Source organism: Paraburkholderia heleia NBRC 101817 (assembly GCF_000739775.1).
Taxonomy (GTDB): domain Bacteria; phylum Pseudomonadota; class Gammaproteobacteria; order Burkholderiales; family Burkholderiaceae; genus Paraburkholderia; species Paraburkholderia heleia.
Map to the genome: position 1 here is coordinate 1 of NZ_BBJH01000004.1, position 111563 is coordinate 111563.

Sequence of the window (111563 nt, forward strand, 5' to 3'; positions counted from 1 at the left end):
GTACCTGGGTGAATGAGTGGGCGAGTAAGCTGCACCGCATTGCGGTCCTCGCGGCCGCATCAAAACAAAAGCCGCATGGGTGCGAAACCCATGCGGTTTTTTTCATGGCGTCGGCCAGACAGCTCAGACGAGCGCTTCGGACTCCTGCACGGCGAGCCGCTTGCCGAGACTCACCACGGCATCGGCGCGATAGCCGAGCCGCTCGTAGAACGCGAGCACCTCGGCCTTGTCGGTGAGTACCTGAAGGTTGAGCTTCAGGCACCCCAGCGCGGCGAGCGCGTTTTCCGCATGGCGCACGAGCCGCGTGCCGAGACCATGGCGCCTCGCTTCGGGCGCGACGGCGACCGAATAGAGCCAGCCGCGATGCCCGTCGTAACCGGCCATCGCCGTGCCGACGAGCGCGCCGTCGACCTCGCGCGTGGCCACGAAGAAAAGCTCCGGCTGGGTGCCGAGCTTGTTCGCGATCGACAGACGCGGATTGCGATGCGGCCGGCTCGCATCGTTGTACTCGGGAAACGTCTGCAGCCAAAGCGCGATCACCGCTTCGGTATCGGCTTCGCTGAACACGCGGATCGTGACGGACATCGCTCGTGCTCCGCCCGCTTACAGCGAGTCGAGGATCGTGCGCAGCATCGCCATCATCTGGTCGATTTCCTGCGTCGTCACGTTCAGCGCCGGCATGAAGCGCAGCAGGTTCGGGCGCGCGGCGTTGAGCAGCAGGCCGTCCGGCTGCATGAGGCGCGCCTTCTCGACGATCTCCGGCCCGATGTCCTTGCCGAGCAGCAGCGCGCGCAGCAAGCCTTCGCCGCGCTCGCCCTGGAAGCCGCGTTCGGCCGAAAGCTCGAGCAGCTTTTCGCGCAGATACTCGCCGCGAGCGCGCACGCCTTCGAGGAAGCCGGGCGCAACCAGTTGCGAGATCACCGAATAGCCCACAGCGGTCATCAGCGGGTTGCCGTTGTACGTGCCGCCCTGGTCGCCCGCTTCGAACACGGAGATTTCCTTCTTCGCGAGCAACGCCGCGAGCGGGACGCCGCCGCCAATGCCCTTGCCGAGCGTCATGATGTCCGGCTCGATGCCCGACAGCTCGTAGGCGAAGAGGGTGCCCGCACGGCCGCAGCCGCTCTGCACTTCGTCGACGATCAGCAGGATGCCGTGTTGCTTCGTGAGCGCGCGCAGTTGCTGCATGAATTCGCGCGTGGCGGGAATCACGCCGCCTTCGCCCTGGATCGGCTCGAGCATCACGGCGACAGTCTTCGCGTTGATGAGCTTTTCAACCGAGGCGATGTCGTTCAGCTCGGCCTTCGGGAAGCCTGGCACTTGCGGTGCGTAGATCGTGTCCCAGCCCGGCTTGCCGCTCGCCGACATCGTCGCGATCGTGCGGCCGTGGAAGCTGTGGTCGAACGTGATGATCTCGTAGGCGCCGTCGCGATGCTTCCTGCCCCACTTGCGCGCGAGCTTGATCGCGCCTTCGTTGGCTTCGGCGCCGCTGTTGGCGAAGAACACCTTGTCGAAGCAGCTGTGCTCGGTGAGCAGGCCCGCGAGCTTCGCCATCGGCTCGTTGTAGAAGGCCGGCGAGGGGTTGATGAGCAGGCGCGACTGCTTCTCGAGCGCCTCGATCATGCCGTCGTTGCAGTGCCCGAGACTGTTGACGGCCCAGCCCTGGATGAAGTCGAGGTATCGCTTGCCTTCGTTGTCGTAGAGCCACGACCCTTTGCCATGCGTGAAAACGATTTCGGGCCGGTTGGTGATGTACATCAGCGACTCGATCGGGTACTCGGAATAATTCATGGCAACGGGCTCCGCGTTGGGGGCTGCTAAAGGGTTGAGAAACGGGGGTTGAGAAACGGGGTTGCAAAAAATACGGCGGAAAAACAAAAAGCCACGGACTGGCCGTGGCTTTCGTGATTCGAACTTGCTGTGCGTTGAGAAGTACAACGCGCGTCCGCGAGTAGCCAGGCCCTAAAGATGGGGCGAGCGGCGACGTCGGAGGGCGGACAGGATGCAGTTCATGGGCGCAAGAATACGACAAGCCGAATGGCGATGTAAACCGTCAATGTGCCGATTTTCTCCAGGTGGCCGAAGAATTTTTCGTGACGGCCGCCTGGATTGGTCGACGCGGGGCGAGGCATTGCACACGCAACGCCCCTTCCAGGCGAGCGTCAGACGGCGTTCGCGAGGTCCGCGGCGCTCGTGAACGAGTCCGCGTAGAACTCGTCTTCGGGCAGGCCGTGGTGCTGCGTGAAGTCGCGCTGCGCGGACTCCACCATCACCGGCGCGCCGCACGCATAGACCTGGTAGCCCGAAAGGTCGGGCAGATCCTCGATCACGGCGCGGTGCACGAAGCCCGTGCGGCCGGTCCAGTTGTCGGCGGCGGCGGGTTCGGAGAGCACCGGCACGAAGCGGAAGTTCGGGATCTCCTTCGCCCATTGTTCGGCGAGATCCATCAGGTACAGGTCCTTCTTCTGGCGCGCACCCCAGTAGAGCGTCATGGGGCGGTTCAGGTTCTTGTGGACCGCGTGCTCGACGATCGCCTTGAGCGGCGCGAAGCCGGTGCCCGAGGCGAGCAGCACGATGGGCTTGCCGGATTCCTCGCGCAGGAAGAAGGTGCCGAGCGGCGCCTCGAAGCGCAGGATGTCGCGCTCCTTCATCTGCGAGAAGACGTGGTCGGTGAACTTGCCGCCGGGCATATGGCGGATGTGCAACTCGATCGGGCCTTCCTCGTGCGGCGCGCTCGCCATGGAATAGCTGCGGCGCGTGCCGTCCTTGAGGATGAATTCGAGGTACTGGCCGGCGAGATACTGCAGGCGCTCGTTGGCGGGCAGTTGCAGCCTGAGGACGACGACGTCGTCAGCCTTGTGCTCGATGGCGGCGATGCGGGTAGGCAGCTTGCGCACCTGCACGTCGCCCACGCCCGCCACTTCGCGGATATCGATTTCGAGATCGGTTTGCGCCGTCGCACAGCAGAAGAGGGCCATGCCACGCGTTCTTTCGTCGTTGGAAAGCGCCGAGGCCGCGTGGGCGCGCTGCTCGATTTCGCCGTTGCAGACCGTGCCCTTGCACGAGCCGCACGCGCCGTTCTTGCAGCCATACGGCAGGCCGATGCCCTGACGCAGGGCCGCGTTGAGAATGGGTTCGTCGGGCTCGACCTGGAATTGCCGGCCGCTTTGCTTGAGCGTTACGTTGAAAGCCATATTCAGGGAAGCGTAAGTCTGTATCCGAGGGTTGATTGCGGGGCGCGGGTTGCTTTGGGCAAGTTGCCGCGTTTGCTTGCCGGCCTTCGCCGCGAGGCCCGGGCCGCTAAAATGGTTCCACCATGATTGCCACACGAACCTTGCGCCGTGCGCGCATCCTGATTGTCGGTTGCGGCGATGTCGGCCTGCGCGGTGCCGTCCAGTTGCGCGAGCGGCCGGACCGCGCGCGCGTATTCGCGCTCACGCGCCGTGCCGAGCGCGCAGACGCGGTGCGGGCCGCGGGCGCAACGCCGGTGCGCGGCGACCTCGATTTCCGCAGGAGTCTTGCGCGGATCGCGGGCCTGGCGGGCACCGTACTGCACCTCGCGCCGCCGCAAAAATCCGGCGACGACGACCTGCGCACACGCCGCCTGATCGCAGCGCTTGCGGCGCGGCGTCGCGCGGTGTCGCGGCCTGCGCTGGCGGGCGTGGCGCCGCGTGCATTGCGGCCCCCATTGCATTGCCTCGTGGACCGCATGCGCCGCAGCGCTGTCGGACATGGCGCGGCCTTTGGCGCATCCGTTATTGTACCCGAGCGCATCCGGCGGTTTTCCCGCGCCCGGCGCCGGCGCCTCGAACGCCCGAGGCTCGTCTATGCGAGCACGACGGGGGTGTACGGGGATTGCGGCGGCGCGCGCATCGACGAAACACGCCCGGTGCAGCCCGCCAACGCCCGCGCCGTACGCCGGGTATCGGCCGAACGGCAACTGCGCCGCGCCACGGCGCGCGGCGCGCTCAGCGCCACGATCGCGCGCATTCCCGGCATTTACGCCGCGAACCGCCTCCCGCTCACGCGGCTCGAGAAGCGCACGCCGGCGCTCCGGGCGAGCGACGACGTCTATACGAGCCACATCCACGCAGACGACCTCGCGGCGATTCTCCTGCGCCTCGCGACGCGCGGCCGCCCGGGGCGCACGATTCACGCGACGGACGACAGCGAACTGAAGATGGGCGAGTATTTCGACCGCGTAGCCGATGCCTTCGGCCTCGCGCGCGCACCGCGCGTGAGCCGCGCCGAGGCCGAGCGCGAACTCGAACCCGTCCTGCTGTCGTTCATGCGGGAGTCGAGACGGCTCGCCAATACGCGCATGAAGCGCGAATTGCGCGTGCGCTTGCGTTATCCCGACGTCGATGCGTTCTTGCGCACGCTGCCGCCGCGCCCGTGACTCCGGGCGGGCGGCGCGGCGCAAAGCGTGCCGTTCACGTGATGGCCGGCAGCGCTTCGAGCAGGAGGAAGCACAATAGCGCTCCGATGAGCGCCCCGATGAGGTTCGGATGATACTGATGTCGCATATGCATCGACGCGAGCAGGCCCCCAATCAGAACCGCCCCAAGCGCCATGAATGCCATCAACACGAATGAGATTTCGAATGAGCCGTTGATGATCATGATGCCCCTCCTTGCAACTTGTAATCGTTGTTTAGACGAGTATAGGGCGGAAGACCGGCAAGGACATGCTGCGGCGCGGCGAAAACGATGCCTGTTTGCAAGCATCAGTGCGTCAACGTACTAGCGGCGGCCGCGCGTGCCGGCCGGTGGTGGTTTACCCGTTGTTGCGCAACGCGTCGAGCGCTGCGGCGTCGAGCCATTGCCAGGCGCCCGGTGCCAGACCGGCGGGCAGGGAAAAGCCGCCGATGCGCTCGCGATGGAGCGCCTCGACGCGATTGCCGGCTGCGGCCACCATCCGTTTGACCTGATGATATTTGCCTTCGAGCACGGTCAGCTCCAGTTCGTGGCCGGCACGTGCGCTGGCTGCGACGGCAGCAATCGGCTCGCGCTCGCCGTGCAGCAGCACGCCTGCGCGCAGGGCGCTGAGCTGGGTGGCGTCAAGCGGATGGCGCGTGCTCGCCACATAGACCTTCGGCACCTTGCGTTTGGGCGACGTGAAGGCGTGGACGAACTGGCCATCGTCGGAAAGCAGCAGGAGGCCGGTCGTATCCTGATCGAGGCGGCCCACGCACTGCACGTTGCGCTGCGCGAACTGCGGCGGCAGCAAATGAAACACACTCAAGTGATGCTGCGGATCGCGCGAGCACTCATAGCCCGCAGGCTTGTTGAGCGCAATGTAGGCGCGCTCATGGAACGGCCACGGCGTGCCGTCCACGCTGAAGACGAGGCCTGCCGTCACGAACGTTGCGAGCGGGTCGCCGCACGGCTCGCCCGCGACGGCGACACGCGCGTCGGCGATGAGCGCGCGGCATTGGCGGCGTGAGCCGAAACCCTGGGTGAAGAGAATGCTTTCGAGATTCATGACGGACGGCGAACAGCGTAGAGCGGGGTATTTTATCCCCGGCGACGTGTTCCGCGCCCCCGCGCATGCCGCCTGCGCGCCGCGCGCGGCTTGACTGCGTCTTTCGGGCAGATGGCGTAACGTAGCGCAGGGTACTGGCAGGTCCGGCGCGGCTGCGGGGCCTGGACGCCTGAATTCCCCCCAATTTTCTTCTCGCGCAGCGCCCGGCCTCGGTGCGCGCGCTGCGCCATACGGCTCACGTGGAGAACACAATGGCGAAGACAATAGCGGATCATCTGGCAAAAACGCTCGAGGCAGTGGGCGTCGAGCGCATCTGGGGCGTGACGGGCGACAGCCTGAACGGTTTGTCGGCGAGCCTGCGCAAGCTCGGCACGATCCGCTGGATGCATACCCGGCACGAGGAAGTCGCCGCCTTTGCGGCCGGCGCCGAAGCAGCGGCAACCGGCCGGCTCGCGGTGTGCGCGGGCAGTTGCGGGCCTGGCAACCTGCATCTCATCAACGGTCTCTACGATTGCCATCGCAACCGCTCGCCGGTGCTCGCGATCGCGGCGCACATTCCATCGACGGAAATCGGCCTCGGTTATTTCCAGGAGACGCACCCGACCGAGCTCTTTCGCGAGTGCAGCCATTACGTGGAACTGGTGACGAACGCCTCGCAGTTCCCGCGCGTGCTCGACACCGCGCTGCGGACCGCGATCGACCAGAAGGGCGTCGCCGTGATCGTGCTGCCCGGCGACGTGGCGCTTCTGGACGCGTCCGACGAGGAGCCGGCATGGGCCCAGGCGGCGCGTCCGGCGACCTTGCCTTCGTCGGCGGATATCGACCGGCTCGCCGTGCTGCTCAATCGCTCCGAGGCCGTGACGCTCCTGTGCGGCAGCGGCTGCAAGGGCTCGCACGACGAAGTGGTGGCCTTCGCGGACGCGCTCGGCGCGCCGACGGTGCATGCGCTGCGCGGCAAGCAGTACGTCGAATGGGATAACCCATACGACGTGGGCATGACCGGGCTGATCGGCTTCAGCTCGGGATACCACGCGATGATGTCGTGCGACACACTCGTCATGCTCGGCACTGACTTTCCGTATCGCAACTTCTATCCGCAGCACGCGAATATCGTGCAGATCGACCGCGACGCAGCCGCGCTCGGCAAACGCGCGCCGCTCACGCTCGGGCTCATCGGCGACGTGCGCGAAACGTTGCGCGCGCTCACGCCGAAGCTCACGCGCAAGACCGACCGGCGCTTCATCGAGCATGCGCGCGAGCACTACGCGAACGCGCGCAAGGGACTCGACGAACTCGCGCGCCCGGCCGCCGCCGGCAAGCCGTTGCATCCGCAGTATGTGGTGTCGCGTGTGGACGCGCTCGCCGAGGACGATGCGATTTTCGCGGTCGACGTCGGCACGCCTACGCTCTGGGCCGCGCGTTACCTGACGATGAACGGCCGGCGCCGCCTGCACGGCTCGTTCAATCACGGCTCGATGGCGAACGCCATGCCGCAGGCGCTTGGGGCGCAGGCAGCGCATGCCGGGCGCCAGGTGGTCTCGCTCTCCGGCGACGGCGGCCTTTCGATGCTGCTCGGCGACATTCTCACGGCGCGCCAGCTCGATTTGCCGATCAAGATCGTTGTCTTGAATAATAGCTCGCTCGGCTTTGTCGCGATGGAGATGAAGGCCGGTGGCTACGTGGAGACGGGCACCGATCTGGCGGCCACCAACTTCGCGGATATTGCGAAAGGCGCGGGCCTCTTCAGCGTGCGCGTGGAAACGTCTGAAGCGCTCGATGAAGCGTTGCGCGCGGCGTTCTCGCACGCTGGGCCGGCGCTCGTCGACGTGGTGACGACGAAGCACGAACTGGCCATGCCGCCGAAGCTGCAGTGGGCCCAGGCGAAAGGGTTCAGCCTTTACATGCTGCGTGCGGTGTTGAGCGGACGCGGCGACGAGGTGGTGGAACTGGCGCAGACGAATTTGCGCTGAGGCTCGTGCGGCAGACCTGCGTCAGTCGGTGATCGAGACGCAGGTGTTGTCCTCGGGCGAGGTGCGAAATTCGTCGATACGGCCTGCGCGTACGTCGAGCAGCAGCCGGTCCAGCGCTTCGAGCCTCGCGGACCTGTCTGCGCTCGATCGGATCAACGTTGCAGCGGCGCGTCCGGAGACGGACTCGTGGGCTTCGATGAGGATGCGTATGGCTTCCTCTCGCGTCATGAAAATGCGGTCCATCGTGCGCTCCCGGTTGGCTATCTCAATAACTTCGACAACGATAGCAGCGGGGTGCGGCATGCTGTGCGACATCCGCAGTCCGCTTGATCTTCGTCCAGGGAAGGGCATGCCGGATTGAGGCCGGCAACAAAAAAACCGCGAAGCCTTGAGCTTTCGCGGGTTTCAGGTTTCCGGCGGCGACTGCCGGAAAGCATTCTGGTGCTCGGGCCGGAATGAAATAATCCTTGCTATTTCAATGCTGGTGGGGCTATATCGTGTTTTATGGGTTGAGATACCACCAAAAATACCACCGGGCAGGACAGGCTACCCCGCTTCGAGGCGCTATCGTCGTCACTTGTCGGATGCTTTCCCAAGGATTCTCGTCGAGCGCCATCGACGCGATGCTTGGTGATCCACGTCACTTCTTTCGCCAGTCACCGAGCCAGCCGCCTTGTTTTCGCTCATCCCTAGCGGGTGGGTGCTGCCTCTCCGCCTCTGCCTGTTGTCGTCGCTCGGTCGTGTTTGTGCCCGTAAAACTGCTCGGTAGGGTTGAGTTCTCCCAAACCGGCAGTTTCTGCCGCTCAACCTCGGCTTGCGCACGATTCAAGTCGGTTCGGCTCCGGGCTCCACGCTGCAGCAACAACAGTTCCAGCAGTATCCCTTGCGCCACCGGATCGCCGGCGCCCGCCGCGGTCGGGGTCTCGGGTTTCGCTAAGGTCTCCCGTATTTCCTCGCCCGTCTGGGCCTGCCTGTTGCCTAGAACGTGAACCGTTTCTATCAACTCCTCTACTCGGGCCTGGAGGTTCAGCATCCCATCCGACTGGCCATCGAACAGGACGGCGCGGACGTATTTCGAGATGTCGCCGCCCGATCTGACTTCAAGCTCGGCCCGCTCTGCGACGGTGCATCGGACTGTGAATCGTGTGTGGTTGGTCATAGTTTGACAAGTGTTGCAGCCATTGTGTGCCAGTTTTCAGCCAATCAAACCCATGCCCGACAGGCATTTTATGATTTTGCGTCGGACGCTTGTCGGACGCAAATTATCGGCATTTTTTAGATCGAAATCGCGGGAACCCTTGCTGGGCGGTGGTTTTCCGGGTTTTGCATGTGCCGAAGGCACTTGCGTACTGTGTATGGCTTGTTAAGGGCAGTGATCGACCAGGAAAACAGTGAGGTGCTGGGACAGTTACGGGCAGATTGCGTGGTCAGAAACACGTTTCGACTCGTTGCCCAACACCTTTCCTGTCTTCGGCTCTGAGGGACGACCTATGCCTTTTGCATGCGACGCCCGACGACGATCGTCTATGCTCGGCGCCGGGTTCTGTGCGGCCATGAAGAGCCGCTCGGGATTTCATCGTGAATGTCCGCTTCACCGTCGACGTCGCGTAAACTCGCGAACGACACAACGCATAATCACCGACGAACCGAACGATGCATTGACGTGAACCGTATTGAAGGTGCCACCAGTGCGAGAGTAATTGTGCCACCACGGACCGCTGGCGTAGGATTGCTGGGTCTGCGCTTTAGAAGACATGGCATAGACGCGCTGGCTTCGAAAGTCTCCCCAGCATATTTTGTGGTGCTCGAGGAACAGGGGCATCCGATAGGCTGCTTCCCCCCGTCGAAAGACTTATCCCTGTCGTTACCGTTCCTCTGCGGTTATGGAGAACTGCAATACGCGCGGGCAGTCAGGTAAGAATCGACGGCAGAGATGAAATGCCGAAGGATTCTTCCTATAGACTTGGATGCAAGTTCTAAATCTAAGGTTTTAATTCCTTGCCCTCCATCGGACATCGATTGCTCTCCGTGTGCAATCTTGTTTCGCTTGTTTTTTACCCAGAGCATTTTTTCTGCATCGGACTTCAAAAAATGAATCTTCGGGATTCCATACGAAATTCCGATGAGATTCACCTTTCTTGCATCGACATTTCCTGAAAATAACGACTGTCGACGAAGATATTCGGAAAGCTCAGGAAAATTCGCGAACATTGATCGTAATTTCGACTCCTCTTCCGCGATTTTTTGATGGTCTTGCATAAAAGTGCCACCATTCTTTCCAAACGAGTAGCGTAGAAACTTGGTTTTTAGGGCAGGTGCAAGATCATCATAGCGAAGAGGTGATGCCGCGCAATGAATTTTTTCCGCGATAGCGTACATTGTGGCCTCGACATTGTTGTAAAGTGCGATAAATAAGCTCGCTTTCAATACAACAATAATATCGACTTTGCCTCGCGCCTCTCCTACATCCACGATGTGGTTGAGGAGGCGTTCGATTGAGTATTCTCTGTCGCGAAGGTCGGCAAGTACACCTTGCATGATCAAGTCCGCATCGAAAGAACATGATCTTTGACGAAGTGTATTCTCTTTAGCAAGTTTTCGGTCGAGTGGGTTTTGTATTCGCCTAGCACTGATTTTCCAAAATCTTTGTCACGAAGCCAATATCGAACATCAATTTTTTCATTAAGCACGATATTAGGGGCCTCAAGCAACGCAAAATGGGAGCCCACAGCGATGGCTTCGAAGAAGATGCGCGAAACGTCTTTATCCGGTCCTTTCAGGAATCCAAATTCAAAATTATTTACAACGAATCCAACCACCCTATTAAAATCGTTGAGCTTTTGCTTTTTCTCCGCAACATCAAATTCGTGCTGCTTTTTTTGCATATAATGATCGAGGGCATCTTTGACGCTCCGCGAAAACTCTGTGTATTTTGGATAAAGATCAACTAGAGCAAAAAATCGAAGTGCTAATTCTTCATATTCTTGTCTCTTTTGAACATTCTTAGAGAGTTGAATTGAATCTCTAAATTGAAGATTGCTCGCGCATTCGTTGTAGAGAAAATCCGTAAATCCTCCTCTATAGACGCCTTTGCGGGTCTCCATATTGCGAAGAATGTCACTCCCTTTATTTATTCTTTCAAATAAATCGTTCTTTACTTCGTCTGTCGCGCTTTCGGAGAGAACAATAACGGTAAATGTGGTGTTGTTAAATTTTCTCTTTCTCGAAATATCGAAATCGTCAAAGGTTATGCCATTCAACTTGGTAACCTTTTCCAGGCCGCTTAAAGTCAACTGGTTGTTCAAGAATGCACTTAATGTACGCACACGTTGAGATCCGTCAACTATCTCAAGACGGCCGTCGGAATTTTCGGCAACAAAAATAGGCGGAATGGGAAGCCCCAGTACTATTGACTCAATAAGTCGCGATTGACGATAGTCGTCCCATACGAAATCTCTTTGATATTCCGGCACAAATATCTCGTTCTGCTTTTCGTCAATTCTATCAAGATATTTTTTAACCAGGATTTCTATGGTGTAATCTTTGCTGTCGTATGCTACAGTCTTTTTTAGTTCGATAATTTGTGTTTCCAAGTCGCTCATTATTTTACGCCCCGTTCGTTGAAATTTATACGACGTATTGAATGATATAACGAAACGCGCGACTTTGGTGCGTTCGTTGAAAATCTTTGCGATTACCGCATGCAATCACGATGGCTCGCCGACCATTTCGATGTTGCCAGCGCCGATGAACGACGGCATTTGCAAAACGGACGGTCATACTGGAACGGTGAATGTCCCTTTAGGGGCGGCTACTGCCGGTCGCGTCCGGCAAAATTCGGCCGTAGACGGACGGTTGGCGTGACGCCACGTGTGCAATTTGAATGTCCGCTACCGCGTGAAAATCAGATATTTGCATGAATTAGCGCCACTCCGAGTACATGAGGCCAGTAACGACCCGTAGCTCAAAAAATTGTAGCAACAATGTGTTCCGTTCGTCATCGCTTACGGCGCTACACGACGGAACCAATCCCGCATTACTTGGCGGACTCGCGATATCTCTTCGTCCGGTATAGATGACATGTGACAAATCGCATTTCGAAGATGACCGATCATTCTAGCCTCTTGAATAAGAGCTTTGTCACGTATTAGATCTTCAAAATGACTTTTCCAACAATGGTCAATTACTCGAAGGATTTGCGGATACGTCATGAGTGCGGATTTATCCCGAGATCCGAGAGCCATCCAACTCTTCGATTCCTCGTTTTCCTCTAACTTGCCGATCTCATCTCGAACATCTTGAGGTAATTTCGGCCACCACTCGTCCGCGGCGTCATTCGAAAGAACCTCAATAGTAAATTCTCTAAGATAGTTCTCGAAGGCATAAAATAATTTATATGCTTCCGCTGCTTCGATTGCCGCGCGGACAGTTTCCGGCATAGTAGCCGCCAAATCGTGCGACGCAGAAACTCGAAGGGGTTCAGGCGGAACCAAGCCTGGTAGATTTCTCATCTCGCGAGACGCCGTTTGACCAAGCATAAGAAAGAGTGCAAGTCGTTGATCGTTCATGATTCGAAGGACCTACGAAGAGCGTTAAAAATGTTTAAATAGGTTTCTTCCGTGGCATTGGCGGGCAAGTGAATTTGAATATTGTAATGAAACTCCGGCTTTAGCCGAATTCCTGAGGTGCGCTCGACATTAACCGTAGACTCATCACCTTCCTTTGCAGGGGTTTGATTTGACTCATGTTTGATAGGGTCTTCCTCGCTAAAATCAGAAATCTTGACAAGCGAAGTATATGTGCCTTGAATCTTCGTTGTCATACCAGTATCAGAACCTGCTACTTGAGATATTAACCCTTTCAATTCTGAATTTGATAAATCGTGAGCCTTCTCGTTTGCGGCATATAACGGCTCATACGCTCTGCGGACAGCAGCCGCGATAGCCTTAGGTGCACGATTTGAATTCTTTAACTGATCATAGCTTGAGGTTGGACGTCCGGCACTATCCAAAAATCCTAATGTCTTAAGTAAGGCAATAAGTTGGCGATCGGTAGCACTTTTAAGGCCGATTGTGTCTGCCAAATATCGGGTTGTGAAAGACTCGGGTTTCTTTGCTGACGCAATCCGTTGAAATAGCTCGGCGACGTTTTTATAACTTGCAAGATAAGGAAGTTCCGCTGCCATTGTGCCCCCGACGATTTGGATTTTTGAGAAGGTGTGCCGCCATATGTTCGACGCCGCGACGCCTTAATGTGTCGGAGAAAAGTATAGCCTCGTTGAGCGACGGCTCCAACAATCAGATCGACGGAGCAGGCGGCGGCTACACATCAGAAACGGTCATTGCGACGGCGTGAGCTTGACCGGCAGGTAAGGGTCGACACACGCCACACGTGACCTGCAAACGGTCAAGGGACCCAATCTCGCAACGCAACATGCCCCGCGAACGTCAACCGCCGAATCCGAATACCTGCCTTTCCACCCTTTTCTCAATGGTGGATGGTTTGGTGGGTAGAGCGCACCGCCGTTCGTTTTCCGTGCGCCGACGCAGTCGGCGGGATTCAACCTAGTCGGTTTATCGCTCACGTCCTCCTCTAATATATGTTTTTTGCACGTTCTCGCCGTTCCACGCGTTCTAGCCTTATGCATCAAGGGTTTGCGGCGGAACATTCCCGATGATGCAGGCGTTCGGGACGTTTCATGAGGGCCGCACGCAATGGATTCTGGAACGTCTGTAACACCCACACGTTCCGCTGACGTTCCGGCTGAAAGCCTTGCCAGATACGGGTGGAGCACATGGAACGCGTGGAACGTCTCGAAAATCTCGCACTTCATTAGCTCACCCCATAGAGTTGCAGTGGATCGATGTGATATAGGCGTTTTTTGCCTTCCGGCGTGTTGGTCGGCTTCGCGTCCTCCTTCTTGCTCTTCCCTGCGAGCGCGCCTGCGTCATCAATCGCCTTCAAGGCGCGGTGGAAGTCATAGCCCTTCGTCGCCTCACGCAGACCGCCTGACGTGAACAGGTACAAACGCCGTTCGCCGTCCTTTTTCCAGTACCCGGCCCGGTCTCGCACCGCATCGGCGCTTCCCTCGATGTTGGAGAACCGGCTATCGCCGTGACGGTCGATAAAGTCGGCCACGGCGCGCAGGATGGCCGCGTGCTCGGAGTTGCTGCCCGATGCGCCACGCTGGCCGCGCCACAGGTTGAAAGCGTGCAGCGCCGCTGCGGTCGGCGTGTCCTTCTCCCAGGGCGTGACAGCCCACGATGCCGACAGCTCCCCGGCAAGCGCGCACAGGGCGAACGTGCGGGCCGCGCGTCGCTCTTGATCCGATCCTTCAGGGAATCGCTTGATGATCCAGTCGAGCGAATCGGACAGACGAAGCCCGCCGCGCAGCTTGGCAACAAGGTGTTTGACAAAGCGCGGCCCGGCGTGGCCGTAGTGGTTGGCGGCAAGGTTGCGCACCTCGTCGGACAGCACACCGCCCGATGCGCGTCCGTGTAGGTCATCGAAGATGCCGTACTTGCCACTAACCGGCACGTCAAGGATGCGTACAGCTTGCCCGGCCTTTGCTTCAATGCCGCCAGCCGCCATGCGCGCCCCTACCGTCAGTTCCCCAGTGGATAGCAGGAACGCCCGCCAGCGCGCCGCCTGTCGTGCCTCGCCGGAGCGGTTCGCCCGTGTCTTGCCCACACCGTTGATAAGCGCATAGGCGGACTCGTAGAGGCTGCGCGGGTCAATCTCTCCGATCTCATCAAGCGCCAGAAGGGTATCGGAGTGCATCGCGCCCGCACCCTCAAGACCGTTTGCCGTCGCGCGCCATGTGCGCTTGAACTGAGTGCCGCCCCACGCGCTGATACTCGCCGTCAGTGCTGTTGTCTTGCCGCTCGATGAATCGCCGAACAGGTGCGCGCCGCCGCCGTCAATGTTGAGCGGGTGCAGCAGCGGGCCAGCAAACGCCGCCGACATGGCGAACATCAACATGGGGTTTCCTGCCGCCAGCGCGGCCAGCGTGCCCCAGCCCTCGAACGTCCCGGCCGCGGCATAGGAGGCGGTGCGGCCCGATGCCTGAAACCAGATGTCATCCGCGCCGATCACGCCGTCAGGCAGCACAAACGCATCGTCGTGCCAACCGGTCACGCTGGCGGCGCGCATGGTCAGCTTCGGATGCTGGTTGATGATGTAATCGGTGATGCCGCCACGGTTGCGCAGATCGAACGTGACGCCCTCGCTGAGTAGCTCGGCGCGCACCTCGTTACCGTCACCCGCGAGCATTGCCATCGGCATCGCCCACCGCTTGATGCGTCCGGTGGATGGCGACAGCATCTCCAGCAAGCGCCCATAGTCGCCGTCCTCACGGTTGCGTGTGACGGCTGTCACCCACATCGGCGAACAGATCCACTTGTCGAGCAGTTCGGGCGGCTCGTCGGCTTTGCCCAGCTTCATGCCGTGGTAGTACACGCCCGGTTTGAGCGTGACGCCCTCGATCTCCTGCCAGTCGGAATAGGCACGCCAGCACGGGCGCATGTCGAGTGCGGGATAGTTGGTCTCTGCATCGGCGGGCCCGGCTGCAATCGCCGCATCGTTGCCGGGGATGCGGTGTAGGATCGTGGCGAGTTTTTGCTGACGGGTCATTGCAGGTCTCCCGTCAGTCGCGGGCGCAGTGTTGCGGCGTAGTCTGCCAGCATTGCCTTGCGCTCGGCGTAAGCCTTGCCCGAACCGATCAGTGCGGCATCACGGACCTGTAACTTGGTCAGTACGCGCAGATCGGCTGCAGTCATGGCGTCACGATCCAGCGGCCCAGCCACACCGCTGAAGGCCCGATTCACGAGGCGGATTTCGTTCGCGTAGTGATGCGCCCGAGTTGTCTTGCCCTCGGCCTCACGGGTCAGCACCAGCATCTCGCGCAGAAGCGCGAAACTGGTTGCGGCATCACGGCGGGCTGAGTGGTAGTCCAGCGCGTTCGTCGGGGCTGCGCTCTTAGTGGAAGTGTGGCCCTTTCTATTTCGAATCGTCGCCATTGCTCAGCCCTCCGCATCGGCAGGAACGAGCGCCACAGCTTGCTTGCGGACTTGCTTCGGACCGGTGGGGGGTGTCTCGCTAGCCGGAGTATCGGCGGCTTGCGTTGCGGCTGCGTCGGCGCGGTAGTTCGCCGGATCAGCCAGAAATTCCTCGATTGAATTTTGGCGCCAGCCGACAGAACGTGGTCCAAGTTGGACAGCGGGAGGGAAGGTTTTCGCAGCGATGCGCGCATAGATCGTGGAGCGCGAAAGGCCGGTTGCGGCCTCAACCTGCTTTCTGCGCAGGATGGTGAGTGCGGTTTGAATCTGTCCAACCATGGGTCACTTCCTCAAAAGTGGCCGGAGTCGTTTCACCATGCGGGCGCGTGACAAGTGTTGACAACGCGCGAGCGTGCCTTTAGTATCGCGGCATAGTCGATGCTTTAGTGGTATCGACTAGGTGTTCCGGGAAAGGGACTCCAGCTATAAAAATGCCGCCCTTGGTGTTCGAGCACTTCAGGGCGACGCTCAATAGGCCTCCAATGTGAGGCCTTTCGTGCTTGCGCTGTTCCAGCGCGAGCCGAAGTGTACCCTGGAATTTTGCACTTGCCCTAAATTGGGGGCGAACTTGCAAAGCCCGCCCATCATCTCCGCTGTCTAGCCTGCCAGTTGCAGGACTGTCGCGCCTGCCTTGAGCCTGTCCAAGTAGTCCGCCCATACCTGCATCATCGCCCGCCGATCCTTGATAAACCGCGTGCGGTTGTACGCGCCGCCCAGGTTGTCCGGCACGGCGTGCGCGAGCTGGTGCTCGATAACCTCCGGTTTTTGTTCCAACTCCTCGTGCAGGATCGTGCGCGCCATCGCGCGAAAGCCGTGGCCGGTGATCTCCGTTTTCGTGTCATAGCCGAGCCGGCGCAAGGCGGCGTTGATGGCTGCCTCGCTCATCGGCCGGTTCCGGTCGCGTGCGCCGGGGAACACGTAACGCCCGAAGCCGGTGAGCGCGTGCAGCTCTCGCAGGATCGCGACGGCCTGCGCGGAGAGTGGTACAAGGTGCGGCGTATCTGTCTTGCTCACGAGATAACGCCATTCGGCCTTGTCGAGGTCGATATGCTCCCATTCCGCCTTGCGCAGCTCGCCAGGGCGGACGAACAGCATCGGCGCCAGCTTGAGAGCGCAGAGCACGGGAAACGTGCCGCCGAAGCCGTCGAATGCGCGCAGCATTTCGCCCACCTTGGCGGGCTCAGTGATGGATGCGAAGTGCGTCGTTTGTGCTGGTGGTATCGCGCCGAGAAGATCGCGCGCCGGGTCCGCCTTGCACAGACCTTCCTTGATGCCATAGCGGAACACGCGGCTGATTTCACCGCGCAGGCGGTGCGCCGTGAAGCGTGCGCCGCGGCTGTCCACGCGCTTGAGCACGTCAAGAATATCCGGCGCTTCGATTTCTGCAACCGGGCGCCTGCCTAGCCATGGGAATGCGTCGTTCTTGAAGCGGGCCAGCGTCTTGTCATACTGCGCGGGCTCGACATAGGGGCGACGTTCGTCCATCCACGCCAGCGCGACGGCTTCGAACGTGTTGATTGCCGCCAGGCGGGCCGCGCGCTTGTCCGCCTTCTTCGCCTCGCCGGGATCGATGCCGGCCGCTAGCTTCTCTTGCGCCTCGTCGCGCTTCTTCCGAGCCGCCGCCAGTGACACGGCAGGGTAGACGCCGAGCGCCAGCGTCTTGTCCTTCCCGTTGAACCGGTAGTTCATGCGCCAGTACTTCGCGCCGGACTGGGCGATCTGGAGATACATGCGCCCGCCGTCAGACAGGCGGTTACCGGTGCCGTCCGGGTTGAAGCGGGCATTCCTGATCTGAGTGTCGGTGAGCGGCATGGTGGTATGTCCGGTGGTATCGCTGCGCGAAATGTGGTGGTAACTCGCCTGGTGCCACCAAAAATACCACCCGATACCACCGGCTGTCCACGGATCAACTCGGAACATCCAGGAAAGAAAAAACCCGCGAAGCCTAGTGCTGTCGCGGGTTTCAGACCTTCTTTGGAACTTGCGGGAATATTCTTTGGTGCCTCGGGCCGGAATCGAACCGGCACTCCTTTCGGAACCGGATTTTGAGTCCGGCGCGTCTACCAATTTCACCACCGAGGCGTGTATCTGGGTGCGTTTGTGGTTTTGCCCATGTTTGTGCTTTTGCCCATTTTCGCACCCGAGCGCAGGCATGCAAGCGCTCGAAGTAGCCGGTGATTATGACGCAAATCGGCCGCCCAGGCAACTACGCGGCGCCGGCAAGCCGTCAAATCGTCCGCGAGAACCGTTCGGGCTGTTGCGCGCCAAGGTAGCGGTCAAACACCATCGCGATATTGCGCACCAGCATGCGCCCGGCGGGCAGCACCTCGAGGCGGTCGGTGCTGCGCGCCACGAGCCCGTCGCGTTCGAACTCGCGCAGCCGGTCGAGTTCGGCCGCAAAGGTCGCCGGAAAACGAATGCCGTAGGCCGCCTCGAACTCGTCGTAACGCAGTTCGAGATTGCACATGAGTTCCGTGATGATGTCGCGGCGCAGACGATCATCGGCCGTGAGGCGCACGCCCTTCGCGGTCGCGAGCTTGCCCGCGCCGATCGCCGCGCCGTAGCCGATCAGGTCCTTCGCGTTCTGCGCGTAGACGTCGCCGACCTTGCCGATTGCCGAGGCGCCAAAGCCGATCAGGTCGCAGTCGGCGCGCGTGCTGTAACCCTGGAAATTGCGGTGCAGCGTGCGTTGCGCCTGGGCGCGTGCGAGTTCGTCGGTGGGCAGTGCGAAATGATCCATGCCGATATAGACGTAGCCCGCCTCGGTGAGCTGCTCGATCACGAGCCTCAGCAGCGCCATGCGCTCCGCGGGCGACGGCAAGGTCGCTTCGTCCATCTGACGCTGCATCTTGAACAGATGCGGCATGTGCGCGTAGCCGAACACCGAGATGCGGTCGGGCGCGAGCAGCAACATCGTCTCGAGCGTGCGGCCGAATGTTTTGACGTTCTGGTGCGGCAGGCCGTAGATCAGATCGACACTGATCGATTCGAAGCCGTTCGCGCGCGCGGCGTTCATGACATCGACGGTCAGCTCGAGCGGCTGGATGCGGTTGACCGCCTTTTGCACGACCGGATCGAAGTCCTGCACGCCCAGGCTCAGCCGGTTGAAGCCGAGCGAACGCAGATGCGCAATGGTCTGCGCCGTGGCTTCGCGCGGGTCGATCTCGATCGAGTATTCGCCGGTGTCGTCGGGCTGCAGCGCGAAGTGTTCGCGCGTGGCGGCCATGAGCGCACTCATTTCGTCCAGCGAGAGAAAGGTGGGCGTGCCGCCGCCCCAATGCAGCTGCGAAACGGGGCGCTTCGTGTCGAAGAGCGCGGCCTGCAGCTCCACTTCGCGGATCATCTGCGCGAGATAGGGTTTCGCGCGGCCGCGGTTCTTCGTGACGACCTTGTTGCAGCCGCAATAGAAACAGACGGTGTCGCAGAACGGAATGTGGAAGTACAGCGAGAGGTCGGTTTCGCTCGCGCCCGGATCGGCCGCCGCGCGGCGGTAGTCGGCGGGATCGAAGTCGTCGCGGAACTGCAGGGCTGTGGGGTAGGACGTGTAGCGCGGGCCGTTGGCGCCGTATTTGGCAAGCAGGTCGGGGCGAAAGAGCAGGTCGGCGTCGCTCATGCAAAGCTCACTGGGAAGGGCGGCGCACGGGTGGGCAGCGTCCGGCGCCGCGGAAAGCCGCGCACAGGTGGCCTGTCCCTTGTCCTACAGCGCCAGATGGACAAAGTGTACGAGCGTGTAGGAAGAAGCGATTGTGTAAAAAGGTCGCACGCGAGCGATGGCACAATGCCGTCTGGTCCGCCGCCGCGGACACGATTTGTCAGCGTTCCAGGAAGCCGAAGTGAGTACCATTTTCCCCGCCGATGCCTCAGGGCACGCCTGCCGACCCGGCTGCGGCGCGTGCTGCATCGCGCCGTCCATTACGAGCCCGATTCCCGGCATGCCTCAAGGCAAGCCGGCCGGCGTGCGTTGTGTTCAACTCGGCGAGGATCTGCGCTGCTCGATCTTCGGCTCGCCGTTGCGGCCGGCGTGCTGCTCGGGGCTGCAGCCGCAGCCCGAGATGTGCGGCGAGTCGCGCGACGAGGCCATTGTCTGGCTGACGCGTCTCGAGGCGCAAACCCGGCCGCAAACCCGGCCACGGGCGCCAGCCGCGCGCTGAACCCGGCGCAAACTGCGTCGGCGAGCCGCCATGCGCCAGAATGACGGCGCGCCAATCCCGGCCCAACAAGGAGATTTCGCATGGCCCACACCGCAACGCGCGTTTCCCGGCGCGCCTTCCTGTTCTCAGCCTGCGCTGCGGCGGGTACGGCGATGTCGCTCGGCGCGTGTGCGACGGGGATCTTCCCGTTCATTCCCGATCACTACACGTTTTCGCAGCAGCAGGTGCAGGATGCAGTGCAGCGCAAGTTTCCCTATCGCCGCTCGATGCAGCAGATTTTCGACGTCTCGCTCGCGAACCCGGTCGTAACGCTGCAGCCCGATCGCAACCGCGTGGCGGTGCGGCTCGACGCGCACCTCGAAAGCCCGTTGATGCAGCAGCCCGTGAGCGGCGCGTTCACGGTGTCGAGCGAACTTGCTTACGACAGCGGGAGCCGCTCCGTGGTGCTGCGCTCGCCTTCGGTCGATGGCGTCGACATGGCGGGCAATGCCGCCGCCTACGCGCCGCAGGTGAGCGCGGTCGCCGCGCTCGTCGCCACCCAGCTGCTCAACAATTACCCCGTCTACACGTTCAAGCCCGACCAGCTCCAATTTGCCGGCGTCAACTACGAACCCGGTACAATCACCATCCTTACAAACGGCATACGCGTGCAGATCGTCGAGAAGTAAGTCGGCGAAACCCGGCGCACGTGGCCGTCGCCGGTCGCGCGGCGCGGTACGCGCTGTACTGGCGCTCAAAGAAGAGGGAAAAAAGGGATGGACTGGATTTTGACCTGCAAGGCCTTGATTCTCGGTATCGTCGAAGGGTTGACGGAATTTCTGCCTGTTTCGAGTACGGGGCATCTGATCGTCGCCGGCAGCCTGCTCAATTTCGACGGCGAGTATGCAAAGACCTTCTACGTGGTGATCCAGTTCGGCGCGATTCTCGCCGTGTGCTGGGAGTTCCGGCGCAAGATTGGCCAGGTGGTCGTAGGGTTGCCCGCGCGGCGCGATGCGCGGCGTTTTACGCTCAACGTGATCGTTGCCACCGTTCCGGCCGTCGTGCTCGGTCTGATGTTCGAGAAGGCGATCAAGTCGGTGCTCTTCGCGCCGGTGCCGGTGGCGTTCGCGCTCGTCGTCGGCGGCCTCGTCATCCTGTGGGTCGAAAATCGCCTGCGTGGCCCAAAGGGACTGCCGGTCGCCGAGCAGCGCAGCGCGCGCGTGAACGCGATTGACGAGATCACGCCGCTCGACGCCTTCAAGGTGGGCTGCGCGCAGTGCTTCGCGCTGATTCCGGGCATGTCGCGTTCGGGCTCGACCATCATCGGCGCGATGCTGTTCGGGCTCGAGCGGCGCGTCGCGACCGAGTTCTCGTTCTTCCTTGCGATTCCCGTGATCTTCGGCGCCACCATTTATGAGCTGTACAAGAGCTGGCACGAGCTTTCCGTGGACTGGCTCGGGCTCTTCGGTATCGGCTTCGTCGCCGCGTTCGTGAGCGCGTTCGCCTGCGTGCGCTGGCTGCTGCGCTTCGTGGCTTCGCACGATTTCATGGCCTTCGCCTGGTACCGGATCGCTTTCGGGCTTGTGGTCCTGCTGTTCGGCTATGGCGGCGGGCTAGGCTGGGACGACTAAAAAACGCAACGGGCGCCGTGTGACATCAAGGCGCCCGTTCTTCAATAAGGTTCCCGGTTTCAGTCTGCGCGGCGGCGGAACACGAGATCCCACACGCCGTGACCGAGGCGCAGGCCGCGGCGCTCGAACTTCGTCACCGGGCGGTAGTCGGGGCGCGGCGCGTAGTCGGCGGCCGTATTCTCGAGCGCGGGCTGTGCGCTGAGCACTTCGAGCATCTGTTCGGCGTAGTTCTGCCAGTCGGTCGCGCAGTGCAGGTACGCGCCCGGCTTCATGCGCGAGACGAGATGCGCGACGAACTTCGGCTGGATCAGGCGGCGCTTGTGATGGCGGGCCTTGTGCCACGGATCGGGGAAGAAGATGTGCACGCCGTCGAGGCTCGCCGGCGCGATCATATGCTCGAGCACTTCGACGGCGTCGTGCTGGATGATGCGGATGTTCTCCAGATGCTGCTCGCCGATCAGCTTGAGCAGCGCGCCGACGCCAGGTTCGTGGACCTCGACGCCGAGGAAGTCGTCTTCGCGGCGCAATGCGGCGATTTCCGCCGTGCTCGCGCCCATGCCGAAACCGATCTCCAGAATGCGCGGTGCGTGCCGTTCAAACACGGCGTCCCAGTCGGCGGCTTGCGGCGCATAGGGCACGACGAAGCGCGGCCCGAGTTCGTCGATCGCGCGGCGCTGGCCGGTCGAGACGCGGCCAGCACGCGTCACAAAGCTGCGGATGCGGCGGTGGTGCAGCGCGTCGCCGGCGGCCGCCCCGGATTGCGCGTTCGTGGCGGAGGCGGCGTCTTGTGCGTCGGACTGCGTGGCGTCGGGACGGGCGTCGTCGTTGGGATCGTGATTCATCTTCGCGAGTGGGTATGAGAGCGGCGGATGTCGCGGCTGTCGATAATGGGGGCGGGCTACGCCTTCGGCTCGGTGCGAGCCATGCCGGCTACTCGGGGCGACGCGGTGCCGGAGGCTAGCCGGGCCGGCGCGGCCGGACGCCTTGTGGGCCGCTTTTGCGTTCGCCGGAATCGGTGCCGGCCTTCGGCCCGGCAGGCGGGCGCGGCGCGCTCGAAGCCTGGCGGCTCCGAAGCCGTCGCGCATTATATCAGCGCGCTCGCATGGCTCTGGGGGCCAAGGCGTGGCCGTGGCGCCTTGCTGCGCTCCCGGCCGCGCGTCGATTGGCGCCTCAATCGGATGAAATGACGACCCGCATGCGCGCAGGTTCGTTCAATTCGAACGCGTTCACACGCCCGGCACGTACGTCGAACAGCAGGCGGGTGAGGTCGGCGGCCGCGGTGCGCAGACGCTCGGCTTCGGTGAGTGGGCGTTCGTCGGCGTCGGCGAGGAGGGCATTGCGCGAGCGCACGATCAGGCTGATCGCGCTCGGCCGGGACATGAAAAATTGATCCATCGGAGACGGGTGCGCCAGAGGGCGCGCAGCAAGTCGTTATGCGGCAGTCGAGCGAATACATGTCGGCGGACCTGCTCGCGGCGCGTGCGGGGGGACCCGAGAAGCGCCAGAGTGCATTGTGCAACAGAGGAATTCAGGTCGTGCCCGGCGTGTGCCGGTCGGGCGGGCATGGCGTCCCGGGGTGTCCTGGCAGGGGCGTTGTTGGGAAGCCCAGGCCTCGAAGAGAGGTCGGCAAACCGACGTGGAGCGGGCGATGGGAATCGAACCCACGTCATCAGCTTGGGAAGCTGAGGTAATGGCCATTATACGACGCCCGCAGAGCGCGCTATTTTACGCGTTTTTGGCCTTCTTGCGCAATAACGCGCTCAAGCGACGCGGCGCGCCGCCGCGTGCACCGATGCGTCCTCAAATCCCAAACAGCGTGAGCGAAACCGCCGCACGGGTGACCACCATCAGCAGCACCTGCACGATCACGAAGAGCAGGATCGGCGAGAGGTCGAGGCCACCCAGGTTCGGCAGGATGCGGCGCAGCGGGTTGAGGAACGGCGCCGTCAGCTGGAACAGCACGGGCATCGCCGCCGAGCGCGGGTTGAGCCACGAGAGCAACGCCATCAGGATCGTCAGCCAGATCAGCAGGTTGAGCGCCCATTTCACGAGCGTCAGCACGGCGACGATGAGCAGCGTCGGCAAAAGACCCAATGGGTCCACACCCGCGATCCATACCATCAGCAGCACGTAGGCGATGGCCGCAACCAGCGCGGCGACCACGCTCGCCCAGTCGATGCCTCGCACGCCGGGAATCACGTGCCGCAGCGGCAATACCAGCCAGTTGGTGACCTGCTGGATCGCGTGGGTCACGGGGTTGTACGGCGGCACACGCACGTACTGGAGCCAGGCGCGCAGCAGCAGCGCGGCGCCGAAAAGCGTGAAGACCGTATTGAGCAGAAAGCGGGCGATATCGCCGAACATCGGTGTTGTTTCCTTCTTGTGTGGGTGGCGGCGTGCCTGGCGTGTGGCGGCCGATAAAAGGTCATGCCGGGGTTCCGCTTGCCCCGTTCAACCACGCGGAGCACGTCAGACGGACACCTTGACCTCGCTGATCAGAATGGTGCCATTTCCGCCGTCGGTATAGTTGGGAATGTCGTCGAGGAGCGTGTCGGCATGCGGCTGAAACACCGCGTAGAACGCCTCCACCGTCTCGAACAGGAAGTGTCCGGCCGCGACGTACGGCGGTGGCGTGCCCGGCGGCCCGGCATTGATGCCGACGTCGACCGACCAGCCCCTGAGCGACTCGCCAAAGAGCTTCGCCGCGAGCGGCATGTGGTGCGTGCAGTAGTACCCGGTGTCGAAACGCCCGTTCTCGCGATAGGGATAAAGGATGCTGACCTTGATCATTGTGCGTGCTCGTCGGTGAGTCCCATGGGCGCGCTCTGCGTGCCGTTGCGATGCGCGCGCCGTCGCCACATTACCACGGCTTACGCCTCGCCAGTATCCGCGATCGATGCTGCTGCGAGCGCCCAGCGCGCGTCGGCGGCCGCGGCTTCCGGCGTGCGCGCCGCGCAAAATGGCTGCGCTCGCGGCAGGCTTCTGCGCGAACGGCTACAGTGATTCAGGCAGACCGCGCCAGCCAGGCGCCGCACCGCCCGAGTGTTGCGCGACAGCCGCGCGGCGCACGCAATGTTCGCTTTCGTACCGATCACCTGCCGACAGTGCGATTACAAATGAATGTGACGGGCGCGACGTCGCGCCGGTAGCCTGATGCGGCACGATCTCTGCTGGGGACTGGCGGCGCATTTATGCGCAGCAACTCAAACCCGGCATGGGGGAGCCGCAATGAACAGTGCGTTGCGCATATACGGCGCTCGTGAGGCTATCTCGCAACACCGCTAATTTTGTCGCGGAATCTGAGCACAATACTTTTCATCGTTTCGGTTTCGTTGTTGCAGTCGTGCAATTGGGTTTGTTCCTGTCGGTAGTCCGATTCGGGGAGTTCACCATGAGCATCTTCGCTTACCGAAAGCATCTGCGGTTTCTCACGCCCTTTCAACGCCGCCGCTGGTGGGATCAGAAGAAGCGCCTGACGCCACGCGTGCGCATCAGCGGCGCCTATGTGCCACCGAACGTCACGCGCGAGTTCACCTACGTGAAGGTCGGATAGCGCGGAGTCGGTTCAACGTGGCCGGCGGCTTGTGCGCCGCCGGCCGGTCGGATGAGATGCCCGGTCCCCTGACCGGGCATCGTCGTTTACCCCCTCGCTGCGCGTAGCGGCGGCGATCCGAACGTCGTTCGGGGCAACCAATTTGTAATCAAACATTACCGGGAGACTTGCCTCGTGACGCCCCGGCGCCGGTAACAATGACGGCGCCCCGGTTTTTGTAACGAATGGCGTCGCGATCAGGCGCGGCTGCGGCGATTTTTCGCGACACCCGCGCCCACCCGGCTTGACGCGCTATTAAATGCCTCCAAAACAGGATTGCAATTCGAAACAAATGGCTACCTATGATGGCCGCTGTTTTCGATACATTGGATGCGTGGGCAGTGCCCGTTATATGCGCGTCGCCGCTGGCGGCCGCCAGGAGAAGAGAAGTGAAAAAGACCGTATCGTTCATCGTTGCCGCCGCGCTGGGTGTGGGGTTCGTCAGCGCGGCCCAGGCGCACGTCTCGGTGGGTATCGGCATTGGCATTCCGGTGGCCCCGGCTTATCCCGTCTATGCTGCTCCGGTCTACGCACCGCCGCCCCCGCCCGTGGTCTATGCGCCGCCGCCGGTGGTGTACGCGCCCCCGCCCGTCGTCGTGGGCGGCTACGGCTATTATGGTCGTCCGTACTGGCACCATGGCTACTACGGCCGCGGTTACTACGGTCGCGGCTACTATCGTCATTGAGCACGACGGGCGGTGAATGCCGCCTCTTGGCAGGTTTCACGAACGGCGCAACGCCGGCTCACGCCGCGTTGCGCTGTTTGTTTTTGACGTTCGCTTGCGCCGCCCGTACGGCGCGCTAGCTTGACGCGAGCCGGTCGGGAGGCAGGCGCACTTCGCGCCCGGCACGGATCAAGACGCGCCCGCACCTTGCAGGATCAGATCGTGATAGCCGTGCACGATCACGCTGTACGAAAAGTACGCGAACAGCAATGCCGAAAGCACGTGGCAGGCGCGCAGCAGGCCGGTGCCGGCGCGTTTGCGGCCATGACTGGCCAGTGCGCAAATAAACAGGGTCCAGCCGAGTCCGCCCGCAAAAAAGCCCAGCAGAAAAAGCGAGGCCGCGCCGGCGCTCGTCGCCCCCGACTTCGCGATGAGCGCGCCGCCCACGGCCGCAAACCAGAGAATCGCACTCGGCGACGAGAGCGCGAGCAGCACGCCGCGCCCGAAACTGCGCCAGGGGTTGGGCAGTGGTGCGGCGTTATCGGCTTCGCCTTCCACGGGCGGCGCCGATGCCGGATTGAGCGCTTCGCGCGCCATCTTCCACGTGAGCATGAGCAGCAGGGCGGAGCCGCCGATCCACACAATCCAGCGCACGGCCGAAAACTGCAGCAGCGCGGCCATGCCCGCAAGCGCGAGTGCGGCATAGATGAGGTCGCCGAAACACGAGCCGAGCCCGAGCCAGAAGCCCGGGCGGAAGCCGTGCGTGAGCGTGAGCGAGATGATGGCGACGTTGACGAGACCGATGTCGAGGCAAAGCGAAAGCGACAGAAAAAAGCCGTCGGAAAGCAGGGAAACGTGCGACATGAAAACGATTTCTTGTTGGTATGGATTGCATACCGCGCACGCCCGCTTTTGAGGAAGCGGGCGTGCGCGGCTCAAACGTGCTTCTTCAAACGCCGATGCACAGATACTTCAGTTCGACATATTCGTCGATGCCGTACTTCGAACCTTCGCGCCCGAGACCCGACTGCTTCACGCCGCCAAACGGCGCCACCTCGTTCGAGATGAGTCCGGTGTTGATCCCGACCATGCCGTACTCGAGCGCTTCCGCCACGCGCCAGACGCGGCCGATATCGCGGCTGTAGAAGTACGAGGCGAGGCCGAATTCGGTGTCGTTGGCGAGGGCGATCACTTCGGCTTCGTGGCTGAAGCGCAATACCGCCGCGACCGGGCCGAACGTTTCCTCGCGTGCGATCAGCATGTCGCGCGTGACGTCGGCGAGCACGGTGGGCTCGACGTAGCGCCCCGAGCTGACCTTGCCGCCCGCCACGAGCTTCGCGCCCTGGGCAGTCGCATCGCTGATGTGCTGCGCGACCTTGGCGACGGCCGCGTCGTCGATCAACGGCCCCTGGCTCACGCCATCCTCAAAGCCGTTGCCCACCTTGATCTTGCGCGAGGCGGCGGCGAGCTTCTCGACGAAAGCGTCGTACACCTTGTCGTGCACATAGAAGCGGTTTGCGCAGACGCAGGTCTGGCCGGCGTTGCGATACTTCGAGATCATCGCGCCTTCCACGGCGGCGTCGAGGTCGGCGTCGTCGAACACGATGAAGGGCGCATGCCCGCCGAGTTCGAGGGCGATTTTCTTGACTGTCGGCGCGCACTGCTGCATGAGGATGCGGCCCACCGGCGTCGATCCCGTGAACGAGAGATGGCGCACGATGTCGCTTTCGCACAGCGCCTTGCCGATTTCGATGGAGTTCGCGGAGTCGGCGGTGAGCACGTTGAACACGCCTTTGGGCACGCCCGCTCGCTGCGCCAGTTCGGCGAGCGCGAGCGCGCAAAGCGGTGTCTGCTCGGCGGGCTTCACGACGATCGTGCAACCCGCGGCGATGGCTGGCGCGACTTTGCGCGTGATCATCGCGACCGGGAAATTCCAGGGGGTGATCGAGGCGCACACGCCGATCGGCTGCTTGAGCACGACGAGCTTGCGGTCGCCGGCGGGGCTTGCGAGCACGTCGCCGTCCACTCGTTTGGCCTCTTCGGCAAACCATTCCAGGAAGGACGCGCCGTAGATCACTTCGCCGCGCGCCTCGGCAAGCGGCTTGCCTTGCTCGGCGGTCATGATCGCGGCGAGGTCGTCGGCGTGCTCGATCACGAGGTCGAACCAGCGCCGCAGGATGGCTGCGCGCTCCTTGCCCGTCTTTGCGCGCCACGCCGGCAGCGCGGCGTTCGCGGCGCCGATGGCGCGATGCGCCTCGTCGGCGCCAAAGTCGGGCACGCTCGCGATCTCGGCGTTGTCGGTGGGGTCGAGCACGGCGAACGTGGCCGCACCGCCGCTCCATTCGCCGTCGATGTACGCGCGGGTCTTGAAGAGGGCGGGATCGTTCAGTTGTGTCAGGCGCTCCGATGCGGACAAGCTCATCTTCGAGTCTCCTCAGGTTCACTGGCGCCGCGGCTCATGCCATGCACGAGGCGTGACGCGGTAAGCGCGGCGTCGCGAAAGGCGTCGCGGATGAATCGGCCGGCGCGGTGCCCGAGGCCTCACGCCGGGTAACGCCGGGTTGCCCCGGGTCCGCGAGGCGCGGCGCGTCAGCTGCGGCCGAAGCCGAGTTCCTCGTAGAGACGGTCGACGCGCGTCTTCACGGCCGCGTCCATTTCGATTGCGCGGCCCCATTCGCGGTCCGTCTCGCCGGGCCACTTGTTGGTGGCGTCGAGCCCCATTTTCGAGCCGAGGCCGGCCACCGGCGAAGCGAAATCGAGATAGTCGATCGGCGTGTTCTCGACGAGCACGGTATCGCGCGCCGGATCGATACGCGTGGTGATCGCCCAGATCACCTCCTTCCAGTCGCGGATGTCCACGTCATCGTCGACCACGACGATGAACTTTGTATACATGAACTGGCGCAGGAAGCTCCATACCCCGAACATCACGCGTTTTGCGTGCCCGGCGTAGCTCTTCTTCATCTGCACGATTGCCATGCGATAGCTGCACCCCTCGGGCGGCAGATAGAAGTCGGTGATCTCGGGAAACTGCTTCTGCAGCAGCGGCACGAACACCTCGTTGAGCGCCACGCCGAGTACCGCCGGTTCGTCGGGCGGCTTGCCCGTGTATGTCGAATGGTAGATCGCATCGCGGCGCATGGTGATGCGCTCGACCGTGAAGACAGGGAACCACTCCTGTTCGTTGTAGTAGCCCGTGTGGTCGCCGTAGGGGCCTTCGAGCGCGTGTTCGTACGCGGCGCCTGCGCCTTTGGCGGGGCGGGGAGGCGCGCCGGCAGGCGCCGCGCCGGGCTCGCCCGCCTGGGGGTAGATGAAGCCCTCGAGCACGATCTCGGCGCGCGCGGGCACCTGGAGCGTGTCGACGCCGGGCGTCAGGCACTTCGCGAGCTCGGTGCGGGCGCCGCGCAACAGGCCCGCGAACTGGTATTCGGAGAGCGTGTCGGGCACGGGCGTGACGGCGCCGAGGATCGTCGCCGGGTCGGCACCGAGCACGACTGCCACCGGGTACGGCTTGCCGGGGTGCTTCAGCGCGAACTCGCGGAAGTCGAGCGCGCCGCCGCGATGCGCGAGCCACCGCATGATGAGCTTGTTGCGGCCAATCAGCTGCTGGCGGTAGATGCCGAGATTCTGGCGCGTCTTGTTCGGGCCGCGCGTGACCGTCAGGCCCCAGGTGACGAGCGGGCCGGCGTCGCCGGGCCAGCAGGTCTGGATCGGCAGCTTCGCGAGATCGACGTCGTTGCCTTCCCAGACGATCTCCTGGCAGGGCGGCGCGCTCACGGTCCTCGGCGCCATGTCCCAGACGGCCTTGGCGAGCGTGAGGAGCTTGCCCGCGTCCTTCAGGCCGCGGGGCGGCTCGGGCTCCTTGAGCGCCGAGAGCAGGCGCCCCACGTCGCGCAGCGAGTCGAGCGCGGCGCCGTCGCCACCGCTTTCCGGCGCGTCGATGCCCATGCCGAGCGCGACGCGCCGGGGCGTGCCGAACAGATTGCCGAGCACCGGGAACGCGTGCGTCGAACGGTTCTCAAAGAGTAGGGCCGGGCCGCCGGCGCGCAGGACGCGGTCGCACAGCTCGGTCATTTCCAGCACCGGAGAGACGGCTTGCGGGACGCGGCGCAATTCGCCGAGCGTCTCCAGGCGACCAACGAAGTCGCGCAGGTCTTTGTATTTCATTGGGGGCCAGTCTTTGGCAACTCTGTGAGCCGCCCCGCAGGCCGGCTCGCGCGGCCAGTTCGGGGCCGGGTTGAACGACTGCGCGACGGTTGCAGGCCAGTTGTAGTCCGCGGCCGGCGCTCGAAGCCGGACGAAACACGGCGTAACGATTGTCGATTTTACCTGTGTTGGCTGGCACACGCTGGCAGCCAATCCGCATAACAAGCCGCAGAGGCGCTTGGCACGCGGTTTTCGGCGGATTGAACGGTGTTCATCATTACAATTAGTTATAGATTTGACAATCTATAGTATTGACGATCTATAACAGGCTGCTAGAATCCGTCCACACTGGTTGCAGGGTTTGAAATTTTTAACCACCTTCCCGGTCCTTCAGACGCAACGCGTCGCCGTTTTGCCGAACCCCTGCACGGCTTGCATACGGTCTAGATTGGTTGTCCTCGTCAGCGCCCCTTCGCGCTGGCTTTTCGCGTGAGAACTCCCGGCGCGCGCACATTGCGTGCCTGGTTGCCCAAAAGGAGTTCCACCCACGGCGAACTTGCCGTTTTCCCGACACCGCTGCCGCACCAGCCAGGGCGCGCGGTGTCTTGATCCTGCGATTGGCTGTCTGCCTCGTGCCGACCCCTGAGCCGGATCATGCAACATGGGGAGATCTGTAGATGAATACCTGGTTATCGTGGTGGCGCGCCGACGAGCGTGTAGCGCTTGGCCTGCGTGCGCTGCTGCGTCGTGGCACGCGTCTTAGCCATCACCTGTTCAGCATGGTTGGCGGCTGTGCCGTTCTGTTCGCGATTGCCGTCTGGCTCATGCCCACGCTGCGTGGCACGCTTGCCGCCCGCGTGATGCCGTTCGTTTCGGCGGCGGTACAGGCCGGCCCGGCACGTCTGCTGCAAGGCAACCCGCTGCCGTCGTTCGCGCCCCCCGGCGCAACGAACAACGACGACAACGCCGACGGCGCGATGCTGCCCACGGCTCTCGCACCCGATGCGGGTGCCACCGGCCCTGCCGGCGCCACGGGCATTTCGCCCGCAGGTTCCAACGGCACGGTCGCGAAGGTCGCGGCCTCGGTGTCGAACGGCGGCATCGCCACGCTCGACGCCGTGACGCTCAACGGCCTCGATCCGCGTGCACTGCCCACCAGCGTCGGCTCGCTGGCGCGCATGATCCCGCCCCAGCGCATCACGCCCGACGCACGCGACGACCGCGTGCTCGTGTCGGCGCGCGAACAGGCGCTCGTCGCCACCTATCTGGCGCGCCGCTACCGCGTGGCGCAGGAGCCAGTCGGCGAACTCGTGAAAGCGGCGTTCGACACCGGCCGGGAAGTGGGTCTCGATCCGCTGCTGCTGCTTGCCGTGATGGCGATCGAATCGGGCTTCAACCCGTACGCCGAAAGCGGCGTGGGCGCGCAGGGCCTCATGCAGGTCATGTCGAAGGTGCACTCGGACAAGTTCCAGTACTTCGGCGGTCAGCGCGCGGCGCTCGATCCGCTCGCGAACATCAAGGTCGGTGCGCTGGTGCTCAAGGATTGCATCGCGCGCGGCGGTTCGCTGCCGGGCGGCCTGCGTCTGTACGTCGGTTCGACCTCGCCCGACGACGGTGGCTACGGCGCCAAGGTGATGGCCGAGCGCGGGCGTCTGCGCGACGTCGCACGCGGCCGCAACGTGCCGATCAACGCACCGCAGGCGCCTGTCACCACGACGGCCAGCACGGCTGCGTCGCAGAAGGTGGCGAGCATCAACGGCGAGAAGCGCGTGCACGTGACGCTCGATAACGCCCACGCGATCGTCGAGAAGTCGTCGTCCGCGAACAGCGGTTCCGCTCAGGACGACGCCAGCACCAGCACGACGGCGCAGAAGCACGGCTCGTCCGAATTGGGTGCCTGAGTCTCCAGCTGAAAGACCGGACAAAACGAAGAAGGCACCCTCGGGTGCCTTTTTTCATTTCCCGCCCACTGCACTGCGTGCGGATCAGCGCCCGAAGAACCCGTGCAGCCGCTCGACCGCTTCCTCCAGACGCTCGTACGCCGTGGCATACGAGAGCCGCACGTACCGGCGCGGCGCGGCGACGCCGAAGTCCATGCCGGGCACCATCACCGTGCCCGCGTCGTGCAGCATGGCGCGGGTGAGCGCGTCGCTGTCGCCGGCGGCGGGGTGCGCGACGTTCGAGCAGTCGGCGTAGACGTAGAACGCGCCGTCGGGCATCACCGGCACCGTGAAGCCGAGCGACTCGAGCGCCGGCGCGATGAAGTCGCGGCGGCGCTTGAATTCGAGCCGCCGGCCTTCGTAGAGCTCGAGCGTGTCCGGCTCGAAGCAGGCAAGCGCGGCATGCTGCGCGAGCGCCGACGCGCAGATGAACAGGTTCTGCGCGAGCTTTTCGAATGCGCCGACCAGCGAGGGCGGCACCACGAGCCAGCCCAAACGCCAGCCGGTCATGTTGAAGTACTTCGAGAAGCTGTTGACGGTCACCACGTCGTCGCCGAACGACAGCGCGGAGACGGGCGGCGCGTCGTACGACAGGCCCTGATAGATTTCGTCGACGATCGTGAAGCCGCCGCGCGCGCGCACGCTTTGCACGATGCGCTTGAGTTCGTCGGGTTCGATCGAGGTGCCGGTGGGGTTCGACGGCGAGGCGAGCAGCACGCCGCGCGTGCGCGGCGACCACAGGCGCTCGACATCGGCGGCGGTGAGCTGGAAGCGCGCTTGCGGGCCGCTCGGCACGAGCACCGGCTTGCCTTCCGCGGCAGCCACGAAGTGGCGGTTGCACGGATAGCAGGGGTCGGGCATCAGCACTTCGTCGTCGCGGTCGACGAGCGCGGTGCAGGCGAGCAGGAGCGCCGCCGAGGCGCCGGCCGTCACGACGATGCGCGCGGGGTCGACCGTGAGGCCGTACGCGTGCTGATAGTGCGCGGCGATCGCCTCGCGCAGCGCGTGGATGCCGAGCGCGCTCGTGTATTGGGTGACGCCGCGGCGCAGCGCGGCGGCGGCGGCCTCGACGACGGGCTCGGGTGCCGTGAAGTCCGGCTCGCCGATCCCCATGTGGATGATGTCGCGTCCAGCGCGCTCGAGCTTCGCGGCTTCCTTCGCCAGTTCCATGACGTAGAAAGGCTGGATCTCGTCGACGCGCGCGGCTAGCCGCAGCAGCGGTTCGGCAACGGTGTTCATGCGGGTCTTTCCAGTGCTGACAGATCACGCGGCGCGCGGGGCAGGGCGCTCAGACGCACCCGCTTGCCCCGGCGGCTCGCGTTCTTACGACTTGCGGGCGTTTTGCGCTTCGGTGGCGCGCAGTTGCGCCGCGAGCTTGTCGAGCACGCCGTTCACGTACTTGTAGCCGTCCGAGCCGCCGAAGGTCTTCGTGAGCTCGACCGCCTCGTTGATCACGACGCGGTACGGAATGTCGACGTGATGCTTGAACTCGTAGGTCGCGACGAGCAGCACCGCGCGTTCGACGGGCGAAAGCTGCTCGATCGGACGGTCTAGGCACGGCGTGATGGCGGCGGACAGTTCGTCCGACTCGCGGATGACGCCGTGCAGGATCGCATCCAGATGCTCGTGATCGGCCTTGTCGTAGCCCTGCGAACCGCGCAGCTGCGCGTCGATCTCGCCGGCGGGCACACCCGACAGCAGCCACTGATACAACCCCTGCGTGGCCAGTTCGCGGGAGCGGCGGCGCGCGCTCTTCATTGCTGCTCCTCTTCGTCTTCCTCGTCTTCTTCTTCGTCGTCGCCGCCGTCGAGCTGCTCCAACGCCACCGTCAGGTTCGCCATTTCCACGGCGACGCGCGCGGCGTCACGACCCTTCTCGGTCATGCGGGCCACGGCCTGCTCGTCGTTCTCGGTGGTGAGCACGGCGTTCGCGATGGGCACGTTGAAGTCGAGCGAAACGCGCGAGATGCCCGCGCCGCTTTCGTTCGAGACGAGTTCGAAGTGGTACGTCTCGCCGCGCACGACGGCGCCGAGCGCGATCAGGGCGTCGAACTGGCCGCTTTCGGCGAGCTTTTGCAGCGCCAGCGGGATTTCGAGTGCGCCCGGCACGGTGACGAGCAGCACGTCTTCGCCCGTCACGCCGAGGCGTTCGAGTTCTTCGATGCAGGCGTCGGCGAGGCCGTTGCAGACGGGTTCGTTAAAGCGCGACTGGACGATGCCGATGCGCAGTCCGTCGCCGTCGAGGTTCGGTTGGTATTGTCCGATTTCCATGTGATGTCCGTAAGTTCGGTTGAGCGTGGTGACGCGTGAAAAGAGCGCAATGCGACTTCAGGCGCGCGACGAGACAGGGTCGGCGGCATCCGGCGGGCAGGGCGCTTGCGCGTTGCCGCCGGGCATCGGCACGAAGCCGGTGACTTCGAGACCGTAGCCCGACATGCTGCCGAGGCGGCGCGGCTTCGAGAGCACCTGCATGCGGCCCACGCCGAGTTCGCGCAGGATCTGCGCGCCGATGCCGTAGGTCTTGAAGTCCACCGGCCGGCGCGAGAGCGCTTCCGCGCGTTCTTTCTGGTCGAACGCCTTGAAGACGTCGATCAGATGTTCCTTGGGTTCGCCGCAGTTGAGCATGACGATCACGCCCACGTCGCGCGAGGCGATCTCGCGCATGGCGGCGTCGAGCGTCCACGAGTGCGTGGACGAACCCGTTTCGAGCAGATCCAGCACCGAGAGCGGCTCGTGCACGCGCACGGGCGTATCGACGTCGGGCTTCGGCGTGCCGCGCACGAGGGCGATGTGCGGCGTGCGCGTGGGGTGATCGACGTACATGACCGCGCGGAACGGGCCGTGGGCGGTTTGCATGGTGCGTTCGGCCACGCGCTCGACGATCGATTCGGTGCGGCTGCGGTAGTGGATCAGGTCCGCGATGGTGCCGACCTTCAGGCCGTGCTCCCGCGCGAACTCCATGAGGTCGGGCAGGCGCGCCATCGTGCCGTCGTCCTTGATGACTTCGCAGATCACCGAGGCCGGCGTGAGGCCGGCAAGCGCCGTGAAGTCGCAGCCCGCTTCGGTGTGGCCGGCACGCACGAGCACGCCGCCTGGCTGCGCCATGATCGGGAACACGTGGCCGGGCTGCACGATGTGCTCGGCGCGCGCGTCGTGCGCGACAGCCGCCTGGATCGTGCGGGCGCGGTCGGCGGCGGAAATGCCGGTCGTGACGCCTTCGGCGGCCTCGATGCTGACCGTGAACGCCGTGCCGTACTGCGTGCCGTTGCGGTAGGTCATGAGCGGCAGGTTGAGCAGCTTGCAGCGCTCCTGGGTGAGCGTGAGGCAGATCAGCCCGCGGCCGTACTTCGCCATGAAGTTGATGGCTTCAGGCGTGACGAACTCCGCAGCGATGACGAGGTCGCCCTCGTTTTCCCGGTCTTCTTCGTCGACGAGGATGACCATCTTGCCGGCTTTGAGCTCGGCGATGATCTCAGGGGTGGAGGCGAGCGTCATGTTGGGATTCTGGCTGCGATTCTGGCTGGAAAGGCCACATTTTACGCCACGCGGGCGGGCGCGTCGCCCAGAACGCGGGAGGACGCAGCGCCTTTTGGCCGATGGCCCGGTGTTGCGGCGTGCCGGGGCGGCGGCGCCCGGCTGCCGATGCTGGCCGGAGTGGTCGCGGGCGTCATGCCGCATGCGCGCGACTCCCGCCTGAACCGGCTTGCGGCGGGCGGGCGCGAGCGCGCGCGGCGTGCCGCTTCAGCGCAGGACCACGTCGTCTGCGAGTCCCTTCGTCAGTTCCAGCGCCTGACGCTCGAACAGGCGCCGGTACAGGCCGTTCTCCCGGCGCACGAGCGCGTCGTGCGTGCCTTCTTCCGCCACGCGTCCGCGCTCGAGCACCAGCAGCCGGTCGAGCGAGCGCACGGTCGAGAGCCGGTGCGCGACGACCACGGTCGTGCGGCCCTCCATGAGCCGCTCCATGGCCTGCTGGATCAGCACTTCGCTTTCGCTGTCGAGGCTCGAGGTCGCTTCGTCGAAAATCAGGACCGGTGCATTCGCGAGAAACGCGCGCGCGATCGCCACACGCTGGCGCTCGCCGCCCGAGAGCTTCACGCCGCGTTCGCCCACGAGCGTGTCGTAGCCGTGCGGCAGCGCCGTGATGAAGTCGTGGGCGCTCGCGAGTTTCGCCGCGCGCTCGATCTCGGCGTGCGTGGCGCCGGGCCGGGCATAAGCGATGTTCTCGGCAAGCGAGCGGTGGAACAGCACCGGCTCCTGCTGCACGATGGCGATCTGCGAGCGCAGCGACGCCTGCTGCACGCGCGCGATGTCCTGGCCATCGATCGTGATGCGCCCGCCGGAAACATCGTACAGGCGCTGGATCAGCTTGATCAGCGTGGTCTTGCCGGAACCCGAATGGCCGACGAGGCCCACGCGCTCGCCCGGCGCGATACGCAGCGTGAGGTTCTCGTAGAGCGGCCTCGTGTCCGCGTCATAGCGGAACGTCATGTTCTCGAAGCGGATATCGCCCTGATCGATCACGATGGGCGGCGCGTCGCGCTGGTCCTCGATGCCGAGCGGCGCCGCGTCGAGCGCGACGAGCTCTTCCATGTCGTTGACCGAGCGCTGCAGGTTGCGCACGTGCATGCCCACGTCGCGCAGGTAGCCCTTGAGCAGAAAGAACAGCGTGAGCGCGAACGTGATGTCGCCGACACTTGCGAGACCGCGTGCCCAAAGCAGCAGCGCCGCCCCGAGAATCGCCGCCTGCATGCCCACGAGCAGCGCGCCCTGCACACCGCCGTTGAGCGTGCCGCGCTGCCACGTGCGCCGCGTGCGGCTGCTCCACTTCGTGACGACGCGCGCGAGCCGCGCTTCTTCGCGCGTTTCCGCGCCGAACGCCTTGACGACGGCGTTGCATGAGATGGCATCGGCGAGCGCGCCGCCCATCTTCGTATCCCACTGGTTCGCGAGCCGGGCCGAGGGCGCGACGTAAAAGAGCGACAGCGAGATCGTGATCGCCAGATAGACCGCCGAGCCGAGGCCGACCACGAGGCCCATCACATGCCACTGCACGGCGAGCAGGATAGTCGAGCCGACCAGCATGACGAGCGACGGGAAGAGGGCGACGAGCAGCGTGTCGTTGAGCAGGTCGAGCGCCCACATGCCGCGCGTGATCTTGCGCACCGTGGAGCCGGCGAAGCTGTTCGCGTGCCAGTCCGTCGAGAAGCGCTGCACGCGGTGAAAGGCCTGCGTGGCGATCTCGCTCATCATGCGCAGCGTCAGCGTGATGATGTTGCGGTACGCGGCCTGCCGCATGATCGTGCCGCCGAGCCCGAGCGCCGTGAGCGCCCAGAACGCGACGACCGCCGCATGCCAGGCGGCGCTGCTGGCCGCGCCGCCGTGCGTGAGGGCGTCGACGAGCTGGCCTGCATAGTGCGGCGTGAGCACGTCGGCGAGCGCGCCGAGCAGCGAGGCGAGCGCAACGGCCGTGACGCGCACGGGCTGGCGCGCCCAGTGCCGGAAGGTGAAGCCGAGGACCTTGCGGAACGTTTGTCCGCCCGATTCGGGTTTCTTGTTTAGCTCTGTCATGGACAGCATGCTCCGGACGTGGCGCCCGAAGACTCTCCTGAAGCAAGCATGAAGCGTTAAGACGGAAAACGGGCTACGCACGCCCTGGCGTGCGTAGCCGGACGGCCTGACCTCGAATTCGCTGAATACGGCGCGGCGTCTGAAAACGTGCCGCGCGGGACGCGCTATGGCTGCGCTGGAAGCGGGACGGTTGCGTGACGCGACGCAACGTGCAACATCACCCGGACCATCGGCTTGGCGGCGCTCGTGTCAATCGTTGCCAACTGTGCCTCCTGGTTCGATTCGGGTGATGGGAGCGCGGCACGCCGTGCGGCGAGCGCGCAGGAAAGGCTAGATTCTAGCAGCGCCCCGGCGCGCGTGCTTGCGCGCGTGCGGGGCAGGGTGCGGGGCAAGTATTGCGCCGGCTCGGCGGCTTTTAATCCTGCGCGGCCGAATTCGCTGCTTTCTCGGCGGAGAGCATCCGCTCCACATACCGCGCAATCAGATCGATCTCCAGATTCACCTTCGTGCCAGCCTGAAGATGCTTGAGCGTGGTGACTTCGACGGTGTGCGGAATCAGGTTGATCGAGAATTCACAGCCGTCCGCGCGATCGTCGACCGAGTTGACCGTGAGGCTCACGCCGTTCACGGTGATCGAGCCCTTGTAGGCGAGATAGCGGCCGATGTCCGTCGGCGCGAGAATGCGCAGCTCGTGCGACTCGCCCACGGGGGCGAAGCGCGTGACGGTGCCGAGGCCGTCCACGTGACCCGAGACGATGTGGCCGCCCAGGCGGTCGTTCGCGCGCAGTGCCTTTTCGAGATTCACTTCGCCCGTCGCCGCGAGGCCCACGGTGCGGTTCAGGCTTTCGCGCGACACATCGACGTCGAATCCCGTTGCCGACTTCTCGATGACGGTCATGCACGCGCCCTGGATGGCGATGCTGTCGCCGAGCTGCACGTCGTCGAGGCCCAGGCTGCCTGCGTTGACGGCGAGGCGCACGCCTGCGTCGACGCCCGTGCCGAGCGGTTTGATCGATTCGATGCGGCCCACTGCCGCGACGATTCCGGTAAACATCGTGCTGTTCCTTGTGTTCAGTGCATCAGTCAGGTCAGGCGTCTTGCGTGGTGACGACGCGCGCGAGGATGCGCAGGTCGTTGCCGAGACGATCGACGGAATGAAATGCGAGGCGCGTGCGCTCCTCGAGCGTCGCGGGGGCCGCGATGTCGATCATGCCGAGCGAGTTCGTGCCGAGCAGCGACGGCGCCACGTACACGAGCAGTTCGTCCACGCAGCCTTCGCGCAGGAGCGACCCGTTGAGCTTGTAGCCGGCTTCCACGTGCAGTTCGTTGACGCCGCGCGCGGCGAGTTCCGCGAGCATGGCAGGCAGATCGACCTTGCCTTGCTCGTTGCCGAGCGCAACGATTTCGGCGCCGCGCACGCGCAGCGCTTCGGCGCGTTCTTCGTTGCTCGCGTCGAGCGCCGCGCAGAACACGAGCGTCGGCGCGCCGACGAAGATCTGCGCGAGCGGCGAGGCGTCGAGCCGGCTGTCGATCAGCACGCGCTTCGGCTGGCGCGGCGTGTCGACGGCGCGCACAGTCATGCGCGGATCGTCTCCCTTCACCGTGCCGATACCCGTCAGGATGGCCGAGGCCCGTGCGCGCCAGGCGTGGCCGTCGGCGCGTGCGGCTTCGCCCGTGATCCATTGGCTTTCGCCCGAGGGCAGACCCGTGCGGCCGTCGAGCGATGCCGCCACCTTCATGCGCACCCACGGGCGCTTGCGCGTCATGCGCGAAACGAAGCCGATGTTCAGCTCGCGCGCCTCGTTGGCCAGGAGGCCGCAACGCACGTCGATCCCCGCGTCGCGCAGGATCGACAGGCCGCGCCCCGACACGAGCGGGTTCGGGTCTTCCATCGCCGCGATCACGCGCCCGACCTTCGCTTCGATCAACGCATTCGCGCAGGGCGGCGTGCGGCCGAAGTGGCTGCACGGCTCGAGCGTCACATAGGCCGTCGCGCCGCGCAGGTCGTGGCCGCGCGCGCGGGCGTCCTTCATCGCCTGGATTTCGGCGTGATCCTGGCCGGCCGGCTGCGTGTAGCCCTCGCCGATCACCACGCCGTCCTTCACCAGCACGCAGCCCACGCGCGGGTTCGGGTCGGTCGTGTACAGGCCGCGCTGCGCGAGCGCGAGCGCACGCTCCATGTGGACGAAATCGGATTGCGAAAACATCGTCGGGCTTTCTCTCGGGCGGCGGTCGGATGGGGGCCGGCGAGGCGCGCGCCGCGCCGGCGGTCGATGGCGCGATGCCTTATTGCGTCACGTTTTCAGCCGCGGCGTGCGCAGCGAACGCGCTGCGCGCCGCGGCGATCGTCTCGTCGAGGATCGCGTCGTCGTGGGCGCTCGACACGAAACCCGCCTCGTAGGCCGAAGGCGCGAAGTAGACGCCCGCGTCCAGCATGCGGTGGAAGAAGCGGTTGAAGTGCGCGATATCGCTCTTCGTGACCTCGGCGAAGCTGCCCGGCACCTTGTCCGCGAAATAGAGGCCGAACATGCCGCCCACCGAATCCGCCACGAACGGCACCTTCGTTTCGCGCGCCGCAGCCGTTAGCCCCTTCGCGAGACGTTCGGTCTTCGCCGTGAGCTGCTCGTAGAAGCCGGGCGCCTGAATGAGCTGCAGCGTCTTCAAGCCCGCGGCGACGGCGATCGGGTTGCCCGAGAGCGTACCTGCCTGGTACACCGAGCCGTTCGGCGCGAGGTGATCCATGATCTCGCGGCGGCCGCCGAACGCCGCCGCCGGCATGCCGCCGCCGATCACCTTGCCGAGGCACACCATGTCCGCCTCGACGCCGTAGAGCGCCTGCGCGCCGCGCAGGCCGACGCGGAAGCCGCACATCACTTCGTCGAAGATCAGCACGCTGCCGTGCTTCGCCGTGAGGCTGCGCAGCGCGCCGATGAATTCGGGCGTGGCCTTCACGAGGTTCATGTTGCCCGCGACCGGCTCGACGATCACGGCGGCGATCTCGTCGCCGAACGCCTTGAACGCTTCTTCGAGCGCAGCGACGTTGTTGTATTCGAGCACTGTGGTGTGCTTCGCGATGTCCACCGGCACGCCGGCCGACGTCGGGTTGCCGAACGTGAGCAGGCCGGAGCCCGCCTTCACGAGCAGGCTGTCGGCGTGGCCGTGGTAGCAGCCTTCGAACTTCACGATGCGGTCGCGCTTCGTGAAGCCGCGCGCGAGGCGCAGCGCGCTCATCGTGGCCTCGGTGCCGCTCGACACCATGCGCACCTGCTCCATCGACGGCACGATCCTGCAGATTTCCTCGGCGATCTCGATCTCGGCCTCGGTGGGTGCGCCGAACGAGAAGCCGTTCGCGAGCACGCGCTGCACGGCTTCGAGCACTTCCGGATGCACGTGGCCGACGATCATCGGGCCCCACGAGCCGATGTAGTCGATATAGCGCTTGCCCTCGGCGTCCCAGAAGTACGGCCCCTGCGCGCGCTCGATGAAGCGCGGCGTGCCGCCGACCGAGCGGAACGCGCGCACGGGCGAATTCACGCCGCCCGGGATGGTGCGCTGGGCGCGTTCGAAGAGGGCTTCGTTGCGGTTCTGCGTGCTGGGCTGGGTGCTGGACATGAGTGCTGGACCTGCGAAAGTGGTGTGGCGCTCGGCGCGGACGAAAGGGGCCGGCGTACGGGCCCAGGCGGCGCCGCGAGGGCGCGGGCGATGGGGCTGTGCTGCCGAAATTGTACCGGAGTCGCGCGGATCGGGCCGGCGCCCCGGGTTGGCGTGGGCGTTCCCGGGCGGCCGGATTCAGCGCGCTGGTTGCTTGCGTTTGCGTGTTGGCGGCAGCGCGAGGGGCGGCACCGTCTCGCGCGGATCGACTTTCACGGCGGCTCGTTTGCGCGCGGGCCGGGTTGCACCCGGTGCGGGGCCGTCTTGCACCGCCGATGCCATGCGCGCGTCGTGCCACGCCTGCATGGCCGCGAGAGCCGGCGCCGGCATCGGCCGCCGCCCCGTCAGCTCCGCCCAGCGCTTTTCCAGCGCGCCTTCGGCAACCGGCTTGATGACCGTGCCTGAACTCTGCGCGTCCCACGTCTGGATCGAAAACGGGTGGGGCCGCAGATCGTCGCGCGCGATGACCACTTCTTCGCCCGCATCGACGAGCCAGTCGTAGACGAAGTCGATGCACAGCCGGTAGCCGCGCTTGTACGCGGCGTCCGGCACCTCGTAAGGCGCGCGCGTGACGTAGCCGGACCCGAAGAGCCCGCGCGGCTCGCTGGCGACGCGGTGCAGGAACACCCGGTCGCCCGGCAGGATGCCGCGCGCGAAGCCGCATCCCCAGGTGTCGGCGACGGCTTCCCCGGCGCGCACGCGGCGCGCGAAGTCGGGCAGTTCGGGCCAGGGCCACTTCTTGGGGCTCCAGATGAGCAGGAAGGCGGTCATATCGGCGACGCGGGCAAGTTGAGCGAAAGCGGGCAGCTTAGCGCAAAGCCGCGATGCCGCCGCCGCATGGGAGGCGGCGCATGGCGGGCGAGGGGCGTCAGGTACAATTCGGCGGCACCGCGTTGCCGTTTTGTCCGCTTTCGTCCGCTCCCGCAGCGACGGATGAATCGGCCCATGACATCGAGACCGCGCGAGCCGCGCGCGTTCCGCCGCCCTACACACCATGTCCCATTCCCCGCGCCGCCGGCCCGATGGCCGGCTGATCCTGTTGCTGGGCGCACTCGCCGCCTGCGGTCCGCTCGCCACCGACATGTATCTGCCGAGCCTGCCCGCCATCGCGCAGTCGTTCGGCGTGAGCGCCGCCGCCGCGGCCTCGACGCTCACGAGCTTCATGGCCGGCTTCTCGATCGGCATGCTGCTGTACGGCCCGGTTTCCGACGCGTATGGCCGCCGCCCCGTGCTGCTCGGCGGCATCGCGCTCTTTACGCTCGCCAGCATTGCCTGCTGGCTCTCGTTCTCGGTGGGCGAGCTCGTGATCGTGCGCTTTCTGCAGGCGCTCGGCGCGGGCGCGGCCTCGGTGCTCTCGCGCGCCATCGCGCGCGACGCGCACGAGCCTTCCGACGCCGCCAAAGTCCTTTCGATGGTCGCGATCGTCACGGCGATCGGGCCGTTGCTCGCGCCGCTCATCGGCGGACAGCTGCTGCTGATCGGCGGCTGGCGCGTGGTGTTCGTCGTGCTCACGCTGTTCGGCCTCGCGTGCGCCGTGGCTGCCTACCTGCGCGTGCCCGAAACCTGGCCGCCGGAAAAACGCGAAAGCGCAGCCGTGCTGCGCTCGTTCGCGGCTTATGGACGTCTGCTGCGCGATCCGCTCGTCTGGGGGCACATGCTCTGCGGCGGCATGGCGTTCGCCGCGATGTTCACCTACATCTCGGCGACGCCGTTCGTCTATATCGAGTACTTCCATGTCTCGCCGCAGCACTATGGGTTCTTCTTCGGCGCAAACGTGTTCGGCATCATGCTCGGCAACTTTCTGAACACGCGCTTCATCGGGCGTCTCGGCACCCTGCGCATGGTGTCGATCGCGTCGGGCGTGAGCGTCGCCGCGTCGCTCTTTGTCGCGCTCATGTGCGTGACCGGCTGGGGCGGGCTGTGGTCGATCGTGTTCGGCCTCTTCTTCGTGGTGAGCGTGGTGGGGCTGCTCGGCGCGAACTGCGCAACCGATCTCATGTACCGCTATCCGAAGAACGCGGGCGCGGCGGCGGCGGTGTTCGGCGCGACGCAGCTTGGCCTCGGCGCGCTCGCCAGCGCCGTGGTCGGCTGGTTCCCGGGTGTCTCGCCGTTCGGCATGGGCGTGACGATCGGTGTGTGCGGCCTGCTCACGTGGGTGGGACGCGCGCTCGTCGTGAAGTGGCACGGCACACCGGCACCTGAGGCGGTGCAAACGGCCACGCCGTGAGCGTGACGTGGCGTGCAATGGAAATGGGACGCCGAGGCGTCCCATTTCTTTCGTTGCCCGGGTAAGCGGGATCTAGTCGCGCGCCGTAGGCGACGCGCCGTGGCTCAACCAGTCGAGCACGGCCGATGCGTCGTCGTCGGCATGCTCGCGCGCCTTTTCGACGGCGTTGCCGAGGTCCGCATCGGGCGAAGCGCGGCGAATCGCGACGCCTACCGCGAGGATGTCGATCATCAGCAGATGCAGGATGCGCGAGATCATCGAAAGCTGCGATTCGCGCATCTCGATGTGATCGGTTTCGAGCGCAACGGTCGCGCGTCGCGCGAGCGGCGTGTTGCTCGACGTGATCGCGATCACCTTCGCGCCCGCCTGCATGGCGACGTCGAGTACACGCAGCAGTTCCGGCGCGCGGCCCGACTTCGAGACGGCGACGATCACGTCGCCCTTGCCGAGCAGCGCGGCGGAAGCGGCCTGCATGTACAGGTCGCCATAGGCGATGGTCGGGATGCCGAAGCGGAAGAACTTGTAGTGCGCGTCCTGCGCGACGATGTGCGAATTGCCGAGGCCGTAGAACTCGATGCGGCGCGCGCCGTTGAGCAGCGTGATCGCACTCTCGACCTGCTCGAAGTTCAGGTGCTCGCGCAGCTGCAGGATGGCCGACACGGTGTTGTCGAGCACCTTCGCGCCGAAGTCGGTGGCGGTGTCGCCCAGATGCACCTGGCTGTGGCTCACCGGAATCGTGCCCGTGAGGCCCGTGGCGAGCTTGAGCTTGAAGTCAGAAAGGCCCTGGCAGCCGAGCGAGCGGCAGAAGCGGATGACCGTGGGCTGGCTCACGTCGGCCTTGCGCGCGATATCGACGATCGGATCGTTGATGATCGAGCGCGGATGGTTGAGCGCGAGGTCGGCCACGCGGCGCTCGGCGGGCGTGAGCGCATCGCGCATCTGGCGAATGCGCTCGAACACGGCCGACGAGCCGCCGCCCGCGCGATTCGACAACTGCTCCGCGAGAATGGCCGAAACGCCGAGGAACGCGGGATACTCCGCCGTGATCACGTAAGTGGGGACGTTCGAGAGATACGTGTCGAAACGGCCCTTCGCCTCGAAGCGCTGGCGGAACGACGAGCGCGTGAAGAGCTCGCCCAGGCGCGGCACCACGCCGCCGCCGATGTAGATGCCGCCGAGCGAGCCGAGCGTCATCGCGATGTTGCCCGCGAAGCTGCCGAGAATGCCGCAGAAGCATTCGACGGTCTCCACCGCGAGCGGCTCGCCCTCGTGGGCGCGGTTCACGACTTCGGCCGTGCCGAGGTCGGCGGGCAGCTTCTTTTTGTCGCGAGCGGCGAGCGCGCGATAGATCAGTTCGAGGCCGGGCCCCGCGCACACGCGTTCGAACGACACATGCGGCCATTTCTTGCGCGCGAACTGCAGCACGATGTCTTCGCGCTCGTCCTGCGGCGAGAAGCTCGCGTGGCCGCCTTCGCTGCCGAGCGCGATCCAGCGGTCGTCGGCGGGAATCAGGCCCGAGACGCCGAGACCCGTGCCTGGCCCGAGCAGGCCGATCACGCTGTTCTGGCGGCGCTGGCCGCCGCCTACCTGCACGCGCTGCGAGTCGGTCAGGCCGGGCAGCGCCATGGCGAGCGCGGTGAAGTCGTTGACGACCAGCAGCGTGTCGAAGCCGAGCGAGCGGCGCGTCGCTTCGATCGAGAAGGTCCAGTCGTGATTGGTCATGCGCACCTGGTCGCCGTCGACCGGATTCGCAATCGCGATGGCCGCATGATTCACGCGGCCGATCTTGTTGTCCTTCAGGTACTGCTGGATCACTTCCGCGACGCCTGGATACTGCGCGCACGGATACACGCGCACCTGGCCGATTTCGCCCGGACCCGTTTCCAGCGCGAAGCGCGCGTTGGTTCCGCCGATGTCGGCGAGCAGCCTCGGACCGTCGGCGTGCTGGCCTGCGCCAGGGGCGTTTTTATTAGGCGCACCAGTAGACATCGAGTCTCACTCCCTTGTCGTTCGCCAGCTTCGAGATGGCGTTGTTTTGTTCGGCCGCGGCGGCCTGTTGCAGCACTTCGAGCTTGCGCTGTCCCGCGATCAGCAGGAACAGCCGGTCGACCTGGCGCAGCGCCTGCATCGACCACGACACGCGCGCGTGGGGCGCTGCCTGCGGATGCACGGCCACGAACGGGCGCGCCGTGGTGATGGCTTCGTGCCATTCGGGGGCGTCGGCGAAAATCGAGGCCGTGTGGCCGTCCTCGCCCATGCCGAGCACGGCGACGTTCGGCAGCTTGCGGGCCGGGTCGGCGTTGAGCGCGGCGACGTGCGCGTCGAGGTCCTGCGCCACGTCGACGAGCGGCAGGAAGCGTGCGCCGGCCGCTTCGTGCGTAAGCAGCGTCTCGCGCGCGAGACGCGCGTTGCTCGCGGAGTCGGTGTCCGGCACCCAGCGGTCGTCGACGAGCGTGACGTCGATGTGCGCCCAGTCGAAACGGTGCGTCGAGAGGGCCTCGAGGAACGGGCGCGGGCTCGTGCCGCCGGAGACGGCAAGCGTGGCACGGCGCGCGGCAGTACCGGGCGCCGCCTGCTGAGCGGCGAGCGACGCATGTAGCGCGTCGCCCACGGCTCGCGCCAGCGCGTCGGATTGGACGCGCGGGTCGTCGAATACGTGAAGCTCGATCACTTCTCCTCCATGCTGCTTTTTTGTAGGTCTACGGGGTAGTTCATCTGTCCGGTCCGGCGTCGCGCTCACTGTGCGTACCGCCTTGCAATCCCATCAATTCTCTTCTTCGAGCCAGCAGGTGCCGTGCTGCGCGAGCATCGCGCTCGAAGCCGCCGGGCCCCATGTGCCGGCCGCGTACGGCTTGGGCGCGCGGGGCGTTGCCGCCCACTCGTTGAGGATCGGCTCGACCCACGTCCATGCCGCTTCCTGTTCGTCGCGGCGCACGAAGAGGGCGAGGCGCCCGTTGATCACGTCGAGCAGCAGGCGCTGGTAGGCCTCCATCTGGCCTTCGCGGAAGAACTGGTCGAACGCGAGGTCCAGATGCACGCTCGCGAGATTCATGCCTTCGCCGGGCTGCTTCGCGAGGCAGTAGAGGCGGATGTTCTCGTTCGGCTGCAGGCGGATCACGAGGCGGTTCGCGCCCGGGCGCAGCGCCGGCGCGCCGAGCGCCGAATGCGGCACCGGGCGGAAGTTCACGACGATCTCGGCCACGCGGTCGGCAAGGCGCTTGCCGGTGCGCAGGAAGAAGGGCACGCCCGCCCAGCGCCAGTTCTCGATCTCCACCTTGAGCGCGACGAAAGTTTCCGTGTGGCTCTCGGGGTTCACGCCATGCTCGGTCGCATAGCCCGGCACCGCCTGGCCGCGGATCACGCCCGCATGGTACTGCCCGCGCACGGCGACCTTGCTGATGTCGAGCGGATTGATCGGCTTGAGCGCGCGCAGCACGCGAAGCTTTTCGTCACGCACCGAATCCGAATCCATCGAATGCGGCGGCTCCATGGCGACGATCGAAAGCAGCTGCAACAGGTGATTTTGCACCATGTCGCGCAGCGCGCCAGTGTTGTCATAAAAGTCGCCGCGCGCTTCGACGCCCAGTTCCTCGGCAATCGTGATCTGGATGCTCTCGACCCATTCGCGACGCCACAGCGGCTCGAAGAGCGCGTTGCCGAAACGCAGCGCGAGCAGGTTCTGCACCGGCTCCTTGCCGAGGTAATGGTCGATCCGGTAGATCTGGCCTTCCGCGAAGATCTCGCCCACCGCGTCGTTGATCGCGTTGGACGACTTGAGGTCGTAGCCGAGCGGCTTTTCCAGCACGATGCGTGAGTTCTCGTTCAGACCCACGGCGGCAAGCGCGCGGCAGATCGGCACGAACAGCGACGGGCCCGTCGCCAGATAGAACACGCGGATGCCGGGCAGCGACGCGATGCCGTCGCGCAGATGCGTGAAGTCTTCGGCGCGCGAGAGGTCGAGCTTCACGTAGACGATGCGCTCGAGGAAGCCGGCCCAGGCGTTGTCGTCGAAGCCGCCGTTCTTCTTCACGTGCGGCTTGACGTGCTCGTCGACCCACTGGATGTACGCGGCGCGATCCTCTTCATGGCGCGCGACACCCACGATCTTGCCGGACTCCGCGAGCATGCCTGAACGGTGCGCTTCATACAGGGCGGGGAGGATCTTGCGCATCGAGAGGTCGCCGGTGGCGCCGAAGAGCACGAACGTGAAACCTGAATCGATCTGGGTTTGCATGAGTCTCAGTCAGAATCCTGGGGGCCGCAGCAGGGTACAACGGGTGCCTGTCTATGTGGGCGATCGGGCGGCCGTAGTCCGATAAAATTTTTTTTGACACTGAATTGTAGTTTAACTACAATCCAAATCAAGAGGTAACGTTCATTCGATGAAAAAAGCGTGGAGCGCAGCCAGCAAGGCGGTTTGCGCGGTTTCGCGAGTGGACGGAATGCCCCCTCATGTTAACGGAGAACAACGCGGGACTCAGCCCGGCTTGCCAGTGAGCCGCGCGCCCGGTTCCCCGGCATGCGGAGGCTTCAAGGCTGCGTGACGCAAGCGGCGCCTCGGCCGGCCGGGTGGCCGGTGAAAATCAAAAGAGGAGACAGTCAAGTTGCATTCCGAACCACTCATCTCTTGAGCGTCCTGCGGCCGGTAACCGGCACGCGGCCCGCGCGCATCTAATGAAAAGCACGCGCGCGCGGCACTCCGGCGCCCGTCCGTCCAGTGTTTTGCCTGTTTTGCCTGTTTGACCAACCACCGCACCCTGGTGATCAGGGGCCAATCGTTTTTTGTTCAGGTGTCTGGAGGAGATAAGCAATGAAATTCCGCGCGATCATGGGCGCCCTGTGCGCAGCAGGTCTGTTGGGCGGCGTCGCCACCGCGCAAGCGGCCGAGTCCCTCGAAGTGCTGCACTGGTGGACTTCGGGCGGCGAGTCGAAGGCCGTTGGCGTGCTCAAGGACGACATGACGAAGCAGGGCTATGTGTGGAAGGACTTCGCGGTCGCCGGTGGCGCGGGTGCGGCGGCCATGACTGCACTGAAGACCCAGGTGATCTCGGGCAACGCACCGACGGCCGCCCAGATCAAGGGTCCGCTGATCCAGGAATGGGCTGATCAGGGCGTGCTGGTGAACGTCGACTCTGTCGCCGGCGACTGGAAGGCCAATCTGCCCCCGCAGATCGACAAGATCATGCACGCCGACGGCCACTACGTTGCCGCGCCGTTCTCGGTGCACCGTGTGAACTGGGTGTGGATCAACAAGGCAGCGCTCGACAAGGTGGGCGGCAAGGTGCCGACCACGTGGCCGGAATTCTTCGCGCTGGCCGACAAGATGAAGGCCGCGGGCATCCAGCCGGTCGCCGCCGGCGGCCAGCCGTGGCAGGACCTGACGCTGTGGGAAGACGTGGTCCTCTCGCAGGGCGCGGACTTCTACAAGAAGGCGCTCGTCGATCTCGACCAGAAGACCCTCACGTCGCAGCAGATGGTCGGCGTGTTCGACACGGTCCGCAAGATCGAGTCGTACATGGATAACGGCCGCACGGGCCGCGACTGGAACCTCGCCACGGCCATGGTCATCAACGGCAAGGCCGGCATGCAGTTCATGGGCGACTGGGCCAAGGGCGAGTTCGCGAACGCGAACAAGCAGCCGGATACCGACTATGTTTGCGCAGCCGTGCCCGGCACGGCGAAGGCCTACACTTTCAACGTCGACTCGTTCGTGTTCTTCCAGCAGAAGGGCCAGAAGGCGGCCACGCCGGGCCAGCTCGCGCTCGCGAAGACGATCATGAGCCCGGCCTTCCAGGAGCAGTTCAGCCTGTACAAGGGTTCGATTCCGGTTCGTCTCGGCGTGGACATGAGCAAGTTCGACGCGTGCGCGAAGAAGTCGTACGCGGATGAGCAGACCGCGATCAAGGCCGGCGGCTATGTGCCGTCGCTCGCTCATGGTATGGCTCAGCCGGACGCAACGGCCGGTGCGATCACCGACGTCGTGACGAAGTTCATGAACTCGAACCAGGATTCGAAGAGCGCGGTGGAAGCGCTCGCGAAGGCTGCGAAGACGAAGTGAGCGTAGCGTAGCAGGTTAGTGCTGTAAGACGGGGGGCGCCATACGTGGCGCGCCCCGGGCATGACGGTTCGCCCTCTGAACCCCATCATCGTGCGAAAGCTGTTTTCGCACCGTACCAGGAGTTGCGCAGTGACTGCTTCTCTTAGCGGCAACGGCAAGGCGGCCACGCCTGCTACCCGCCGCGCGTCGCCCATGGCGGCGCTCGCAGACCGCTGGATCCCGAAGCTGGTGCTTTCGCCCAGCATTCTGATCAGCCTCGTATTCGTCTACGGCTTCATTCTCATTACCGGCTATCTGTCGCTCTCGAACTCGCGGCTGATGCCGCGCTATGAGTTCGCGGGTCTCGACCGCTATCGCGAGCTGTTCTCCAACGACGTCTGGTGGACGTCGGCGCAGAACCTCGGATGGTTCGGCATCCCGTTCATCGCGATCTGCGTGGGGCTCGGGCTGTTCCTCGCGATCCTGCTCGACCAGCAGATTCGTCAGGAAGGCGCATTGCGCGCGGTGTTCCTCTATCCGATGGCGCTCTCGTACATCGTGACGGGCACGGCATGGCAGTGGATCTTCAATCCGGACCTCGGCATTCAGCAGGTGATGCACAGCATCGGCTGGACGAGCTTCCAGATCGACTGGCTCAACGACCCGGACAAGGCCATTTTCTGTATCGTGGTCGCCGCCGTGTGGCAGTCCACGGGCTTTTGCATGGCGCTGTTCCTGGCCGGCCTGCGCGGTGTCGATAGCGAGATCTTCAAGGCGGCCCAGGTGGACGGGGCGACGCTGCCCACGATCTACCGCAAGATCGTGATTCCGAGCATGCGTCCGGTGTTCTTCTCCGTGCTGCTGATCCTGTGCCACATCACGATCAAGACGTTCGACCTCGTCGTCGCGCTCACCGCGGGCGGCCCGGGTACGTCGTCGTCGCTGCCGGCCATCTTCATGTACACGTTTTCGTTCAACCGCGGGCAGCTCGGCGTCGGCGCAGCTTCGTCGATGATGATGCTCGCCACTGTCGTGGCCGTGCTCGTGCCGCTCATGTATCTGGAATCGAGGAGCACGCGCAATGCAGCCTAAGATGAACGTGAGCCGCGTGGTCATCTATGCGGCGCTGATCCTGTTCGCGTTGTACTTCCTGTTCCCGCTCTACGTGATGCTGTCGACTTCGTTCAAGTCGCTCGACCAGATTCACACGGGCACCATGCTCTCGCTGCCGACGAGCCCGACCTTCGCGCCGTGGATCAAGGCGTGGAGCCAGGCATGTACCGGCGTGCGCTGTGACGGCATGCAGCCGTTCTTCATGAACTCGGTGAAGATGGTGATTCCGGCCGTGCTGATCTCGTCGATCATCGGCGCGTTCAACGGTTACGTGCTCACGCACTGGCGCTTTCGCGGCGCGGACGCGCTCTTCACGATGCTGCTGGTGGGCTGCTTCATCCCGTTCCAGGCCATCCTGCTGCCGATGGCGCGTCTCGAAGGCTTCCTCGGCCTGTCGAACACGATTGGCGGCCTGGTGCTGGTGCACGTCGTGTACGGCATTGCGTTCACCACGATGTTCTTCCGCAACTTCTACGTGAGCGTGCCCGCTGAACTCGTCAAGGCCGCGCGCATCGACGGCGCCGGTTTCTTCATGATCTTCACGCGCATCATGCTGCCGATCTCGCTGCCCATCTTCATGGTGTGCCTGATCTGGCAATTCACGCAGATCTGGAATGACTTCCTGTTCGGTATCGTGTTTTCGGGCGTCGATTCGATGCCGATCACGGTGGCGCTGAACAATCTCGTGAACACGTCCACGGGCGTGAAGGAATACAACGTCGACATGGCCGGCGCGATCATCGCCGCGCTGCCCACGCTGCTCGTCTACGTGATCGCCGGCCGCTACTTCGTGCGCGGCCTCACGGCGGGCGCGGTGAAGGGTTAAACCCGCATTCGATTAAAAGGATTCATAGCATCATGGCAAGCCTTTCCATTCGCGACGTCTACAAGACCTACCCGAACGGGGTCCCCGTCCTCAAGGGCGTGAACATCGATATCGAAGACGGCCAGTTCCTGATTCTGGTCGGCGGCTCGGGTTGCGGCAAGTCGACGCTGCTCAACATGATCGCGGGTCTCGAAACCGTGACCAAGGGCGAGATCTGCATGGACGGCAAGGTGGTGAATAACCTCTCGCCGAAGGACCGCGATATCGCAATGGTGTTCCAGTCGTACGCGCTCTATCCGTCCATGACGGTGCGCGAGAACATCTCGTTCGGCCTGAACATCCGCAAGGTGCCGAAGGCCGAGCAAGCGCAGATCGTTGACCGCGTGTCGAGCATGCTGCAGATCCAGCACCTGCTCGACCGCAAGCCCGGCCAGCTCTCGGGCGGCCAGCGCCAGCGCGTGGCGATGGGCCGCGCGCTCGCACGCGATCCGATCATGTTCCTGTTCGACGAGCCGCTCTCGAACCTCGACGCGAAGCTGCGCATCGAAATGCGCTCGGAAATCAAGCTGCTGCATCAGCGCGTGGGCAAGACGATCGTCTACGTGACGCACGACCAGATCGAAGCGATGACGCTCGGCGACCGCATCGCGGTGATGAAGGACGGCATCGTGCAGCAGTTCGGCGCGCCGCAGGACATCTATGACTCGCCGTCGAACCTCTTCGTGGCGGGCTTCATTGGCGCGCCGCCGATGAACTTCATCAACGGCAAGCTGGTGGAGCAGGGTTCGGGCATCGGTATCGAACTCGACACGGGTGTGGCGCGCAGCGTGCTGAACCTGCCGTTCGAAGCGAACAAGCTGCGCGGCCAGATCGGCCAGGAAGTGGTGCTGGGCCTGCGCCCGGAGCGCATCACCGACGCGCGCAGCTCGCACGACGGCCACGGCCACGAGCTGCAGCGTCACTCGGTGAAGGTCGACGTGATCGAGCCGACCGGTCCGGACACGCTCGTGTTCGCGCAGGTGAACGGCAAGCGCATCGTGAGCCGCGTGCACCCGGGTGCGAACCCGCAGCCGCTCAACAACATGGAACTGCTGTTCGACGTGTCGAAGGCCGTGTTGTTCGACCCGAAGACGGAAGAGCGCCTCGCCTGATCGCCGCGCGCCGGTTTGCCCGGCGCAATGACAAAACCCCGTTTGCTGCGCACGCAGCAACGGGGTTTTGTCATATCGACACGCCGATGCGCGGTTCGGTCAGGGCGCGTGCGAATGATGCTGTCCGTGCCCGACCGGGTGCGGCTGCAACAGCACGAGCACAGCGCCCGCGCCGCCGTCGTGCGGCCGCGCCTGGCAGAACGCGATGACTTCTTCCTTCTGAACGAGCCACGCGCGCACCTTGCCCTTGAGCACCGGCTCCTTGCCGACGGAACCGAGGCCCTTGCCGTGGATCACGCGCACGCAGCGCAGCCCGCGCTTGCCCGCTTCACGAATGAAGTTCTGCAGGGCCTCGCGCGCTTCCTCGCGGCGCATGCCATGCAGGTCGAGTTGCGCCTGCACGATCCACGTGCCGCGCCGCAGCTTCTTGACGACCTCCTCGCTCACGCCGGGGCGGTGGTAGTAGAGCGAGTCGTCGGTGTCGAGAAACGCTTCCGGGTCGAATTCGTCGGAGATCGCTTCGTGCAGCACGGCCTGCTCGTCGAGCCGCGTTTGCAGCGGCAGCGGCACGGGTGCCGCGCGGCGCGGCTGCGCGCGAACGGGCTGCCTGAGCGGCGCGACCTGGCCGATCTCGCGGCGAAACAGGTCGCTGTCGGCGGCGGCTTCGACGCGCGCCGCCTGTGCAGCCGCGCGTTCGCGCTCGCGCTGGCGGGTTTGCACCTTGAGCGCGTCGCGCAGGCTGCCGAGGCCGGCGAAGCCAGAAGCCGTCTTGCCGGCCGCGGCTTCCTCCGCTGCCGGAACCGGCGTGGGCTCAGGAGCAGGGCGAGCCGTGGCGGGGCGCCTGGGCTCGCCCGGGTGGGGCACGTTCTTGGGCATGGCGAAGGACGCTGGGTGAGTTGGCGCCCGTCCGGCTTAGCGGTCGGCCTCGGCGCTCATCACGTGCGCCTGGCCCAGTTCGTTGACGGTCTCGAGGAAGCGCTGCGCGTCGAGCGCGGCCATACAGCCCGTACCCGCGCTCGTGATCGCCTGGCGATAGACATGATCCTGCACGTCGCCGGCCGCGAACACGCCCGGCACGCTCGTGCCGGTGGCGTTGCCGCTCAGGCCGCCGTTCGTGATGATGTAGCCGTTCTTCATCTCGAGCTGGCCTTCGAAGATGTCCGTGTTCGGCTTGTGGCCGATCGCGACGAACAGACCCTGCAGGTCGAGTTCGGTGGTCTCGCCCGTCTTCACGTTCTTGATGCGCAGGCCGTTCACGCCGCCTTCGTTGCCCTTCACTTCGTCGAGCACGTGATCCCACTTGATCTCGACCACGCCTTCCTTTTCCTTTTCCAGCAGGCGGTCGATCAGGATCGGCTCGGCGCGGAACCTGTCGCGGCGGTGGACGACCGTGACCTTCTTCGCGATGCCCGAGAGGTAGAGCGCTTCTTCGACGGCCGTGTTGCCGCCGCCGACCACGGCGACGTGCTGGTTGCGGTAGAAGAAGCCGTCGCAGGTCGCGCAGGCCGATACGCCGCGGCCCATGTACAGCTCTTCGCTCGGCAGGCCGAGATATTGCGCCGACGCGCCGGTCGCGATGATGAGCGAGTCGCAGGTGTACTCGCCCGAGTCGCCGATCAGGCGGATGGGCTTTTCGTTTAGCCTGGCCGTATGGATGTGATCGAACACGATTTCCGTGTTGAAGCGCTCGGCGTGCTCGAGGAAACGCTGCATCAGTTCGGGGCCTTGCACGCCGTTCGGGTCTGCGGGCCAGTTTTCGACGTCGGTCGTCGTCATGAGCTGGCCGCCCTGGGCGAGGCCGGTGACGAGCAGCGGCGAAAGGTTCGCGCGCGCCGCATAGACGGCAGCCGTGTAGCCGGCGGGGCCGGAACCGAGAATCAGGACTTTCGCGTGTTTGGTTGCAGACATGATCGCATTCCGTAGAAAGACGCAGCGTGGCGCGTAAGGCCGGGCGCCCGGCAAGGGCCGCCGGGCGCTGCGGCGGGGCTCACGCATGGAGTTGGGCATCAGCCCGCAATTATAAAGGCGGGGGGCCTTCGCCGCTTAATGAAGCTTCCTCATCGGCGCGATAGCCTGAACTCGCGGCCGCATGTCGCCCTGCGGCGCCTGCGCAGCGTTGTCAGTTACCGTCATTTACAGCGAGGGGGCGCCGGGGCAGAAACAACGCGTTTACAATAGGCCGGATCGGACGACGGCGGCCGCGCCCGTCTGCCCGGGGTTTCGGGCAGACGGCAGGACTGGCGGACCGCAAACGCATCAAGAATCAGCCCAGGATTCAATGGCCAAAGCTCCCTATTCCGCGCAGGCGCAGGCATTGCCTCACCGCATGTCGCGCCTTTTCACCGAAATTCGCTGGATCCTGCAGGTCGCGCTAGGCGTGTTCCTGCTGATGGCGCTCATCAGCTACAGCCGCCATGACCCGAGCTGGACGCACGCGGCCCAGGTCGACCACATCTCGAACTGGGCGGGGCGCGTCGGCGCGCGCGTCTCGGACATCCTGCTGCTGCTGTTCGGGCTTTCGGCCTACTGGTGGATCGTGCTGCTCGCCCGCCTCATCTCGGCGAACTACCAGCGCATCACGCACCACGAAGCGGTTGCCGACGATGACGAAGACAAGCCGCGCGACATCAGCTGGGTCGCCGAAGCCTTGTCGTTCGTGCTCGTCATGCTGTCGAGCTGCGGCATCGAAGCGCTGCGCATGTGGTCGCTCAAGGTGCAGTTGCCCCAGGCGCCCGGCGGCGTGGTGGGCGGCGCGGTTGCGCGCGGCGTTTCGCACGCGCTCGGCTTCACGGGCGGCACGCTCGCGCTCCTGCTCGCGCTCGCCATCGGTCTTTCGCTTTATTTCCGCTTTTCGTGGCTCTCGGTCGCCGAAAAGGTCGGCGAATCCATCATCAGCGCCGTAACCATGGCGAGGCTGCGCCGCGAGGCGGGCCGCGACCGCAAGCTCGGCGAAGCGGCGGCCGTGAAGCGCGAAGGCAAGGTCGAGCGCGGCCGCGTGAAGATCGAGGAACACGAGCCGGTGACGATCGTGCCGCCGGTGGTCACGCCGCAGCGCTCCGAGCGCGTGGAGAAAGAGCGCCAGGTGCCGCTCTTCAAGGACCTGCCGGGCGACTCCACGCTGCCGGCGATCTCGCTGCTCGACCCGGCGGCGGCCACCCAGGAAACCATCTCCGACGACACGCTCGAATTCACCTCGCGCCTGATCGAGAAGAAGCTCAAGGACTTCGGCGTGGACGTGGCCGTGGTGGCCGCGTATCCGGGCCCGGTCGTCACGCGCTACGAGATCGAACCGGCCACGGGCGTGAAGGGCAGCCAGATCGTGAACCTCGCGAAGGACCTTGCGCGTTCGCTCTCGCTCGTCTCGATCCGCGTGGTGGAAACGATTCCGGGCAAGAATTTCATGGCGCTGGAACTGCCGAACCAGCGCCGCCAGACCGTGCGTCTTTCGGAAATCCTCGGCTCGGCGGTTTATGCCGATGCGCCTTCGGCGCTCACCATGGGCCTTGGCAAGGACATCGGCGGCAAGCCGGTTTGCGCCGATCTCGCGAAGATGCCCCACCTGCTCGTGGCCGGCACGACCGGCTCGGGCAAGTCGGTGGGGATCAACGCGATGATCCTGTCGCTCCTCTACAAGGCGAGCGCCGAGCAGGTCCGCATGATCCTGATCGACCCGAAGATGCTCGAAATGAGCGTCTACGAGGGCATTCCGCATCTGCTCTGCCCGGTCGTGACCGACATGCGCCAGGCCGGCAACGCGCTGAACTGGACCGTGGCCGAGATGGAGCGCCGCTACAAGCTCATGAGCAAGCTGGGCGTGCGCAATCTCGCGGGCTACAACAACAAGATCGATGAGGCGAACAAGCGCGAGGAGAAGATCCCGAACCCGTTCAGCCTCACGCCGGACGATCCGGAGCCGTGCCAAAAGCTGCCGCATATCGTGGTCGTGATCGACGAACTCGCCGACCTCATGATGGTGGTCGGCAAGAAGGTCGAGGAGCTGATCGCGCGTATCGCACAGAAGGCGCGCGCGGCCGGCATCCACCTGATTCTCGCGACCCAGCGGCCTTCGGTGGACGTCATCACCGGCCTCATCAAGGCCAACGTGCCGACGCGCATCGCGTTCCAGGTCTCCTCGAAGATCGACTCGCGCACGATTCTCGACCAGATGGGCGCCGAGTCGCTGCTCGGCATGGGCGACATGCTCTACCTGCCGCCGGGCACCGGTCTGCCCGTGCGCGTGCACGGCGCGTTCGTGGCCGACGACGAGGTGCACCGCGTCGTCGAGAAGCTCAAGGAGCAGGGCGAGCCGAACTATATCGAAGGCATTCTCGAAGGCGGGGTGGGCGGCGAGGGCGACGAGGGCACCGCTGCGGGAACCAGCGGCACCGGCGACGAGTCCGATCCGCTGTACGACCAGGCCGTCGAAGTGGTCATCAAGAATCGCCGCGCGTCGATTTCGCTCGTGCAGCGGCACTTGCGCATCGGCTACAACCGCGCGGCGCGGCTGCTCGAACAGATGGAGCAGTCCGGGCTCGTTTCGGCGATGTCGTCGAGCGGCAACCGCGAGATCCTCGTGCCCAACCGCGGCGACGCCGAATAAGCCACGCTGGCCGCCGCTCTTTGCAGCGGCTCAGGTAACGGCGCGGCAACGGCTCCCGGCAACCCGGCGGCCAAAGAAACACCTCTTGGAGAACGATAGATGCAGTATCCGGCTGGACTTCCGACCCGCTTTGCGCGCACCGCGCGCCGCGCCCTCTTCGTTGCGCTCGGCGCGTCGGTCCTGATGGTCTCGCAGGCGTATGCGAGCGGCACCGATCAACTGAAGCAGTTCGTCTCGCAGGTGCATTCCGCGCGCGGCAGTTTCGTTCAGCGGGAACTCAAGGCGCCCTCGGGCGCGAAGAACGCCAGCGACGCCATTGCCACGGCCACGCTGAACGCCAGGACGTCGAGCGGCACATTCGTGTTCGCGCGGCCCGGCAAGTTCATCTGGTCGTATGAGAAGCCATATCAGCAGGTGCTGCAGTCGGACGGCGACAACCTCTACGTCTACGACAAGGACCTTAACCAGGTGACCGAGCGCAAGCTCGGCGGCGCACTCGGCGCGAGCCCGGCGGCGATCCTGTTCGGCAGCAACGATCTCGACAAGAACTTCACGCTCTCCGACGCGGGCGTGAAGAACGGCATCGACTGGCTGGAGCTGGTTCCGAAGTCGAAGGACACGCAGTTCAAGAGCGTGGGCATCGGCTTTCGCGACGGGAACCTCGAAGCCATGGAACTGCACGACGTGTTCGGCAACGTGACGCTGCTCACGTTCTCCAACATCGAGAAGAACCCTTCGCTGCCGGCTTCGACCTTCAAGTTCGTGCGGCCGCAGGGCGCCGATCTGATCACGGGCGGCGCGAATTAAAGCGGTTCACTCGCGCTCCACGTAAGAACGGGCGGCTCCTTATGCGGGCCGCCCGTTTTTTATACGCCGTCGATTCTCAGGCCGTGAAGCGGATCAAGCCGTCCGCGCCGGCCGTGCGTGTGACCTTGCCCGCGAGCCAGAGCAGGTTCAGGTGCGCGAGCGCCTCGCCCATCGCGAAGGTCATCTGGTGGATATCGAGCTCGCGCCTGAACATGATCGGCACGATGTCCGCGGCGCTTTGCGGCGCGCGTTCGCACGCTTCGATCACTTCGGCAAGACGCGCGTCATGGTGTGCGCGCAACTGCGCGATGCGCGTGCGCACGCCGCGAAACGGCTTGCCGTGCGAGGGCAGCACGAGCGTGTTCTCGGGCAAGGTTTCGTAGCGGCCGAGCGATTCGAGATAGAGGCCTAGCGGATTGCCTTCCGGCTCCATGTCGAACACGGAGACGTTGGTCGAGATGCGCGGCAGCACCATGTCGCCGGAGATCAGCACGCCGGTTGCTGCGCAGAACAGCGCGCAATGCTCGGGCGAATGCCCGTAGCCCGTGATGACGCGCCAGTCGCGCCCGCCGATCGCCACCGTGTCGGCTTCGCGCAGGCGGCGGTACTGCGTGGGCAGAGCGGGGACGAGGCTGCCGTAGTAGCCGTGGCGGTTGCGCAGCTTGTCGAGCGAGGCTTCGTCGGTGAGCCCGTGGCGCGCGAAATGGCGCGCGGCGCCTTCGCCGCCCGCGTTCGAGCCGTCGCCGGCCGCCATCACGCGGGCCTGCATGTATTCGCCGAGCGTGGTCCACAGGCGCACGTCCCAGCGCGCCTTGTCCCCGCCCGCGCAAATCCAGTGCGCAAGGCCGATATGGTCGGGGTGGCAATGCGTGACGAGCACGCGAAGCACCGGCAGGCCTTCCAGCTGGTTCTCGAACACGGCTTCCCAGCGGGCCTTGATGGTGTCGTTGGTGATGCCGCAGTCCACCACGGTCCAGCCTGGCTGGCCGTCGATCTCGTCGCGCAGCAGCCAGAGGTTGATGTGGTCGAGCGCGAACGGCAGCGGCATACGCAGCCATTTCACGCCGGGCGCGACGTCGAAGGCGAGGCCCGGCTCCGGCAGGGTGTCGGCGTAGGGGTAGTCGAGCTGGTGTTCGAGGGCGTTCATTGGGGGTGTCTTCTCCTGTGCGGGGCGGCATTGGCGCTTGAGCGCCTCGTCCGGCCCCATGCAAAGCGCGTCTTGCGCGTCGCTCCTGCCGGTTGCATAACCGCGTACTTGACGATAACGTAAACGTCGATTCTATCGTCCCTCGCGTTGTCGTGCAGACAACCGCCGGGCCAGCCGCCTTTCGCACACCATGACGACCCAGTACACGATTACCGAACTCGCCCGGGAATTCGACGTAACGCCGCGCGCGATCCGCTTCTACGAGGACCAGGGCCTCCTCGCGCCGAGCCGCGAAGGCGCGGGCGGCTTGAAGCGCGTCTTTTCGGGGCGCGATCGCACGCGGCTGAAGCTGACGCTGCGCGGCAAGCGCCTCGGCTTCACGCTCTCGGAGATCCGCACGCTGCTCGACCTTTACGAGTCGCCGACCGACACGCTCCCGCAGCTCCAGGCGTTCCTCGACACCGTGGTGCATCACCGCGAGATACTCGAGCGCCAGCGCGCGGACCTCGACGCGACGCTCGAAGACCTCGCGCAGTACGAGGCCCAGGCGCGCGCGCTGCTCGACAGGAATGCGACGCACGAGAGCGAGATGCACGATAGCGACGCTCCCGCCGCCGCTCGCGCGAAACCCTGACGCTCGCGCAACGGGCATGGCCGCCATGAAACACTTCCCGAAACTGCTTTCTTCGCAGATCGGCTTCGATGTCGCGCAGACCATGCTCGACGGCTTCAACCGTCACTACCACAACTTCTGCGACGCGGCGGCGAGGGCGCGGACGTTCTTCGAGGCGGCCGACTGGCGCGCTTTGCAGCAGCTCGCGCGCGAGCGCATCGCTTCCTATGACGATCGCGTGAAGGAGTGCGTGGTGGCGCTCGAAGACGAATATGGCGCCGAGAGCATCGATGACGAAGTCTGGCAGCAGATCAAGCTGCACTACATCGGCCTGCTCACCACGCACCGGCAACCCGAATGCGCGGAGACGTTCTTCAATTCCGTGTGCTGCAAGATCCTGCATCGCTCCTACTTCAACAACGATTTCATCTTCGTGCGGCCCGCCATCTCGACCGAATACATCGAGAACGACGAGCCTGCCGCGAAGCCCACCTACCGCGCCTACTATCCGGGCAAGGACGGCGTCGCGGCGACGCTCGAGCGCATCGTCACGAACTTCCAGCTGGAGACGCCGTTCGAGGATCTCGGGCGCGACGTCGACTGCATCATGCAGACGATGCTCGGCACCTTCGGTGTGGTCGAGCCCAAGCCGAACTTCCAGATTCACGTGCTGTCGTCGCTGTTTTTCCGCCATAAAGGCGCGTATATCGTCGGGCGCATCATCAACGGCGATCTGCTCGCGCCGTTCGTCGTGCCGATCCGTCATGTGGAGCCGGGCAAGCTTGCACTGGACACGGTGCTGCTGCGCACGGAGCAGCTGCTCGTTCTCTTCAGCTTCTCGCACTCGTATTTTCTGGTGGACATGGAAGTGCCGTCCGCCTATGTCGAGTTTCTGCGCACCATCATGCCGCGCAAGGCCAAGGGCGAAATCTACACATCGCTCGGCTTGCAGAAGCAGGGCAAGAACCTGTTCTATCGCGACCTGCTGCACCACCTCTCGCATTCGAGCGACCGGTTCATCGTTGCGCCAGGCATACGCGGCATGGTGATGATCGTGTTCACGCTGCCTTCGTATCCGTACGTGTTCAAGGTCATCAAGGACAGCTTTCCCGCGCCGAAAGAGACCACGCGCGAGCAGGTCGAAGCGAAGTATCAGCTCGTGAAGCGCCACGACCGGCTAGGGCGCCTTGCCGACACGCTCGAATATTCGAGCGTGGCGCTGCCCATCGCGCGGCTCGACGAGGCGCTCGTGCGCGAGCTGGAAACGCTTGCGCCCTCGATGCTCGAGTACGAGGGAGACAAGCTCGTGATCCGTCACGTCTACATCGAGCGGCGCATGGTGCCGCTCAATCTCTATCTGCAGAACGGCAGTGACGCCGAAGTCGAGCATGGCATACGCGAATACGGCAACGCGATCAAGGATCTGCTGCGCGCGAACATCTTTCCGGGCGACTTGCTCTACAAGAATTTCGGCGTGACGCGCAACGGCCGGGTGGTGTTCTACGACTACGACGAGATCGAATATCTCACCGACTGCAACGTGCGCGCCGTGCCGCCGCCGCGTCATGAGGAAGACGAACTATCGGCCGAGCCGTGGTACGCAGTCGGCCCGCGCGATATTTTTCCGCAGACGTACGGCGCGTTCCTGCTCGGCGATCCGCGCGTGAAGCGCGCGTTTCTCGCGCATCACGCGGACTTCTTCGAGCCCGGGCTCTGGCAGGAGAGCCGCGCGAGGCTCATCGCGGGCGAAGTGCCGGACTGCTTTCCCTACGACGCATCGATTCGTTTCCGCGTGTGTTACCCCGAACGTTTCGCGCGCGAAGAGGCGCCGGCCGTGCGTGTTGCCTGAGCGCGCGGCCAGGATTTGAACGGATTCAAGCTAATTCAAACGGATTTCAAGCGGATTCATCGAGGAGCACCAACATGAGTGAGACGCAAAAGCAGGATGCCATCGTGATCGTTTCGGCGGCGCGCACGCCGATGGCGGGTTTTCAGGGCGATTTCGCGGCGCTCACCGCGCCGCAGCTCGGCGCGGCCGCGATCGCGGCGGCCGTCGGGCGCGCGGGGTTGAAGCCCGAACAGATCGACGAGGTCGTGATGGGCTGCGTGCTGCCCGCGGGGCAGGGCCAGGCGCCCGCGCGCCAGGCGGCGCTCGGCGCGGGCCTGCCGCCCGCAGCGGGCGCGACGACCGTCAACAAGATGTGCGGCTCGGGCATGCGCGCGGCGATGTTCGCGCACGACATGTTGCTGGCGGGCTCGGCCGATGTGATCGTCGCGGGCGGCATGGAGAGCATGTCGAACGCGCCTTATCTGCTGCCGAAGGCGCGCGCCGGCATGCGCATGGGCCATGGCCAGGTGCTCGATCACATGTTCCTCGACGGCCTCGAAGATGCCTATGACAAGGGCCGTTTGATGGGCACGTTCGCGGAAGAATGCGCGGGCGAGTACGACTTCTCGCGCGAGCGTCAGGACGCGTTCGCGATCGAGTCGCTCAAGCGCGCGAAACGCGCCAACGAGGACGGCTCGTTCGCTTGGGAGATCGCGCCGGTGAAGGTGACCTCGCGCGCGGGTGAAACGACCATCGAGCGCGACGAGCAGCCGTTCAAGTCCAATCCCGACAAGATCCCGACGCTCAAGCCCGCGTTCAGCAAAACCGGCACGGTGACGGCAGCAAATTCGTCGTCGATTTCGGACGGCGCGGCGGCGCTCGTGATGATGCGCGAATCGACGGCGCAGCAGCTCGGCCTTACGCCGCTCGCGCGCGTGACGGGCCATTCCACCTTCGCGCAGCAGCCCGCGAAGTTCACGACGGCGCCGGTGGGCGCGATCCGGAAGCTGTTCGAAAAGACCGGCTGGACGGCGGAAGACGTCGATCTCTACGAAATCAACGAGGCCTTTGCCGTGGTCACGATGGCCGCGATGAAGGAGCACGATCTGCCGCACGAGAAGGTCAACGTGAACGGCGGCGCGTGTGCGCTCGGTCACCCGATCGGCGCTTCGGGCGCGCGCATTCTCGTGACGCTGATCGGCGCGTTGCGCGCACGCGGCGGCAAGCGCGGCGTGGCGACGCTGTGCATCGGCGGTGGAGAAGCCACGGCGATGGGCGTCGAACTGCTGTAGGCTAGCGCCAGAAGAAGCGCACCGCTTTGCAGGGCGGGGAAGCGGTGCGCCGCAGCGGCTTCAATGCACAGACAAGCAAGGTGACGAGATGAAGACAGCGTTGATCGTGGGCGCGTCGCGGGGCCTCGGTTTCGAGTTCGCGCGGCAGTATGCGAAGGCCGGCTGGCGCGTGCTGGCCACCGCGCGCGGGCCCGAAGCGCTCGAGGCCCTGCGCGCAATCGGCGCGCAGACCTTCCAGCTCGATATCGCGCGGCCGGAGGAAATCGCCGCGCTCGGCTGGAAGCTCGACGGCGAGCGGCTCGACGTGGCGCTCGTCGTCTCAGGCGTCTACGGCCCGCGCACCGAGGGCGTGGAGACCATCACGGCCGAAGACTTCGAATACGTGATGAACACCAACGTGCGCGGCCCGATGCAGCTGATTCCCGTCCTGTTGCCGCTCGTCGACGACGCCCACGGCGTGCTCGGCGTGCTGTCGAGCCGTATGGGCAGCATTGCGGAGACCACGGGCACCACGGGCTGGCTCTATCGCGCGAGCAAGGCCGCGCTCAACGACGTGCTGAAGATCACCTCGCTGCAAACGCGCCGCGCCACCTGCGTCGCGCTGCATCCGGGCTGGGTGCGCACCGACATGGGCGGCGCGCACGCGGCGATCGACCCGGCGGCGAGCGTCGCCGGCATGCGCGAGGTGGTGGCCGAGGCGGCCGCCGCGCGCGACGTCTTCAACGGCCGCTTCTTCCAGTACGACGGCACCGAACTCGACTGGTAAAGCGCCGCCCATCTGCGCTACGCTTGCGGCCTCTCGCAACGGAGCCCTGACCCATGAACGCCGAACCCGCGCGCGTTGTCCCGCCCGCCACCCGGCCCGCCGAGTGTCCCTGCGGCGGCGCCGCGCCCAGCCAGAAGGCGCCGGTCGGGGCGCCGCGCTACGCGCAATGCTGTGGCCGCTTCATCGACGGCGCGGCGATCCCCGCCACGGCGCTCGAACTGATGCGCTCGCGCTACACCGCCTACGTGCTGGGCGAAGAGGCGTATCTGCGCTCGACATGGGCGCCCGAAACCTGTCCCGCCGATCTCGACGTCGACTCCGCGGCCGAGGGCGCCCCGCGCTGGCTGGGTCTTGCCGTGAAGCGCCACGAACAACGCGACGACGCGCACGCGATCGTCGAATTTGTCGCGCGCTACAAAACTGGCGGCCGCGCGTACCGGCTGCACGAAACAAGCCGCTTCACGCGAGGCGGCGACGGCCGCTGGCGTTATGTTGACGGCGACGTTTCGTCTGGCTAATGAATCGCTGGCTGCCGGCGGAAATAACGCCTTTGCAAACAAGCGCTTACTGAATAATCAGCCATCGCGCGGCTGTTGTCCGCGCGCGACGCTCCCACCGGCCCCTTTAAAAGCTCGCATGCTCGCTGCGAACCGGACGCCGTGCCTCGCGGGACTTCGGGCCGTTGGCATGCCTTATGCCGGGTTACCCCTGAATTGCACAACAAATATTTGTCGTGCGAGTATCTATTCACAGCGTCCGGCGCGATACGTAAGTGCATAGTGAGAAAGCTTTTTCGCACGTGCATGTATCGATGGCAGACGGGTGCTGGCGGCGGGTCTGATCGACGATAGAACTGCGCCGCGCAGGTGCTCCGATCGATGTAAATCCCCGTTACGGGTCGTGCCTTCGCTCCCGCCCTCGCGGCCAGGCGCCATGGTGTCCCGTTGTGCCCTGAACGGGGCAAGTACGGGGCAAGGTCGGACGGTTGGCGGATTCACAGCAGCAGGTCCTTTGCAGGTGGTGTAGCGCATGGCGTTCAGGAAGCTCCTTACCGGATGGGTCGTAGCCGGCACCGCGTGTGTGCTTTCGGTTGCTCACGCTGCGTCGCTTGCCGATCCGGCAAGTGCGAGTGCGAACCCGCAGCTCGCCGCCAACGCCGCGGTCACGCATTCCGCCAACGCTTCCCAATCCGGCCTCGCAGGCGGTCCCCTCGGCAACGCCAACGTGCCGCGCATTGCGCTCGACGACGCGTATCTGCCCGTTGTGCCCGCCAGCATGAATGAGCAGGTGATCCGCGTTCCCGTCGATGCATCGGGCGACGTCACGCTCGAAACCACGATTTACCGCCCGAACGGCCCCGGCCCGTTCCCAATGGTGATCTTCAATCACGGCAAGATTCCCGGCGACCCGCGCCTCCAGTCGCGCAGCGACCCGCTTTCGTTCGCGCGCGAATTCGTGCGCCGCGGCTACGTCGTCGTCGCGCCGAACCGCCAGGGCTTCGCGGATTCGGGCGGCTCGTATCAGCAGGACGGCTGCGATGTCGCGAGCAACGGCCTCGGCCAGGCGGCCGATGTCGCTTCGACCATCGCGTACATGTCGAAGCAGCCCTATGTCGACGCGAGCCAGATCATTGTCGCGGGCACCTCGCACGGCGGCCTGGCCACCATGGCCTATGGGACCGAGGCGGCCAGTGGCGTGCGCGCACTCATCAACTTTTCGGGCGGCCTGCGCCAGGACGCCTGCACGGGCTGGCAGAGCAACCTGACCCAGGCGTTCGGCGACTACGGCGGCAAGGCCCGCGTCGCCTCGCTCTGGCTCTACGGCGACAACGACTCGGTGTGGTCGCCCGATCTCGTCACGAAGATGTTCGCCGCTTACCACGACGCGCAAACGGGTGAGAACCGCCCGGCCGCGATGGCGAAGCTCGTGGACTTCGGCGCCTACAAGAACGACGCGCACCGCCTCGTGGGCGATCGCGACGGCGTGAAGATCTGGTGGCCCACGGTCGAGGCGTTCCTCGCCAACCGCGGCCTGCCGACGGCGGTGCAATACCGCGTGGCCACGCCGGCCGCGCCGCGCGGCACCGGCTTCGCGCAGATCGACTCGGTCGGCGCGGTGCCTTACGTCGATCAGGCGGGCCGCGACGGTTATCGCAACTTTCTCAAGCAGTATCCGAGCCGGGCCTTCGCGGTGTCCGACTCGGGCGCGTGGTCGTGGGCCGAGGGCGGCGACAATCCGATGGCCGTGGCGATCTCGAACTGTGAAAAGCACAGCGCCGATCCTTGCCGGCTCTATGCCGTCAACAACACGGTAGTCTGGAACAACGGCGGCACGCAGACCGCCCAGACCGGCGACAGCGACCCGACGCGCGCGACTGCAGACAACAACGACGACGGCGACCACCCGCTGGCGAGCCGGTAAGGCGCGTTGCCCGGCCGCGGCCGGGCGCGGACTCTCCATCGCATCCTGAATGCTTGCGGCCCCAAAGCGGGCCGCTTTGCGTTTGCGCGGGCAGTTTGCCTTTCTAACCGCGCCGGCCATTTCCTCGCATGCCACCCGTTGTGCCGCCTCCTGTCGGCTGACTTTCGCGCCGGCGCGCTCGCCACGCGTCGCCAAAAATACCCGCCGCGCCCTCCCGCGTTATGCAAATTCGCACCGCCGCGCAGATTTTTTGCATAAGGCGGGTTCACTTTGCCGTCGTCAATTCCGCGCATTTCCGGTCTTTCTTTTTCATCGGTGCGCAGTTGTCCCGAACCGCTCGAAACATCGCGCTGCCGTGGGTTGGAGGGCGAATTTCGGGGTAGTGCATTGCGGCAGCTAACACGTTAATCTCGGTCCCGCTGTCGTATCGGGAGTCGTATTTGAATTCGCTATCGCACCCTGCACAACCCGCACACCCTGCGCACCTTGCCCGCGAAGATCGCGCCGCAACCGACTGGGTCGCTCGCAGCCTGCGTGCCGTGTGGCACCCCTGCACCCAGATGAAACATCACGAGCGCCTGCCGCTCGTAGCCGTCGCGCGCGCAGAAGGCCCGTGGCTGCACGACCGCGAGGGCGGCCGCTATCTGGACGCGATCAGTTCGTGGTGGGTGAATCTCTTCGGCCACGCCAATGCCTCAATCAATGCCGCGCTCAAGGCGCAGCTCGACACGCTCGAGCACGTCATGCTCGCGGGCTGCACGCACGAGCCCGCCGTGGAACTCGCCGAGCGGCTGTCGGCGCGCACGGGAGGCATGCTCGGCCACGCGTTCTTCGCCTCCGATGGCGCGTCGGCCGTCGAAATCGCGCTCAAGATGAGCTTTCATTCGTGGCGCAACCGCGGCGAGAGCGGCAAACGCGAATTCGTCTGCCTCGCCAACAGCTATCACGGCGAAACCATCGGCGCGCTCGGCGTGACCGATGTGAAGCTCTTCAGGGATGCTTACGATCCGCTGCTGCATCACGCGCATGTGGGCGCTTCACCCGACGCACGCGCGGCGCAACCCGGCGAAACGGCTGCACATGTCGCGGCCCGCGCACTGGCCGATGTCGAACGTCTTTTCGTCGAGCGCGAGGGGCGTATCGCCGCGCTGATCGTCGAGCCGCTCGTGCAGTGCGCAGCCGGCATGGCGATGCACGATCCTGCGTATCTCAAGGGCCTGCGCGCGCTGTGCGACCGTCATCGCGTGCACCTGATCGCCGATGAAATCGCTGTGGGCTGCGGGCGCACCGGCACGTTCTTCGCATGCGAGCAGGCGGGCATCTGGCCCGATCTGCTCACGCTTTCGAAGGGCATCAGCGGCGGTTATCTGCCGCTATCGATCGTGCTTTCGCGCGATGCCATCTACGAGTCGTTTTACGACGACGACACGACGCGCGGTTTCCTCCATTCGCATTCGTACACGGGCAATCCGCTCGCGTGCCGGGCCGCGCTCGCCACGCTCGACCTGTTCGAGCGCGATGACGTGCTGGCTGCGAACGTACGCAAATCGGCGCAACTGCGCGAATGGTTCGAGCCGTTCGCGGTGCATCCGCTCGTGCGCAACCTGCGCCAGTGCGGCACGATACTCGCGTTCGACGTTGCGCTCGCGGACCCGCAGCGCGCGGCGACGTTCTCGCGACGCTTCTTCGAAAACGCACTGCAGCGCGAACTGCTGCTGCGCCCGATCGGCACGACGGTCTACGTCATGCCGCCATATATTCTGGACAACGAAATGCAGGCGTTCCTCGCAGCGCGCACGCGCGAGACTTTCGACGCCACCGTCGCGGAGGACCTCTGATATGGCGCATCCCAGCCTGTTGCTCGATACCCTCGATCGGAGCTTGCGCGACATCGACGCGCGCGGCCTGCGCCGCAGCCGCCGCACCGCCGACACGCCGTGCAGCGCCCACATGCAGGTGGACGGCCGCGCGACCATCGGCTTTGCGAGCAACGACTATCTCGGTCTCGCCGCGCACCCGCAACTGGTGGCGGCCATCGCCGAAGGCGCGCAGCGTTACGGCGCGGGCAGCGGCGGCTCGCATCTGCTCGGCGGCCACTCGCGCGCGCATGCGCAACTCGAAGACGATCTCGCGGCATTCGCGGGCACCTTCGTCGCTGCGCCGCGCGCGCTGTACTTCAGTACCGGCTACATGGCGAACCTGGCCGTGCTCACCGCGCTCGCGGGGCGCGGCACGACGATCTTTTCCGACTCGCTCAACCACGCCTCGCTGATCGACGGCGCACGGCTCTCGCGCGCCGACATCCAGATCTATCCGCATGCCGACATGACGGCGCTCGCCGCGTTGCTCGAAGCCTCCGACGCGAGCGCAAAACTGATCGTGAGCGACACCGTGTTCAGCATGGACGGCGACGTCGCGCCGCTCGCGCGTCTCGTCGAACTCGCCGAACAGCATGGCGCGTGGCTCGTGGTCGACGATGCGCACGGTTTCGGCGTGCTTGGGCCACAGGGCCGCGGCGCGCTCGCGCAAGCCGCGCTGCGCTCGGAACATCTCGTGATGGTCGGCACGCTCGGCAAGGCGGCGGGCGTGTCGGGCGCGTTCATTTGCGCGCATGGCACCGTGATCGAGTGGCTCGTGCAGCGTGCGCGGCCGTACATCTTCACCACGGCTTCGTCACCGGCGGTGGCGCACGCGGTGTCCGCGAGCCTGCGGTTGATCGAAGGCGAGGAGGGCGATGCGCGCCGCGCGCATCTGAAGCATCTGATCGCGCGCACGCGTGCGCTGCTCGGGCGAACCTGCTGGCAACCCGTCGACTCGCATACCGCCGTGCAGCCGCTCGTCATCGGCGCGAACGAGGCGACGCTCGCGCTGCAGACCGCGCTGGAGCGCGACGGCCTGTGGGTGCCGGCCATTCGTCCGCCCACCGTGCCGGAGGGCACGTCGCGCCTGCGCATATCGCTCTCGGCTGCGCATTCGGACGCCGATCTCGACCGGCTGAACGCATCGCTGCAGCGCGCGAGTCTCGAGGCACGGACAAACGCGCAGGAGTGCGCGCAATGACGGTTTCGCTTTTCGTCACCGGTACCGATACCGAAATCGGCAAGACCTTCGTGAGCGCGGCGCTGCTGCGCGGCTTCGCCCACGCGGGGCTGCGCGCCACGGCGCTCAAGCCGGTCGCCGCGGGCGCGTACGAGCGCGACGGCGTGTGGCACAACGAGGACGCCGATCAGCTCGACGCCGCCGCGAGCGTGCTGCTGCCGCCTGAGATGCGCACGCCGTTTCTGCTCAAGGAGCCCGCCGCGCCGCACATTGCCGCTGCGCTCGAAGGCGTGACGCTCGATATGGCGCGCATCGTCGATTGCTACGAGGCGGCGTGCGAGCGCGCGGATGCCGTCGTCGTGGAAGGCGTGGGTGGTTTTCGCGTGCCCCTCACGGCAACCGTCGATACCGCCGATCTCGCCGTCGCGCTCGGTCTGCCCGTGGTGCTCGTGGTGGGCATGCGCCTCGGCTGCATCAGCCATGCCCTGCTCACTGCCGAAGCGATTGCCGCGCGCGGCTTGACGCTCGCGGGCTGGGTCGCGAACCGTATCGATCCGGCCATGACGTTCCCCGAAGACAACATCGCCGCGCTGCGCGAGCGTCTCGCCGCCCAGTACGGCGCGCCGCTCGTCGGCGTCGTGCCGCATATGCGCGGTGCGAGTGCCGACGACGCAGCCGGACATCTGAACATCGACGCGTTGCTCGCGCGCCTGCGCACCGAAGCCTAACGCCAGTCAAGCACAGTCACGTAAAGAAGGATCAGGACACCATGACGCAAACCCACATCGACCTTACCTCGCTGAAGGCCACCGCGCCGAGCGCCCAGGCCGCAGCCGAATCCGCCGCCCGCTGGAAAGTCGCCGACGTCGCGGCGCTCTACGCGTTGCCGTTCAACGACCTGATGTTCCGCGCGCAGCAGGTGCATCGCGAGCATTTCGACGCGAACGCCGTGCAGCTTTCCACGCTCCTCTCGATCAAGACCGGCGGCTGCGAGGAAGACTGCGCGTACTGCCCGCAATCGGCGCATCACGACACGGAACTGGAAGCCGGCAAGCTGATGGAAGTCGACGCCGTGCTGGACGCGGCGCGCGCGGCCAAGGCCAACGGCGCGACGCGCTTCTGCATGGGCGCGGCGTGGCGCAACCCTAAGGATCGCCACCTCGAGCCGATCAAGGACATGATCCGCGGCGTGAAGGCGATGGGTCTGGAAACCTGCGTGACGCTCGGCATGCTCGAAGACCACCAGGCGAAGGCGCTGGCCGAAGCGGGCCTCGACTACTACAACCACAATCTCGATACGTCGCCGGAGTTCTACGGCAAGATCATTTCGACGCGCACTTACGAGGACCGCCTCGAGACGCTCGAACGCGTGCGCGACTCGGGCATCAACGTGTGCTGCGGCGGCATCGTCGGCATGGGCGAGTCGCGCCGCGAGCGCGCGGGCCTCATCGCCCAGCTCGCGAACATGGAGCCGTATCCGGAATCGGTGCCCATCAACAATCTCGTGCAGGTCTCGGGCACGCCGCTCGAAGGCACGGAGCCGATCGACCCGTTCGAATTCGTGCGCACGATCGCGGTGGCGCGCATCACGATGCCCAAGGCGATGGTGCGCCTCTCGGCTGGCCGTGAGCAGATGGACGACGCGCTCCAGGCGCTGTGTTTCATGGCGGGCGCGAACTCGATCTTCTACGGCGACCAGTTGCTCACCACGAGCAATCCGCAGGCGCAAGCCGACCGCGAGCTGCTGCAACGTTTGGGCATCACGGCGCAGGCCGCGCAGCATCTGCCGACCGACGACCATGCGCATCACGGACATCACGGGCATTCGCACGGCGGCTGCGGCCACTGCGAGTGACGTTTCGCCCGTCGCCGAAAGCAAAAACGCCAGGCTGCCAGGCCTGGCGTTTTTTTATTCTCCAAACGGAGGCGGCGCGGCAGGTTACGCGTAAGCCGCGCGTCGGCGCCCAGTGAGCGCGAGATAGCACAGCGCGCCGATCACGAGCGAAGGCAGCGTAGCGCCGAGGTTCGGCAGCCACTGGTTGAGCGCCTGATACGCGCCGAAACCGACCACCCACGCGGCGAAGGCGCTCACGTGCCAGCCGCCCGAATAGCCATAGGCGCCGTTCAGATCGGCGAGCGCCTGCGCGTCGATGCGGCGGCGGCGCACGATGAAGTGATCGGCGAGCACCACGCCAAAGAGCGGCGCGAACACCGAGCCGATGAAGAGCAGGAAATTCTGGTACTTCGCCATCGGCACGACGAGGCCGATCAGCGTGCACAGCGCGCCGAACGCCGCCGAGAGCCAGGGCACGCTGGCGCGCGTCCAGAACGTGCCGGTCGAGACCGCGGCCGAGTGGATGTCGGCGAAGGCGTTGTCGATTTCGTCGATCAGCACGAGCAGCAGCGCGAGGCCGCCGCCGGCCTGCGCGAGCGCCGTGGTGAGGAGCGCGTCGCCGCCGCCCGCGGCGAGGCCGTAGACGGCGCCGAGCGCATAGAACCACAGGTTCGCGATGCCATAGCCGAACAGCGTGCCGCGGAAGGTTTCGCCCGCTTTGCGGCCGAAACGCGTGTAGTCGGCGATGAGCGGCAGCCACGAGAGCGGCATCGCCACGACGAGGTCGATGGCGCTGCCAAACGGCATCTCGCCCGTACCGGGGCGGCGCATCAGCGCGCCCAGGTCCTGCTTCACGAGCAGGCTCCACGTGAGCCAGGCCGCGCCCGCGAGCAGCAGCCAGATGCCCCACGTGCGCAGGAAACGCCGCACGAACGAGAGCGGGCCGCTGATGGCGAGCAGCGTGGCGAGCACGCCGAAGATCAGGGTCCAGACGAGCGGCATCGACAGGCCGAAGGCTTGCTTGGCGAGCGCATCGGCGGAATCGCGCATGACGATGATCTCGAACGAGCCCCAGCCCACGAGCTGCACCATGTTGATGACGGCCGGCACCGACACGCCGCGCACGCCGAGCGTCGGGCGCAGCGACGCCATCGCGGCGAGGCCCGTGTCCGTGCCGATCACGCCCGCGAGCGCGAGCAGCACGACGCCGATCACGCTGCCGACGACGATGGCCATCAGTGCATGGGGCAGCGAGAGGCCCGGCACGAGCAGCGCGCCCGCCTGCGCGACGAGCAGGCCGATGCCGAGCGAAAACCACAGCGCGAAGGCGTCGCCGGTGCGGAACTGGCGGCGCGCGTCGGGCACGGGCACGTTCGGCGCGTAGGTGGAGCCGGCTTCGCCGGCGTGCGAATCTTGAGTCATGTGGAACGCTTTCCTCTGTATCGTCTGTTTTGTCTGTTTCATCCGGGGGCGCCGGCTCGAGCGGCTCTGCCCGCGCTTCGCGCCGCGGCGCTCGCTGTCATAATGCACGATTGCATCCGGTGCGACGGGCCGTTTTGTGGTGTGGGGCGCTGTGTCCCCGAATCTGCCGCCGAATGTGCAACACACACGCGGCCAGCCGGAAAGCCGTCATTATCGCGAAAACGTCATGTTTGAAGAAACCCGTGCCAACGTCCCGCTCGCCGAACGGCTGCGCCCGCGCTCCATCGACGAGGTCATCGGCCAGAAGCATCTGCTCGGGCCCAACAAGCCGCTGCGCGTCGCATTCGAATCCGGCGAAGCGCATTCGATGATCCTCTGGGGGCCGCCGGGCGTGGGCAAGACCACGCTCGCGCGCCTCATGGCCGATGCCTTCCACGCCGAATTCATCGCGCTCTCGGCGGTGCTCTCGGGCGTAAAGGACATCCGCGAGGCCGTGGAGCAGGCGCAGCTGCATCGTGCGCATGGCCATCAGACGCTCGTATTCGTCGACGAGGTCCATCGCTTCAACAAGAGCCAGCAAGACGCCTTCCTGCCGCATGTGGAGTCGGGCCTCTTCGTGTTCATCGGCGCGACGACGGAAAACCCGTCGTTCGAGGTGAACAGCGCATTGCTTTCCCGGGCCGCCGTGTATGTGCTCAAGAGCCTCGACGAGGAAGAGCAGGGCGAACTGCTCGAGCGCGCGAGCGAGGAACTGGGCGGCCTGACCTTCACGGACGAAGCAAAGAAGGCGTTGATCGGTTCCGCCGACGGCGACGGGCGCAAGCTCCTGAACAATCTCGAAATCGTCGCGCGCGCGGCTGCCCAGCAAAAGAAGACCGGGATCGACGGCGAACTGCTCGGCAGCGCGCTCGCCGAAAACCTGCGCCGCTTCGACAAAGGCGGCGACGCGTTTTACGACCAGATCAGCGCGCTGCACAAGTCGGTGCGCGGCAGCAACCCGGACGGCGCGCTCTACTGGTTCTGCCGCATGCTCGACGGCGGCGCGGACCCGCGTTATCTCGCGCGGCGCATCGTGCGCATGGCGTGGGAGGACATCGGCCTCGCCGATCCGCGCGCCGGGCGCATCACGCTCGACGCCGCCGAGACCTACGAGCGCCTCGGCTCACCCGAAGGCGAACTCGCGCTCGCGCAGGCCGTGATCTATCTGGCCGTCGCGCCGAAATCGAACGCGGGCTACACCGCCTATAACGAGGCGCGGCGCTTCGTGAGCAAGGATCAGTCGCGCGCGGTGCCCATCCATCTGCGCAACGCGCCGACCAAGCTCATGAAAGAGCTGGGCTACGGCCACGAATACCGCTACGCGCATGACGAACCCGACGCCTACGCGGCCGGCGAGACCTATCTGCCTGACGGCATGCGCGAACCGCGCTGGTATCAGCCCACGCCGCGCGGGCTGGAGGGCAAGATCGGCGAAAAGCTCGCGCGTCTGGCCGAGCTCGACGCGCAATGGCGCGAAGAACACCGCGATGAACTCCGCGACAGGAAGCGCAAGGGCTGAGCTGCCTCGAACAACGGCGCGGCCCGCTGCGCCGGGATGCGCCGGCCGGTGCGCTAAAATCGTCCCTTCACACAACGACACTGCGTCTCACAATCCCATGCTCGACATCCAGCTGCTGCGCAAAGACCTCGACGGCGTCGCGAAGCGCCTCGCCGATCGCGGCTATACCCTCGACGTCGCGGCTTTTGCCGCGCTCGAAGCGGAACGCCGCGCCATCCAGACCCGCACCGAAGAGTTCCAGGCGCGCCGCAACAGCCTGTCGAAGCAGATCGGCGCGATGAAAGGCCGCGGCGAGGACACCTCGGCGGTCATGGCCGAAGTGGGCGGCATCGGCGACGAGATGAAGACGTCGGCCGCCAGGCTCGACGAGATCCAGGCGAGGCTTTCGGACCTGCTGCTCGGCGTGCCGAACCTGCCGCACGAAAGCGTGCCTGCGGGCAAGGACGAGACCGACAACGTGGAAGTGCGCCGCTGGGGCACGCCGCGCGCGTTCGCCTTCGAGGTGAAGGATCACGTGGACGTCGGCACGCCGCTGGGTCTGGACTTCGAGACGGGCGCGAAGCTCTCTGGCGCGCGCTTCACGATGCTGCGCGGCCAGATCGCGCGTCTGCACCGCGCGCTCGCGCAGTTCATGATCGACACGCACACGCTCCACCACGGCTACACGGAAGCGTACACGCCCTACATCGTCAACCCGGAAATCCTGTACGGCACGGGCCAACTGCCCAAGTTCGCCGACGACATGTTCCGCGTGGAAAAGGGCGGCGGCGAGAACACGGTCACGCAGTACCTCATTTCGACTTCGGAAATCTCGCTCACGAACACGGTGCGCGAGAGCATCGTGGAAGGCAGCGCGCTGCCGATCAAGCTCACGGCGCACTCGCCGTGCTTCCGTTCGGAAGCCGGTTCCTATGGCCGCGACACGCGCGGCATGATCCGTCAGCACCAGTTCGACAAAGTCGAGATGGTGCAGATCGTTGCGCCCGAGACGTCGTACGACGCACTCGAGCAGATGGTCGTCCACGCCGAAACCATCCTGCAGAAGCTCGGCCTGCCGTATCGCGTCATCACGCTTTGCACGGGCGACATGGGCTTCTCGGCGGCCAAGACCTATGACCTCGAAGTGTGGCTGCCCGCGCAGAACACCTATCGCGAGATTTCGAGCTGCTCGAACACGGAAGCGTTCCAGGCGCGACGCATGCAGGCCCGCTACCGCAGCGCGCAGGGCAAGCCGGAACTCGTCCACACGCTCAACGGCTCGGGTCTCGCCGTGGGCCGCACGCTCGTTGCCGTGCTGGAGAACTATCAGGAAGCGGATGGCTCGGTCACCGTGCCGGAAGTGCTGCGGCAGTATATGGGCGGCGTGGCGCGTCTCGAAGCTGGCGCCTGAGGCGCGCGGCCCCCGCGCACAGCGCGCACAGCCCGCGCACAGAACAGGTAGGTGAATTCCTTGCTCTCGAAATTTTTCCCAATGAGGGCTTGCAAAATTCAAAACATGTTCTATAATCTTCGCTTCTCCGGTTGCCGACCAACGCTGGGGAAGCAGTAAAAAAGCAGCGCCCCGGAGAGGTGGCAGAGTGGTCGAATGTACCTGACTCGAAATCAGGCGTACGGTTTCCCCGTACCGTGGGTTCGAATCCCACCCTCTCCGCCAGATTCAGAAAACCCCTGCATGCCTGATCGCTGCAGGGGTTTTTGCTTTTCTGCCCGTGTTCCGGCGTGTATGCCGGAATCGCCGGCGATGTAAGATCATTCTTGACGGCCGCGTGTGCTCGAACAAGCGGAGACATCTGAAAACTCCGCGTCCGGCGTCACCGGAATGACACGAGTTGATGCGGGTTGCCGCGCTATCGGCGCCGCAGCGCCGGTACAATCGCTCCTTTCAATTCGCGGCGCAGGTTCTCTCCCGCCGCCGCGCCCACTTCGGTCCATCGATGCCTATCACCTACAAGTCTGCCGACGATCTCGCCCGCCTGCGCATATCGGGCCGGCTCGCCGCCGACGTGCTCGCGATGATCGGCGAGCACGTGAAGCCGGGCGTCTCCACCGACGACCTCGACGCGATCTGCAACGACTACATCGTCAACACGCTCAAGGCCGTGCCGGCCAATGTCGGCTACCTCGGCTTTCCGAAGACGATCTGCACGTCGGTCAATTCCGTGGTTTGCCACGGCATTCCGGATCGCGGCGAGGTGCTCAAGGACGGCGACATCATCAACATCGACGTGGCTGTGATCAAGGACGGCTATTTCGGGGACACGAGCCGCATGTACTGCGTCGGTACGCCGAGCACCGTGGGCCGCCAGCTGATCGACACGACCTACGAGGCGATGCTCGCGGGCATCCGCCAGGTGAAGCCGGGCGCGACGCTCGGCGACGTCGGCAACGCCATCCAGAGGCGCGCGCAGGCGGACGGTTTCTCGATCGTGCGCGAGTACTGCGGCCACGGCATCGGCAAGGTCTACCACGAGGAACCGCAGGTGCTGCACTACGGCCAGCCGGGGCAGGGCGTGCGCCTGAAGCCGGGCATGGTCTTCACGATCGAGCCGATGGTCAACGCGGGCCGCGCCGGCACCACCGTGCAGCGCGACGGCTGGACGGTCGTCACCCGGGACCGCTCGCTCTCGGCGCAGTGGGAACACATGGTCGCGGTCACCGACGACGGCTACGAACTCCTCACGCCCTGGCCGGACGGCACAGGCGCCTACGAGGCCCCATGAGCGTGCCTGTGCGGCCTCTGGGGCCGTCTGTCAAGGCGCGCGCGCAAGGCGTCGCATGCCGGCAATTGTCAAATAAGGATTTGACTCTCAAGCCAGTTCGGTTAAAGCTACGCGTTAGCGCTTTATTGGGGTTTACGACTGCATGAGTCCGTCACTGACCGTTCGCCGTATCGCCGCCGATCAGGGTGCCGTGCTCCGCGAGCTTCGAACCGCTTCGCTGCGCGACGCGCCTTATGCATTCGGCGACACGCTCGAAGACGCGCTATCTGCCGATGCCGCCGTTTTCGACGCCGCGGCGTCGCGGCACGCGGTGTCGCACACGGGCACGTCGTTCATTCTCTACACCGAGGGCCATCCGGCCGGTCTGATCGGCGCGAGCTTCGAAAGCGCGCCGGCGCGACGCGCGTTCGTCTCGGCGCTGTGGGTCGCGCCTGCGGTGCGTCATCTGAGCGGCGGCGAATTGCTGCTGAACAGCGCCATCGACTGGCTCGTGAGCGAAGGCGCCACGCAGGTCTACGCCTGGATCACCGACACGAACACCACGGCCATGCGCTTCTACGAGCGCCTCGGCTTCGTGGCCACCGGCGACCATGCACGCAGCCAGCAGCAGCCCGAGCAGTGGGAAACGCTGCTCATGCGGCCGCTCGGCGAGCACACGAAGTCCGCTTCCTCGCCCGCTTCTTCGTCATAACGCCCGGCGTTCGCGCGGCCGCGCTCGCGCTTCGCGCGCTTTTCTTGCGCGATTTTTGCTGATGCGCGGGTTGTCCGTATCCGGCAGCGAATTTGGCTGAACACCCCATTAAAAATAATGGCCGTGTGCGTCCGCGCCTGTAAAATACGCAAAATTTTTAGCCGAACGCCATGTCGCCCAGGAAATCGCCATATTTTGAACTGAAGAGCGGTTCAGTCGATACGCTACTGTTCGTGGTCAAGACGACCGAGCTCGATGCCATGCGCGCAGAGCTCACGCGGCGCTTCGAGGCGACGCCCGAATTCTTCGCAAACGACACCGTCGCGATAGACGTGCGGCGTCTCGCCGACGGCGAACAGGTCGCGCTCGGCGACATCGCACGCCTGCTCGAAAGCGTGCGCATGCGTCCGGTCGGCGTGGTTGCACAACCCGGGCAACACGGCTGGGCCGCGGCGGCAGGTCTGCCGTTCCTCGAGGCACGCGACCGCCGCGGCGCAGGCGCGAAGCCGGCCGTCGAAGATGGCGCAGGCGACGGCGAGCTGTCGAATGCTTCGGCCGGCGCTATCGCCGCGCCGCACGTCGCCGCCGCCGCGCAACCCGAACTCTTTGCCACCGAAACGGACCCGGCCGCCGCCGCGAGCGCAGCGGCAACGGTGAGCGCAGCGGCAACGGTGAGCGCGGCGGCGACGCTCGACGCCGGCGCATCGGGCGCGCGCGCGGAACCCACGCTCGTGATCGACCGGCCGTTGCGCTCGGGCCAGCGCATCTACGCGAAGGGCGACGTGGTCGTGCTCGGCCTCGTTTCCAACGGCGCGGAAGTGATCGCCGAGGGCAACATCCACATTTACGCGCCGTTGCGCGGCCGCGCGCTCGCGGGCGTGCACGGCAACCACGACGCACGCATTTTCTGCACGAGCCTCGAGGCGGAACTGATTTCGATTGCGGGCATCTACCGTACCACTGAAGTTCCACTCGCCGACGACGTGCGGGGCAAGCCGGCCCAGATCCGGCTCGAGGAAGAAAAGCTGTTGATCGAACCGTTGAGGCTCACCTGAGTCGCAGCTCGAGCGTCGTGCGCAGGCGGGCAGGGGCATGAGCGGCACGAGACCAGGACGAGACCAAATTGGGAAACTGACGAACGCAAGGTAAGGGAATGGCAAAAATCATTGTGGTGACTTCGGGCAAAGGTGGTGTCGGCAAGACGACCACGAGCGCGAGTTTCGCATCGGGCCTCGCGTTGCGCGGCCACAAGACCGCGGTCATCGACTTCGACGTGGGCCTGCGCAATCTCGACCTCATCATGGGTTGCGAGCGCCGCGTCGTGTACGACCTGATCAACGTGATCCAGGGTGAGGCGAACCTCAATCAGGCGCTCATCAAGGACAAGAAGTGCGAAAACCTCTTCATTCTCCCGGCCTCGCAAACGCGCGATAAAGACGCGCTCACGAAGGAAGGTGTGGAGAAGGTGATCGAGGACCTGCGCAAGATGGACTTCGAGTACATCGTGTGCGATTCGCCCGCGGGCATCGAGTCGGGCGCGCTGCTCGCCATGCACTTCGCCGACGAAGCGCTCATCGTGACGAACCCGGAAGTGTCTTCCGTGCGCGACTCGGACCGTATCCTCGGCATGCTGTCGTCGAAGACGAAGCGCGCGATCGAAGGCAAGGACCCGATCAAGGAGCACCTGCTCATCACCCGCTACAACCCGAAGCGCGTGAGCGAAGGCGAGATGCTCTCGCTGAACGACATTCAGGAGATCCTGCGCATCGAACTGATCGGCGTGATTCCCGAATCGGAAGCGGTGCTGCACGCATCGAACCAGGGTCTGCCGGCAGTGCATCTGGACGGCACCGACGTCGCCGAGTCGTATAAGGACGTCGTGTCGCGCTTTCTCGGCGAGGACAAGTCGCTTCGCTTCACCGATTACCAGAAGCCGGGCCTCTTGCAGCGCCTCTTCGGTAGCAAGTAAGGGAGGCGAACGTCATGTCGTTTCTTTCGTTTTTTCTCGGCGAGAAGAAGAAGTCCGCCTCGGTAGCGAAGGAACGCCTGCAGCTCATCATTGCTCACGAGCGCGCAGGCGGCCATCCGCCCGCCGACTATCTGCCGGCCTTGCAACGCGAACTGGTCGCGGTGATCTCGAAGTACGTGAAGATCTCCGATGACGACATTCGCGTGAGCCTCGAACGTCAGGACGATCTCGAAGTGCTCGAGGTCAAGATCGAGATTCCCCAGGCTTGAGTTTCAACGCGCGCAGCCGCTGCGCTGCGCGCGTCGCCCGTCGTATTGCTTCGCTTTCCTCCGCGCGTCTTCCTTTCCCGCGCGCCGCGCTTTGGCCCGGCCGTCTGCCTTACCGAAATATTCGGTTTCACTTCACCCTGTGCCGTTACACCGCCGCTGTCAGCGCATCGCCTTGCTCGCGCATTGATCGGGTAACGCCAATCCTGGCGTCCACAATCAAGGGTGATCAACATGAACAACGCCATTCGCCTCTTCATCGCCAAGGCTGCGATCGTTGCCGCCGGCACCTGCGCTGTCGCGGCGCCGGCGCTTGCCGAAATCGTCGTGGTCGAGCCGAGCGCGCCGCCGCCTGCCGAACGCGTGGAAGTCGTGCCGGCGCCGCGTGCGGGCTACGTATGGGACAAGGGCCACTGGCGTTGGGACCACGGCCAGTACGTGTGGGTGCGGGGCCATTGGCAGGCCGAGCGTGTCGGCTATCACTGGGTGCCGGGCCACTGGATTGCCCACGGCCCGAACTGGCGCTGGGTTCAAGGCCATTGGGCTGCCTGATCTGTCAAGCCTGAGGAGAGCCCTGGCATGAGTAAAAAACTGCTCGCGGCAGCCGTGCTTGCGCTTACGCTGGCGGGTTGCATCGTCGTGCCGGCGCGGCCCGTGTACGTGAGACCCGCACCGGTTGTCGTCTACTAGTCGTTGACCGCTTTTATTGTCCCTCGACGGATCGTCCCGATCGGGCCCGACGCGTATTGGCGTGTCGGGCCCGGCGCCTTTTGCAGCATACATTGTCGATGCAGCACGAGGACCCTGTAACAAAGGGACAGATTTCGCTCATCGTGGCTCGCCCGTTCGCCGGCCGATGCAAGGGTTCGTCCGCTAAAATCTCAGCAAATCCCTTGAAGACTGGAATATCGGGCCCGGTGGTCCGCAGCACAATGAAACGAGTTTTGATTGTCAAAGTGACTTCGCTCGGCGACATCGTCGAGGCGCTCCCGGTCGTGGCCGACGTGCAGCGCGCCTTCCCCGGCGTCAAGGTCGATTGGGCCGCGGACGAGGCCTTTGCCGATATCGTGCGCTGGAACGCCGGCGTCGACCGCGTGCTCTGCGCGCCGCTGCGCCGTTTCAAGAAGGCGCGCCGCTGGAGCGACTTCAAGGCGATCTGGGCGTCGATTTCGGAACTGCGCGCGTACCGCTACGACGCTATCGTCGACATTCACGGTGTGTACAAGAGCGCGATCATCGCGTTTCTCGCGCGCGGGCGGCGCCGCTTCGGCTATCTCTCGCAGGACCTCGGCGAGCGCGGCGCGGCCTTCGCATACAACGGCCGTTTCGGGCCGCGTCCGAAGTGCAATGCGTGGCACGGCTTGCGCATCAGCGCCGGCGAGGCGCTCGGCTATACGGTCGACACGCCGCCCGAGTTCCAGATGCGCGTACCGCGCGACGGCACCGCGCTGCCTGCGCCTGGCGCGCCCACGGCGCTGTTCTTTCACGCGACTTCGAAAGACGAGAAGAAGTGGCCGGTCGCGCATTGGGGCGAACTGGGCAATGCGTTGATCGCGCGAGGCCTGCGCGTCGAACTGCCTTGGGGTTCCGACAACGAGCACGCTACGGCGCGCGCGATCGCGGCGCTCGTTCCGGGCGCGACAGTGCTGCCTCGGCTCACGGTTTCCCAGGTCGCACAGCGCATCGAGGATTGTGCACTCGTGGTCGGCACCGACACGGGCTTCGTGCATCTCTCGCACGCGCTCGTCAAGCCGACCGTGATGGTCTTCGTTTCGACCGACGCCGAGCACAGCGGCGTGCATGCGCCCAATCGCTCGATCTCGATTGGCGACGGTCATCACGTGCCGCCCGCGCAGGTGGCGATCGATGCCGTCGATCGCATCTACCCGGCGCGCGGGGGCGGCGCGTCTTCGCAGTCATCGCGCATTCACGCCGCTTGAGGTTTCGCGCGCCGGCACGCGCTTTGCGGCGTGCTTTCCCGCGGTTTCCCGCGGTTTCCCATTACGAGCTTGTTAAAAGTGTCGCGCTTGTATTGCCGGCGCGCGTCTGACAGCGCACGCAAAAGGCTTTGAGCGCCGCCGCTGTTACATGGGCCACACCGCTGCTTACAAATTGCAACGCCTCACGCCTTCGCCGTCGTGTTCAATCGTAACCGTCCAGCCCGACATCGCATGGCCGGACACAGACACTGACTTGAAGGGAGAGACCACTGTGAAACGATTGACGCTTACCCTCATCGCCGGCGCATTGCTCGCGGCTTCGCTGGGCGGCTGCGTCGTGGTGCCGGCCGGCGGCTACTACGGCGGCGGCTACCATCACGGCTATTACTATCGCTGATCGCCGCCGGACGGTGCAGCACCCGCGGCATGACGGCCTTCAGGCGAGCAGTATTTCGAGCGCGATAACCGCGGCAATTGCCGCGGCATTCGCCGCCAGCGCTTCGAGCAGTACGGCACGCCAGGTCGAGGTGCGCAGTCGAAACGCCAGCAGGAGCGAGATGCCCAGGGCGAGGGCGATGATCAGAACAATGTCGGCGTTGCTCAGATGCAGGTTCATCGTCGGCTCCCCCGGGGAGATCGCTCCCGCTTGTTGATTCGAGCGCTTGTTGAATGGAGTATAGGCACGCATCGCGCGTACCCAAAGCGATCAAAAAAGGCGTAAAAAAGCGCAGGCCGCCCGACGGCCCGCGCTTTTTTGCTGATAAGGCGATGTGTTACGAGAGCGAAGTATGGCGCGTTTCGCGCATGCACAGGATACCGAACAGGCTCACACAGGCGGCAATCGACACATACGCGCCGACCCACGAGAGACCGCCGCGCGCGGCCAGCACCTGGGCGATATACGGCGCGACCGATGCGCCGAGAATGCCGCCCAGGTTGTACGCCACGCCCGCGCCGGTATAGCGCACGCTGGTCGGGAACAGCTCGGGCAACAGCGCGCCCATCGGCGCGAACGTGGCGCCCATCAGGAACAGCTGGATCACGAGGAAGAGCAGCACGAGCGGCGTCGCACCGCTGCCGAGCAGCGGCTCCATCGTGAAACCCGAGAGAATCGCCAGAATGCAGCCGACGATCAGCACGGGCTTGCGGCCGAAGCGGTCGGAAAGCCAGGCCGAGATCGGCGTGGCGATACCCATGAACACCACCGCGATGCACAGCATGCCAAGGAAGGTCGGGCGCGCAATGTGCAGCGCCGTCACGCCGTGCGAGAGCGAGAACACCGTGGCGTTGTAGAAGAGCGTGTAGCACACGACCATGGCGAGTGCGCCGAGCAGTGTCGGCCACCAGTACTTCGAGAGCAGCGTCGCGACCGGCACCTTGACGCGTTCCTCGCGCTCGACGGCGGCCTTGAAGGCGGGCGTTTCGGCGATCTTCAGGCGCACATACAGACCGAGCGCGACGAGCACCGCCGAGACGATGAACGGCACGCGCCAGCCCCAGTCGCGGAACTGCTGGTCGGAGAGCGTCGAGGCGAGGCCGAAGAAAAGGCCGTTCGAGGCAAGGAAGCCCACCGAAGGCCCGAGCTGCGGGAACATGCCGAACCAGCCGCGCTTGCCTTGCGGCGCGTATTCCGTCGCGAGGAGCGCGGCGCCGCCCCATTCGCCGCCGAGTCCGATGCCCTGACCGAAGCGCAGGATGCACAGCAGGATCGGCGCGAGGCTGCCAATCGCGTCATAGCCGGGCAGGAAGCCGATCAGCGTGGTGGAGAGGCCCATGACAAGCAGCGACGCCACCAGCGTCGATTTACGGCCGATACGGTCGCCGAAGTGGCCGAAGATGAACGAGCCGATCGGCCGCGCGACGAACGCGATGCCGAAGGTGACGAACGCCGAGAGCGCCTGCGCCGTGGCCGAACCGTGCGGGAAGAACACGGGGCCGATCACGAGCGCCGCGGCCGTTGCATACACATAGAAGTCGTAGAACTCGATTGCGGTACCGATAAAGCTCGCAAAGATCACGCGCGCGGTGCTTTGCTGCTTCGCTGCGTCTGCCTGATCGGCGCGCGCGGGCGAAATGGGTGAGGTGGACATCCAGGGTCTCCAGTCGTTGTGACGCGCTTGCGCCTGGGTCTTGCGAGGCTTGCGCGGGCGTCTTTGTTCAGGCTCGAAGCGTGGCGGGGCGCATAGTCGGCGCTCGACGCCGCGGCAGCGTCCGTCAGGCGGCGGCGCGTCGCCAGTATGCATCGCCCGGCGCGAGCCGTGTGCGTTGATTCCTGACCGGCCGGAGCGCGCGCCGATAGGCGCAAAAGGGCGAAAGCGCGGTCGAAGCCTCACGCGGCGGCGCGGATGGCGCGTGGCGAGAGGCATGGCCGGCGGGCGCCGGCTGGGATAGCGAAAAATTATAACGACCGTGCGCGCCGCGCAGCAAGGCGGGCGTAAGCAGGTTCGCGCGCGTCAGGCATCGGCGCGAAGCGCCTGGTCACTGGTAGTTCTGCGCTTGCGGTGAGGCGAGCGTGCGCAACTGGAACTTGCCGTTGTCGTTGAAGAGCCAGTCCTCGAACATATCGAGCTGGCCCGCGGAATTCAGCAGGCCGCCCGGCGGTGGCGGCAGCGGCGCGGCACGGCGCAATGTTGCGAGGGCGGTAGCTTCGGCTTCGTCGTCGCCGTTGGTCCGGTAAACCGATGACTTCACGATCTGGCCATTGCGATTGACCGTGAACGACACGACCACGAGCGAGCGCAGCATGGCCTGAGGCGCGCCGTGCAGAACGTACGACGGGTTGTGCTCGACGATGTGTTTCGCGACCGTGCTGCGGTAGTCGTCGAGTGTGGCGCTGTTGATCGCCGCGGGGGGAATAACGAGGAGCGGCCGGGGCGGCGGCGTGATCGTGCAGGCGCCGAGGCACCCGAGCATCGCGAGCAGCAAAACCAGACCGAGGCGCCGTGCGAGGGAGGCGCGAGGTGCGGATGAACCGCAAGACCACTGGACGCGGATGAGCATGTCGAACAAGCTCGGAAGCGGAACCTGAATCGAGCTTAGACGATACGCTGCGAGAAGCAATCAGAACTGTCCCGTGTCGTTCACGGGACGTGCGAAACGGCGAGATGCTTAGCCGGCTTATTCGACCGGGAACTGCGCGCAGGGATCGGAAGCGGTCGTTGCACAGGCGTACGAGTATTCGCCGCTTTTCAGGAACAGCTCCTTGCCGACCTGGAAGTTGTCACGCAGATTGGGCGAGCTTTCCCACGCAATGTAGCTGGAACACATCACGGCGAACAGGACGACGAGCGAAAACGCGAATTTTTCGAGCAGTTGATATTGGTGCGGCATGGCAATCTTTCCCATCAATGGACAGGATTTTACCTCATGATTAGGGTTTTCACCTAGTGAATTGCGTGCAATTGCCGTTGTGATTTATGGGTTTGACCCTTTAATTGGGGGCGATGCGATGCGATGCGATGCGATGCGATGCGATGCGATGCGATGCGATGCGATGCGATGCGATGCGCGAGCATGATCTGCCGGCGCAAAATGCATCGCAGTCCTGATTTTTCATGACGCGATGTTGACCGCGCAAAGGACGGGAGGTGTGACGAATGGAAAATGGACCGGAGCCGCTCTTTCTTACCGAGGAAAAAGTTGGCGAACTCACTGGGATTGGCAACGGGAGAACGGAGACTGTCGGTGGCCAGCCCTGAGGCGCACGAAATTGGAACGGTAAGTCGAGCAGTTGCGCAAGATGGGGATTCCGTTTCACGTCAACGTGCGCGGGCGCCCAATCGTTGCACGCGCATTTTTTACGGGACAACCAGTTCAGAGTGCATCGCGCCCGAAATGGAGCCCAAACTTTGCGGTCGATCGAGAGGGCGCATACAAAAAATGATTTCCGCGTGCGCCCGGTGGAACTGCCGAAAGGCTGAACGCGCTGGCGCCTATAGCCGGAATCCAATCAGGATAAGGCCGAGGGCGCACAGCGACGCGCTGAAGAGGGCGGCGCCAAGGATAGCTAATGGCAGAGGGATCATGGTCTTATATGCATTCGTGTTATGCGCACATGATAGTCGTGTTGACTGGCCCCGACTGTCAGCAATCTTTAAACGAAACTCAGGGGAATGTAGGACCCTGGATGGACCGGCGCTCGCGAGAAATGGGAACTCACACAGTAGTCCCGGCGTGGTTAGAGCCAATGGTATAGGCAGGATCGCCCTGCTGTGCTCCACCTAAGCGTTGGTTATGCCCTGCATTTTCGCGATACTGTCCCGCTCCGCACTGACAAAACCGACGCGAGGTGCCAGTGACCTGCCTGATTTCTTCGGATCGTTTCAATCCTGGAGAACGGCCTCGATGGCTTCAGTTGAACAATACCGCTGCTTGAACTCGTTGGGCGTCAGGTAATCAAGCTCGAATGTGGCCGGATCGCATTGTAGTGACGCCGCCACTGCTCGATCACGCCCTTCGCTTTCGGCCGAGTCCCGAACCATTCCAGGCTCAGGCATTCGTCACGGAACTTGCCGTTGAAGCTCTCGTCCGCGCCATTCTGCCAAGGCTTGCCGGGATCGTTCAACGCCCATGTCCATGCCGTTGTCTGCCGCTCACTTCAGAATCGCCCGTGACACGAACTCCGGCCCGTTGTCCGAACGCAGGTAACGCGGCGCACCGTGCAGGCTGACCCGCTGCGACAGCACCTCAACGACTCGTCCAGACCGGATCGATCCTGCAACGTCACTGGCCAGGCACTCGCGTGTGTATTCGGCAAGCGTGTTGCGTCACTGGTCGCCGTGCTTCGCGTTCTTCCACTCGGGAGATTTGGCCTTATGAATCACTTCGCTGCATCCTCGAACGTTACTTCGAGCGTTTGACTGGCACGTAGGCGGCTCGCCGCCCTCTTTCGAGCCAGTACAGGATGAAAGCAATTCAATCCGAGGGAATATTTTTATAATAAATCTCGGTGAGGCTTACTGGGCGGACGTTTCGCCGCTTGAATGAATCCGACTGTTTCGGATAAATGGGGAATGATGATCTGGCGGAGGCGGTGAGATTCGAACTCACGGAAGGGTTACCCCTTCGCCGGTTTTCAAGACCGGTGCATTCAACCACTCTGCCACACCTCCGGAGCCGCGCATTGTAACCCGAAACACACACGCGGCGGCAGTCGCCCAGTCGATCTGCGTCGACCTCAATGCGGGTCTTTGAGGAACAGCGCCTGCAAGTCGTTCAGGAAGCGCTGCCCGAGCTCGGTCGGCGCGATTTTCTCGTAGTCGCGCGTAATGAGCCCGCGTCGCTCGGCTTCCTGCAGCGCCGGTTCGATCGTCGTGATCGGCAGGCCCGTGCGTTCGATGAAACGATGCACCGGAAACCCTTCCACGAGCCGCAGCGCGTTGAGCATGAACTCGAACGGCAAATCGTGCGCGCTGACTTCGTGCTCTTCCTGGACTGGCGTGGCCGCCCGCGCCTGCTCGATAAAGGTCGCCGGATGCTTATAGCGCGCCTGGCGCACAATGCGGTTCGGAAACGAGAGCTTCGTATGCGCGCCGGCGCCGATCCCGAGATAGTCGCCGAAGCGCCAGTAGTTGAGGTTGTGCCGGCATTGGCGACCCGGCTGTGCGTAAGCCGAAACCTCATAGCGTCCGTATCCCGCGCCCGACGTGCGTTCGTGAATCCAGTCCTGCATGTCGGCGGACTGGTCGTCGTCGGGCAGGGCAGGCGGAAATTTGGCGAACAACGTATTCGGTTCGAGCGTCAGGTGATACAGCGACAGATGCGGCGGCTTGAACGAGAGCGCCGTCTCGATGTCGGCCTGGCATTCGGCGAGCGTCTGCTGCGGCAGCGCGAACATCAGGTCGAGGTTGAAGTTGTCGAAAGTCTTCGCCGCGACTTCGACCGCATGGCGTGCCTGCGCCGCGTCGTGAATGCGTCCGAGTGCCTTCAGATGCGCCTCGTTGAAACTCTGGATGCCCACCGAGAGCCGGTTCACGCCGCTCGCGCGGAACTGCGCGAACTTCGCGGCTTCGAACGTGCCGGGGTTCGCTTCGAGCGTGATCTCGGCGTCCGCGTCGAGCGGCAGCAGGGCACGCACGTCGGACAGCAGTCGATCGAGACCCGCCGCGGAGAGCAGGCTGGGCGTCCCGCCACCGATGAACACCGTATGCACCTGGCGGCCCCAGACGAGCGGCAACGCCTGCTCGAGATCGGCGCGCAGCGCGTCGAGGTAATCGTCTTCGGGGAAACGCTCGCCCTTCCATTCATGCGAGTTGAAATCGCAATACGGGCACTTGCGCACGCACCACGGAAAATGTACGTAGAGCGCGAGCGGTGGCAGCGAAGTGAGGCGAATGCTGCCGGGCATCGTGAACGACTGGACCACGTCGACGCCAATTCGATGCTGCTGGCTCACGCTTCCTCCTCGAGTCGCGCGAGCAGTTGGCGCAGGGCGACTGCGCGATGGCTCGACGCGTTCTTGAACGCCGGATCGAGCTCGGCAGCCGTGGCCTCGAGCTCCGGAACGTAGAAGTAAGGATCGTAGCCGAAGCCGTTGTCGCCGCGCGGCGCGTCGAGCACGACGCCGTGCCAGCGGCCTTCGGCGATGAGCGGCTCGGGGTCGTCGGCATGGCGCACGAGCGCGAGCACGCAGTAGTAGTAGGCGCGGCGATCCGCGTGATCTTTCAGGTTCGCGACGAGCAGCGCGTTGTTCGCCGCGTCGCTCTTTTCGCCGCCGGCGAGCTGCGCGTAACGCGCCGAATACACGCCCGGCGCGCCGCGCAGCGCACGCACGCACAGGCCAGAGTCGTCGGCGAGCGCGGGCAGGCCCGTGAGCTTCGCCGCGTGGCGTGCCTTGGCAAGCGCGTTCTCCACGAACGTCGGATGCGGTTCGTCGGCTTCGGGCACGTTCAGCGCGCCTTGCGGCACGAGTTCGATCCCGGCCGCGCCGAAGAGCGCCGCGAACTCGCGCAGCTTGCCCGCGTTGTTCGAGGCGAGCACGATGCGCGAGAGCGCGCGAGCCGGGGTTTTAGCCGCTGAATCCGGCTGCAGATCAGCCATGCGAGATCTCCAGCGCCGCCTTCTGCTTCTCGATCAGCGAGCGAATGCCGCTTTGCGCGAGATCGAGCAGCGCATTCAGTTCTTCACGCGAGAACGGCGAGCCTTCCGCCGTGCCCTGGACTTCGACCATGCCGCCCGAGCCCGTCATGACGACATTCATGTCGGTGTCGCACTGCGAGTCTTCGTCGTAGTCGAGGTCGAGCACGGGCGCGCCTTCATACACGCCGACCGAGATCGCGGCCACGTAGTCGGAGATCGGCGAGCGTTCGATGCGGCCCGTGGCCAGCAGCTTCGAGACGGCGTCGTGGGCCGCCACGAACGCGCCCGTGATGCTCGCCGTGCGCGTGCCGCCGTCGGCTTGCAGCACGTCGCAATCGAGGTTGATGGTGCGCGCGCCGAGCGCCTCGAGGTCGAACACCGCGCGCATCGCGCGGCCGATCAGGCGCTGGATTTCCTGCGTGCGGCCCGTTTGCTTGCCGCGCGCGGCTTCGCGGTCGCTGCGCGTGTGCGTGGCGCGCGGCAGCATGCCGTATTCGGCGGTAAGCCAGCCCTGGCCCTTGTCGCGCAGGAACGGCGGCACGCTTTCGGACACGCTTGCGGTGCACAGCACCTTGGTGTCGCCGAACTCGACGAGGACCGATCCTTCGGCGTACTTCGTGTAGTTGCGGGTGATGCGGACTTCGCGAAGCTGGTCGGCGGCGCGGCCGGAGGGGCGCTGGATGGATTGGGTCATCGTGAAGGTGCGCGAGGGCACGAGAGGGAAGGGGAATCCGTGATTTTACCGCCTCCGCGCGCCACGCGAGTGGCGCGGCCGGAAGGCGGCAGGCAGGGGAAAAGGGGGCCGCCCCGGCAAGACGCGGCGTGCAGCCCGCGCTTGCGAAGGCGCGCCCTCAAAAATGGGATAATGCGATTTCTCCGCCCCGCGCTTTTCGTCCATTCGCGACAACACGCCGGGCGCCTCGATTTCCTCGCCGTGACCCGCGCGCCCTGCGCACGACGCCACGGCTTTCTTCGCGAGACGAACCATGATTTACAGCATGACCGGCTATGCCAGCGCCACGCGCGAGCTTGCTGCGGCTTCGGGCACGGGCGGCGCGAGTGTTTCCGTCGAATTGCGCACGGTGAATTCGCGTTTTCTCGACCTGAACTTCCGCATGCCCGAAGACGTCCGCGTGTGCGAGCCCACGCTGCGCGAAATGCTGATGACGAAGCTCTCGCGCGGCAAGGTCGACATCCGCATCAACATCCAGAAGAGCGAGCAGGGCGCCAATGCGGGCGCGCTCAACCGCGACGCGCTCGACCAGCTCGCCGGGCTCGAGCGCGCCGTGCTCGAAGCGTTTCCCGAGTCGGGCCGTCTGCGTACGGGCGAGATCCTGCGCTGGCCCGGCGTGCTGACGGAAAGCGGTGTGGCGGCCGAGGTGCTGCGCGACGCCGTGCTCGGTTGCGGCAAGCAGGCCATCGCCGATCTGATCGAAGTGCGCGCTCGCGAAGGCGCGCAGCTCGCCAACATGCTGCTTGCGAACGTGACCGAAATGGAAGCGATCGTCGCGCGCATCACGCCGCTCGTGCCGGAGCTGATCGCGAAGCACCAGCAGAAGATCGTCGAGCGTCTGCAGGAGGCGCTCGGCATCGCCGCGCCGGACAGCAACGGCAACGGCGGCAGCATCGGCAACATCTCGCGCGAGGAAATCGCCGAGCGCATTCGCCAGGAAGTGACGATGTATGGCATTCGCATCGACATCGCCGAAGAGCTCTCGCGCCTCACGGCGCACCTGAACGAAACGCGCCACGTGATCGAGAAGGGCGGCCGCGTCGGCAAGCGTCTCGACTTCATGATGCAGGAGCTCAATCGCGAAGCGAACACGCTTGGCTCGAAGGCGGCGGCGAAGGAACTCGCGGACGCCTCGATGACGCTCAAGCTGCTCATCGAGCAGATGCGCGAGCAGGTTCAGAATCTCGAATGAAGGAAGCAACGAACATGACCGACCAAAGCAGCGCCCCCAAAACGGACGCGAAGCAGGACAAGAAGCGCAATCCGTATGCGGGCATGTACCCCGGCAACCTCTTCATGGTGGTGGCGCCTTCGGGGGCGGGCAAGTCGACGCTCGTGAACGCGCTGCTCGCTGAAGACAGCGCGATCCGCCTGTCGATTTCGTACACGACGCGCACGCCGCGTTCGAAGGAGCGCGACGGCGAGCACTATCACTTCACGACTGTCGACGACTTCCTCACGCGCCACGCCGCGGGCGAGTTCCTCGAGAGCGCGGAAGTGCATGGCAACTACTACGCCACGTCGCGCGTGTGGATCGAAGACCAGATGAAAATCGGCCATGACGTCCTGCTCGAAATCGACTGGCAAGGCGCGCAGCAAGTGAAGAAGCAGTTCCGCAATGCCGTGGAAATCTTCATCCTGCCGCCGTCGCTCGAAGCGCTCGCCGAGCGCCTGAAAAAGCGCGGCGAAGACGAGCCGAATGTCATCACGCGACGCCTGCTCGCAGCGGGCAGCGAGATCGCGCATGCGAGCGAATCGGAGTATGTCGTGATCAACGAGAACTTCGATCGCGCGCTGCAGGAGCTGCGCAACATCGTGAGCGCCACACGCCTGCGCTTCGCTTCGCAATACGCGCGGCATACCGAGCTCTTCGTGCAGCTCGGTATCCACCACCCGCAGCCCGGCGCATCGGGCACATAAGGTAGAATAAGAACCTGCTGAGAATGAGAAGGAACCCGACATGGCCCGCATCACCGTCGAAGACTGTCTGAAACAGATTCCGAACCGCTTCGAACTGGCGCTCGCCGCGACGTATCGCGCCCGCCAGCTCGCACAAGGTCACACGCCCAAGATCGAAAGCCGCGACAAGCCAACCGTTGTCGCGCTGCGCGAGATCGCGGCTGGCCAGGTCGGCCTCGAAATGCTGAAGAAGGTGCCCGTCTAAGGGCGCGTTCCGGGGCATTGACGATCGCCCTGTAGTTTGGCCCCATAGTTTGCCCCGTAGTTTCGTACCGCCGCAGCCGCTTTAACCGTCAACGCCAAACCTGATACGGAGGGGAACATGAGCATCACGCCCTCGCCGGCCACCGAGGTGGACCAGGAAGCCGAGACTGCGAGCCCTGCGCGCAATTACATCGACGCGGTCCTCGAACAGTCGTTTCGCCATCTGTTCGGTCCGACCGCGACGCCGGAGCAGCCCCGCAAGCACGGGGTCGTCTCCATCGCCAATCTGACCGCCGCGCTCTCCGGTTACCTCACTCCCGAGGAAATCAAGGAGGTCAAGGCGGCGTTCCACTTCAGCGACGAAGCCCATCTCGGCCAATATCGCCAGAGCGGCGAACCCTATATCACCCATCCCGTCGCTGTCGCCGAAATCTGCGCCGGCTGGAAGCTCGACGCGCAGTCCATCATGGCCGCGCTCCTGCACGACGTGATGGAAGACCAGGGCGTGACCAAGGCGGAACTCGCCGAGCGCTTCGGCGCGAAGGTCGCGGAACTGGTCGATGGCCTGTCGAAACTCGACAAGATGGAGTTTCGCAACCGCGAGGAAGCGCAGGCGGAGAACTTCCGCAAGATGCTCCTCGCGATGGCGCGCGACGTGCGCGTGATTCTCGTGAAGCTCGCCGACCGGCTGCACAACATGCGCACGCTCGGCGCGGTGCCGCCCGAAAAGCGCCGCCGCGTGGCGCGCGAGACCATCGACATCTATGCGCCCATCGCGCACCGTCTCGGTCTGAACAACACCTATCGCGAGCTGCAGGACCTGAGCTTCGCGAACTTCAATCCGAATCGTTACGCCACGCTCGAAAAGGCGGTGAAGGCCGCGCGCGGCAATCGCCGCGAAGTGGTGAGCAAGATTCTGGAAGCGGTGCAGCGCGCCATTGCCGACGCGAAGCTCGACGCCGAAGTCACCGGCCGCGAGAAGACCATCTTCAGCATCTACAAGAAGATGCGCGACAAGCAGTTGTCGTTCTCGCAGGTGCTCGACGTGTACGGTTTTCGCGTCGTGGTCGAGTCGGCGCTCGAGTGCTACACCTGCATCGGCGCGCTCCATGCGCTCTACAAGCCGGTTCCGGGCAAGTTCAAGGACTACATCGCCATTCCCAAGGTGAACGGCTATCAGTCCCTGCACACCACGCTCGTGGGCCCGTTCGGCGCGCCGATCGAGTTCCAGGTGCGCACGCGCAAGATGCACGAAATCGCCGAAGCCGGCGTGGCGGCGCACTGGCTCTACAAGAACGGCGGCGCGGATCTCAACGACGTGCAAAAGCGCGCGCACCAGTGGCTCAAGTCGCTGCTCGACATCCAGAGCGAGGTGGGCGACTCGAGCGAATTCCTCGAACACGTCAAGATCGATCTGTTCCCGGACGCCGTCTACGTCTTCACGCCGAAGTCGAAGATCATGGCGCTGCCGCGCGGCGCTACTGCGCTCGACTTCGCTTATTCGATCCACAGCGACCTCGGCAACCAGTGCGTGGCCGTGAAGATCAACAACGAGCTGCTGCCGCTGCGCACGGAACTGAAGAGCGGCGACATCGTCGAGGTGATCACGGCGCCGTACTCCAAGCCGAATCCGGCGTGGCTCGGTTTCGTGCGCACAGGCAAGGCGCGCTCGGCGATCCGGCACTACCTGAAGACGATGCGTCTCACGGAGTCGGTGCAGCTGGGCGAGCGGCTCGTCGATCAGGCGCTCAAGGGCTATGGCTACCAGCTTTCGGAGGTCACGCCGGAAGTGTGGGAGAAGCTGGTCTTGTGGACCGGCAACAAGAACCGCCAGGAAATATTCGCCGACATCGGTCTTGGACGGCGCGTGGCGGCGGTCATGGCCAAGCGCATCGAAGTGCTGATGAGCGGCCAGGACGCCGACGACGCCGAGCATCACCATCCGCCGCGCGATCCGAATGCGCCGCAGGCGCCGCCTGTCGTCATCACGGGTACCGAGGGCATGTCGGTGCAGCTCTCGGCTTGCTGCCGCCCGATTCCCGGCGACGACATCATGGGTTACATCGGCATCGGTCTCGGTATGGCGATCCATACGACCGACTGCCGCGTGGCGCAGCGCATCCACCGGCGCGACCCGGGCCGCTGGATCGACGTGGCGTGGGCGCCGCAGCCGGGGCGTCTGTTCGACGTCGCGGTGAAGGTGCTCGTGAAGAACACCAAGGGCGTGTTTGCGCGCGTGGCGGCCGACATTACGTCGGCGGACGCGAACATCGTGCACATCGCGATGGACGACGATCTGGCGCAGGAATCGAACATGTTGCGCTTCGTGATCCAGGTGAGCGACCGCGTGCACCTCGCGAACGTCATGCGCCGCGTGCGCACGAATCCGGACGTGATGCGCATTGCGCGCGAGCGTTCGAGCGACGACGGACACCATCGCCACGACGGCGGCATGCGCATCGAGCGCGAGCGCGCGGATTATTGACGCGGACGGCGAGCCCGGCAACGCCGTCGCCTGGCAAGGACCGCTTCCATGGCGTGCCTCACGCGGTAATCTATCGTTATCTCATCGGCCGCGCCTTCGCGGCAGCCTGACCGCGCTTGCCGGTCACGTCGCCATCTTCCTTCGAACCGAAACGAGGGGCTCGCAATGAACGTAGCTGAACTGACCGGCCTCGCACTCGACTACTGGGTGGCGCGCAGCCTGCCGGACTTCGTGCGTGAAATCTATTTCACCGACAGTGGCGAGACGGTTGCCGTGCGCGGCAACGACCGCGGGCGTCCGTGGGATGGCCGCTTTATGCCCACCGATTCGTGGGAGGCGGCCGGCGTGGTGCTCGACCGTGCGAGGCGCGTCGAGCTGCGCGAAGGCGAGCCGGCTTCCTGCGTGGCCGAGTTCAAAGGGGAATCGGCGGCAATCGTGGAGGCCTACGGAGAAACCACGCGCGAGGCGTTGCTGCGGGCGTTCGTCGCGAGCCGCTTCGGCAAGACGGTAGGGGACATGCTGCGGCAGCCCCAGGCGTTGCTGGGCATGGGCATGGAGCCTGTGGCAGAGCCCAGCGCGATTGGCGACGTGGAGGACTTGCCGCGTCCCGATGCCCAGATCGGCGACATCGGCACGCCGCCGCGCTAGGATTTCGCGTTTCGCGAAACGCCACGCGCACTCAATTCTGCAGCTGAAAAGACAAAGGGCCTTTCCATTTGGAAAGGCCCTTCAATGGGTGGCGCGGCTGGCAGGATTCGAACCCACGACCCCTTGGTTCGTAGCCAAGTACTCTATCCAACTGAGCTACAGCCGCACGCTAAAACAATACAACCTGGTACGACAGGATACTGCTGAAACCCTTCCCGAATCATCTTCAGACGAGAAACGCTTCGAATAAGTGGCGCGGCTGGCAGGATTCGAACCCACGACCCCTTGGTTCGTAGCCAAGTACTCTATCCAACTGAGCTACAGCCGCACGCAGAAAAAAGATTATAGCAGAGCTTCAGAAAAAGGGAAGACCATTATCGCGATTTGTCTTGAGACGCGCTTCGTGTAACCTGACTGTAGTACGCGCTGGGATGCAGCGCGCCAGTCAAGTCAGGCACCACCACCGCAGCAAGCCATCATGAACAAGGCCTTTGTCAAAGAATCGACCGACAACGACGACGACGATCTCGAAGCCGGTTACCCGGAGATTCCCGCTGGCGCGAAGAACTACATCACGCCTGCCGGCTACGAACGCATGCGCAGCGAGTTGCTGCATCTGATCGACGAGGAGCGGCCGGAGGTGGTCAAGCTCGTTTCGTGGGCCGCCTCGAACGGCGACCGCTCCGAGAACGGCGATTACATCTACGGCAAACGGCGCCTGCGCGAAATCGACCGCCGCATCCGCTTTCTCACGAAGCGCCTGGATCTGGCGGAAGTCGTGGACAGCAGCCGGCAGGAGAGTGTCGACCAGGTGTTCTTCGGGGCGACTGTGGAGTACGGCACCGAAGATGGCGAATCGCATACGGTCACGATTGTGGGTGTCGACGAGGTCGACCTCGACCTCGGTCACGTGAGCTGGGTTTCGCCGGTTGCGCGAGCACTCCTGAAGGCGAAAATCGGCGACCAGGTGACGCTCTATACGCCTACGGGTCCGCAGCCCATCGATGTGCTCGATGTGAGCTATCCGCCGCGGCACGCCTGAGCCAGGGGGACAGAAATGAAAAAAGGCACCCGAGGGTGCCCTTCAGCTGCAGTGCTGGCCGAGGCGGCCAGCAGCATACGGCTTAGAAGCGGTGACGCATACCAACCGTCACAGCAACCTGGTCTTGCGTAGCCGAAGCACCCGACAGGCCGTTCAGGAACGGGCCGATGTTGGCCGAGTTCGACGACACGTGTTGCCAGTCGCCTTGCAGGTAGACGTCGGTGCGCTTGGACAGTGCGTAGTCCGACTGCAGTGCGACCGTGTTGTAGTTCGGGTTCACGCCGCCGCCGAAGTTCGTACGCGTGTACGTGTACGCGCCAGCGAGGCTGAGAGCCGGGGTCAGAGCGTAACGGATGTTGCCTTCGAAGTTCTGGAAGCGGGCGCTGTTGGCGTTGAAGCCGAGGCCGCTGGACGTGCCCGATTGCGCAGCTGAGATGCCGCCGCCAACCGTGTCGCTCAGGTTTGTTTGCGTGTACACGAAGCCAGCCGTTGCCGGGCCGAACGTGTAGTTCACGCCGCCGCCGAACGTGCGCTGACGGCCAGCCAGGAACGTCCATTCGCCGGTTTGCGCACCCGAACCCGAGATCGTGTTCGCCGGATTGCTCATGTCGTTGTTCAGCTGCAGGTAGCCGGCTGCAACATTCAGGCCGCCCCAGTTGTACGACGCGCCGAAGCTGTACGCACGGTTGTTGGCGAACTCGGTGCTGTTCGAGAACGAGTACGTGCCGCCGAACTTGAAGCCAGCGTAATTGACGCTGGAGTATTTGACCGTGTTGTTGAAACGAACCGAGTTGTTCAGGTTGTCGTTATCGAACGGGTGGGCAGCGATCGTGCCGCCATATTGCGTGCCGGTGTTCGACAGCGGTGCGAGGTAGTCGACCACGGAGTCGTACTGACGACCGAGGGTGACGGCACCGTACTGGTCGCTTGCGAGACCCACGAAAGCCTGACGGCCGAACATGCGGCTCGACTGCTTCGACGTGCCGTTCATGATGCTGAAGCCATTTTCCAACGTGAAGATGGCCTTCAGACCGCCACCGAGGTCTTCAGAGCCACGCAGGCCCCAGCGGCTACCGTTGACCGTGCCGCTCGTGGCTTGCCAGGCGCTGTGGCCGTGCTGGTTGTTCGTGTAGGTGATGCCTGCGTCGATCAGGCCGTACAGCGTAACGCTGCTTTGCGCGTGTGCAGCCGTTGCAAAAACGCCCGTCAGGGCGGCGACCATGAGAGTCTTTTTCATCTTTGTAAACTCCGAGAACAGAGGTGGGCTTCGTTGAACCCTGTTTGGGAAACCGACCATGCGAAGCGCAGCGAGAGGCAAAGTTCGCGTGGTACGAATTAATCGTCTGAGACGATCTGTCCCAGTCGGTTTCCAGACAGGCAGAGTGTAGAGAGGGTGCTCGAAGAGGGGGGATTCCGAATTTCGCAATAAAGTATTGCGCTATCGGAAATGATTATCTCGCTCGCCTTAAGCCCTGCTGGTAAAGGCTTTGAGCGGATTTCTGAGGAACGAGGTGGAACTGTCAACCGCTCGAGCGTTGTGCAATCGCTACAACAATTGATTGCGCAAAACGGCCTAAAACGGCCTCAACTGATTATTGCGCTCCGCGTAACAGATGATTGTGCGCCGTATGCTTAATCGTCAGACGTGGGTCCAGCTATACTTCAATTGCTGCTTTCCGAAGCAGACTTTTTCGTTGACGAAAAAGATCTCCAAACCTTTGTCGGCGCGGCCTTTTCAGCCGCGCTTTTTTTTGCCCGTCTTCAGGCCAGGCGCGCCATCTGTGCCGCTTACCGAGTACCGGCTTGCGGCGGCTCAGGCTGCAGGCTCCAGTCTTCCATTACGTAGTGTCTTGCGTCCATAGGGGAACACAGCAGGTTGTGCCAGTGGTCCCCGTGCCATGCGCCGTAGGTTTCGGCTTCTTCAGCCGTTGGCGCAATCCCGTCCGTTTGTACGAGCCAGTGAATCCATCGCCGCAGAGTTGTCAGCATGATGACCTCCGATGCCGCTAACAATATGTGAATCATGAATTGAATGTATTACTCGAACAACCGGGAGAAACACTTACGTTTGACACGAATTGTTACATTTCGGGAAAACTTCCCGGTAAAAGTGACGCAAGTGGGATAATCGGGTAATAATGACATAGCGCGATATATCGATTCGGTTCGCATACGATTTTCTTGCCGCTTTTTGATGTGTGCCGCTTTTATCGTTGAATCGGGATGGCTGTTATAAAAAATTCGCTTGACTGGCGATTGACGTTCCCCGTATAACGGCAAGGCTGATTTTCGTTCTGCTGCAATTTCAGGACGTGGAATTCGCTGAAGCGGAACAGCGGGAATTGGCTGGATACGGCGCGAGGGTTATTGCCCGCGTCATTAAAATCTCGAGGGAAACTGAAACATGGAAACCGGTATCGTCAAATGGTTCAATGATGCGAAGGGCTTTGGCTTCATCACGTCTGACGCCGGCGGCGACGATCTGTTCGCGCACTTCTCGGAAATCCGCGCCGACGGCTTCAAGTCGTTGAAGGAGAACCAGCGTGTGTCGTTCGACGTCAAGGTCGGTCCGAAGGGCAAGCAGGCCGCGAACATCCAGCCGCTGTAAGTACAGCGAGCGATCGCTACGCGAACGCGTATGCGACACTAAGCCCCGGGCTAACCCCGGGGCTTTTTTATTTTTGGCATATTGATATTTAGCCGAATTTACCAGTCGAGTTTTTTGCTCGCGGAATTAATCGGGGAAACCCTGGGAACCGGCGATTTTTCTGATTCGGGTTTTCACTAAAAGCCAAAAGTCACATGTACACTGCCGGTACCGCCGGCGGGTGCCGTCCAAACGGTGCATACTTGGGCCGTTTTCCATTTCCTCTGTCGTTTTCCCATGTTTGATTCCTCCTTGAGCGCCCCACAGCCGGCCGGCGACTTTCCCATCGTCTTTGTGGACCTCGAGACGACTGGCGGTTCGGTAGGCGAGCATCGCATTACCGAAGTTGGCGTTGTGGAGGTGGCGCAAGGGCAGGTGACACGCTGGAGCACCCTTGTCGATCCCGGTCAGCCTATCCCGCCCTTTATCCAGCAGCTCACCGGAATTACGGACCAGATGGTGCGTGGCGCGCCGCGCTTCGCCGAAATTGCCGCGGAACTCCACGCGAGACTCGCCGGCAAGCTCTTCGTCGCGCACAACGCGGCCTTCGACCGCGGCTTCCTGCGCGCGGAGTTCGAGCGTGCCGGTTATGCCTTCAACCCCGATGTGCTTTGCACCGTGCGTCTGTCACGGGCGCTTTTTCCGGGTGAGAAGCGCCACGGGCTCGACGCGCTGGTCGAGCGCCACGCGCTCGTGCCGTCGGATCGCCATCGCGCGCTCGCCGATGCCGATCTGCTCTGGCAGTTCTGGCAGCGCCTGCCCGCGCTCGTGCCGGGGGATGCGCTGGCATCGCAGATCGAGCGCACGACGCGTCGCCACGTATTGGCTGGCGACATTACCGACGAACTCATCGAGACGGCGCCGGCAGGCCACGGCGTTTATGCATTTTACGGCGAGAACGACGTCCCGCTCTATGTGGGGCGCAGCGTGCGGGTGCGCCAGCGAGTGCGCGCACATCTTTCGGGTGAGCGGCGCTCGTCGCGCGAACAACGGATGGCGCAGCAGGTCCGCCGCGTGGAGTGGCGTGCGACAGGCGGCGAGCTTGGCGCGCTTCTTGTCGAGGCGCAGTGGATCGCAACGCTCAAGCCCTCGTTCAACCGCCTGCCGCGCGTATCGAAGCGCGAGCCGGCCGACCTAGGAGCAGCGCCTTGGCCATTCGGCGGCGCAGTGGTCGTGCTCGAGCAGGACGCGACGAATGGCGCCGACGTTTATCACCTGATCGATCGCTGGTGCTATATGGGCGCCTTTCCGAGTTTGGCTGAGGCCGAGGCGCTGGTGGACAGCAGCGCCGAGCGCGTGTTCGAGCTTTCGACCTGGCGCATTCTGCAGACGCACTTCGAGCGCGGTCTGCGCGTGCAGATGCTGCAGCCTTCCGAGGCCGCCGGCCTCACGAGCACGGCATAATAGCCGCGCTCAGGCAACCCCGCCGACGCCGCCCGATTCGCAGACGTGTTCGAGCGCCTGATTCATCGCATTCGCGCGCGCGGAGTCGTATCGCGTGAGCTCCTTCCAGCTCGCCACCGTTCTTGCGACGCGCGCCGGGCAATCCGGCGCGGCGCGCAGCGGTTGCACGCGTGCGAGCGCGCCGATCAGTTCTCCGGTGAGTCTGTCGAGTTGCGGCCGCGTCGCCGTGGCGAGATCCGGCGCCGGGTCGCTGGGTGCCTGGGAGGCGCGCCACGTGTCGAACAGCGACTTCTGCACTTGCGTGCTGGCGTCGATCTGATCGCGGAAGAACGCGCGCGCAAACGCAGGATCGACGCCGGCTGCCGTGGCGCGCTTGTGCACGTCGGCGAGCAGGGCGTCTTCGCGGGGCGTATCGGTGATGGGCTTGTGATGCTGCCATTTCCAGTGCGCGACCGGCTCGGCGAGCGCCAGCCGCTGCGAAACGAGCGCGACGAGGTTGGTCAGGGCGGTGTCGCCACCGTCGGCATGGACGGATGCGATCGGCAGCGCGAAAAGCAGCGCAGTCGCGCAACGCGCGCTCGCGCGGGTCAGCAATGTCATTGAGCGGAAGAGGCCGGCAATAAAACCCGAAGCATAGCCGGTTATGGTGCGCTTGCGTTTAACGGCGCTGAGGTCGAGTCAGATCGTCGAATCGAGGCGCGCCCGCGATCGAGCGCGCCGGGTGCCAGCCACTACGGCGCAATACTGTGCACGCAGCATGACACGCGCGTCCCTGGGCTACGCGTACCGATATGCACACGAACAACTGCGGCGCGTGAGCCCGCGAGCGCGTACGTATGCACTTCCCCGTCACTTCTGTTCGTGTGCCTTGCGTTGCTCGTCGAGAAACGCCCGCACGTGAGCGGGCAATTCGTCGCCGAGAAACTCGACGGCCACCGGTTCCGGATCCGGGCTGAAGACTTTGTCCGGGGTCGGAATCCTTGGCGGTTTGGCATCCATGATCTTTCTCCTATGTAAGCCAATTATCCGGCTCGTCACTTCTACTGCGCTAGTCCCGCTTCCGGTAACAGTGCTTTTCTCGCACGCGTGTTGCTTTCTTCGCACAGCGATACGAGTGATTAACGGCACAGGAATATAATTATTGAGATGTCCTTCGCACTGTCGCATGCTGGGTGAATCGAGCACGTTCACCTTTGTTCCAGGTCTCCCGCGCAGCGTCTGCTGCAGTCGCACAACGCTTCGATCGCTGCTCCTTCGGCTCCGGGAAGCACGTTCGCCCAGTCTTGCCCCGTTCGTGTTGCGCGACGCGCAAGTCCGGCAAGTGCCTGCGGCTTCAGCGTGCACCCGCCATCCGTCTACAACGATCGATTATGCTTAGTCGTTGACGTCGAAACGTTAATAAGAATTAAAACTATGTAAGCGTCCGTTTCTATCCGATTGGGTGATTAATACTTTGTTGCCCGGCATTGGGCCGCGATTTAATGACCGAACGTGCGTAAATAGCCGCGCATTCGGGCGCGGCGTATTGATGTACTCCGATAATTCGTTACGTGTGGGCCTCCGGTGGTGCCGGCACGCGCTGCACGTGAGCATGGTTCGCGGGCGTCGCGCGCACTTCCACCTGGCCATGAATGCGTGACTGGTGGCCGTCCGCGAACATGTAGTACGGAAACGGGTGGACGGGCTCGGAGGCTGCGTTCAGACGCGCGACGAGTTCAGCGGCGAGCGTGAAGTCGAGCGCACCCAGCGACTCTTCGAGTTGCGCGCCCTGGGTTGCGCCGACGATGATGCTCGCCACGCCGCGCTTCTGATACAGCCAGTTCAACGCAACCTGGGCCATGGACCGATTGGCTTCGTGCGCGACCCGCTCGAGCTCGGCGACGATCGCGAAGTTGCGCGCCGAGAGCTTGTCGAAGCCGGGCGGCGGCTTCGCGCCCACTGTCTGCAGGCGGCCCGCACCGCTCACGCCTTCGTTTGCCTGCGACGGCCGATATTTCCCCGACAGCACGCCCATGCCGAGCGGACTCCACGGCACGAGCCCCATGCCGAGTTGTGTCGCGAGATCGGCGAACTCGTGTTCCGCGTTGCGCTCGATCAGGGAGTATTCGAGCTGCATGGCCGCTACCGGCTCGAAGCCGCGCCAGTCGGCCAGCGTCTGCGCGCGGCCCGCGTACCACGCGGGCACGTCGGAGAGGCCCACGTAGCGGATCTTGCCGGCGCGCACGGCGTCGTCCATGGCGCGCATCACCTCGTCGACGGGCGTCATGCGGTCCCACGTGTGCAGGTAATAAAGATCGATGTAATCGGTGCCGAGGCGCTTGAGCGAGCCGTCGAGCGCGCGCAGCAGGTTCTTGCGATGGTTGCCGCCGGCGTTCGGATCGCCCGCTTGTGCATTGTAGGAATACTTGGTGGCGATGACGAGCCGCTCGCGCAGACGGCGCGCTGCCGCGAAGCGCCCCACCCAGGTTTCGCTCGTGCCTTCTGTATAGAGGTCGGCGGTGTCGATGAAATTGCCCCCTGCGTCGACATAGAGGTCGAAGAGTCGCTGTGCGGTGGCTTCGTCGGCGCCCCAGCCCCATTCGGTGCCGAACGTCATTGTGCCGAGGGCGATGGGGCTGACGCGCAGGCCTGAGCGGCCGAGCAGGGTATAGGTATCGAGCTTCATGGCGGTTTCCTCAAGGAGTGAGTGGTGAACGCAAGCCCATCCTGCGCCTTTCCTTTTTGTGGAAAAATCGGGTTCACTTGAAAGTACTGTGAAGTCAAACTTCACAATGGAGGCGAGATGGGCCCGGTATCTACCCAGGCGTTCGCGCCGCCCGCCGCGTCGGGTCTGGCGGGCCGCCTGCCCGCACTGCTAGCGGTGGCGGCGGTCGCGCGCCATGGCAGCTTCACGCGTGCGGCGTCCGCCGCGGGCTGCTCGACTTCGGCGCTGTCGCAAACCGTGCGCGCACTCGAAGCGCAACTCGGCGTGAGGCTCTTCAATCGCACGACGCGCCGGGTCGGGCTGACCGAGGCGGGCGCGCAGTTTCTCGCGCGCGTCCAGCCCGCGCTTTTACAGATCGAGGCGGCGTTCGATGCGCTGGACGCCTCGCGCGACGCACCGGCCGGCACGCTGCGCATCAACCTGCCGCGGGTGGCGAGCGAGTTGCTCGTCATGCCGCACCTTGCGGAATTCATGGCGCGCTATCCGCTGATCAAGCTCGAACTCGCGCTCGACGACGGTTTTGCCGATCTGGTCGGCGACGGCTTCGATGCGGGCATCCGCCTGGGCGAGTCGGTTGCGCCCGGCATGGTGGCGGTGCCGATCGGCGGGCCGATTCGCATCGTCGTGGTGGGTTCGCCGGCATACTTCGAGCGCAACGCGCGGCCCGTCACCCCCGACGATCTCGCCGCGCATGACTGCCTGCACTATCGCTTCGCGACGGGCGGCGTCTATCGCTGGGAGTTCGCGCAGCCGGACGAGCCTGGACGCGTGTTCGACGTGGTCACCGAGGGCCGCTTCGTGACGAACGATCTGCGTACGATGGTGCGCGCCGCGGAGCAGGGCGTGGGTCTTCTGCACGTGATCGAGGACTACGTGCGTGTGCAGCTGAAGGAAGGCCGGCTCGTGCCGGTGCTCGGGCGGTGGGGCGCGTCGTTTCCGGGGTTCTATTTGTATACGGCCGGGCGCGCGCAGTTGCCGCCCAAGCTGCGCGCGTTCATCGACTTTCTGCGCGAGAAGCGTGAAGGCGTCCAGGCTCACGTGGTGCAGGCTGGGGCGAAACGATGAGGTGATCGAAAGGGTTGTGAGACGCTGGATGGGCACAGCACTCGCAGTACCGTGCGCCGGTGGCACAAAGCAAAATGCCCAGTCCGAAGACTGGGCATTTTGCTTGAATCCTGGTGCCGGAAAGAGGAATCGAACCCCCGACCTTCGCATTACGAATGCGCTGCTCTACCGTCTGAGCTATTCCGGCGTGCATCAGAGAAGAAAGATTATAGGAAAGTGCCGCTAACTACGCAAGCCATTTCCCATCTTTTTTCATTTTTTTGCTTCGTAGTGGTACTGCGTAACGCGCTCGACCTCGTTCTTCGAGCCGAGGAACACGGCGACACGCTCATGCAGGCTCTTCGGCTGGATGTCGAGAATGCGCTCTTCGCCGTTGGTCGCCATGCCGCCCGCCTGTTCGACGATGAACGACATCGGGTTCGCTTCGTACATCAGACGCAGCTTGCCCGGCTTCGACGGGTCGCGTTTGTCGGCCGGGTACATGAAGATGCCGCCGCGGTTCAGAATGCGGTGCACGTCCGCGACCATCGACGCAATCCAGCGCATATTGAAGTTCTCGCCGCGCGCGCCGTCCTTGCCGGCGTTCAGCTCGCCGATGTACTTCTGCACCGGCTCGTACCAGTGGCGCGCGTTCGACGCATTGATCGCGTATTCGCGAGTGTCTTCCGGAATGCGCATGTTGCTTTGCGTGAGCACCCACGAGCCCAGTTCGCGGTCGAGCGTGAAGCAGTTCACGCCGTGGCCGGTCGTGAGCACGAGCACCGTTTGCGGGCCGTACACGGCGTAGCCTGCGGCGACCTGCTTCGTGCCGGGCTGCAGGAACGATTCCTCGGTCGCCTGCTGGCCGTCCGGGCAGCGCAGCACCGAAAAGATCGTGCCGATCGACACGTTCACGTCGATGTTCGACGAGCCGTCGAGCGGATCGAACACGAGCAGGTATTCGCCCTTCGGATAGTTGGCCGGGATCGGGAAGAACGTTTCCATTTCCTCCGAGGCCATCGCGGCGAGGTTGCCGCCCCATTCGTTGGCGTCGAGCAGGATTTCGTTCGAGAGAATGTCGAGGTTCTTCTGCACTTCGCCCTGAACGTTCTCGCTGCCGGCCGTGCCGAGGGCGTCACCGAGCGCGCCCTTGCTGACGTTGAAGCTGATCGCCTTGCACGCGCGCGCGACGACTTCGATCAGAAGACGCAGGTCGGCGGGCAGGTTGCGGTGCTGGCGCTGCTGCTCGATCAGGTACTTGGTGAGGGTGGTGCGACGTTGCAAAGCCATTGCAGTACTCCGGATACGCTTGGGGATAGTGCAATTCTACCCGCTCGACTGTGACCTCCCGCCGCACAGCCGCCCAAAATAAAGCGCCGGGGCGCGGCCGGGCTTGCTGGAGCGGCTTTTCGCGCGGTGCCGGGGCGCTTCGCGCCGCCAAAAACAATCATGAAAAAATGCGCAAAAAAACCGGCACGAAGGCCGGTTCGTGGAACGCCGCGCGGCGCGACCCAGGCGCCGCGCGTTGTGCGCCGATTCGCGCGGTTTCGTCTGATCAAGCCAGCGCTTTTTCGACGATCTCGCGCACGTCGCGCGACCTGGCTTCGGCGGCGACGCGCTCCAGCGCCGCGCGCATCGCGTCGCGCAGCGCGGGAGTGAAGCGGCGCCACAGTTCGAGATTGCGGGCGAGGCGCGCCGCGACCTGCGGGTTGAGCGCGTCCAGCGCGATCACCTGGTCGGCCCAGAACGCGTAGCCGGAGCCATCGGCGGCGTGGAATTGCGCCGGGTTCGCGGCGCAGAAGCTGAAGATCAGCGAGCGTGCGCGGTTCGGATTCTTGATGTTGAACGCCGGGTGACCCATGAGCGCGCGCACCGTCTCGATGGTCGGGCGCTGCGCCGTGCCCCGTTGCGTGGCCTGCAGCGCGAACCATTTGTCGATCACGAGCGGTTCCTTCTCGAAGCGCACGTAGAAGTCTTCGAGTGCGCGGCGCGCGACGTCCCCGCCCGTGGCCGCCTGCACGTTCAACAGCGCGGACAGCGCCGCCGAACGGTCGGTCATGTTGTTCGCGGCGTCGTATTGCGCCGTGGCGAGTCGCACCGCTTGCGCGGCAGCGTCGAGTTCCGAGAGATACGAGAGCGCGAGGTTCTTCAACCCGCGGTGTCCGGCCGCCTCGGGCGTCGGTTCGTACGCGCCCGGCGTGACATTGCGCTCATAGGCCGCGAGCCATTCGCGTTCGAGCGCCGTGGCCAGTTGCTTGCGCACGAACTGGCGCGCGGCATGCACGGCGGCCGGATCGGATTCGGTCATCTGCTCGGCGAGATAGGTTTCCGAAGGCAGCATGAGCGCAAGCTCGCGGAACGAAGGCGAGAGCGATTCGTCGGTCAGCACGCGACGGAACGCATCGACGAGCGCGCCGTTGATTTCGAGCGGCTGGCCCGCGGCCGCGCGAGCGGCAAGCGCGAGCAGCTCGCGCGTGGCGAGGCGCTGGCCCGCTTCCCAGCGGTTGAACGCGTCGCTGTCGTGCGCGAGCAGGAACGCGAGCTCGTCGTTGCCGTAGTCGTAGTCGACGATGACCGGCGCCGAGAAGTTGCGCAGCAGCGAGGGCAGGGGCTTGGCCATCACATCGGCGAACGTGAAGGTCTGCTGCGTGTCGGTCAGCTCCAGCACGCGCGTCGTGCCATGCGCGGCGGCCTCGCCTTCGAGGCGCAGCGGCAGGTCCGCGCCGTCCGGGCCGATCAGGCCGATCGCAAAGGGAATGTGCAGCGGGCCCTTTTGCGTTTCGCGCGCGGCGGGCGCGCCGTTGGCGTAGCCCTGCGTGAGCGTCACGCTGTAGCAGCGCGTGCCTTCGTCGTAGCTCGTGCTCACGGCGACGCGCGGCGTACCCGCCTGGCTGTACCAGCGTTCGAACTGCGCGAGGTCGCGGCCATTGGCGTCGGCCATCGCGTGGCGGAAGTCGTCGCAGGTCACGGCCTGGCCGTCGTGGCGCTGGAAGTACAGGTCCATGCCTTTACGGAAGCCGTCGCGTCCGAGCAGCGTTTGATACATCCGCACGACTTCCGCGCCTTTTTCGTAGACGGTCATCGTGTAGAAGTTGTTGATCTCGACGTAGCTCTCGGGGCGCACCGGGTGCGCCATCGGGCCTGCGTCTTCGGCGAACTGCATCTGGCGCAGCACGCGCACGTCCTCGATGCGTTTGGTCGCGCGCGCCGCTTCGTTCTCGTCGCCGCCCGACATCGCCGCGGAGAACTCCTGGTCGCGGAACACCGTGAGGCCTTCCTTCAGGCTCAGCTGGAACCAGTCGCGGCAAGTCACGCGGTTGCCGGTCCAGTTGTGGAAGTACTCGTGGCCGACCACGGCCTCGATGTTGGCGAAGTCGATGTCGGTGGCCGTTTCCGGATTCGCGAGCACGTACTTCGTATTGAAGATGTTGAGCCCCTTGTTCTCCATCGCGCCCATGTTGAAGTCGCTCACGGCGACGATCATGAAGCGGTCGAGATCGAGTTCGAGGCCAAAGCGCTGCTCGTCCCAGTGGATCGAGTGAATGAGCGAGTCCATGGCGTGGCGCGTCTTGTCGAGATCGTGCGGCTCGACCCAGACCTGCAGCAGCTTTTCCTTGCCCGAGCCGCTCTGGATGCGCTCTTCCAGCGCCACGAGCTTGCCCGCCACGAGCGCGAACAGATAGCTCGGCTTGCGGAACGGGTCTTCCCATTTCGCATAGTGACGGCCATCGGGCAGATCCCCTTCGGCGATCAGGTTGCCGTTCGACAGCAGCACCGGGTAGGCGGTCTTGTCTGCGCGCAGCGTGACCGTGTAGGTCGCCATGACGTCGGGGCGGTCGAGGAACCAGGTGATGCGGCGAAAACCTTCGGCCTCGCATTGTGTGAAGAAGTTGCCGCTCGACACGTACAGGCCCGAGAGCGTGGTGTTGGCTTCGGGCGCGCACGCGCCGGTGAGCGTGAGCGCGAAGGCTTCAGGCACATTCTCGATCGTGAGCCCGTGTTCGTGCGCGCGCACGTTCGCGTAAGGCTTGCCGTCGATCGCCGCGCCGATGAATTCGAGCTGCTCGCCCATGAGTTCGAGATGCGCGACGGGTTGCGCGTCGGGATTGCGACGCACGCGCAACGTGCTCTTGACGATCGTGCGCTCGGGCACGAGGTCGAATTCGAGGTCGACGGTATCGATCAGAAACGCGGGCGGCGCGTAGTCTTCGCGGCGGATCACGGTGGGCGTGGCGGTATCGGACATGGTCTGGATAGGGGCGTGTCGGATCGGTGGGGATCGCTCGGTATTGATCGAATGGGCCGGCCGCGGCGGCGTGTGCGCCCGCCGGGCGCTGCCAGCCGTCGCTGCAGCGCGGCGGTTCGCCCCATTGTACAAAGGCTCGGGCCGCTTTGTCCGCCGGGGCCCGGCCGACGAACTTTCGCGCCGCGCCACGAGTCAGTATGATCAGGCCCTGCCGCGCGGCCAGCGGCGCGCAAAACGGGACACGACCGGCGCGCAATGCGCGCGGAATAAGCGCGGCGCGCATATCGTATCGGAGAGAGCGGCCCCCACGGCTGCACTTTTCCAACTGAAGCAACCCTGCTACGAGAAGACCATGATGCACGACAGATGGACCCGCCGCGCCCTCCTGATGCTGGCGGCGCTCGCCCTCACGCTCTCCGGCTGCACGACCTACGTGACGAGCCAGGTGACCGCCTTCTCCGCGTGGGAAGGCGGCAGCGACGCCACGCGCACCTTCGCGTTCACACGCAGCCCCGAGCAGAACCAGAGCATCGAGCAGAGCACCTACGAGCAGTTCGTCGCCAACGGGCTCGCCATGCACGCGTTTCGCCTCGTGGCCGAGCCGCACGCGCGCTATCTGGTGGGTCTCGCTTACGGCAGCCGCACCGACACGGTGACGGTCGCGCAGCCCGTGTTCTACAACCCCTGGCCGGGTCCGTACTGGGGGCCGTGGAACCCGTGGGGCGCGTGGGGGCCGTATCAGCCTGCCTACGTGAACCAGAGCTATCCGGTGTATTCGCATGCGCTCGGCATTCGTATCACGGAAAAGGCAAGCGGCAAGGAGGTCTATAACGTGCAGGCGCGCACCTCGGGCGACGATCCCTCGCTCGTGCGCGTGATGCCTTTTCTCGTGCAGAGCGCGCTCGGCAATTTCCCGCTGGCCAACGGCACGGTCACGGAGGTCAGGATCCCGGTCGGCAAGAACGGCGGGGCGCCGAACGAGACAGCCGCGGCCCCGGCCGGTGCGGGGCAGGGCGGTGCGGCCGCGACGGGGAGCGCGCCGGCGAAATAGGCGCGACCGTTACGCAGCGAGCGGTTCACGCGGCCCGCGAAGCGCCGGACACGGTGTCAGCGGCGCGCGCCGTCGCGGCTGTGCACGCGTTTGCCTGCCGCGTAGGTCTCGAATACGGCACGGTCGTCGCCGAGCAGGGCGAGGGCGAACAGCAATTCCTCGAGCGTCCCGGCGCGCGCCGTGCGCCGCGCGAGCAGCGGCGTGGCTTGCGCATCGAGCACGACGAAGTCCGCTTCGCTGCCGGGTGCGAGCGTGCCGATCCTGTCGGCGAGATCGAGCGCCTGCGCCGCGCCCGCTGTCGCGAGCCAGAACATGCGCGTGGCCGTGAGATGGTGGCCGCCCATGCGTGCGACCTTGTGCGCCTCGTTCATCGTTTGCAGCATGGAGAACGAGGTGCCGCCGCCCACGTCGGTCGCGAGTGTCACGGGCATCGACGATTCGCCCGCCTTGTCGAAGTCGAACAAGCCGCTGCCGAGGAACAGGTTCGAGGTCGGGCAGTGCGCGGCGACCGTGCCCGTTTGCGCCATGCGGCGGCGGTCTTCGTCGTCGAGCCAGATGCAGTGGCCATAGACCGCCCGCTTACGCAGGAGTCCGTAGTGGTCGTACACGTCGAGGTAGCTGCGATGGCCGGGGAACAGCTCCTTGACCCACTTCACTTCGTCCGGGTTCTCGGCCACGTGGCTCTGGATGAAGATGTCGCCGTGCGCCCTCGCGAGCGCGCCGCATGCTTCGAGCTGCGCCTCGGTAGAAGTGGGCGCGAAGCGCGGCGTGAGCGCGTACATCTGGCGCCCGCGGTTGTGCCAGCGCTCGATCAGCTCGGCGCTGTCGTCGTAGCCCGTTTGCGGCGTGTCGCGCAGGAACTCGGGGCAATGGCGGTCCATCAGCACCTTGCCCGCGACCATGCGCAGGTTCTTCGCCTCGCTCGCGGTAAAGAGCGCGTCGGCGGACTGCTTGTGCACCGTGCAGTACACGAGCGCCGTGGTCGTGCCGCAGGCGAGCAGCTCGTCGACGAAAAAGCGCGCCGTGTCCTGCGCCACCGCTTCGTTTTCGAAGCCGCGCTCGGTCGGGAAGGTGTACGTGTTCAGCCACGGCAGCAGACCCGGCGCAGGCGAGGCGATCATGTCCGTCTGCGGATAGTGGATGTGCGTATCGATGAAGCCTGGCACGATCAGCTTGTCGCGCAGATTGTGGACCGTCGCGCTTTCATTGACGCGCGACTTGAGCGCGGACCACGCGCCCGAGGCGACCACATGGCCGTCTTCGACGATCACGACGCCGTCTTCGTCAAAGACAGCGGCGTCGGACGATTGCGCAGGGTCGCCGGTGAACGTCAACAGTTTTGCGCGGTAAGCCGATTGAGTCATGGGAACTTCGTCTCCGATAAATTCAGGTATTCGTCCAATGCATGCCCCGCATGACGCGTGCCGCTCCTGAAAGCGCGGCACGAAGGGCGCGAGCGGGCCCACGGTCCGGCGCTCGCGCGCTGGACCGGATTCGTGTGACAGCCCGGGCTGGGGCCTGCTGTGCGGACGAGTCCGCGTTTTCGTTTGCGCCTGAGTTCGCGCCTTAAGCCGTTGCGCGATTCCAGCTCGCGTCGAGCTTCGCGATCAGCGCGGCGCGCTCATCGGGCGTCACGAACGACGCCTCGAAGCCGTTGCGCAGGATCGTGTACACCTCGTGATCGTCGAGCTCGAGCGCTTCGATGATGGCGCGGTAGTTCTCGTTGACGTAGCCGCCGAAGTAGGCGGGATCGTCGGAATTGACAGTCACCGCGACGCCCTTTCCGAGCAACGCCTTGAGCGTGTGCTGCGTCATGTCGTCGAACACGCACAGCTTGGTGTTCGAGAGCGGGCATACCGTGAGCGCGACGCGCGTGTCGGCCAGACGCGTGACGAGCGCCGCGTCTTCGATGCTGCGCACGCCGTGATCGACGCGATCGACCTTGAGCAGGTCGAGCGCTTCGTAAATGTAGGAGGGCGGCCCTTCTTCGCCCGCGTGCGCGACGAGCTTCAGCCCCATCGCCCGCGCTTTCTCGAACACGCGCTCGAATTTCGAAGGCGGATGACCGCGCTCGGAGGAGTCGAGGCCCACGCCGATCAGGCGCGCATAGCGCGCGAAGAGCGGGCGCGCGGCTTCGAAGGTGGCGAGCGCATCGGCTTCGCTCAGGTGGCGCAGGAAGCACAGGATCAGCTTGCTCGTGAGGCCGCGCTTTTCGGCGTCGGCAAGCGCACGGTCGATGCCCGCGACCACGGTTTCGATCGGCACGCCGCGTTCGGTATGCGTTTGCGGATCGAAGAAGATTTCGGTGTGCACGACGTTATCGGCGAGCGCGCGCTCGCAGTACGCCATCGTCATGTCGTAGAAGTCCTGCTCCGAGAGCAACACGCTCGCGCCTGCGTAGTAGATGTCGAGGAACGACTGCAGGTCGGTGAACGCGTAGGCGGCGCGCAGCGCGTCGATCGAGTCGTAGGCGAGCTTCACGTTGTTGCGCTGGGCGAGCGCGAAGATCAGCTCGGGTTCGAGCGAGCCTTCGATATGAATGTGCAGCTCGGCCTTCGGCGCATTGGCGGCCTTGTCGACGAGTGCCTTGGCGTTGGCGGCGGGGTGGGCGGTGGTCGTGATCGTCATGTTCGGTTCGATTGGCTTACGGGTTCTTCGGTGTTCGACATCACGCGGAATGGGGCGAGGGGGCATGCGCCGCGCTCGCCGGCTTCGCCGCTTCGATCGCCTGCAGCAGTTGCGCGGCGGCCGAGACGGCGATGACTTCGGGCGACTTGTCGACGATACCGTCCACGCCGAGCGGGCAGTTCATGCGCGCGATCTGCATGGGATCGATGCCGCGCGCGGCGAGCCGGTGCTCGAACTGCTTGCGCTTCGTGTGCGAGCCGATCATGCCGAAAAACACGAAGTCGCCGCGGCGCAGGATGCGTTCGGCGAGATCGAGGTCGCGCGAATGGTCGTGCGTCATCACGATGAAGCTCGTGCCGGGCGGGGCGGTGTCGACGGCTTCGTCCGGCGCGTCGTTGGCGTCGATCGCCACGTTGGGCGCGTTCAGCAATGCGAACGCCTCGGGAGCCGGAAACGCCGCGTCGCGCTCGTCGACCCACAGTACGCGGCAGGGCAGCGTGCCGAGCACGCGCACGAGCGCCGCGCCCACATGGCCCGCGCCGAACAGCACGACGGGAAAATCGTTCGGCGCGATGGTTTCGGTGAGGAGCAGCG

The 111563-nt window shown here is 64.6% G+C and carries 102 protein-coding genes, 7 tRNA genes and 1 pseudogene (1 of these 110 running past the window's edge); 47 read left to right on the top strand and 63 right to left on the bottom strand.

What is annotated here, in order from left to right; translation table 11 throughout:
- Nucleotides 1-123: 123 nt before the first annotated feature.
- The 3 genes from BHE01S_RS03840 to BHE01S_RS03850 form a co-directional block, all read right to left on the bottom strand.
- A complete protein-coding gene (locus BHE01S_RS03840; RefSeq protein ID WP_042260813.1) occupies nt 124-585 on the bottom strand; it encodes a GNAT family acetyltransferase in 462 nt (153 codons plus the stop codon).
- Between the two features lie 18 nt (nt 586-603).
- Nucleotides 604-1788 carry an acetylornithine transaminase gene (locus BHE01S_RS03845; RefSeq protein ID WP_042260816.1) on the bottom strand — a complete coding sequence of 395 codons (1185 nt, stop codon included), beginning with the start codon at nt 1786-1788 and terminating at the stop codon, nt 604-606.
- A 371-nt stretch (nt 1789-2159) separates the two neighbouring features.
- Entirely contained in the window at nt 2160-3191 is a 1032-nt protein-coding gene (locus tag BHE01S_RS03850; RefSeq protein WP_042260818.1) for a CDP-6-deoxy-delta-3,4-glucoseen reductase, read from the bottom strand.
- Between the two features lie 122 nt (nt 3192-3313).
- Here BHE01S_RS03850 and BHE01S_RS03855 point away from each other — a divergent pair, with 122 nt between their 5' ends.
- On the top strand, nt 3314-4396 hold the full coding sequence (locus tag BHE01S_RS03855) for an NAD-dependent epimerase/dehydratase family protein (RefSeq protein ID WP_042260820.1): 1083 nt from the start codon (nt 3314-3316) through the stop codon (nt 4394-4396).
- A 34-nt stretch (nt 4397-4430) separates the two neighbouring features.
- On the opposite strand, the gene BHE01S_RS03860 is transcribed toward BHE01S_RS03855, so the two are convergent.
- Both BHE01S_RS03860 and BHE01S_RS03865 read right to left on the bottom strand, forming a co-directional pair.
- On the bottom strand, nt 4431-4619 hold the full coding sequence (locus BHE01S_RS03860) for a hypothetical protein (protein ID WP_042260822.1): 189 nt from the start codon (nt 4617-4619) through the stop codon (nt 4431-4433).
- Between the two features lie 154 nt (nt 4620-4773).
- Nucleotides 4774-5481 carry a pseudouridine synthase gene (locus tag BHE01S_RS03865; RefSeq protein ID WP_042260823.1) on the bottom strand — a complete coding sequence of 236 codons (708 nt, stop codon included), beginning with the start codon at nt 5479-5481 and terminating at the stop codon, nt 4774-4776.
- Nucleotides 5482-5732: 251 nt separating this feature from the next.
- On the opposite strand from BHE01S_RS03865, the gene poxB reads away from it, so the two are divergent.
- A complete protein-coding gene (gene poxB, locus BHE01S_RS03870) occupies nt 5733-7451 on the top strand; it encodes a ubiquinone-dependent pyruvate dehydrogenase (RefSeq protein WP_042261253.1) in 1719 nt (572 codons plus the stop codon).
- Between the two features lie 21 nt (nt 7452-7472).
- Here the strand turns inward: poxB and BHE01S_RS03875 are convergent, their stop codons facing one another.
- From BHE01S_RS03875 to hemN, 12 genes are all read right to left on the bottom strand, one after another.
- Complete coding sequence (locus BHE01S_RS03875; RefSeq protein WP_042261255.1) at nt 7473-7694, bottom strand: hypothetical protein; 222 nt, start codon at nt 7692-7694, stop codon at nt 7473-7475.
- Nucleotides 7695-8091: 397 nt separating this feature from the next.
- The gene (locus tag BHE01S_RS03880) at nt 8092-8610 is read right to left on the bottom strand and encodes a hypothetical protein (protein WP_042260826.1); all 519 of its coding nucleotides are present in this window, start codon (nt 8608-8610) and stop codon (nt 8092-8094) included.
- A gap of 722 nt (nt 8611-9332) precedes the next feature.
- Nucleotides 9333-9989 (bottom strand): MAE_28990/MAE_18760 family HEPN-like nuclease, encoded by a 657-nt coding sequence (locus BHE01S_RS37590; RefSeq protein WP_157025116.1) that lies wholly within the window; start codon nt 9987-9989, stop codon nt 9333-9335.
- A gap of 2 nt (nt 9990-9991) precedes the next feature.
- Complete coding sequence (locus tag BHE01S_RS36470; protein ID WP_084068544.1) at nt 9992-11053, bottom strand: DUF262 domain-containing protein; 1062 nt, start codon at nt 11051-11053, stop codon at nt 9992-9994.
- A 402-nt stretch (nt 11054-11455) separates the two neighbouring features.
- On the bottom strand, nt 11456-12019 hold the full coding sequence (locus tag BHE01S_RS37595; protein WP_157025119.1) for a Swt1 family HEPN domain-containing protein: 564 nt from the start codon (nt 12017-12019) through the stop codon (nt 11456-11458).
- Nucleotides 12016-12636 carry a DUF5343 domain-containing protein gene (locus BHE01S_RS37600; protein WP_157025121.1) on the bottom strand — a complete coding sequence of 207 codons (621 nt, stop codon included), beginning with the start codon at nt 12634-12636 and terminating at the stop codon, nt 12016-12018. The genes BHE01S_RS37595 and BHE01S_RS37600 overlap by 4 nt, the downstream gene beginning before the upstream one ends.
- Nucleotides 12637-13283: 647 nt before the next feature.
- Nucleotides 13284-15083 carry a DUF927 domain-containing protein gene (locus BHE01S_RS03890; protein ID WP_084068545.1) on the bottom strand — a complete coding sequence of 600 codons (1800 nt, stop codon included), beginning with the start codon at nt 15081-15083 and terminating at the stop codon, nt 13284-13286.
- Complete coding sequence (locus BHE01S_RS03895; RefSeq protein WP_157025123.1) at nt 15080-15469, bottom strand: hypothetical protein; 390 nt, start codon at nt 15467-15469, stop codon at nt 15080-15082. The genes BHE01S_RS03890 and BHE01S_RS03895 overlap by 4 nt, the downstream gene beginning before the upstream one ends.
- A gap of 3 nt (nt 15470-15472) precedes the next feature.
- Nucleotides 15473-15787 carry a helix-turn-helix transcriptional regulator gene (locus tag BHE01S_RS39640; RefSeq protein WP_084068547.1) on the bottom strand — a complete coding sequence of 105 codons (315 nt, stop codon included), beginning with the start codon at nt 15785-15787 and terminating at the stop codon, nt 15473-15475.
- 318 nt (nt 15788-16105) lie between these two features.
- The gene (locus BHE01S_RS03905) at nt 16106-17320 is read right to left on the bottom strand and encodes a tyrosine-type recombinase/integrase (protein ID WP_042260830.1); all 1215 of its coding nucleotides are present in this window, start codon (nt 17318-17320) and stop codon (nt 16106-16108) included.
- Nucleotides 17321-17505: 185 nt separating this feature from the next.
- A tRNA-Leu gene (locus BHE01S_RS03910) sits at nt 17506-17590 on the bottom strand.
- 145 nt (nt 17591-17735) lie between these two features.
- Complete coding sequence (gene hemN, locus BHE01S_RS03915; protein WP_042260831.1) at nt 17736-19121, bottom strand: oxygen-independent coproporphyrinogen III oxidase; 1386 nt, start codon at nt 19119-19121, stop codon at nt 17736-17738.
- Between the two features lie 220 nt (nt 19122-19341).
- On the opposite strand from hemN, the gene BHE01S_RS03920 reads away from it, so the two are divergent.
- From BHE01S_RS03920 to BHE01S_RS03930, 3 genes are all read left to right on the top strand, one after another.
- The gene (locus tag BHE01S_RS03920) at nt 19342-19659 is read left to right on the top strand and encodes a YkgJ family cysteine cluster protein (protein WP_245639636.1); all 318 of its coding nucleotides are present in this window, start codon (nt 19342-19344) and stop codon (nt 19657-19659) included.
- An 80-nt stretch (nt 19660-19739) separates the two neighbouring features.
- Nucleotides 19740-20327, top strand: coding sequence for a DUF1439 domain-containing protein (locus tag BHE01S_RS03925; RefSeq protein ID WP_042260833.1), 588 nt, complete (start codon nt 19740-19742; stop codon nt 20325-20327).
- 87 nt (nt 20328-20414) lie between these two features.
- Nucleotides 20415-21269 (top strand): undecaprenyl-diphosphate phosphatase, encoded by an 855-nt coding sequence (locus tag BHE01S_RS03930; RefSeq protein WP_042260834.1) that lies wholly within the window; start codon nt 20415-20417, stop codon nt 21267-21269.
- Nucleotides 21270-21328: 59 nt separating this feature from the next.
- Here the strand turns inward: BHE01S_RS03930 and trmB are convergent, their stop codons facing one another.
- From trmB to BHE01S_RS03955, 5 genes are all read right to left on the bottom strand, one after another.
- Nucleotides 21329-22111, bottom strand: coding sequence for a tRNA (guanosine(46)-N7)-methyltransferase TrmB (gene trmB / locus BHE01S_RS03935; protein WP_042260835.1), 783 nt, complete (start codon nt 22109-22111; stop codon nt 21329-21331).
- A 328-nt stretch (nt 22112-22439) separates the two neighbouring features.
- Nucleotides 22440-22649: a hypothetical protein gene (locus BHE01S_RS03940; protein WP_157025125.1), complete on the bottom strand. Its 210-nt coding sequence runs from the start codon at nt 22647-22649 to the stop codon at nt 22440-22442.
- A 257-nt stretch (nt 22650-22906) separates the two neighbouring features.
- Nucleotides 22907-22981 (bottom strand) — tRNA-Gly (locus tag BHE01S_RS03945).
- 88 nt (nt 22982-23069) lie between these two features.
- A complete protein-coding gene (locus BHE01S_RS03950) occupies nt 23070-23633 on the bottom strand; it encodes a YggT family protein (RefSeq protein WP_042260837.1) in 564 nt (187 codons plus the stop codon).
- Between the two features lie 105 nt (nt 23634-23738).
- Nucleotides 23739-24059 (bottom strand): EthD family reductase, encoded by a 321-nt coding sequence (locus tag BHE01S_RS03955; protein ID WP_042260838.1) that lies wholly within the window; start codon nt 24057-24059, stop codon nt 23739-23741.
- A 601-nt stretch (nt 24060-24660) separates the two neighbouring features.
- Between BHE01S_RS03955 and BHE01S_RS38335 the strand changes: the two genes are divergently transcribed.
- Complete coding sequence (locus BHE01S_RS38335; protein ID WP_165822777.1) at nt 24661-24822, top strand: hypothetical protein; 162 nt, start codon at nt 24661-24663, stop codon at nt 24820-24822.
- A gap of 428 nt (nt 24823-25250) precedes the next feature.
- Complete coding sequence (locus tag BHE01S_RS03965) at nt 25251-25547, top strand: hypothetical protein (RefSeq protein ID WP_042260840.1); 297 nt, start codon at nt 25251-25253, stop codon at nt 25545-25547.
- A gap of 168 nt (nt 25548-25715) precedes the next feature.
- Here BHE01S_RS03965 and BHE01S_RS03970 read toward each other — a convergent pair whose 3' ends face one another.
- The 3 genes from BHE01S_RS03970 to BHE01S_RS03980 all read right to left on the bottom strand — a co-directional run bounded on the left by BHE01S_RS03970 (nt 25716) and on the right by BHE01S_RS03980 (nt 29693).
- Nucleotides 25716-26390 (bottom strand): LysE family translocator, encoded by a 675-nt coding sequence (locus BHE01S_RS03970; protein ID WP_042260841.1) that lies wholly within the window; start codon nt 26388-26390, stop codon nt 25716-25718.
- 85 nt (nt 26391-26475) lie between these two features.
- Nucleotides 26476-27948 carry an NAD-dependent succinate-semialdehyde dehydrogenase gene (locus BHE01S_RS03975; RefSeq protein WP_042260843.1) on the bottom strand — a complete coding sequence of 491 codons (1473 nt, stop codon included), beginning with the start codon at nt 27946-27948 and terminating at the stop codon, nt 26476-26478.
- Between the two features lie 167 nt (nt 27949-28115).
- A complete protein-coding gene (locus BHE01S_RS03980) occupies nt 28116-29693 on the bottom strand; it encodes a UbiD family decarboxylase (RefSeq protein WP_042260845.1) in 1578 nt (525 codons plus the stop codon).
- 656 nt (nt 29694-30349) lie between these two features.
- On the opposite strand from BHE01S_RS03980, the gene BHE01S_RS03985 reads away from it, so the two are divergent.
- A complete protein-coding gene (locus BHE01S_RS03985; RefSeq protein WP_042260848.1) occupies nt 30350-31573 on the top strand; it encodes a transglycosylase SLT domain-containing protein in 1224 nt (407 codons plus the stop codon).
- Between the two features lie 84 nt (nt 31574-31657).
- Here the strand turns inward: BHE01S_RS03985 and BHE01S_RS03990 are convergent, their stop codons facing one another.
- The 9 genes from BHE01S_RS03990 to BHE01S_RS04030 all read right to left on the bottom strand — a co-directional run bounded on the left by BHE01S_RS03990 (nt 31658) and on the right by BHE01S_RS04030 (nt 41601).
- Nucleotides 31658-32851: a pyridoxal phosphate-dependent aminotransferase gene (locus BHE01S_RS03990; protein ID WP_042260850.1), complete on the bottom strand. Its 1194-nt coding sequence runs from the start codon at nt 32849-32851 to the stop codon at nt 31658-31660.
- Nucleotides 32852-32935: 84 nt separating this feature from the next.
- A complete protein-coding gene (gene nusB, locus BHE01S_RS03995; protein ID WP_042260852.1) occupies nt 32936-33370 on the bottom strand; it encodes a transcription antitermination factor NusB in 435 nt (144 codons plus the stop codon).
- Nucleotides 33367-33882 (bottom strand): 6,7-dimethyl-8-ribityllumazine synthase, encoded by a 516-nt coding sequence (ribH, locus tag BHE01S_RS04000; RefSeq protein WP_042260854.1) that lies wholly within the window; start codon nt 33880-33882, stop codon nt 33367-33369. The genes nusB and ribH overlap by 4 nt, the downstream gene beginning before the upstream one ends.
- A gap of 57 nt (nt 33883-33939) precedes the next feature.
- Nucleotides 33940-35106, bottom strand: a complete 1167-nt coding sequence (gene ribBA / locus BHE01S_RS04005; RefSeq protein WP_042260855.1) for a bifunctional 3,4-dihydroxy-2-butanone-4-phosphate synthase/GTP cyclohydrolase II — start codon at nt 35104-35106, stop codon at nt 33940-33942.
- Between the two features lie 246 nt (nt 35107-35352).
- A complete protein-coding gene (locus BHE01S_RS04010; RefSeq protein WP_042261264.1) occupies nt 35353-37179 on the bottom strand; it encodes an ABC transporter ATP-binding protein in 1827 nt (608 codons plus the stop codon).
- 415 nt (nt 37180-37594) lie between these two features.
- Nucleotides 37595-38233 (bottom strand): riboflavin synthase, encoded by a 639-nt coding sequence (locus tag BHE01S_RS04015; protein WP_042260857.1) that lies wholly within the window; start codon nt 38231-38233, stop codon nt 37595-37597.
- Nucleotides 38234-38267: 34 nt separating this feature from the next.
- Nucleotides 38268-39386 (bottom strand): bifunctional diaminohydroxyphosphoribosylaminopyrimidine deaminase/5-amino-6-(5-phosphoribosylamino)uracil reductase RibD, encoded by a 1119-nt coding sequence (gene ribD, locus BHE01S_RS04020; RefSeq protein WP_042260859.1) that lies wholly within the window; start codon nt 39384-39386, stop codon nt 38268-38270.
- Between the two features lie 79 nt (nt 39387-39465).
- Complete coding sequence (hemL, locus tag BHE01S_RS04025; protein WP_042260861.1) at nt 39466-40791, bottom strand: glutamate-1-semialdehyde 2,1-aminomutase; 1326 nt, start codon at nt 40789-40791, stop codon at nt 39466-39468.
- A 177-nt stretch (nt 40792-40968) separates the two neighbouring features.
- Nucleotides 40969-41601, bottom strand: coding sequence for a hypothetical protein (locus tag BHE01S_RS04030; RefSeq protein WP_245639637.1), 633 nt, complete (start codon nt 41599-41601; stop codon nt 40969-40971).
- 223 nt (nt 41602-41824) lie between these two features.
- Here BHE01S_RS04030 and BHE01S_RS04035 point away from each other — a divergent pair, with 223 nt between their 5' ends.
- Nucleotides 41825-43057, top strand: a complete 1233-nt coding sequence (locus BHE01S_RS04035; protein WP_042260864.1) for a Bcr/CflA family multidrug efflux MFS transporter — start codon at nt 41825-41827, stop codon at nt 43055-43057.
- Between the two features lie 72 nt (nt 43058-43129).
- Here BHE01S_RS04035 and BHE01S_RS04040 read toward each other — a convergent pair whose 3' ends face one another.
- From BHE01S_RS04040 to zwf, 3 genes are all read right to left on the bottom strand, one after another.
- Nucleotides 43130-45046, bottom strand: a complete 1917-nt coding sequence (locus BHE01S_RS04040) for a bifunctional transcriptional regulator/glucokinase (RefSeq protein ID WP_042260866.1) — start codon at nt 45044-45046, stop codon at nt 43130-43132.
- Entirely contained in the window at nt 45027-45728 is a 702-nt protein-coding gene (gene pgl, locus BHE01S_RS04045; protein WP_042260868.1) for a 6-phosphogluconolactonase, read from the bottom strand. Before pgl ends, BHE01S_RS04040 begins: the two co-directional genes overlap by 20 nt.
- A 93-nt stretch (nt 45729-45821) precedes the next feature.
- On the bottom strand, nt 45822-47291 hold the full coding sequence (gene zwf / locus BHE01S_RS04050) for a glucose-6-phosphate dehydrogenase (protein WP_042260870.1): 1470 nt from the start codon (nt 47289-47291) through the stop codon (nt 45822-45824).
- A 576-nt stretch (nt 47292-47867) separates the two neighbouring features.
- On the opposite strand from zwf, the gene BHE01S_RS04055 reads away from it, so the two are divergent.
- The 4 genes from BHE01S_RS04055 (at nt 47868) to BHE01S_RS04070 (ending at nt 52184) form a co-directional block, all read left to right on the top strand.
- Nucleotides 47868-49115: an ABC transporter substrate-binding protein gene (locus tag BHE01S_RS04055; RefSeq protein ID WP_042260872.1), complete on the top strand. Its 1248-nt coding sequence runs from the start codon at nt 47868-47870 to the stop codon at nt 49113-49115.
- A 129-nt stretch (nt 49116-49244) separates the two neighbouring features.
- Nucleotides 49245-50186: a carbohydrate ABC transporter permease gene (locus BHE01S_RS04060; protein ID WP_042260874.1), complete on the top strand. Its 942-nt coding sequence runs from the start codon at nt 49245-49247 to the stop codon at nt 50184-50186.
- Nucleotides 50176-51033, top strand: coding sequence for a carbohydrate ABC transporter permease (locus BHE01S_RS04065; protein WP_174479484.1), 858 nt, complete (start codon nt 50176-50178; stop codon nt 51031-51033). Before BHE01S_RS04060 ends, BHE01S_RS04065 begins: the two co-directional genes overlap by 11 nt.
- 32 nt (nt 51034-51065) lie before the next feature.
- A complete protein-coding gene (locus BHE01S_RS04070) occupies nt 51066-52184 on the top strand; it encodes an ABC transporter ATP-binding protein (protein WP_042260879.1) in 1119 nt (372 codons plus the stop codon).
- Between the two features lie 99 nt (nt 52185-52283).
- Here the strand turns inward: BHE01S_RS04070 and BHE01S_RS04075 are convergent, their stop codons facing one another.
- Both BHE01S_RS04075 and trxB read right to left on the bottom strand, forming a co-directional pair.
- A complete protein-coding gene (locus BHE01S_RS04075) occupies nt 52284-53060 on the bottom strand; it encodes a Smr/MutS family protein (protein ID WP_042260881.1) in 777 nt (258 codons plus the stop codon).
- Nucleotides 53061-53096: 36 nt separating this feature from the next.
- Entirely contained in the window at nt 53097-54092 is a 996-nt protein-coding gene (trxB, locus tag BHE01S_RS04080) for a thioredoxin-disulfide reductase (protein ID WP_042260882.1), read from the bottom strand.
- A 370-nt stretch (nt 54093-54462) separates the two neighbouring features.
- Here trxB and BHE01S_RS04085 point away from each other — a divergent pair, with 370 nt between their 5' ends.
- Nucleotides 54463-56784 (top strand): DNA translocase FtsK, encoded by a 2322-nt coding sequence (locus BHE01S_RS04085; RefSeq protein WP_042260884.1) that lies wholly within the window; start codon nt 54463-54465, stop codon nt 56782-56784.
- Nucleotides 56785-56883: 99 nt separating this feature from the next.
- Nucleotides 56884-57591 (top strand): outer membrane lipoprotein chaperone LolA, encoded by a 708-nt coding sequence (gene lolA, locus BHE01S_RS04090; protein WP_042260886.1) that lies wholly within the window; start codon nt 56884-56886, stop codon nt 57589-57591.
- A 76-nt stretch (nt 57592-57667) separates the two neighbouring features.
- Here the strand turns inward: lolA and BHE01S_RS04095 are convergent, their stop codons facing one another.
- Nucleotides 57668-58738: an MBL fold metallo-hydrolase gene (locus BHE01S_RS04095; RefSeq protein WP_042260888.1), complete on the bottom strand. Its 1071-nt coding sequence runs from the start codon at nt 58736-58738 to the stop codon at nt 57668-57670.
- Between the two features lie 190 nt (nt 58739-58928).
- Here BHE01S_RS04095 and BHE01S_RS04100 point away from each other — a divergent pair, with 190 nt between their 5' ends.
- From BHE01S_RS04100 to bioB, 10 genes are all read left to right on the top strand, one after another.
- Nucleotides 58929-59372: a MerR family transcriptional regulator gene (locus tag BHE01S_RS04100; RefSeq protein WP_042260890.1), complete on the top strand. Its 444-nt coding sequence runs from the start codon at nt 58929-58931 to the stop codon at nt 59370-59372.
- A 25-nt stretch (nt 59373-59397) separates the two neighbouring features.
- On the top strand, nt 59398-61200 hold the full coding sequence (aceK, locus tag BHE01S_RS04105; RefSeq protein ID WP_042261268.1) for a bifunctional isocitrate dehydrogenase kinase/phosphatase: 1803 nt from the start codon (nt 59398-59400) through the stop codon (nt 61198-61200).
- A gap of 74 nt (nt 61201-61274) precedes the next feature.
- Nucleotides 61275-62471, top strand: coding sequence for an acetyl-CoA C-acetyltransferase (locus tag BHE01S_RS04110; RefSeq protein ID WP_042260893.1), 1197 nt, complete (start codon nt 61275-61277; stop codon nt 62469-62471).
- Between the two features lie 88 nt (nt 62472-62559).
- A complete protein-coding gene (locus BHE01S_RS04115) occupies nt 62560-63237 on the top strand; it encodes an SDR family oxidoreductase (protein WP_042260895.1) in 678 nt (225 codons plus the stop codon).
- Nucleotides 63238-63290: 53 nt separating this feature from the next.
- Nucleotides 63291-63755: a YchJ family protein gene (locus tag BHE01S_RS04120; protein ID WP_042260897.1), complete on the top strand. Its 465-nt coding sequence runs from the start codon at nt 63291-63293 to the stop codon at nt 63753-63755.
- Nucleotides 63756-64266: 511 nt separating this feature from the next.
- Complete coding sequence (locus BHE01S_RS04125; RefSeq protein ID WP_042260899.1) at nt 64267-65658, top strand: dienelactone hydrolase family protein; 1392 nt, start codon at nt 64267-64269, stop codon at nt 65656-65658.
- Nucleotides 65659-66098: 440 nt separating this feature from the next.
- A complete protein-coding gene (gene bioA, locus BHE01S_RS04130) occupies nt 66099-67496 on the top strand; it encodes an adenosylmethionine--8-amino-7-oxononanoate transaminase (RefSeq protein WP_084068549.1) in 1398 nt (465 codons plus the stop codon).
- 1 nt (nt 67497) lies between these two features.
- Nucleotides 67498-68718 (top strand): 8-amino-7-oxononanoate synthase, encoded by a 1221-nt coding sequence (gene bioF / locus BHE01S_RS04135; protein ID WP_042260901.1) that lies wholly within the window; start codon nt 67498-67500, stop codon nt 68716-68718.
- On the top strand, nt 68715-69425 hold the full coding sequence (bioD, locus tag BHE01S_RS04140) for a dethiobiotin synthase (protein ID WP_042260903.1): 711 nt from the start codon (nt 68715-68717) through the stop codon (nt 69423-69425). Before bioF ends, bioD begins: the two co-directional genes overlap by 4 nt.
- 41 nt (nt 69426-69466) lie before the next feature.
- The gene (bioB, locus tag BHE01S_RS04145) at nt 69467-70552 is read left to right on the top strand and encodes a biotin synthase BioB (protein WP_042260905.1); all 1086 of its coding nucleotides are present in this window, start codon (nt 69467-69469) and stop codon (nt 70550-70552) included.
- Nucleotides 70553-70636: 84 nt separating this feature from the next.
- On the opposite strand, the gene cytX is transcribed toward bioB, so the two are convergent.
- The gene (gene cytX / locus BHE01S_RS04150) at nt 70637-71953 is read right to left on the bottom strand and encodes a putative hydroxymethylpyrimidine transporter CytX (RefSeq protein ID WP_042260907.1); all 1317 of its coding nucleotides are present in this window, start codon (nt 71951-71953) and stop codon (nt 70637-70639) included.
- A gap of 226 nt (nt 71954-72179) precedes the next feature.
- Here cytX and BHE01S_RS04155 point away from each other — a divergent pair, with 226 nt between their 5' ends.
- From BHE01S_RS04155 to BHE01S_RS39490, 11 genes are all read left to right on the top strand, one after another.
- Complete coding sequence (locus tag BHE01S_RS04155; RefSeq protein ID WP_042261272.1) at nt 72180-73511, top strand: replication-associated recombination protein A; 1332 nt, start codon at nt 72180-72182, stop codon at nt 73509-73511.
- 97 nt (nt 73512-73608) lie between these two features.
- Nucleotides 73609-74901, top strand: coding sequence for a serine--tRNA ligase (serS, locus tag BHE01S_RS04160; protein ID WP_042260909.1), 1293 nt, complete (start codon nt 73609-73611; stop codon nt 74899-74901).
- Nucleotides 74902-75074: 173 nt separating this feature from the next.
- A tRNA-Ser gene (locus BHE01S_RS04165) sits at nt 75075-75165 on the top strand.
- A 280-nt stretch (nt 75166-75445) separates the two neighbouring features.
- Nucleotides 75446-76231, top strand: coding sequence for a type I methionyl aminopeptidase (map, locus tag BHE01S_RS04170; RefSeq protein ID WP_042260911.1), 786 nt, complete (start codon nt 75446-75448; stop codon nt 76229-76231).
- Between the two features lie 142 nt (nt 76232-76373).
- Nucleotides 76374-76922, top strand: a complete 549-nt coding sequence (locus tag BHE01S_RS04175; RefSeq protein ID WP_042260912.1) for a GNAT family N-acetyltransferase — start codon at nt 76374-76376, stop codon at nt 76920-76922.
- A 170-nt stretch (nt 76923-77092) separates the two neighbouring features.
- Entirely contained in the window at nt 77093-77977 is an 885-nt protein-coding gene (gene minC / locus BHE01S_RS04180) for a septum site-determining protein MinC (RefSeq protein WP_042260913.1), read from the top strand.
- Nucleotides 77978-78075: 98 nt separating this feature from the next.
- Nucleotides 78076-78891, top strand: a complete 816-nt coding sequence (gene minD, locus BHE01S_RS04185; protein ID WP_042260914.1) for a septum site-determining protein MinD — start codon at nt 78076-78078, stop codon at nt 78889-78891.
- Nucleotides 78892-78905: 14 nt separating this feature from the next.
- The gene (minE, locus tag BHE01S_RS04190; RefSeq protein WP_028215841.1) at nt 78906-79160 is read left to right on the top strand and encodes a cell division topological specificity factor MinE; all 255 of its coding nucleotides are present in this window, start codon (nt 78906-78908) and stop codon (nt 79158-79160) included.
- 231 nt (nt 79161-79391) lie between these two features.
- Entirely contained in the window at nt 79392-79709 is a 318-nt protein-coding gene (locus BHE01S_RS04195; protein WP_042261274.1) for a YXWGXW repeat-containing protein, read from the top strand.
- Between the two features lie 380 nt (nt 79710-80089).
- Nucleotides 80090-81097, top strand: coding sequence for a lipopolysaccharide heptosyltransferase I (waaC, locus tag BHE01S_RS04200; protein WP_042260917.1), 1008 nt, complete (start codon nt 80090-80092; stop codon nt 81095-81097).
- 271 nt (nt 81098-81368) lie between these two features.
- Nucleotides 81369-81494 carry a hypothetical protein gene (locus BHE01S_RS39490; RefSeq protein ID WP_256094537.1) on the top strand — a complete coding sequence of 42 codons (126 nt, stop codon included), beginning with the start codon at nt 81369-81371 and terminating at the stop codon, nt 81492-81494.
- A 39-nt stretch (nt 81495-81533) separates the two neighbouring features.
- On the opposite strand, the gene BHE01S_RS04210 is transcribed toward BHE01S_RS39490, so the two are convergent.
- The 4 genes from BHE01S_RS04210 to BHE01S_RS04225 form a co-directional block, all read right to left on the bottom strand.
- On the bottom strand, nt 81534-81713 hold the full coding sequence (locus tag BHE01S_RS04210; protein WP_042260921.1) for a hypothetical protein: 180 nt from the start codon (nt 81711-81713) through the stop codon (nt 81534-81536).
- A gap of 157 nt (nt 81714-81870) precedes the next feature.
- Nucleotides 81871-83187, bottom strand: coding sequence for an MFS transporter (locus BHE01S_RS04215; protein ID WP_042260923.1), 1317 nt, complete (start codon nt 83185-83187; stop codon nt 81871-81873).
- 388 nt (nt 83188-83575) lie between these two features.
- The gene (locus BHE01S_RS04220) at nt 83576-84010 is read right to left on the bottom strand and encodes a TonB family protein (RefSeq protein WP_245639641.1); all 435 of its coding nucleotides are present in this window, start codon (nt 84008-84010) and stop codon (nt 83576-83578) included.
- Nucleotides 84011-84214: 204 nt separating this feature from the next.
- Nucleotides 84215-84427, bottom strand: a complete 213-nt coding sequence (locus tag BHE01S_RS04225) for a hypothetical protein (protein WP_042261279.1) — start codon at nt 84425-84427, stop codon at nt 84215-84217.
- 400 nt (nt 84428-84827) lie between these two features.
- Here BHE01S_RS04225 and BHE01S_RS39745 point away from each other — a divergent pair, with 400 nt between their 5' ends.
- On the top strand, nt 84828-84980 hold the full coding sequence (locus tag BHE01S_RS39745) for a DUF4224 domain-containing protein (RefSeq protein ID WP_407669462.1): 153 nt from the start codon (nt 84828-84830) through the stop codon (nt 84978-84980).
- Between the two features lie 439 nt (nt 84981-85419).
- Here the strand turns inward: BHE01S_RS39745 and BHE01S_RS04230 are convergent.
- The 5 genes and pseudogenes from BHE01S_RS04230 to rph form a co-directional block, all read right to left on the bottom strand.
- Nucleotides 85420-85848 (bottom strand): annotated as a pseudogene (locus tag BHE01S_RS04230) (integrase core domain-containing protein); the annotation flags it as partial.
- A 270-nt stretch (nt 85849-86118) separates the two neighbouring features.
- Nucleotides 86119-86208: transfer RNA gene (locus BHE01S_RS04235), tRNA-Ser, on the bottom strand.
- Between the two features lie 65 nt (nt 86209-86273).
- Nucleotides 86274-87443 (bottom strand): radical SAM family heme chaperone HemW, encoded by a 1170-nt coding sequence (hemW, locus tag BHE01S_RS04240; RefSeq protein ID WP_218000396.1) that lies wholly within the window; start codon nt 87441-87443, stop codon nt 86274-86276.
- A 44-nt stretch (nt 87444-87487) separates the two neighbouring features.
- Nucleotides 87488-88135 (bottom strand): RdgB/HAM1 family non-canonical purine NTP pyrophosphatase, encoded by a 648-nt coding sequence (gene rdgB / locus BHE01S_RS04245; RefSeq protein ID WP_042260928.1) that lies wholly within the window; start codon nt 88133-88135, stop codon nt 87488-87490.
- Nucleotides 88128-88868, bottom strand: a complete 741-nt coding sequence (gene rph / locus BHE01S_RS04250; RefSeq protein ID WP_042261281.1) for a ribonuclease PH — start codon at nt 88866-88868, stop codon at nt 88128-88130. Before rph ends, rdgB begins: the two co-directional genes overlap by 8 nt.
- A gap of 292 nt (nt 88869-89160) precedes the next feature.
- On the opposite strand from rph, the gene BHE01S_RS04255 reads away from it, so the two are divergent.
- The 5 genes from BHE01S_RS04255 (at nt 89161) to BHE01S_RS04275 (ending at nt 94203) form a co-directional block, all read left to right on the top strand.
- Nucleotides 89161-90099 carry a YicC family protein gene (locus tag BHE01S_RS04255; protein ID WP_042260929.1) on the top strand — a complete coding sequence of 313 codons (939 nt, stop codon included), beginning with the start codon at nt 89161-89163 and terminating at the stop codon, nt 90097-90099.
- A 14-nt stretch (nt 90100-90113) separates the two neighbouring features.
- Nucleotides 90114-90827 carry a guanylate kinase gene (gmk, locus tag BHE01S_RS04260; protein WP_042261283.1) on the top strand — a complete coding sequence of 238 codons (714 nt, stop codon included), beginning with the start codon at nt 90114-90116 and terminating at the stop codon, nt 90825-90827.
- Between the two features lie 40 nt (nt 90828-90867).
- Nucleotides 90868-91071 (top strand): DNA-directed RNA polymerase subunit omega, encoded by a 204-nt coding sequence (gene rpoZ, locus BHE01S_RS04265; protein ID WP_006400783.1) that lies wholly within the window; start codon nt 90868-90870, stop codon nt 91069-91071.
- A gap of 117 nt (nt 91072-91188) precedes the next feature.
- Complete coding sequence (locus BHE01S_RS04270) at nt 91189-93555, top strand: RelA/SpoT family protein (protein WP_042260933.1); 2367 nt, start codon at nt 91189-91191, stop codon at nt 93553-93555.
- A 165-nt stretch (nt 93556-93720) separates the two neighbouring features.
- Nucleotides 93721-94203 carry a phage protein NinX family protein gene (locus BHE01S_RS04275; RefSeq protein WP_042260934.1) on the top strand — a complete coding sequence of 161 codons (483 nt, stop codon included), beginning with the start codon at nt 93721-93723 and terminating at the stop codon, nt 94201-94203.
- Between the two features lie 89 nt (nt 94204-94292).
- Here the strand turns inward: BHE01S_RS04275 and BHE01S_RS04280 are convergent.
- Nucleotides 94293-94369, bottom strand: a tRNA-Arg gene (locus BHE01S_RS04280).
- 85 nt (nt 94370-94454) lie between these two features.
- Nucleotides 94455-94531, bottom strand: a tRNA-Arg gene (locus BHE01S_RS04285).
- A gap of 150 nt (nt 94532-94681) precedes the next feature.
- Here BHE01S_RS04285 and greB point away from each other — a divergent pair.
- The gene (gene greB / locus BHE01S_RS04290; RefSeq protein ID WP_042260936.1) at nt 94682-95245 is read left to right on the top strand and encodes a transcription elongation factor GreB; all 564 of its coding nucleotides are present in this window, start codon (nt 94682-94684) and stop codon (nt 95243-95245) included.
- A gap of 82 nt (nt 95246-95327) precedes the next feature.
- Here greB and BHE01S_RS04295 read toward each other — a convergent pair whose 3' ends face one another.
- Entirely contained in the window at nt 95328-96482 is a 1155-nt protein-coding gene (locus BHE01S_RS04295) for a porin (RefSeq protein WP_042260938.1), read from the bottom strand.
- Between the two features lie 551 nt (nt 96483-97033).
- Nucleotides 97034-97234, bottom strand: coding sequence for a hypothetical protein (locus BHE01S_RS38940; RefSeq protein ID WP_042261285.1), 201 nt, complete (start codon nt 97232-97234; stop codon nt 97034-97036).
- Between the two features lie 415 nt (nt 97235-97649).
- On the opposite strand from BHE01S_RS38940, the gene BHE01S_RS04305 reads away from it, so the two are divergent.
- Complete coding sequence (locus tag BHE01S_RS04305) at nt 97650-97853, top strand: cold-shock protein (protein WP_028205165.1); 204 nt, start codon at nt 97650-97652, stop codon at nt 97851-97853.
- A 276-nt stretch (nt 97854-98129) separates the two neighbouring features.
- The gene (locus BHE01S_RS04310) at nt 98130-99296 is read left to right on the top strand and encodes an exonuclease domain-containing protein (protein ID WP_042260941.1); all 1167 of its coding nucleotides are present in this window, start codon (nt 98130-98132) and stop codon (nt 99294-99296) included.
- Between the two features lie 9 nt (nt 99297-99305).
- Here the strand turns inward: BHE01S_RS04310 and BHE01S_RS04315 are convergent, their stop codons facing one another.
- The 3 genes from BHE01S_RS04315 to BHE01S_RS04325 form a co-directional block, all read right to left on the bottom strand.
- Nucleotides 99306-99896 (bottom strand): chorismate mutase, encoded by a 591-nt coding sequence (locus BHE01S_RS04315; protein WP_042260943.1) that lies wholly within the window; start codon nt 99894-99896, stop codon nt 99306-99308.
- Between the two features lie 249 nt (nt 99897-100145).
- Nucleotides 100146-100295 (bottom strand): hypothetical protein, encoded by a 150-nt coding sequence (locus BHE01S_RS38340; RefSeq protein WP_028226747.1) that lies wholly within the window; start codon nt 100293-100295, stop codon nt 100146-100148.
- A gap of 547 nt (nt 100296-100842) precedes the next feature.
- A complete protein-coding gene (locus tag BHE01S_RS04325; protein ID WP_042260946.1) occupies nt 100843-101961 on the bottom strand; it encodes an aldo/keto reductase in 1119 nt (372 codons plus the stop codon).
- Nucleotides 101962-102078: 117 nt separating this feature from the next.
- Between BHE01S_RS04325 and BHE01S_RS04330 the strand changes: the two genes are divergently transcribed.
- Entirely contained in the window at nt 102079-103065 is a 987-nt protein-coding gene (locus BHE01S_RS04330; RefSeq protein ID WP_042260948.1) for a LysR family transcriptional regulator, read from the top strand.
- A 111-nt stretch (nt 103066-103176) separates the two neighbouring features.
- On the opposite strand, the gene BHE01S_RS04335 is transcribed toward BHE01S_RS04330, so the two are convergent.
- The 3 genes from BHE01S_RS04335 to pepN all read right to left on the bottom strand — a co-directional run bounded on the left by BHE01S_RS04335 (nt 103177) and on the right by pepN (nt 107290).
- Nucleotides 103177-103252: transfer RNA gene (locus tag BHE01S_RS04335), tRNA-Thr, on the bottom strand.
- 65 nt (nt 103253-103317) lie between these two features.
- On the bottom strand, nt 103318-104334 hold the full coding sequence (locus BHE01S_RS04340) for a class 1 fructose-bisphosphatase (RefSeq protein ID WP_042260950.1): 1017 nt from the start codon (nt 104332-104334) through the stop codon (nt 103318-103320).
- A gap of 265 nt (nt 104335-104599) precedes the next feature.
- Nucleotides 104600-107290, bottom strand: a complete 2691-nt coding sequence (pepN, locus tag BHE01S_RS04345; RefSeq protein ID WP_042260952.1) for an aminopeptidase N — start codon at nt 107288-107290, stop codon at nt 104600-104602.
- A 352-nt stretch (nt 107291-107642) separates the two neighbouring features.
- Between pepN and BHE01S_RS04350 the strand changes: the two genes are divergently transcribed.
- Entirely contained in the window at nt 107643-108341 is a 699-nt protein-coding gene (locus BHE01S_RS04350) for a DUF4136 domain-containing protein (protein WP_042261287.1), read from the top strand.
- 56 nt (nt 108342-108397) lie between these two features.
- Here BHE01S_RS04350 and guaD read toward each other — a convergent pair whose 3' ends face one another.
- From guaD to xdhC, 3 genes are all read right to left on the bottom strand, one after another.
- Nucleotides 108398-109705 (bottom strand): guanine deaminase, encoded by a 1308-nt coding sequence (guaD, locus tag BHE01S_RS04355; RefSeq protein ID WP_042260954.1) that lies wholly within the window; start codon nt 109703-109705, stop codon nt 108398-108400.
- 202 nt (nt 109706-109907) lie between these two features.
- Nucleotides 109908-110969, bottom strand: a complete 1062-nt coding sequence (locus tag BHE01S_RS04360) for an adenosine deaminase (RefSeq protein ID WP_042260956.1) — start codon at nt 110967-110969, stop codon at nt 109908-109910.
- Between the two features lie 40 nt (nt 110970-111009).
- Nucleotides 111010-111563: the 3' portion of a xanthine dehydrogenase accessory protein XdhC gene (xdhC, locus tag BHE01S_RS04365; protein ID WP_042260958.1), read on the bottom strand. 505 nt of this gene lie beyond the right edge of the window; 554 of the gene's 1059 nt are visible here — the last part of the coding sequence; its start codon lies beyond the right edge, outside the window; its stop codon occupies nt 111010-111012.

What these genes read in the sequence shown, in the direction of transcription:
- BHE01S_RS03840 (WP_042260813.1), bottom strand. Translation starts at nt 585, where the DNA reads ATGTCCGTCACGATCCGCGTGTTCAGCGAAGCCGATACCGAAGCGGTG.
- BHE01S_RS03845 (WP_042260816.1), bottom strand. Translation starts at nt 1,788, where the DNA reads ATGAATTATTCCGAGTACCCGATCGAGTCGCTGATGTACATCACCAAC.
- BHE01S_RS03850 (WP_042260818.1), bottom strand. Translation starts at nt 3,191, where the DNA reads ATGGCTTTCAACGTAACGCTCAAGCAAAGCGGCCGGCAATTCCAGGTC.
- BHE01S_RS03855 (WP_042260820.1), top strand. Translation starts at nt 3,314, where the DNA reads ATGATTGCCACACGAACCTTGCGCCGTGCGCGCATCCTGATTGTCGGT.
- BHE01S_RS03860 (WP_042260822.1), bottom strand. Translation starts at nt 4,619, where the DNA reads ATGATCATCAACGGCTCATTCGAAATCTCATTCGTGTTGATGGCATTC.
- BHE01S_RS03865 (WP_042260823.1), bottom strand. Translation starts at nt 5,481, where the DNA reads ATGAATCTCGAAAGCATTCTCTTCACCCAGGGTTTCGGCTCACGCCGC.
- poxB (WP_042261253.1), top strand. Translation starts at nt 5,733, where the DNA reads ATGGCGAAGACAATAGCGGATCATCTGGCAAAAACGCTCGAGGCAGTG.
- BHE01S_RS03875 (WP_042261255.1), bottom strand. Translation starts at nt 7,694, where the DNA reads ATGGACCGCATTTTCATGACGCGAGAGGAAGCCATACGCATCCTCATC.
- BHE01S_RS03880 (WP_042260826.1), bottom strand. Translation starts at nt 8,610, where the DNA reads ATGACCAACCACACACGATTCACAGTCCGATGCACCGTCGCAGAGCGG.
- BHE01S_RS37590 (WP_157025116.1), bottom strand. Translation starts at nt 9,989, where the DNA reads ATGCAAGGTGTACTTGCCGACCTTCGCGACAGAGAATACTCAATCGAA.
- BHE01S_RS36470 (WP_084068544.1), bottom strand. Translation starts at nt 11,053, where the DNA reads ATGAGCGACTTGGAAACACAAATTATCGAACTAAAAAAGACTGTAGCA.
- BHE01S_RS37595 (WP_157025119.1), bottom strand. Translation starts at nt 12,019, where the DNA reads ATGAACGATCAACGACTTGCACTCTTTCTTATGCTTGGTCAAACGGCG.
- BHE01S_RS37600 (WP_157025121.1), bottom strand. Translation starts at nt 12,636, where the DNA reads ATGGCAGCGGAACTTCCTTATCTTGCAAGTTATAAAAACGTCGCCGAG.
- BHE01S_RS03890 (WP_084068545.1), bottom strand. Translation starts at nt 15,083, where the DNA reads ATGACCCGTCAGCAAAAACTCGCCACGATCCTACACCGCATCCCCGGC.
- BHE01S_RS03895 (WP_157025123.1), bottom strand. Translation starts at nt 15,469, where the DNA reads ATGGCGACGATTCGAAATAGAAAGGGCCACACTTCCACTAAGAGCGCA.
- BHE01S_RS39640 (WP_084068547.1), bottom strand. Translation starts at nt 15,787, where the DNA reads ATGGTTGGACAGATTCAAACCGCACTCACCATCCTGCGCAGAAAGCAG.
- BHE01S_RS03905 (WP_042260830.1), bottom strand. Translation starts at nt 17,320, where the DNA reads ATGCCGCTCACCGACACTCAGATCAGGAATGCCCGCTTCAACCCGGAC.
- hemN (WP_042260831.1), bottom strand. Translation starts at nt 19,121, where the DNA reads ATGAGCGACGCCGACCTGCTCTTTCGCCCCGACCTGCTTGCCAAATAC.
- BHE01S_RS03925 (WP_042260833.1), top strand. Translation starts at nt 19,740, where the DNA reads ATGGCCCACACCGCAACGCGCGTTTCCCGGCGCGCCTTCCTGTTCTCA.
- BHE01S_RS03930 (WP_042260834.1), top strand. Translation starts at nt 20,415, where the DNA reads ATGGACTGGATTTTGACCTGCAAGGCCTTGATTCTCGGTATCGTCGAA.
- trmB (WP_042260835.1), bottom strand. Translation starts at nt 22,111, where the DNA reads ATGAATCACGATCCCAACGACGACGCCCGTCCCGACGCCACGCAGTCC.
- BHE01S_RS03940 (WP_157025125.1), bottom strand. Translation starts at nt 22,649, where the DNA reads ATGTCCCGGCCGAGCGCGATCAGCCTGATCGTGCGCTCGCGCAATGCC.
- BHE01S_RS03950 (WP_042260837.1), bottom strand. Translation starts at nt 23,633, where the DNA reads ATGTTCGGCGATATCGCCCGCTTTCTGCTCAATACGGTCTTCACGCTT.
- BHE01S_RS03955 (WP_042260838.1), bottom strand. Translation starts at nt 24,059, where the DNA reads ATGATCAAGGTCAGCATCCTTTATCCCTATCGCGAGAACGGGCGTTTC.
- BHE01S_RS38335 (WP_165822777.1), top strand. Translation starts at nt 24,661, where the DNA reads ATGAGCATCTTCGCTTACCGAAAGCATCTGCGGTTTCTCACGCCCTTT.
- BHE01S_RS03970 (WP_042260841.1), bottom strand. Translation starts at nt 26,390, where the DNA reads ATGTCGCACGTTTCCCTGCTTTCCGACGGCTTTTTTCTGTCGCTTTCG.
- BHE01S_RS03975 (WP_042260843.1), bottom strand. Translation starts at nt 27,948, where the DNA reads ATGAGCTTGTCCGCATCGGAGCGCCTGACACAACTGAACGATCCCGCC.
- BHE01S_RS03980 (WP_042260845.1), bottom strand. Translation starts at nt 29,693, where the DNA reads ATGAAATACAAAGACCTGCGCGACTTCGTTGGTCGCCTGGAGACGCTC.
- BHE01S_RS03985 (WP_042260848.1), top strand. Translation starts at nt 30,350, where the DNA reads ATGAATACCTGGTTATCGTGGTGGCGCGCCGACGAGCGTGTAGCGCTT.
- BHE01S_RS03990 (WP_042260850.1), bottom strand. Translation starts at nt 32,851, where the DNA reads ATGAACACCGTTGCCGAACCGCTGCTGCGGCTAGCCGCGCGCGTCGAC.
- nusB (WP_042260852.1), bottom strand. Translation starts at nt 33,370, where the DNA reads ATGAAGAGCGCGCGCCGCCGCTCCCGCGAACTGGCCACGCAGGGGTTG.
- ribH (WP_042260854.1), bottom strand. Translation starts at nt 33,882, where the DNA reads ATGGAAATCGGACAATACCAACCGAACCTCGACGGCGACGGACTGCGC.
- ribBA (WP_042260855.1), bottom strand. Translation starts at nt 35,106, where the DNA reads ATGACGCTCGCCTCCACCCCTGAGATCATCGCCGAGCTCAAAGCCGGC.
- BHE01S_RS04010 (WP_042261264.1), bottom strand. Translation starts at nt 37,179, where the DNA reads ATGACAGAGCTAAACAAGAAACCCGAATCGGGCGGACAAACGTTCCGC.
- BHE01S_RS04015 (WP_042260857.1), bottom strand. Translation starts at nt 38,233, where the DNA reads ATGTTTACCGGAATCGTCGCGGCAGTGGGCCGCATCGAATCGATCAAA.
- ribD (WP_042260859.1), bottom strand. Translation starts at nt 39,386, where the DNA reads ATGTTTTCGCAATCCGATTTCGTCCACATGGAGCGTGCGCTCGCGCTC.
- hemL (WP_042260861.1), bottom strand. Translation starts at nt 40,791, where the DNA reads ATGTCCAGCACCCAGCCCAGCACGCAGAACCGCAACGAAGCCCTCTTC.
- BHE01S_RS04030 (WP_245639637.1), bottom strand. Translation starts at nt 41,601, where the DNA reads ATGACCGCCTTCCTGCTCATCTGGAGCCCCAAGAAGTGGCCCTGGCCC.
- BHE01S_RS04035 (WP_042260864.1), top strand. Translation starts at nt 41,825, where the DNA reads ATGTCCCATTCCCCGCGCCGCCGGCCCGATGGCCGGCTGATCCTGTTG.
- BHE01S_RS04040 (WP_042260866.1), bottom strand. Translation starts at nt 45,046, where the DNA reads ATGTCTACTGGTGCGCCTAATAAAAACGCCCCTGGCGCAGGCCAGCAC.
- zwf (WP_042260870.1), bottom strand. Translation starts at nt 47,291, where the DNA reads ATGCAAACCCAGATCGATTCAGGTTTCACGTTCGTGCTCTTCGGCGCC.
- BHE01S_RS04055 (WP_042260872.1), top strand. Translation starts at nt 47,868, where the DNA reads ATGAAATTCCGCGCGATCATGGGCGCCCTGTGCGCAGCAGGTCTGTTG.
- BHE01S_RS04065 (WP_174479484.1), top strand. Translation starts at nt 50,176, where the DNA reads ATGCAGCCTAAGATGAACGTGAGCCGCGTGGTCATCTATGCGGCGCTG.
- BHE01S_RS04070 (WP_042260879.1), top strand. Translation starts at nt 51,066, where the DNA reads ATGGCAAGCCTTTCCATTCGCGACGTCTACAAGACCTACCCGAACGGG.
- BHE01S_RS04075 (WP_042260881.1), bottom strand. Translation starts at nt 53,060, where the DNA reads ATGCCCAAGAACGTGCCCCACCCGGGCGAGCCCAGGCGCCCCGCCACG.
- trxB (WP_042260882.1), bottom strand. Translation starts at nt 54,092, where the DNA reads ATGTCTGCAACCAAACACGCGAAAGTCCTGATTCTCGGTTCCGGCCCC.
- BHE01S_RS04085 (WP_042260884.1), top strand. Translation starts at nt 54,463, where the DNA reads ATGGCCAAAGCTCCCTATTCCGCGCAGGCGCAGGCATTGCCTCACCGC.
- lolA (WP_042260886.1), top strand. Translation starts at nt 56,884, where the DNA reads ATGCAGTATCCGGCTGGACTTCCGACCCGCTTTGCGCGCACCGCGCGC.
- BHE01S_RS04095 (WP_042260888.1), bottom strand. Translation starts at nt 58,738, where the DNA reads ATGAACGCCCTCGAACACCAGCTCGACTACCCCTACGCCGACACCCTG.
- BHE01S_RS04100 (WP_042260890.1), top strand. Translation starts at nt 58,929, where the DNA reads ATGACGACCCAGTACACGATTACCGAACTCGCCCGGGAATTCGACGTA.
- aceK (WP_042261268.1), top strand. Translation starts at nt 59,398, where the DNA reads ATGAAACACTTCCCGAAACTGCTTTCTTCGCAGATCGGCTTCGATGTC.
- BHE01S_RS04110 (WP_042260893.1), top strand. Translation starts at nt 61,275, where the DNA reads ATGAGTGAGACGCAAAAGCAGGATGCCATCGTGATCGTTTCGGCGGCG.
- BHE01S_RS04115 (WP_042260895.1), top strand. Translation starts at nt 62,560, where the DNA reads ATGAAGACAGCGTTGATCGTGGGCGCGTCGCGGGGCCTCGGTTTCGAG.
- BHE01S_RS04120 (WP_042260897.1), top strand. Translation starts at nt 63,291, where the DNA reads ATGAACGCCGAACCCGCGCGCGTTGTCCCGCCCGCCACCCGGCCCGCC.
- BHE01S_RS04125 (WP_042260899.1), top strand. Translation starts at nt 64,267, where the DNA reads ATGGCGTTCAGGAAGCTCCTTACCGGATGGGTCGTAGCCGGCACCGCG.
- bioF (WP_042260901.1), top strand. Translation starts at nt 67,498, where the DNA reads ATGGCGCATCCCAGCCTGTTGCTCGATACCCTCGATCGGAGCTTGCGC.
- bioD (WP_042260903.1), top strand. Translation starts at nt 68,715, where the DNA reads ATGACGGTTTCGCTTTTCGTCACCGGTACCGATACCGAAATCGGCAAG.
- bioB (WP_042260905.1), top strand. Translation starts at nt 69,467, where the DNA reads ATGACGCAAACCCACATCGACCTTACCTCGCTGAAGGCCACCGCGCCG.
- cytX (WP_042260907.1), bottom strand. Translation starts at nt 71,953, where the DNA reads ATGACTCAAGATTCGCACGCCGGCGAAGCCGGCTCCACCTACGCGCCG.
- BHE01S_RS04155 (WP_042261272.1), top strand. Translation starts at nt 72,180, where the DNA reads ATGTTTGAAGAAACCCGTGCCAACGTCCCGCTCGCCGAACGGCTGCGC.
- serS (WP_042260909.1), top strand. Translation starts at nt 73,609, where the DNA reads ATGCTCGACATCCAGCTGCTGCGCAAAGACCTCGACGGCGTCGCGAAG.
- map (WP_042260911.1), top strand. Translation starts at nt 75,446, where the DNA reads ATGCCTATCACCTACAAGTCTGCCGACGATCTCGCCCGCCTGCGCATA.
- BHE01S_RS04175 (WP_042260912.1), top strand. Translation starts at nt 76,374, where the DNA reads ATGAGTCCGTCACTGACCGTTCGCCGTATCGCCGCCGATCAGGGTGCC.
- minC (WP_042260913.1), top strand. Translation starts at nt 77,093, where the DNA reads ATGTCGCCCAGGAAATCGCCATATTTTGAACTGAAGAGCGGTTCAGTC.
- minD (WP_042260914.1), top strand. Translation starts at nt 78,076, where the DNA reads ATGGCAAAAATCATTGTGGTGACTTCGGGCAAAGGTGGTGTCGGCAAG.
- minE (WP_028215841.1), top strand. Translation starts at nt 78,906, where the DNA reads ATGTCGTTTCTTTCGTTTTTTCTCGGCGAGAAGAAGAAGTCCGCCTCG.
- BHE01S_RS04195 (WP_042261274.1), top strand. Translation starts at nt 79,392, where the DNA reads ATGAACAACGCCATTCGCCTCTTCATCGCCAAGGCTGCGATCGTTGCC.
- waaC (WP_042260917.1), top strand. Translation starts at nt 80,090, where the DNA reads ATGAAACGAGTTTTGATTGTCAAAGTGACTTCGCTCGGCGACATCGTC.
- BHE01S_RS04210 (WP_042260921.1), bottom strand. Translation starts at nt 81,713, where the DNA reads ATGAACCTGCATCTGAGCAACGCCGACATTGTTCTGATCATCGCCCTC.
- BHE01S_RS04215 (WP_042260923.1), bottom strand. Translation starts at nt 83,187, where the DNA reads ATGTCCACCTCACCCATTTCGCCCGCGCGCGCCGATCAGGCAGACGCA.
- BHE01S_RS04220 (WP_245639641.1), bottom strand. Translation starts at nt 84,010, where the DNA reads ATGCTCGGGTGCCTCGGCGCCTGCACGATCACGCCGCCGCCCCGGCCG.
- BHE01S_RS04225 (WP_042261279.1), bottom strand. Translation starts at nt 84,427, where the DNA reads ATGCCGCACCAATATCAACTGCTCGAAAAATTCGCGTTTTCGCTCGTC.
- hemW (WP_218000396.1), bottom strand. Translation starts at nt 87,443, where the DNA reads ATGCCCGGCAGCATTCGCCTCACTTCGCTGCCACCGCTCGCGCTCTAC.
- rdgB (WP_042260928.1), bottom strand. Translation starts at nt 88,135, where the DNA reads ATGGCTGATCTGCAGCCGGATTCAGCGGCTAAAACCCCGGCTCGCGCG.
- rph (WP_042261281.1), bottom strand. Translation starts at nt 88,868, where the DNA reads ATGACCCAATCCATCCAGCGCCCCTCCGGCCGCGCCGCCGACCAGCTT.
- BHE01S_RS04255 (WP_042260929.1), top strand. Translation starts at nt 89,161, where the DNA reads ATGATTTACAGCATGACCGGCTATGCCAGCGCCACGCGCGAGCTTGCT.
- gmk (WP_042261283.1), top strand. Translation starts at nt 90,114, where the DNA reads ATGACCGACCAAAGCAGCGCCCCCAAAACGGACGCGAAGCAGGACAAG.
- rpoZ (WP_006400783.1), top strand. Translation starts at nt 90,868, where the DNA reads ATGGCCCGCATCACCGTCGAAGACTGTCTGAAACAGATTCCGAACCGC.
- BHE01S_RS04270 (WP_042260933.1), top strand. Translation starts at nt 91,189, where the DNA reads ATGAGCATCACGCCCTCGCCGGCCACCGAGGTGGACCAGGAAGCCGAG.
- BHE01S_RS04275 (WP_042260934.1), top strand. Translation starts at nt 93,721, where the DNA reads ATGAACGTAGCTGAACTGACCGGCCTCGCACTCGACTACTGGGTGGCG.
- greB (WP_042260936.1), top strand. Translation starts at nt 94,682, where the DNA reads ATGAACAAGGCCTTTGTCAAAGAATCGACCGACAACGACGACGACGAT.
- BHE01S_RS04295 (WP_042260938.1), bottom strand. Translation starts at nt 96,482, where the DNA reads ATGAAAAAGACTCTCATGGTCGCCGCCCTGACGGGCGTTTTTGCAACG.
- BHE01S_RS38940 (WP_042261285.1), bottom strand. Translation starts at nt 97,234, where the DNA reads ATGCTGACAACTCTGCGGCGATGGATTCACTGGCTCGTACAAACGGAC.
- BHE01S_RS04305 (WP_028205165.1), top strand. Translation starts at nt 97,650, where the DNA reads ATGGAAACCGGTATCGTCAAATGGTTCAATGATGCGAAGGGCTTTGGC.
- BHE01S_RS04310 (WP_042260941.1), top strand. Translation starts at nt 98,130, where the DNA reads ATGTTTGATTCCTCCTTGAGCGCCCCACAGCCGGCCGGCGACTTTCCC.
- BHE01S_RS04315 (WP_042260943.1), bottom strand. Translation starts at nt 99,896, where the DNA reads ATGACATTGCTGACCCGCGCGAGCGCGCGTTGCGCGACTGCGCTGCTT.
- BHE01S_RS38340 (WP_028226747.1), bottom strand. Translation starts at nt 100,295, where the DNA reads ATGGATGCCAAACCGCCAAGGATTCCGACCCCGGACAAAGTCTTCAGC.
- BHE01S_RS04325 (WP_042260946.1), bottom strand. Translation starts at nt 101,961, where the DNA reads ATGAAGCTCGATACCTATACCCTGCTCGGCCGCTCAGGCCTGCGCGTC.
- BHE01S_RS04330 (WP_042260948.1), top strand. Translation starts at nt 102,079, where the DNA reads ATGGGCCCGGTATCTACCCAGGCGTTCGCGCCGCCCGCCGCGTCGGGT.
- BHE01S_RS04340 (WP_042260950.1), bottom strand. Translation starts at nt 104,334, where the DNA reads ATGGCTTTGCAACGTCGCACCACCCTCACCAAGTACCTGATCGAGCAG.
- pepN (WP_042260952.1), bottom strand. Translation starts at nt 107,290, where the DNA reads ATGTCCGATACCGCCACGCCCACCGTGATCCGCCGCGAAGACTACGCG.
- BHE01S_RS04350 (WP_042261287.1), top strand. Translation starts at nt 107,643, where the DNA reads ATGATGCACGACAGATGGACCCGCCGCGCCCTCCTGATGCTGGCGGCG.
- guaD (WP_042260954.1), bottom strand. Translation starts at nt 109,705, where the DNA reads ATGACTCAATCGGCTTACCGCGCAAAACTGTTGACGTTCACCGGCGAC.
- BHE01S_RS04360 (WP_042260956.1), bottom strand. Translation starts at nt 110,969, where the DNA reads ATGACGATCACGACCACCGCCCACCCCGCCGCCAACGCCAAGGCACTC.